The organism is Alcanivorax quisquiliarum, from assembly GCF_023051175.1.
GTDB classification, from domain to species: Bacteria; Pseudomonadota; Gammaproteobacteria; order Pseudomonadales; family Alcanivoracaceae; genus Isoalcanivorax; species Isoalcanivorax quisquiliarum.
In genome coordinates, this window is sequence record NZ_JALKII010000003.1 from 1 (window position 1) to 112,696 (window position 112,696).

The 112,696-nt window shown below is 61.3% G+C and carries 111 protein-coding genes, 1 tRNA gene and 1 pseudogene (1 of these 113 cut by a window edge); 85 read left to right on the forward strand and 28 right to left on the reverse strand.

Annotated features, from left to right (window positions below; genetic code table 11):
* The 17 genes and pseudogenes from mhpE to MU846_RS05945 all read left to right on the forward strand — a co-directional run.
* A pseudogene (gene mhpE / locus MU846_RS05865) lies at positions 1-365 on the forward strand (4-hydroxy-2-oxovalerate aldolase); the annotation flags it as partial.
* Complete coding sequence (locus MU846_RS05870) at positions 365-616, forward strand: tautomerase family protein (protein WP_371738722.1); 252 nt, start codon at positions 365-367, stop codon at positions 614-616. The pseudogene mhpE and the gene MU846_RS05870, both read left to right, overlap by 1 nt.
* Positions 613-1,458: an alpha/beta fold hydrolase gene (locus tag MU846_RS05875; RefSeq protein WP_246950217.1), complete on the forward strand. Its 846-nt coding sequence runs from the start codon at positions 613-615 to the stop codon at positions 1,456-1,458. Before MU846_RS05870 ends, MU846_RS05875 begins: the two co-directional genes overlap by 4 nt.
* A gap of 49 nt (positions 1,459-1,507) precedes the next feature.
* Positions 1,508-2,812 (forward strand): aromatic ring-hydroxylating oxygenase subunit alpha, encoded by a 1,305-nt coding sequence (locus tag MU846_RS05880; protein WP_246950219.1) that lies wholly within the window; start codon positions 1,508-1,510, stop codon positions 2,810-2,812.
* Between the two features lie 16 nt (positions 2,813-2,828).
* Positions 2,829-3,359, forward strand: a complete 531-nt coding sequence (locus tag MU846_RS05885) for an aromatic-ring-hydroxylating dioxygenase subunit beta (RefSeq protein WP_246950221.1) — start codon at positions 2,829-2,831, stop codon at positions 3,357-3,359.
* A gap of 9 nt (positions 3,360-3,368) precedes the next feature.
* Positions 3,369-4,553: a TAXI family TRAP transporter solute-binding subunit gene (locus tag MU846_RS05890; protein WP_246950225.1), complete on the forward strand. Its 1,185-nt coding sequence runs from the start codon at positions 3,369-3,371 to the stop codon at positions 4,551-4,553.
* A gap of 116 nt (positions 4,554-4,669) precedes the next feature.
* Entirely contained in the window at positions 4,670-5,986 is a 1,317-nt protein-coding gene (locus tag MU846_RS05895; RefSeq protein WP_246950227.1) for an OprO/OprP family phosphate-selective porin, read from the forward strand.
* A 119-nt stretch (positions 5,987-6,105) separates the two neighbouring features.
* The gene (locus MU846_RS05900) at positions 6,106-8,070 is read left to right on the forward strand and encodes a TRAP transporter permease (RefSeq protein WP_246950229.1); all 1,965 of its coding nucleotides are present in this window, start codon (positions 6,106-6,108) and stop codon (positions 8,068-8,070) included.
* A 3-nt stretch (positions 8,071-8,073) separates the two neighbouring features.
* Positions 8,074-8,931, forward strand: a complete 858-nt coding sequence (locus MU846_RS05905; protein ID WP_246950231.1) for a VOC family protein — start codon at positions 8,074-8,076, stop codon at positions 8,929-8,931.
* Positions 8,932-8,947: 16 nt separating this feature from the next.
* Entirely contained in the window at positions 8,948-9,760 is an 813-nt protein-coding gene (locus MU846_RS05910) for an SDR family NAD(P)-dependent oxidoreductase (protein ID WP_246950233.1), read from the forward strand.
* Positions 9,761-9,846: 86 nt separating this feature from the next.
* On the forward strand, positions 9,847-10,755 hold the full coding sequence (locus MU846_RS05915; protein ID WP_246950235.1) for a DMT family transporter: 909 nt from the start codon (positions 9,847-9,849) through the stop codon (positions 10,753-10,755).
* A 46-nt stretch (positions 10,756-10,801) separates the two neighbouring features.
* Positions 10,802-11,152, forward strand: coding sequence for a non-heme iron oxygenase ferredoxin subunit (locus tag MU846_RS05920; protein WP_246950237.1), 351 nt, complete (start codon positions 10,802-10,804; stop codon positions 11,150-11,152).
* Between the two features lie 4 nt (positions 11,153-11,156).
* Positions 11,157-12,170: a 2Fe-2S iron-sulfur cluster-binding protein gene (locus MU846_RS05925; protein ID WP_246950239.1), complete on the forward strand. Its 1,014-nt coding sequence runs from the start codon at positions 11,157-11,159 to the stop codon at positions 12,168-12,170.
* 15 nt (positions 12,171-12,185) lie between these two features.
* Positions 12,186-12,752, forward strand: a complete 567-nt coding sequence (locus MU846_RS05930; protein ID WP_246950241.1) for an NUDIX hydrolase — start codon at positions 12,186-12,188, stop codon at positions 12,750-12,752.
* 77 nt (positions 12,753-12,829) lie between these two features.
* Complete coding sequence (locus MU846_RS05935; protein WP_246950243.1) at positions 12,830-13,588, forward strand: IclR family transcriptional regulator; 759 nt, start codon at positions 12,830-12,832, stop codon at positions 13,586-13,588.
* Positions 13,589-13,647: 59 nt separating this feature from the next.
* A tRNA-Met gene (locus MU846_RS05940) sits at positions 13,648-13,724 on the forward strand.
* Positions 13,725-14,777: 1,053 nt separating this feature from the next.
* Positions 14,778-15,077 (forward strand): hypothetical protein, encoded by a 300-nt coding sequence (locus tag MU846_RS05945; RefSeq protein WP_246950245.1) that lies wholly within the window; start codon positions 14,778-14,780, stop codon positions 15,075-15,077.
* A 45-nt stretch (positions 15,078-15,122) separates the two neighbouring features.
* Here the strand turns inward: MU846_RS05945 and MU846_RS05950 are convergent, their stop codons facing one another.
* Complete coding sequence (locus tag MU846_RS05950) at positions 15,123-15,464, reverse strand: DUF1820 family protein (RefSeq protein ID WP_246950255.1); 342 nt, start codon at positions 15,462-15,464, stop codon at positions 15,123-15,125.
* Positions 15,465-15,987: 523 nt separating this feature from the next.
* On the opposite strand from MU846_RS05950, the gene coxB reads away from it, so the two are divergent.
* The 4 genes from coxB to MU846_RS05970 are packed head-to-tail and all read left to right on the forward strand — an operon-like array spanning position 15,988 to position 20,240.
* The gene (gene coxB, locus MU846_RS05955; RefSeq protein WP_306799282.1) at positions 15,988-17,106 is read left to right on the forward strand and encodes a cytochrome c oxidase subunit II; all 1,119 of its coding nucleotides are present in this window, start codon (positions 15,988-15,990) and stop codon (positions 17,104-17,106) included.
* A 15-nt stretch (positions 17,107-17,121) separates the two neighbouring features.
* Positions 17,122-18,708: a cytochrome c oxidase subunit I gene (ctaD, locus tag MU846_RS05960; protein WP_246950259.1), complete on the forward strand. Its 1,587-nt coding sequence runs from the start codon at positions 17,122-17,124 to the stop codon at positions 18,706-18,708.
* A gap of 39 nt (positions 18,709-18,747) precedes the next feature.
* Positions 18,748-19,323: a cytochrome c oxidase assembly protein gene (locus MU846_RS05965; protein WP_246950261.1), complete on the forward strand. Its 576-nt coding sequence runs from the start codon at positions 18,748-18,750 to the stop codon at positions 19,321-19,323.
* 32 nt (positions 19,324-19,355) lie between these two features.
* A complete protein-coding gene (locus MU846_RS05970; protein WP_246950271.1) occupies positions 19,356-20,240 on the forward strand; it encodes a cytochrome c oxidase subunit 3 in 885 nt (294 codons plus the stop codon).
* A 376-nt stretch (positions 20,241-20,616) separates the two neighbouring features.
* Here MU846_RS05970 and MU846_RS05975 read toward each other — a convergent pair whose 3' ends face one another.
* Positions 20,617-20,886, reverse strand: coding sequence for a twin transmembrane helix small protein (locus MU846_RS05975; protein ID WP_246950273.1), 270 nt, complete (start codon positions 20,884-20,886; stop codon positions 20,617-20,619).
* Between the two features lie 98 nt (positions 20,887-20,984).
* On the opposite strand from MU846_RS05975, the gene MU846_RS05980 reads away from it, so the two are divergent.
* From MU846_RS05980 to MU846_RS06010, 7 genes are all read left to right on the forward strand, one after another.
* Positions 20,985-21,722, forward strand: coding sequence for an SURF1 family protein (locus tag MU846_RS05980; protein WP_246950275.1), 738 nt, complete (start codon positions 20,985-20,987; stop codon positions 21,720-21,722).
* Between the two features lie 68 nt (positions 21,723-21,790).
* Positions 21,791-22,399 carry a redox-active disulfide-containing membrane protein gene (locus MU846_RS05985; RefSeq protein ID WP_246950285.1) on the forward strand — a complete coding sequence of 203 codons (609 nt, stop codon included), beginning with the start codon at positions 21,791-21,793 and terminating at the stop codon, positions 22,397-22,399.
* A 6-nt stretch (positions 22,400-22,405) separates the two neighbouring features.
* Positions 22,406-23,473: a COX15/CtaA family protein gene (locus MU846_RS05990; RefSeq protein ID WP_246950287.1), complete on the forward strand. Its 1,068-nt coding sequence runs from the start codon at positions 22,406-22,408 to the stop codon at positions 23,471-23,473.
* Positions 23,466-24,365 (forward strand): heme o synthase, encoded by a 900-nt coding sequence (cyoE, locus tag MU846_RS05995; RefSeq protein WP_246950289.1) that lies wholly within the window; start codon positions 23,466-23,468, stop codon positions 24,363-24,365. Before MU846_RS05990 ends, cyoE begins: the two co-directional genes overlap by 8 nt.
* 112 nt (positions 24,366-24,477) lie before the next feature.
* The gene (locus MU846_RS06000; RefSeq protein WP_246950297.1) at positions 24,478-25,071 is read left to right on the forward strand and encodes a LemA family protein; all 594 of its coding nucleotides are present in this window, start codon (positions 24,478-24,480) and stop codon (positions 25,069-25,071) included.
* 14 nt (positions 25,072-25,085) lie between these two features.
* A complete protein-coding gene (locus MU846_RS06005; protein ID WP_246950299.1) occupies positions 25,086-27,050 on the forward strand; it encodes a M48 family metallopeptidase in 1,965 nt (654 codons plus the stop codon).
* Positions 27,051-27,350: 300 nt separating this feature from the next.
* A complete protein-coding gene (locus MU846_RS06010) occupies positions 27,351-27,722 on the forward strand; it encodes a hypothetical protein (RefSeq protein WP_246950301.1) in 372 nt (123 codons plus the stop codon).
* 53 nt (positions 27,723-27,775) lie between these two features.
* Here the strand turns inward: MU846_RS06010 and MU846_RS06015 are convergent, their stop codons facing one another.
* Entirely contained in the window at positions 27,776-28,849 is a 1,074-nt protein-coding gene (locus tag MU846_RS06015) for a GNAT family N-acetyltransferase (RefSeq protein WP_246950303.1), read from the reverse strand.
* A 223-nt stretch (positions 28,850-29,072) separates the two neighbouring features.
* Here MU846_RS06015 and MU846_RS14605 point away from each other — a divergent pair, with 223 nt between their 5' ends.
* Together MU846_RS14605 and MU846_RS06025 are read left to right on the forward strand one after the other, a co-directional pair.
* Complete coding sequence (locus tag MU846_RS14605; RefSeq protein ID WP_306799283.1) at positions 29,073-29,651, forward strand: cold-shock protein; 579 nt, start codon at positions 29,073-29,075, stop codon at positions 29,649-29,651.
* Between the two features lie 63 nt (positions 29,652-29,714).
* Positions 29,715-31,265 (forward strand): sodium:solute symporter family transporter, encoded by a 1,551-nt coding sequence (locus MU846_RS06025; protein ID WP_246950305.1) that lies wholly within the window; start codon positions 29,715-29,717, stop codon positions 31,263-31,265.
* A gap of 7 nt (positions 31,266-31,272) precedes the next feature.
* On the opposite strand, the gene MU846_RS06030 is transcribed toward MU846_RS06025, so the two are convergent.
* On the reverse strand, positions 31,273-31,884 hold the full coding sequence (locus tag MU846_RS06030) for a hypothetical protein (protein WP_246950307.1): 612 nt from the start codon (positions 31,882-31,884) through the stop codon (positions 31,273-31,275).
* The gene (locus MU846_RS06035) at positions 31,881-33,209 is read right to left on the reverse strand and encodes a sialidase family protein (protein WP_246950309.1); all 1,329 of its coding nucleotides are present in this window, start codon (positions 33,207-33,209) and stop codon (positions 31,881-31,883) included. Before MU846_RS06035 ends, MU846_RS06030 begins: the two co-directional genes overlap by 4 nt.
* Positions 33,210-33,448: 239 nt before the next feature.
* Here MU846_RS06035 and MU846_RS06040 point away from each other — a divergent pair, with 239 nt between their 5' ends.
* The 3 genes from MU846_RS06040 to MU846_RS06050 all read left to right on the forward strand — a co-directional run bounded on the left by MU846_RS06040 (position 33,449) and on the right by MU846_RS06050 (position 36,930).
* Positions 33,449-35,182, forward strand: a complete 1,734-nt coding sequence (locus MU846_RS06040; RefSeq protein ID WP_246950311.1) for a putative bifunctional diguanylate cyclase/phosphodiesterase — start codon at positions 33,449-33,451, stop codon at positions 35,180-35,182.
* Between the two features lie 121 nt (positions 35,183-35,303).
* The gene (locus tag MU846_RS06045; protein ID WP_246950313.1) at positions 35,304-36,074 is read left to right on the forward strand and encodes an SRPBCC family protein; all 771 of its coding nucleotides are present in this window, start codon (positions 35,304-35,306) and stop codon (positions 36,072-36,074) included.
* A gap of 115 nt (positions 36,075-36,189) precedes the next feature.
* Positions 36,190-36,930 (forward strand): lysophospholipid acyltransferase family protein, encoded by a 741-nt coding sequence (locus tag MU846_RS06050; RefSeq protein ID WP_246950315.1) that lies wholly within the window; start codon positions 36,190-36,192, stop codon positions 36,928-36,930.
* Between the two features lie 49 nt (positions 36,931-36,979).
* Here the strand turns inward: MU846_RS06050 and MU846_RS06055 are convergent, their stop codons facing one another.
* Complete coding sequence (locus MU846_RS06055) at positions 36,980-37,108, reverse strand: putative transporter small subunit (protein WP_246950317.1); 129 nt, start codon at positions 37,106-37,108, stop codon at positions 36,980-36,982.
* Between the two features lie 46 nt (positions 37,109-37,154).
* Complete coding sequence (locus MU846_RS06060; RefSeq protein WP_306799284.1) at positions 37,155-38,720, reverse strand: sodium:solute symporter family protein; 1,566 nt, start codon at positions 38,718-38,720, stop codon at positions 37,155-37,157.
* A gap of 1,280 nt (positions 38,721-40,000) precedes the next feature.
* On the opposite strand from MU846_RS06060, the gene MU846_RS06065 reads away from it, so the two are divergent.
* The 4 genes from MU846_RS06065 to MU846_RS06080 all read left to right on the forward strand — a co-directional run bounded on the left by MU846_RS06065 (position 40,001) and on the right by MU846_RS06080 (position 43,298).
* Positions 40,001-40,843 (forward strand): SDR family NAD(P)-dependent oxidoreductase, encoded by an 843-nt coding sequence (locus MU846_RS06065; protein ID WP_246950321.1) that lies wholly within the window; start codon positions 40,001-40,003, stop codon positions 40,841-40,843.
* Between the two features lie 48 nt (positions 40,844-40,891).
* The gene (locus MU846_RS06070; protein ID WP_246950323.1) at positions 40,892-41,482 is read left to right on the forward strand and encodes a DUF938 domain-containing protein; all 591 of its coding nucleotides are present in this window, start codon (positions 40,892-40,894) and stop codon (positions 41,480-41,482) included.
* Positions 41,483-41,626: 144 nt separating this feature from the next.
* Positions 41,627-43,003, forward strand: coding sequence for an ATP-dependent RNA helicase RhlB (gene rhlB / locus MU846_RS06075; protein ID WP_246950325.1), 1,377 nt, complete (start codon positions 41,627-41,629; stop codon positions 43,001-43,003).
* A complete protein-coding gene (locus tag MU846_RS06080; RefSeq protein WP_246950327.1) occupies positions 42,975-43,298 on the forward strand; it encodes a rhodanese-like domain-containing protein in 324 nt (107 codons plus the stop codon). Before rhlB ends, MU846_RS06080 begins: the two co-directional genes overlap by 29 nt.
* A 169-nt stretch (positions 43,299-43,467) precedes the next feature.
* On the opposite strand, the gene MU846_RS06085 is transcribed toward MU846_RS06080, so the two are convergent.
* The gene (locus tag MU846_RS06085; protein WP_246950329.1) at positions 43,468-44,967 is read right to left on the reverse strand and encodes a PhoH family protein; all 1,500 of its coding nucleotides are present in this window, start codon (positions 44,965-44,967) and stop codon (positions 43,468-43,470) included.
* Between the two features lie 453 nt (positions 44,968-45,420).
* Between MU846_RS06085 and MU846_RS06090 the strand changes: the two genes are divergently transcribed.
* Positions 45,421-45,885 carry a methyltransferase family protein gene (locus MU846_RS06090; RefSeq protein ID WP_246950331.1) on the forward strand — a complete coding sequence of 155 codons (465 nt, stop codon included), beginning with the start codon at positions 45,421-45,423 and terminating at the stop codon, positions 45,883-45,885.
* On the opposite strand, the gene MU846_RS06095 is transcribed toward MU846_RS06090, so the two are convergent.
* Positions 45,800-46,486: a C40 family peptidase gene (locus tag MU846_RS06095; RefSeq protein ID WP_246950333.1), complete on the reverse strand. Its 687-nt coding sequence runs from the start codon at positions 46,484-46,486 to the stop codon at positions 45,800-45,802. The genes MU846_RS06090 and MU846_RS06095 overlap by 86 nt on opposite strands.
* A 232-nt stretch (positions 46,487-46,718) precedes the next feature.
* Here MU846_RS06095 and MU846_RS06100 point away from each other — a divergent pair, with 232 nt between their 5' ends.
* Positions 46,719-47,849 (forward strand): DUF2817 domain-containing protein, encoded by a 1,131-nt coding sequence (locus MU846_RS06100; protein ID WP_246950334.1) that lies wholly within the window; start codon positions 46,719-46,721, stop codon positions 47,847-47,849.
* Between the two features lie 204 nt (positions 47,850-48,053).
* A complete protein-coding gene (locus MU846_RS06105; RefSeq protein ID WP_246950342.1) occupies positions 48,054-48,722 on the forward strand; it encodes a TorF family putative porin in 669 nt (222 codons plus the stop codon).
* A 58-nt stretch (positions 48,723-48,780) separates the two neighbouring features.
* On the opposite strand, the gene MU846_RS06110 is transcribed toward MU846_RS06105, so the two are convergent.
* A complete protein-coding gene (locus MU846_RS06110; RefSeq protein ID WP_246950350.1) occupies positions 48,781-49,227 on the reverse strand; it encodes a copper chaperone PCu(A)C in 447 nt (148 codons plus the stop codon).
* On the reverse strand, positions 49,205-49,795 hold the full coding sequence (locus tag MU846_RS06115; protein WP_246950352.1) for an SCO family protein: 591 nt from the start codon (positions 49,793-49,795) through the stop codon (positions 49,205-49,207). Before MU846_RS06115 ends, MU846_RS06110 begins: the two co-directional genes overlap by 23 nt.
* A 257-nt stretch (positions 49,796-50,052) precedes the next feature.
* Between MU846_RS06115 and miaB the strand changes: the two genes are divergently transcribed.
* Positions 50,053-51,390 (forward strand): tRNA (N6-isopentenyl adenosine(37)-C2)-methylthiotransferase MiaB, encoded by a 1,338-nt coding sequence (gene miaB, locus MU846_RS06120; RefSeq protein ID WP_246950355.1) that lies wholly within the window; start codon positions 50,053-50,055, stop codon positions 51,388-51,390.
* Between the two features lie 126 nt (positions 51,391-51,516).
* On the opposite strand, the gene MU846_RS06125 is transcribed toward miaB, so the two are convergent.
* The 4 genes from MU846_RS06125 to cysP all read right to left on the reverse strand — a co-directional run bounded on the left by MU846_RS06125 (position 51,517) and on the right by cysP (position 55,467).
* Positions 51,517-52,611: a sulfate/molybdate ABC transporter ATP-binding protein gene (locus tag MU846_RS06125; protein WP_246950357.1), complete on the reverse strand. Its 1,095-nt coding sequence runs from the start codon at positions 52,609-52,611 to the stop codon at positions 51,517-51,519.
* Entirely contained in the window at positions 52,608-53,459 is an 852-nt protein-coding gene (gene cysW, locus MU846_RS06130; protein ID WP_246950359.1) for a sulfate ABC transporter permease subunit CysW, read from the reverse strand. Before cysW ends, MU846_RS06125 begins: the two co-directional genes overlap by 4 nt.
* Positions 53,441-54,283: a sulfate ABC transporter permease subunit CysT gene (cysT, locus tag MU846_RS06135; RefSeq protein ID WP_246950361.1), complete on the reverse strand. Its 843-nt coding sequence runs from the start codon at positions 54,281-54,283 to the stop codon at positions 53,441-53,443. The genes cysW and cysT overlap by 19 nt, the downstream gene beginning before the upstream one ends.
* A gap of 164 nt (positions 54,284-54,447) precedes the next feature.
* A complete protein-coding gene (cysP, locus tag MU846_RS06140) occupies positions 54,448-55,467 on the reverse strand; it encodes a thiosulfate ABC transporter substrate-binding protein CysP (RefSeq protein ID WP_246950363.1) in 1,020 nt (339 codons plus the stop codon).
* Between the two features lie 318 nt (positions 55,468-55,785).
* Between cysP and MU846_RS06145 the strand changes: the two genes are divergently transcribed.
* From MU846_RS06145 to MU846_RS06165, 5 genes are all read left to right on the forward strand, one after another.
* Positions 55,786-56,778, forward strand: a complete 993-nt coding sequence (locus tag MU846_RS06145) for a PhoH family protein (RefSeq protein WP_246950371.1) — start codon at positions 55,786-55,788, stop codon at positions 56,776-56,778.
* Positions 56,750-57,253, forward strand: coding sequence for an rRNA maturation RNase YbeY (gene ybeY / locus MU846_RS06150; protein WP_246950375.1), 504 nt, complete (start codon positions 56,750-56,752; stop codon positions 57,251-57,253). Before MU846_RS06145 ends, ybeY begins: the two co-directional genes overlap by 29 nt.
* A gap of 2 nt (positions 57,254-57,255) precedes the next feature.
* Positions 57,256-58,116 (forward strand): CorC family transporter, encoded by an 861-nt coding sequence (locus tag MU846_RS06155; RefSeq protein WP_246950380.1) that lies wholly within the window; start codon positions 57,256-57,258, stop codon positions 58,114-58,116.
* A 234-nt stretch (positions 58,117-58,350) separates the two neighbouring features.
* The gene (lnt, locus tag MU846_RS06160; RefSeq protein WP_246950382.1) at positions 58,351-59,874 is read left to right on the forward strand and encodes an apolipoprotein N-acyltransferase; all 1,524 of its coding nucleotides are present in this window, start codon (positions 58,351-58,353) and stop codon (positions 59,872-59,874) included.
* Positions 59,875-59,997: 123 nt separating this feature from the next.
* Positions 59,998-61,062: an RpnC/YadD family protein gene (locus MU846_RS06165; protein ID WP_246950385.1), complete on the forward strand. Its 1,065-nt coding sequence runs from the start codon at positions 59,998-60,000 to the stop codon at positions 61,060-61,062.
* Between the two features lie 46 nt (positions 61,063-61,108).
* On the opposite strand, the gene MU846_RS06170 is transcribed toward MU846_RS06165, so the two are convergent.
* Positions 61,109-61,702 (reverse strand): YdcF family protein, encoded by a 594-nt coding sequence (locus MU846_RS06170; RefSeq protein ID WP_246951164.1) that lies wholly within the window; start codon positions 61,700-61,702, stop codon positions 61,109-61,111.
* Between the two features lie 141 nt (positions 61,703-61,843).
* On the opposite strand from MU846_RS06170, the gene leuS reads away from it, so the two are divergent.
* The 4 genes from leuS to MU846_RS06190 all read left to right on the forward strand — a co-directional run bounded on the left by leuS (position 61,844) and on the right by MU846_RS06190 (position 66,760).
* The gene (gene leuS, locus MU846_RS06175) at positions 61,844-64,288 is read left to right on the forward strand and encodes a leucine--tRNA ligase (protein WP_246950394.1); all 2,445 of its coding nucleotides are present in this window, start codon (positions 61,844-61,846) and stop codon (positions 64,286-64,288) included.
* The gene (locus MU846_RS06180) at positions 64,288-64,827 is read left to right on the forward strand and encodes an LPS-assembly lipoprotein LptE (protein ID WP_246950396.1); all 540 of its coding nucleotides are present in this window, start codon (positions 64,288-64,290) and stop codon (positions 64,825-64,827) included. Before leuS ends, MU846_RS06180 begins: the two co-directional genes overlap by 1 nt.
* Positions 64,827-65,831 (forward strand): DNA polymerase III subunit delta, encoded by a 1,005-nt coding sequence (gene holA, locus MU846_RS06185; protein WP_246950398.1) that lies wholly within the window; start codon positions 64,827-64,829, stop codon positions 65,829-65,831. Before MU846_RS06180 ends, holA begins: the two co-directional genes overlap by 1 nt.
* 71 nt (positions 65,832-65,902) lie before the next feature.
* The gene (locus tag MU846_RS06190) at positions 65,903-66,760 is read left to right on the forward strand and encodes a class I SAM-dependent methyltransferase (RefSeq protein WP_246950400.1); all 858 of its coding nucleotides are present in this window, start codon (positions 65,903-65,905) and stop codon (positions 66,758-66,760) included.
* 111 nt (positions 66,761-66,871) lie between these two features.
* On the opposite strand, the gene MU846_RS14610 is transcribed toward MU846_RS06190, so the two are convergent.
* Positions 66,872-67,006 (reverse strand): hypothetical protein, encoded by a 135-nt coding sequence (locus MU846_RS14610; protein WP_306799285.1) that lies wholly within the window; start codon positions 67,004-67,006, stop codon positions 66,872-66,874.
* A 224-nt stretch (positions 67,007-67,230) separates the two neighbouring features.
* Entirely contained in the window at positions 67,231-68,523 is a 1,293-nt protein-coding gene (locus MU846_RS06195; protein WP_246950402.1) for an alpha/beta fold hydrolase, read from the reverse strand.
* 242 nt (positions 68,524-68,765) lie between these two features.
* Between MU846_RS06195 and MU846_RS06200 the strand changes: the two genes are divergently transcribed.
* The 20 genes from MU846_RS06200 (at position 68,766) to MU846_RS06295 (ending at position 85,452) form a co-directional block, all read left to right on the forward strand.
* Complete coding sequence (locus tag MU846_RS06200) at positions 68,766-70,034, forward strand: glutamate-5-semialdehyde dehydrogenase (RefSeq protein ID WP_246950404.1); 1,269 nt, start codon at positions 68,766-68,768, stop codon at positions 70,032-70,034.
* Positions 70,031-70,693, forward strand: a complete 663-nt coding sequence (gene nadD, locus MU846_RS06205; protein WP_246950406.1) for a nicotinate-nucleotide adenylyltransferase — start codon at positions 70,031-70,033, stop codon at positions 70,691-70,693. Before MU846_RS06200 ends, nadD begins: the two co-directional genes overlap by 4 nt.
* Positions 70,690-71,061 (forward strand): ribosome silencing factor, encoded by a 372-nt coding sequence (gene rsfS / locus MU846_RS06210; protein ID WP_246950409.1) that lies wholly within the window; start codon positions 70,690-70,692, stop codon positions 71,059-71,061. Before nadD ends, rsfS begins: the two co-directional genes overlap by 4 nt.
* A gap of 1 nt (position 71,062) precedes the next feature.
* Positions 71,063-71,536, forward strand: coding sequence for a 23S rRNA (pseudouridine(1915)-N(3))-methyltransferase RlmH (rlmH, locus tag MU846_RS06215; RefSeq protein ID WP_246950410.1), 474 nt, complete (start codon positions 71,063-71,065; stop codon positions 71,534-71,536).
* Positions 71,537-71,645: 109 nt separating this feature from the next.
* Positions 71,646-73,586, forward strand: coding sequence for a penicillin-binding protein 2 (mrdA, locus tag MU846_RS06220; RefSeq protein WP_246950413.1), 1,941 nt, complete (start codon positions 71,646-71,648; stop codon positions 73,584-73,586).
* Complete coding sequence (rodA, locus tag MU846_RS06225) at positions 73,576-74,715, forward strand: rod shape-determining protein RodA (RefSeq protein WP_246950415.1); 1,140 nt, start codon at positions 73,576-73,578, stop codon at positions 74,713-74,715. Before mrdA ends, rodA begins: the two co-directional genes overlap by 11 nt.
* Before the next feature lie 14 nt (positions 74,716-74,729).
* Entirely contained in the window at positions 74,730-75,761 is a 1,032-nt protein-coding gene (gene mltB / locus MU846_RS06230) for a lytic murein transglycosylase B (protein WP_246950417.1), read from the forward strand.
* Positions 75,761-76,699: a septal ring lytic transglycosylase RlpA family protein gene (locus MU846_RS06235; protein WP_246950425.1), complete on the forward strand. Its 939-nt coding sequence runs from the start codon at positions 75,761-75,763 to the stop codon at positions 76,697-76,699. Before mltB ends, MU846_RS06235 begins: the two co-directional genes overlap by 1 nt.
* A 143-nt stretch (positions 76,700-76,842) precedes the next feature.
* Positions 76,843-78,015 carry a D-alanyl-D-alanine carboxypeptidase family protein gene (locus MU846_RS06240; protein WP_246950428.1) on the forward strand — a complete coding sequence of 391 codons (1,173 nt, stop codon included), beginning with the start codon at positions 76,843-76,845 and terminating at the stop codon, positions 78,013-78,015.
* A gap of 66 nt (positions 78,016-78,081) precedes the next feature.
* On the forward strand, positions 78,082-78,351 hold the full coding sequence (locus tag MU846_RS06245) for a YbeD family protein (protein WP_246950430.1): 270 nt from the start codon (positions 78,082-78,084) through the stop codon (positions 78,349-78,351).
* 184 nt (positions 78,352-78,535) lie between these two features.
* On the forward strand, positions 78,536-79,240 hold the full coding sequence (gene lipB / locus MU846_RS06250; protein WP_246950433.1) for a lipoyl(octanoyl) transferase LipB: 705 nt from the start codon (positions 78,536-78,538) through the stop codon (positions 79,238-79,240).
* Positions 79,237-80,232: a lipoyl synthase gene (gene lipA, locus MU846_RS06255; protein WP_246950435.1), complete on the forward strand. Its 996-nt coding sequence runs from the start codon at positions 79,237-79,239 to the stop codon at positions 80,230-80,232. Before lipB ends, lipA begins: the two co-directional genes overlap by 4 nt.
* A gap of 2 nt (positions 80,233-80,234) precedes the next feature.
* Entirely contained in the window at positions 80,235-80,669 is a 435-nt protein-coding gene (locus MU846_RS06260; RefSeq protein WP_246950448.1) for a GFA family protein, read from the forward strand.
* A 2-nt stretch (positions 80,670-80,671) separates the two neighbouring features.
* On the forward strand, positions 80,672-80,998 hold the full coding sequence (locus tag MU846_RS06265) for a hypothetical protein (RefSeq protein ID WP_246950450.1): 327 nt from the start codon (positions 80,672-80,674) through the stop codon (positions 80,996-80,998).
* Positions 80,999-81,001: 3 nt separating this feature from the next.
* Positions 81,002-81,568 carry a YqhG/Tai3 family protein gene (locus MU846_RS06270; protein WP_246950453.1) on the forward strand — a complete coding sequence of 189 codons (567 nt, stop codon included), beginning with the start codon at positions 81,002-81,004 and terminating at the stop codon, positions 81,566-81,568.
* A gap of 3 nt (positions 81,569-81,571) precedes the next feature.
* A complete protein-coding gene (gene arfB, locus MU846_RS06275) occupies positions 81,572-81,991 on the forward strand; it encodes an alternative ribosome rescue aminoacyl-tRNA hydrolase ArfB (protein WP_246950456.1) in 420 nt (139 codons plus the stop codon).
* A gap of 30 nt (positions 81,992-82,021) precedes the next feature.
* A complete protein-coding gene (locus tag MU846_RS06280) occupies positions 82,022-83,098 on the forward strand; it encodes a calcium/sodium antiporter (RefSeq protein WP_246950481.1) in 1,077 nt (358 codons plus the stop codon).
* A gap of 24 nt (positions 83,099-83,122) precedes the next feature.
* The gene (locus tag MU846_RS06285; RefSeq protein WP_246950484.1) at positions 83,123-83,575 is read left to right on the forward strand and encodes an SRPBCC domain-containing protein; all 453 of its coding nucleotides are present in this window, start codon (positions 83,123-83,125) and stop codon (positions 83,573-83,575) included.
* A 107-nt stretch (positions 83,576-83,682) separates the two neighbouring features.
* On the forward strand, positions 83,683-84,126 hold the full coding sequence (locus MU846_RS06290) for a copper resistance protein NlpE N-terminal domain-containing protein (protein WP_246950487.1): 444 nt from the start codon (positions 83,683-83,685) through the stop codon (positions 84,124-84,126).
* Positions 84,127-84,267: 141 nt separating this feature from the next.
* Positions 84,268-85,452, forward strand: coding sequence for a serine hydrolase domain-containing protein (locus MU846_RS06295; protein ID WP_246950490.1), 1,185 nt, complete (start codon positions 84,268-84,270; stop codon positions 85,450-85,452).
* Between the two features lie 40 nt (positions 85,453-85,492).
* On the opposite strand, the gene MU846_RS06300 is transcribed toward MU846_RS06295, so the two are convergent.
* On the reverse strand, positions 85,493-85,801 hold the full coding sequence (locus tag MU846_RS06300; RefSeq protein WP_246950492.1) for a TOBE-like domain-containing protein: 309 nt from the start codon (positions 85,799-85,801) through the stop codon (positions 85,493-85,495).
* A gap of 501 nt (positions 85,802-86,302) precedes the next feature.
* Between MU846_RS06300 and MU846_RS06305 the strand changes: the two genes are divergently transcribed.
* The 3 genes from MU846_RS06305 to MU846_RS06315 all read left to right on the forward strand — a co-directional run bounded on the left by MU846_RS06305 (position 86,303) and on the right by MU846_RS06315 (position 90,591).
* Positions 86,303-87,331, forward strand: a complete 1,029-nt coding sequence (locus tag MU846_RS06305) for a porin (protein WP_246950495.1) — start codon at positions 86,303-86,305, stop codon at positions 87,329-87,331.
* Positions 87,332-87,674: 343 nt separating this feature from the next.
* Positions 87,675-88,631: a serine O-acetyltransferase EpsC gene (epsC, locus tag MU846_RS06310; protein WP_246950498.1), complete on the forward strand. Its 957-nt coding sequence runs from the start codon at positions 87,675-87,677 to the stop codon at positions 88,629-88,631.
* Between the two features lie 1,348 nt (positions 88,632-89,979).
* Positions 89,980-90,591: an RBBP9/YdeN family alpha/beta hydrolase gene (locus MU846_RS06315; RefSeq protein ID WP_246950501.1), complete on the forward strand. Its 612-nt coding sequence runs from the start codon at positions 89,980-89,982 to the stop codon at positions 90,589-90,591.
* A 168-nt stretch (positions 90,592-90,759) separates the two neighbouring features.
* On the opposite strand, the gene MU846_RS06320 is transcribed toward MU846_RS06315, so the two are convergent.
* The 3 genes from MU846_RS06320 to mpl all read right to left on the reverse strand — a co-directional run bounded on the left by MU846_RS06320 (position 90,760) and on the right by mpl (position 93,473).
* The gene (locus MU846_RS06320; RefSeq protein WP_246950503.1) at positions 90,760-91,386 is read right to left on the reverse strand and encodes a flavin prenyltransferase UbiX; all 627 of its coding nucleotides are present in this window, start codon (positions 91,384-91,386) and stop codon (positions 90,760-90,762) included.
* A 14-nt stretch (positions 91,387-91,400) separates the two neighbouring features.
* Positions 91,401-91,850, reverse strand: a complete 450-nt coding sequence (locus MU846_RS06325; RefSeq protein WP_246950505.1) for a DUF2214 family protein — start codon at positions 91,848-91,850, stop codon at positions 91,401-91,403.
* 240 nt (positions 91,851-92,090) lie between these two features.
* Complete coding sequence (gene mpl, locus MU846_RS06330; protein WP_246950508.1) at positions 92,091-93,473, reverse strand: UDP-N-acetylmuramate:L-alanyl-gamma-D-glutamyl-meso-diaminopimelate ligase; 1,383 nt, start codon at positions 93,471-93,473, stop codon at positions 92,091-92,093.
* Positions 93,474-93,710: 237 nt separating this feature from the next.
* Between mpl and MU846_RS06335 the strand changes: the two genes are divergently transcribed.
* Entirely contained in the window at positions 93,711-94,970 is a 1,260-nt protein-coding gene (locus MU846_RS06335) for a 6-phosphofructokinase (RefSeq protein WP_246950510.1), read from the forward strand.
* 50 nt (positions 94,971-95,020) lie between these two features.
* Here MU846_RS06335 and MU846_RS06340 read toward each other — a convergent pair whose 3' ends face one another.
* From MU846_RS06340 to MU846_RS06360, 5 genes are all read right to left on the reverse strand, one after another.
* Positions 95,021-95,479, reverse strand: a complete 459-nt coding sequence (locus MU846_RS06340; RefSeq protein ID WP_246950513.1) for a hemerythrin domain-containing protein — start codon at positions 95,477-95,479, stop codon at positions 95,021-95,023.
* On the reverse strand, positions 95,476-95,748 hold the full coding sequence (locus MU846_RS06345; RefSeq protein ID WP_246950515.1) for a hypothetical protein: 273 nt from the start codon (positions 95,746-95,748) through the stop codon (positions 95,476-95,478). The genes MU846_RS06340 and MU846_RS06345 overlap by 4 nt, the downstream gene beginning before the upstream one ends.
* A gap of 249 nt (positions 95,749-95,997) precedes the next feature.
* Positions 95,998-96,561: an HAD family hydrolase gene (locus MU846_RS06350; protein WP_246950518.1), complete on the reverse strand. Its 564-nt coding sequence runs from the start codon at positions 96,559-96,561 to the stop codon at positions 95,998-96,000.
* A 1-nt stretch (position 96,562) separates the two neighbouring features.
* Positions 96,563-97,915, reverse strand: coding sequence for a DEAD/DEAH box helicase (locus tag MU846_RS06355; RefSeq protein ID WP_246950520.1), 1,353 nt, complete (start codon positions 97,913-97,915; stop codon positions 96,563-96,565).
* 60 nt (positions 97,916-97,975) lie between these two features.
* The gene (locus tag MU846_RS06360) at positions 97,976-99,781 is read right to left on the reverse strand and encodes an SLC13 family permease (RefSeq protein ID WP_246950521.1); all 1,806 of its coding nucleotides are present in this window, start codon (positions 99,779-99,781) and stop codon (positions 97,976-97,978) included.
* Positions 99,782-100,017: 236 nt separating this feature from the next.
* On the opposite strand from MU846_RS06360, the gene ppa reads away from it, so the two are divergent.
* Complete coding sequence (gene ppa / locus MU846_RS06365; protein ID WP_246950524.1) at positions 100,018-100,548, forward strand: inorganic diphosphatase; 531 nt, start codon at positions 100,018-100,020, stop codon at positions 100,546-100,548.
* Positions 100,549-100,629: 81 nt separating this feature from the next.
* Here the strand turns inward: ppa and MU846_RS06370 are convergent, their stop codons facing one another.
* Positions 100,630-101,610 carry a DUF2333 family protein gene (locus tag MU846_RS06370; protein ID WP_246950526.1) on the reverse strand — a complete coding sequence of 327 codons (981 nt, stop codon included), beginning with the start codon at positions 101,608-101,610 and terminating at the stop codon, positions 100,630-100,632.
* 257 nt (positions 101,611-101,867) lie between these two features.
* Here MU846_RS06370 and dsbD point away from each other — a divergent pair, with 257 nt between their 5' ends.
* From dsbD to purD, 10 genes are all read left to right on the forward strand, one after another.
* The gene (gene dsbD, locus MU846_RS06375) at positions 101,868-103,790 is read left to right on the forward strand and encodes a protein-disulfide reductase DsbD (protein ID WP_246950529.1); all 1,923 of its coding nucleotides are present in this window, start codon (positions 101,868-101,870) and stop codon (positions 103,788-103,790) included.
* A gap of 224 nt (positions 103,791-104,014) precedes the next feature.
* A complete protein-coding gene (gene aroQ / locus MU846_RS06380; protein WP_246950531.1) occupies positions 104,015-104,464 on the forward strand; it encodes a type II 3-dehydroquinate dehydratase in 450 nt (149 codons plus the stop codon).
* A gap of 50 nt (positions 104,465-104,514) precedes the next feature.
* Complete coding sequence (gene accB / locus MU846_RS06385) at positions 104,515-104,967, forward strand: acetyl-CoA carboxylase biotin carboxyl carrier protein (protein WP_246950533.1); 453 nt, start codon at positions 104,515-104,517, stop codon at positions 104,965-104,967.
* 13 nt (positions 104,968-104,980) lie between these two features.
* Positions 104,981-106,327, forward strand: coding sequence for an acetyl-CoA carboxylase biotin carboxylase subunit (gene accC / locus MU846_RS06390; RefSeq protein WP_246950536.1), 1,347 nt, complete (start codon positions 104,981-104,983; stop codon positions 106,325-106,327).
* 228 nt (positions 106,328-106,555) lie between these two features.
* Entirely contained in the window at positions 106,556-107,437 is an 882-nt protein-coding gene (prmA, locus tag MU846_RS06395; RefSeq protein WP_246950539.1) for a 50S ribosomal protein L11 methyltransferase, read from the forward strand.
* 82 nt (positions 107,438-107,519) lie between these two features.
* On the forward strand, positions 107,520-108,848 hold the full coding sequence (locus MU846_RS06400) for a zinc-ribbon and DUF3426 domain-containing protein (RefSeq protein ID WP_246950542.1): 1,329 nt from the start codon (positions 107,520-107,522) through the stop codon (positions 108,846-108,848).
* A gap of 281 nt (positions 108,849-109,129) precedes the next feature.
* Positions 109,130-110,197 carry a tRNA dihydrouridine synthase DusB gene (gene dusB / locus MU846_RS06405; RefSeq protein ID WP_246950546.1) on the forward strand — a complete coding sequence of 356 codons (1,068 nt, stop codon included), beginning with the start codon at positions 109,130-109,132 and terminating at the stop codon, positions 110,195-110,197.
* 29 nt (positions 110,198-110,226) lie between these two features.
* On the forward strand, positions 110,227-110,508 hold the full coding sequence (gene fis, locus MU846_RS06410) for a DNA-binding transcriptional regulator Fis (protein ID WP_246951166.1): 282 nt from the start codon (positions 110,227-110,229) through the stop codon (positions 110,506-110,508).
* Positions 110,509-110,597: 89 nt separating this feature from the next.
* Positions 110,598-112,160 (forward strand): bifunctional phosphoribosylaminoimidazolecarboxamide formyltransferase/IMP cyclohydrolase, encoded by a 1,563-nt coding sequence (gene purH, locus MU846_RS06415; RefSeq protein ID WP_246950548.1) that lies wholly within the window; start codon positions 110,598-110,600, stop codon positions 112,158-112,160.
* Between the two features lie 96 nt (positions 112,161-112,256).
* Positions 112,257-112,696, forward strand: partial view of a phosphoribosylamine--glycine ligase gene (purD, locus tag MU846_RS06420; protein ID WP_246950551.1) — the 5' end (the start) only. The gene runs 844 nt beyond the window's last position; 440 of the gene's 1,284 nt are visible here — the first part of the coding sequence; it begins with the start codon at positions 112,257-112,259; the stop codon falls past the right edge of the window.

A 112,696-nucleotide genomic window follows, 5' to 3' on the forward strand; every position in this document is an offset into this window, starting at 1 on the left:
GCCTCGCCGGCATGGGCGCCGGTGCCGGCAACGCGCCCCTGGAAGTTTTCATCGCCGCCGCCGAACGGCTCGGCTGGGATCACGGCACCGATCTCTACACCTTGATGGACGCCGCCGACGACATCGTGCGGCCGCTACAGGATCGCCCGGTGCGAGTGGATCGCGAAACGCTGGCACTGGGTTATGCCGGGGTCTACTCCAGCTTTTTGCGCCATGCGGAAGTGGCGGCCGACAAGTATGGCCTGAAGACGGTGGACATTCTGGTCGAGCTGGGCCGGCGCCGCATGGTCGGTGGCCAGGAAGACATGATTGTGGATGTGGCGCTGGACATGCTCAGCCGCCAGAACGCCGCCAAAGCCGGCTAATTCAGCAACAGGAGAACAGCATGCCGTTATTGCAGGTCACGCTGACCCAAGGGCGCACCCCGGAACAGATCGAGAATGTGATTGCTGCGCTCACCGACACGCTGGTCAGCACTCTCGGTGTGAAGCAGGAATCCGTGCGCGTCGTCATTCAGGAAGTGGCGAAAACCCACTTCGGCAGCGCCGGCATGTCCCTTGCCCGCCGCGACGGCAAGCCCGAAGGGCACACAGAGAACAATGGAGAGCAGCAATGAGCGTCGCACCGCAAAATACTGAAAACCCCGAAATCGGCCAGCGCATTCGCGCCGCCGGCATCGAAACGAATTATCACGATCAGGGCCAGGACACCGGCACTCCCCTGCTGCTGCTGCACGGTTCCGGGCCTGGCGTTACCGCGTGGGCCAACTGGCGCCTGAATATTCCCGTGCTGGCGATGAACCGCCGTGTTGTCGCGCCTGACATGGTCGGCTTTGGCTACACCGAGCGACCTGAAAATATCCGCTATAACCTGGATACCTGGGTTGAGCACGCCGTTGGTTTTCTTGATGCGCTGGATATCGGCCAGGCCGATCTGGTGGGCAACTCTTACGGTGGCGCGCTGGCGCTGGCATTGACCATTCGCCATCCGCAGCGCGTGCGGCGGCTGGTGCTGATGGGCGCCGCCGGTGTGCCCTTCGAGCTGACCGAGGGCCTCGACAAGGTCTGGGGCTACACCCCTTCCGTCGCCAACATGCGCACCTTGATGGATGCGTTCGCGTTTGATCGTTCGCTGATCAGCGACGAGCTGGCCGAGCTGCGCTACCGCGCCAGTGTGCGGCCGGGTTATCAGGAATCCTTCGCCCAGATGTTCCCCGCACCACGCCAGCGCTGGGTCGATGCGCTGGCCAGCGATGAGCAGGATATCCGGGCCATCGAGCAGGAAACATTGATTCTGCATGGCCGCGAAGATCGCATCGTGCCGCCGGTAACCTCGGAAACCCTGTTTTCCCTGCTGCCCCGAGCGCAACTGCACATGTTCGGCCAGTGTGGGCACTGGACCCAGATTGAGCACGCTGCTCGCTTCAACACCCTGGTCACCAACTTCCTGGATGAATGACATGCCAGCTTTGCCTGGCAGCAAGACAAGCAGTAACGAGGATACCACTATGACAACTTTGATCCCCATCGGCCGCGATTACGAGTCGCTGGTGCAGGAAGACCGCGTACACAGCGCGGTATTTACCGATGAAGAAATCTTTCAGGATGAACTGGAACGTATTTTTCACCGCACCTGGGTTTTTGCGCTACACGAAAGTGAAATCCCCAACGCCGGCGACTTCAAACGGCTGCAACTGGGCCGCTACCCGGTCATTGCCACGCGCGACGAGGAGGGTGGCCTCCACTTGCTGATCAACCGTTGCCGCCATCGCGGTGCGCAAGTATGTGAGTCCAACCACGGCAATACCCGCCGCTTTCAGTGCTGGTATCACGGCTGGACGTACGATTGTCGTGGTGATCTGGTGGGCCTGACCGGGCCTGAAGGGTACGACGAAAATTTTGATCCCACGCAGCACGGTTTGACGCCGGTACCGCGTGTGGAAAGTTACCGTGGTTTTGTTTTCGCCAGCTTTGCCAAGGAGGGCATGTCTCTTTCCGATTACCTCGGCCCGACAAAACCCTATATCGACATCATGGTCGATGCTTCACCGACCGGTGAGCTGGAAGTCAAACCCAACGTGCTCAACCGCACCCGTTATCGCGGCAACTGGAAGCAGGTGGGCATGGACGGTTATCACCCGCATTACGTGCACATGTCAGTGTTCAAGATCTTCAGCAAACGCGAAAGCACTACCGGCTCTGCGGTGGGCGCATTGCAACTGGAAGATCCTTTTTCAGATGCCTCGACCAGCCGCACCCGTGGTTTCCCCAACGGCCATGCCGCGCTGGATTTCCGTGAGCAGCGTCAGCCCCATGCCGACAACGCCATCGCCGAACTGCGGCAGAGCGAAGATGGCGCGCGCTATGTGGACGACATGATCAAGGCATACGGCGAAGAACGTGCCCGTGACCTGATTGCCTGGCACGGCGACCCGCATCTCGGCATCTTCCCGAACCTGCAACTGATCCACGGCCATGTGCGAGTAGTGGTGCCGATCGGCCCTGGCGAAACCGAAGTGCAGATGTACCCGGTATTTCTGAAAGGTGTAGAGCCATCGATCAATGAAAAACGACTGCGCTCCCACGAGGCTTTCTATGGGCCGGCGGCCGCTGGTTCGCCGGACGACGCGGAGATCTTCGAGCGCACACAGCGCGGCCTGATCGCCGATATTGATCCCTGGGTTCCGCTGGCGCGCGGCATGCATCGTGAACAGGTTGATGAAGACGGCTCGGTAGTCGCCTACATCAGCGACGAGATCACGCAGCGTGCGCAAATGAAAGAGTGGAAAAAACTGATGACCGCCAAGAAGTGAGGGGAGATTACACAGCATGACTCAGCAGCTTATACAGGCGGCACCTGAAGTGATCCGGCAAGGTCTTGTGGATACCGGCACCCAGCAGCGCCTGGAGCGGTTCCTGGCTCTGGAAGCGGCCTTGATGGACAACCACGAATATGACCGCTGGATGGCCTTGTGGCACGGCGATGACGTGCTCTACTGGGTCCCGTGCAACAGCGACGATCAGGACCCGTCCACCGGCATCGCCATTATTTATGACGACCGCTCCAGATTGCTGGAACGCATGATGCGCCTGAAAGACAAGACCGCACATGCCTACCGCCCGCTGGCAAAACTGGTGCGCAGCATGTCCGGCATCGTGCCGGTGGCCGTGGAAGGTAACGAGATTGAAGTGGTCGCCACCTTCGTGCTCGGTGAAACACGAGTAGGTGTCCAGAATATCTGGATGGGCAGAACCATCCACCGTCTGGTGGATACCGATGACGGCTTGCGCATTCGCAGTAAAAAAGTCCTGTTACTGAATAACGACGATGCAATGCCGAACCTGACGTTTCTGGTGTAATCCAAGTTGATGGAAACGGAGTGCCCGCACGGGCACCCCGTCGCAGAAGGAGTTGCCACGGCGCTGCCCGCTCAGGCAGCACTGGAGGAAAAAGGCGACGGGCCGGAGCGCTCGCCGATCAATTTATACAACAAACGGCATATAAGAAGGAGAAACACCATGTACCTTGCGCTACAGCGGCGACGCCGCACATTGATTCCGGGGCTGCTTGGCAGTTTATTGTTGGCGCTTGGCGGTGTCGTACACGCCGCCGAAGTCAAACCTGGCCCTGTAAATGTCACCATCGCAGGCTACTCGTCCGGCGGCCAGGTCACCGTCTTCGGTGAAGGCGTTGTCGATGCAGTACGCCGCGCCTACGCGGGCTCAAGCATCATTTACGAGCCAGGCAACCCGGCAGGCGCGCTGGAACATCTGCGCAACAGCCGCCGTCCATTTGCACTGGAAAGCATGATCGAGCCTCGCATGGCCTATGAAGGCCGTGCGCCATTTCGCGCTGCGTACCCGGAGGGCAGCATCACCGGCGTGCTCAACGGTGCGCCGGATGTGTTCGCCCTGAAGGTGTACGCCCGCCGAGCATTTCTGGAAGAGCATGGCATCAAGACCTTCGATGATCTGATCAAGAAAGAGGTCCCCATGCGTGTGTCAATCAACCAGCCGGGCAACCTCTGGGCACGAGAGCATGTTCGCGCACTGCTGGCGTATTACGACAAGACCATGGAAGACATCGAATCCTGGGGCGGCCGCCTGGTGCCTCAGCCCACTGGCGCCTCCAACGATCTGATGCGTGACGGTCGCCTTGATGTGGTCATCACTGGTGGCGCGACGCCTTCGGGCGCGATCGTGGAACTGGGCAGCGTGCAGGATATTGCCTTTATTCCGCTTTCTCGCGAGCACTCGGATTACGTTGCCAAAGAACTTGGCGTGCAGCCGGGTGTCATTCCGGCAAACAGCTATTCCTTCCAGTCTGAAGAGCTCCATGTGCCCTACACCAGCTTCCTGATTGTGGCCGGGCCCTCCGCAAGTTTCGACGATGCCTACAAGCTCGCCAAGGCCATGTACGACCAGATGGAGCGTTACCGCTCGCTGCATCCGGCACTGGCCCAGGCATCGCGGGAGCGCCTGGCTGATGTGGGCGCCCTGCCGCTGCACCCCGGTGCGCAAGCCTTCTATCGCGAGGTCGGCCTGATCGAGTAACACCCTACGGCTACGCCGGTACCCCTGCCTCGGCAGGGCCCGGCATGCCGGACACTTTGGTTTTAATGAATATCAAGACTGAATCTCATTATTTAAGAATGACAAAGGGATCTATCATGAAGAACAATACTCGCCTGCGTTACAACATATCTCGCACCGCCCTGCTTGCCAGCGGCCTGCTGTTTGCCGGCACGCCCGCTTTTGCCCAGCAATCCGATGCGGATCTGGCCGAGCGTGTGCGGCTGCTGGAAGAGCGCCTTGGCAGCGCTTCCGCCAACGACGTTACTGCGCAACAGCGCGGCGGCCGCATTCAGTTCAGCAGTGCCGACGGCAATTTCACCGCCCGCGTGGGCGGGCGGCTGCTGCTCGACAGCGCCTGGTATGACGAAGATGTTTCTGCGATGGGTGAAGGCAGCAAGTTCCGTCAGGCACGCCTGGAAGCCAGTGGCACGCTGTATCGCCACTGGTCTTATGTCTTCCAGTATGATTTCACCGGCTCGGCGGAAGATGGCATCAAGGATGCTTATCTGCGGTACAACAATCTGAAAGTAGCTGATCTGCCTGTCATCCTCAGCCTGGGCAATCAGTTCTTGCCGTTCGGCTACCTCGGCCAGCAAAGCCCTAAATACACCATGTTCATGGAGCAGAGCACCGCCAGCCTGGTGCTGGGTGCCGGTGAGCGCCGCCTGGGTTTGCGTGCCGATGTGCTCGGTGACCGCTGGCGCTGGAGCACCGCCGTAGCACGCGCTCCGCTGGGCTCTCGTGCCACCGACAGCAACCTGGATGATCCGGTGGATATCGCTACCCAGATCACCTATTCGCCGATTCAGGAAAAAGGCCACGTGCTGATGGTCGGCGCGTCGTTCCGCGACCAGTCTTCCAAAGGCTCCGATACCCATCGGCTGCGTGCCCGGCCACAAACTCACCTGAGCCCGTTCCGACCGGTCGATACAGCGGCCTTCACGTCCGATGGCTTTAACGCGGCTGGTGCGCAACTGGTCTACCAGAATGGCCCGTTCGAGCTGGAGGCGGAATATCTGCAACAGAAATATGACGCCATCCAGGGCGGACCTGCTGACGGCGAGAAACCGGAGTTCACCGGCGGTTATGTCAATGCCGGGTTCTTCCTGACCGGGGAATCCCGTGCCTATGACCCGCGTTTCAACGTATTCGGCGCACCGACTCCGGCGCGCCCGTTGAGCGCAGGTGGTGCCGGTGCCTGGCAATTGGCGGCCAGCTACAGCACGCTGGATCTGACCGACGAAAGCATTGATGGCGGCCGTATCGATATGGCTGCGGTGGCGCTGAACTGGTACCCGGAACAACGCCTGCGTTTCTCGCTCGAGTACGGCACTGTGCTGGAAGTAGATGGCGGCCCGTTCGACGGGGATGAGCCGTCCTTTGTACAGGCCCGCGCACAGGTAGAATGGTAATCGCGCCGGTCTGATCGACCTGAACCGGAGCGGGTCCGCAACACGATGGGCCCGCTTCTCTGACCGCACGCCCCACGGCACAACCGTGTGGCGTGCAAGCGCCACCCAACAGGTGTGTTATGCATTACATCAAACGCGCATTCTGGCTGCTGTTTCAGATGGGCAACAAACTACCCATTACTCGCAGCAAATACATCTTCTTTGCCTTGCTGGCAGTGCCGCTCACGGTATTCGAGGTCTGGTACGCGCTGGCGGGGGAGTTCGGCCGTCTGGAGCTGGCGATTGTATTCATCGTGCCGATGTATGTGATCGCGTTTCTTGGTTTCAGTTACGCGCCGGATGTTCACCGCAGTACCCCCTTTGATTACTTGCTCTCCGCGCTTTCGTTACTCGGCGGGCTTTACCTGATTTCCCAGATGGGCCGATATCATGACTGGATCAGCGGCCTGAGCTATTTTGAATTGCCCGATCTTATCGTGGCGGGCCTGTACTTTGTCCTCACGCTGGAGTTATTGAGGCGCTGTGTCGGACCCGGTATTTCTGTCGTCGTCTGGATACTGATTGTCTATGCACTGTTTGGCGATCACCTGTCAGGCTTTTTTGGCCATCGGGGCCTGGAGTGGGATTACCTGCTGGAAGGGCTGATTGTCACGCCCCATGACGGCGGACTGTTCTCCGCGCCGGTGCAAGTTGCTGCAGTCTATGCGTTCCTGTTTGTCACCTTCGGCAAGTTTCTCGAAAAAAGTGGTGGTGGCGAATTCTTCTTCAATCTGGCCGCTTTGTTGGCCGGCCGTGCCCGTGGCGGCTCGGCTAAAATCTCGGTGACTGCCAGCGGTCTGTTCGGCATGATCTCCGGCAGCCCCGCTGCCGACGTGATGACCACCGGCCCGATCACCATTCCGATGATGAAGCGCACCGGCTATACCGGCCGCTACGCTGCGGCGGTGGAGGCAGTGTCTTCGACTGGTGGTGCACTGCTGCCACCCATCATGGGCGCCGTGGTATTCCTGATGGTGGAGTTTACCGGCATCGCCTATGGCGAAATCCTGGTCGCCATCCTGGCCTCGTCACTGCTCTACTACGCTGCTATCTACGCGCAAGTGCATTGCTATTCCTGCAAGAACGACGCCGGCAAGATCGACAGCAGCATGATTCCCTCCGTCTGGACAGTGCTGCGCACTGGCTGGATATTTGTCGTGCCGATGACAATCCTGGTTTACTACATGTTCCAGGGTTACACGCCCGCTCTGGCGGCGACCTTCGGTTTGCTGTCCGTGTTGGCCGCCAGCTGGATCAGCTTCCGTAATCGCATCAATGCCAAGCGTTTCATCGAAGGCTGCGTGGAAGTATGCACTGCATTGTCGCCATTGATCGCGGCAGTAGCTGGCGCCGGCATCCTGATGATGGGCCTGAACATGACTGGCCTGGCATCCAAACTGGCTGCACTGATCTTCAGTATTGCCGAAGCCAACATGCTGCTGGCGCTGTTGCTGGCCGCCGTGGTGACGATCATCTGTGCCATGGGCATGCCGGTTGTAGCGGTGTATTCGCTGGTGGCGGTCATGATTGCGCCGGCGCTGGTGGAAGCCGGCCTCACCGTCATGCAGGCGCATCTTTTCCTGATTTTCTACGCCGTGACTTCGTACATCACGCCGCCGGTTGCTGTCGCCGCTTATGTCGCCAGTAGTATCGCCGACGAAGCGCCGGTGGGCGTGGCGGTGCGTGCCGTGCAGATCGGGATTGCCGCCTTCCTGATGCCGTTCGCCTTCGTCTATAACCCAGGCATGCTGCTGATCGGTGAGTGGCCAGTGATTGCCTTTGAGATCACCAAGGTCACCCTCGGCGTGCTGATCCTCGCTACCGCTCTCGAAGGCTGGTACTACGGCAATCTCAATCGCTGGATGCGTGGCCTGATGATCGCCACCAGCTTGCTCGCTTTCTCTGCCTGGCACGTGCCCGGCGTGATCCTGCTGGCGCTGGTCGGCGGCTATCTGCTCTCGCGTCGCCTGTTTCCGAAACTGCACCAGCGTGAGCCCGCCGCCACGCCCGTGCCCGCGACAGTAAAAACCAGCACCGGAGACTGAACGATGATTACTTTGCACGATATCAGCTACCTGCGATTAGGCTGCCGCGATCTGGATCAGATGGTGGATTTCGGCACCCGCATCCTCGGCCTGGAACTGCGTGAACGCACCGCCACGCATGCTTATCTGCGTGGCGACAACAGCGCCTTCAACCTGTGCTACATACAGGGCGATGAGCGCTACGATGCGTCCGCATTCGAAGTGCCGGCGCTGGCCGATCTGGCGCAGGCCGAGCAGGAGCTTTCTGCGCTCGGCATCGCCGTGCAGCATGGTGACGAAGCGGCCTGTGAAGAGCGGCGGGTAGACGCGTTCATCAGCTTTACCGATCCGAACGACAACCGCATCGAGCTGGTTTACCGGCCGCATGTGACCGGCGTGCGCTATTTTCCCTCGCGTGACGCCGGCATCACCGAGTTCGGCCATTTCGGCCTGCACAGCCGCGATATCGAGCGCGATCTTGCATTCTGGACAGAAGTGATGAGCGCGCGCGTCTCCGATCGCATCGGTGACGGCGCTTTGTTGCGGATCGACGAAGTGCACCACAAGATTGCGCTGTTTTCCTCCGACACCACCGGCGTGCAGCACGTCAATTTTCAGGTGGCCAGCATCGATGATGTGATGCGCGCCTGGTACTTCCTGCAGGAGCAGGGCGTGCCGATCGTGTTCGGTCCCGGCCGCCATCCGACGTCTACCGCCATCTTCATTTATTTTCTCGGGCCGGATAACCGGGTCTATGAGTATTCCTCCGGCGTCAAGCGCATCACCGACGAAGCCGGTTATGTACCGCGCCATTTCGAGATGAAGCCGTCTTCTTTCTGCATGTGGGGCGCACGCCCCAACGTGAAGGAATTCAGCGAATAAGCACAGGAGCAACACCATGAGTGCACACGGGTGCAAGCGATTTACCGATCAGGTGGCTGTGGTGACCGGCGCCGGCCAGGGCATCGGCCTGGCCACTGCCTGGCGCATGGCGCGAGAAGGCGCCAGCGTGGTACTGGCGGACAAGGCCGCCGGCCCGGCCGAGGACGCTGCGGCAGCCATGCGTGCCGAGGGTTTGCAGGCCGCGGTTGCGGCGGCTGATCTGGCCACCTATGCCGGCGCCGAGCGGACCATGAGCCTTGCCATCGAGGCATTCGGCCGCATCGACGTGCTGGTGAACAATGTCGGCGGCACGATCTGGAAAAAACCATTCTGGCACTACAGCGAGGAAGAAATCCGGGCCGAGGTTGATCGTTCTTTCTGGCCGCCACTGTGGTGCTGCCGCGCCGTCGTGCCACATATGCAGGCGAACGGCGGCGGCAGTATCGTCAATGTCGGCTCCAACGCCACCATGGGGATTTTCCGCATTCCCTACTCCGCCTCCAAGGGTGGCGTGGTCGGGCTGACCACGGCACTGGCAGTGGAACTTGCGCACCTGAATATCCGTGTCAACTGCGTCGCCCCCGGCAACACGGCGGTGAAGGAGCGGCCTACACCGCGTCTGGATCGCCCGCTGACCGAGCAGGAGCAACGCTGGAACAGCTATTTCTATGATTACGTCAACCGCGAGGGATTGCAGGATCGCCCCGCGACTGTCGAAGAACAGGCCGCCGTCATCGCCTTTTTTGCCTCCAGTGATGCGTCCTACGTCACCGGCGAAATCATCGATACCGGCAAGCGTGGCACACGTATTGACAGCGACTTTCAATAACTTGCTCTTTGCAGTGAGCGGCTGTTTCCAACGAGCCGCTTTTTTTCAGTGAGCCGCTATCGCTTCTGCACCGGAGTCACATGTAGATGAATACCCTGTCGGGACTGTATCCGATTGTCATGGCCCTGCTGTCGGCGCTGATGTTTGCGTTCACGTTCCTGTTCGTGCGCATCGGCGTAAAGACAGCCACCACGACCACGGCGTTATGGATCACGCTATTCGTCAACGTGGTGTTCCTGTGGAGCCTGAGCCTGCTGATCTATGGCGTACAGTTTCAGGACTGGTGGCAATGGCGCTATTTCTTCCTGTCTGGCGTGTTCGCACCGCTGTTGGGCAGAATGTTTCAATTTCAGGGCATGGCACGGCTCGGCGCCAACATTACCACCCCGCTGACGCTGACCCACCCGGTGATTTCCGTGCTGCTGGCCATCGCTTTTCTTGGCGAGCAAATCACCTGGCTCGGCTTTACCGGCGCCATGCTGGTGGTGATCGGCAGCGTCGTGGTCGGCTCGGAGGGCGGCCAGCAACAAACCAGCAGCCTGAACTCTGTCTCGCGGGTCTACCTATTGCTGCCGATGGCCGCATCCCTGTGCTACGGCGTTTCGGTGGTGTTTCGAAAAATGGGTATCGATCTGGGCACCGATGCCATTACCGCAGCAGCAGTCACTTGCACCTCCTCATGGCTGTTCGCCAGTGCTTATGTCCTGGCCACCGGTCAGCCGCGGAAAATCCGGTGTACTCGCCGGGAGCTGAAATTCTTCGTGCTGGCCGGCATTTTTTCCGCCTTGGGGCCGATGCTGTTGTACCTGTCGCTGCAACACGAAGGGCTGGTGGTGATTGCCCCCATTGCTGCCACTACCCCGCTATTTGTACTGCTTGCTTCCTGGGTATTCCTGCGTGCTGACGAATTGTTCAGCCGCAAGGTGGTGGCGGGCACAGTGGCCACCGTTACCGGGGTTGTTCTGGTCAGCGCCTACGGCATCGCTGCCGGATAACGCAACGCGCTGAGCATGATGAAAGTATCACAGAGAGAGAAATGACATGACTTCCGTGATCGACTATGCCCGCTTCTATGTGTGTGAAGCGGATGAAATGAGCAATAACGAAATCCGCCAGATCAAGCCACCGGGCCGTGATCCCGTGGCTGTATATCGGGTGGAAGACAGTTTCCATGCCACCGATGACATCTGCTCCCACGGCCAGGCGTTGCTGTCGGAAGGCGAGGTCGATGAGGATTTTGTTGTCGAGTGCCCTTGGCATGGCGGTACTTTTGATATTCGCACTGGAGAGGCGTTGTCGTTTCCGTGCGTGCTGCCGGTGCGCAGTTACCCCGTGCAGGTAGAAGACGGCAAGCTTTATCTCAATCTGCAAGCTGGTGAGACAAAGGAGTAACGCCATGCACCGCGTCACGCTGGTCGATACCGACATCTGCTTTCAGCAGGACGAGACACACGACACCTTGCTGCGTGCCGGCCTGAGTCAGGGCATCGGCTTGCCCTATGAATGCAACTCGGGCGGGTGCGGCAGCTGTAAATTCGAATTGCTGGAAGGTGAGCTGGAAGAACTGTGGCCGGATGCTCCGGCGCTCACCGCTCGCGATCGGAAAAAAGGCCGCAAACTGGCCTGCCAGTGCCGCGCCTTGTCCGATCTGGTAATTCGCATGCGCACCGATGAAAGCTGCGTGCCCGTGCACGCCCCGGCGCGTCAGCAGGCGGTACTGGAAGCACGCCGCGACATCACCCCCGACATTGTCGAATTCCGGCTGCGTACCGAATCGCCGGCGCATTTTCAGCCAGGCCAATATGCCATGCTGACCCTGCCGGGCACATCAGCGCCGCGGGCCTACTCGATGAGCAACCTGGCCAACGACAACGGCATCTGGGAATTCTGGATTCGCCGCAAGCCGGATGGCGCCATATCGCCGGCGCTATTCGACTCTTTCCATCCGGGCGACACGCTGGCACTGGATGGCCCCTACGGGCTGGCGGTGCTGAATACCGGGTCACCGCGCGACGTGGTATGTATCGCTGGTGGCTCCGGCATCTCGCCGGTACTCTCGATTGCACGCGGTTTGCTGCGCTCGCCGGAGCTGGCCGATCGGGCATTGCACTTTTTCCTGGGAGCACGCACCCGCGCCGATATCTGTGGCCTGGATGAACTGGCGGCACTGCCCGGTTTCGATACGCGCGTCACCACTTATATCGCGCTGTCCGACGCCAGCCCTGACGAGGGCTGGGAGGGTGCCACGGGTTTCATCCACGAACTCGTTGCAAAAGAACTGGGGCCGCGCCTGGCCGAGCATGAATGCTATCTGGCTGGCCCACCTCCCATGGTGCAAGCGACCACGCGCATGCTGATGCTCGATCACAAGGTGCCGCAGGAACAGGTACATTTTGATCGCTTCTTCTGAGGAGGTCTCCACATCATGATGCCCGAGCAGCTGAGAACCCGCCTGGCCAGCCTCTCTGTCCAGCCGCCACCGCTGGAGAAAGAGGATCAACACGCCGCCGTACTGGTGGCGCTGCTGCCTGAGCAGCCCGGCTGCCCGGTAGTGCTGACACGCCGGGCCGCGAAAATGCGGCACCATGCGGGTGAAATCTCTCTGCCCGGTGGCCTGCTCGATCCCGGCGACAATTATGACGTGGTGCAAGCGGCGCTGCGCGAAGCCCATGAAGAGCTGGGCCTGTCACCGGCGGCGGTGGCGGTGCACAGTGTTTTACCACCGCTTCAGAACAGCCGTGGCCTGCACGTCTTCCCTGTGCTTGGCACGCTGGACAAGCGCCCGCGCTGGCGGCCACAGCCAGCGGAAGTCAGTGAAATCCTGGAAGTGCCGTTGTCCTTTTTTCTCAGCGAGGATCATTATTTGCCCCGGCACCGTTATTACCGGGGGACATTGCGCGACACGCTGGTAATGGAATATGAAGATGGCACCATCTGGGGCCTCACTGCGCGCATCATGCGCAGCGTCAGCCAGTTTCTTCAGCAACCCTGACGCGGGCGCGGGACGAGCGAACGTACCCGTATTACACTTATCGGCCGTTTTTAACTCGGCTCTGGCGCAGGATAACCATGGCAACCCCCGTCAACGCATCCGTCATCAAGGCGTTTCGTGTGCTCAACGCCTTCACCTTCGCCGGCGAAAAACTGACGCTGGCCCAGCTGACCAAGCGCGTGGATATCAATGTTGCGACGCTGCACCGGTTTTTGCTGACGCTGGAACATGTGGGCGCCGTGGTGCGCACTCCTGATGGCGCATTCGAGCTGGGCTTGCTGCTGGCCGATCTGGGCGGCCGGGTATCGGTTACCGATGCCTTGCACAACATTGTGCAACCGCATGTGGAGGCGCTGGCACAACGCTTTGGCGAAACCATTCATGCAGCCATCCTCGATCAGGATATGGTGTGCTATGTGGCCAAGGGCGAAGGCTCACGCAGCCTGACCGTGATTACCCATATCGGCAAACGCCTGCCCGCTTACTGCACTGGCCTCGGCAAGGCACTGATGTCACAGCTGGACGGCGAAGCGCTGGAGCAATGCATCAGCCGGCAAACCTTTAAGCGTTTCACCGACAAGACCACCACGTCCGTAGCTGATTTGCGCAAGGAGCTGCGTCTGATTCGCCGGCGCGGCTATGCGATGGATAACGAAGAAGTGGAAACCGGCCTGCGCTGTGTCGCCGTGCCGGTGCCCGGCGCCTCCGTGCGGCTGGCGATCTCCATGTCGGCGCCGACCACGCGGCTGAACCAGACCAAGATTCGGGAGGTCGCGCGCGCCCTTCAGCATCACGCAGAACAGATATCGGAGCAGATTTCCGGGAAAGCGCCCTGAAAACACGCCGGGAGCTTGACACCATCCGGCCACTGCCCGAGAATTCGCGCTCTCAAAATGGCTACGTAGCTCAGCTGGTTAGAGCACAGCACTCATAATGCTGGGGTCGGTGGTTCAAGTCCACCCGTAGCCACCAAAAATCAAAGGCTTAGGCGTGTTCGCCTGGGCCTTTTTTGTTGGTTGACTACATCTTGACTCAATCTTGGCCGCGCCCCAGCCCTATGTGACGGGTCATAATGGGCGCACTGCTTGTAAGCAATCACATTATAAATAAGTGCATAAAGACCGCCTCATTAAAGGCCGCCCAGTAAAGACATAGCGCTGCGTGGCCGTCCGCAACTCACGTGCTGCAAATCTTCTGAAGTATCAGCATGTCGTCGTCGCCATCACGAATGAGCCACGCTCATCAAGCGCGGGGCGACACAGCCTCGACCTGTCGCCCTGGTGCTCTCTACGGCAACGGCACCTGGAACACCCCTTGCCGCTCGCTCGCCATCAACGGCACAGGCGCCGTCGCCGTACAGCCACGCTGCAACCGGCCTGGCATATCGCAACCTGCGCGGTAATTCCTGAACTTGGCAAACACAGCACAGGGAAAAAGGCGCCCGATATCCGGTTGGCCCTTTTCGCCTTTTCATCCGCTTGCCCCTGTCCGGCCGAAGGCCGCTCGCGCCAGCCGAAAGATGACGCCTGCCTCTCTTGATATGCCTGCAGGACGGCTACGCTCTTGCCGCTAACCGGCCTACCCACCAGAGCCTACTTAAAGCCACCAACCGCTCCGCGTGACAGATCAGGGGGAAGCCCGCAGCGCGCCAGTGGCGCCCGCCTGCCAGACACGGGTGACGCCGCCCCCTACTGGTTAGTGAGCGCCACCCCACACTGCTAACAAGACGGAGTGCGCAAAGCCCGACTTCCGGCACGCAGGCTCGGAACAGGCCCGGCACAATAGCTTCTATCGAGGTAGCACCTATCGAAGGCGCACCTATCGAAGGCGCACCTATCGAGCGGCACCTATCGAGCAGTACTTATAAGGTAAGGATGCAATATGCGGACCCGACCTGAGCCGCCCGTCTCTCAATCTGGGCAGCCCGCCCGTCAACCTGGGCGGCACGTCTCTCACCGCTCTCCATCTCTGCGCCCGCCATCTCACGCCGGGCAGCATTACGCCGGTGATCCCCTACGCAGCCGCGTGCTGGAGGACGGCCTTAGCCTGCTGCGCTTTACCGCCGCCGATCAGAAAGCGCTGAACAGCTACCACAATGGTATGCGTACCAGTGCCCGAGCTGATCATCCATGGCTGCCACGCCTGACGCTGCGCGGGGTGGTGCCGGCGCTGCTGTTGGCACGTGCCCATGCCGTGCCGCCGGAACTGACGCTTGCGCCCACGCCGGCTGGCACTCGTGATCTGTTTCTGGAGGGCTGTGTACTGCGCATCGTCGCCGGCAGCAACAGTCTGGTGGATGTGCTCAAGCCTCAAAACACGCGCTGAGCGAGCGCAGACTCACCTCTGCATCCACACGCGGCCATCGCTTTCCTATCTACCTCCGCCTTTCGGGCCCGGCCCGAACGACATGGGAAAGGCGTGAATATTGCCACTGGAGCCGGCCTCGACAATCTTGCCGATACCTTCCTTTTCGACTTCGTCGATGCGGATAATGGCGTGCAGCGGAATAAAAGAACGCTGCACGCCGGCAAATTCGTTCTTCAATCGCTCTTCGGAAGGGTCAACCACCATCTGCGCACGCTCACCGAACAGGAACTCCTCCACCTCGATGAAACCGTACAGATCACTTTGATAAATGTGACTGGCATAGATCTCGTAAATCTGCCCCTGGTTGAGGAAAATGACTTTGTAAATCTGGCGTGCATTGGGCATGGATTCGACTCCGACACGGGCAGCCGTTCAAAAGGGCGGCCAGCATAGCACATCCGGCCTGAAAGGCACGCAGGGCGCCGCCTGCCGCCAGCCCGACAACACCACGAAAACCGTGTGTTCTCGCTAGACTTTGCCCCTATGAGTGACTAGAGTTACGACCCACAATGCGACGTGGGGCAATTTGCCGCACCCGGGGATGTGCCGCTACAGCTACCCTTGCTACAGGTGGTTGAATTGACTGCATTTTCTGACACACATTGCGGCCTGTTCGTGCCCTGACCAGATCGTTATGTAGCGTTAGTTGCCCGGCAGAAGCTCCCGTTCGCATCATCCTGAAGCGCTTTCCAGGTGCCGCGAGAGCGGCGATAAGATGCGAGTGCCGTAGTTGATTCGGCAATCGCTGGGGAAAACAGGGAGCAAACGCATGCCGTCAACACTGTTCCACCGTGCAGCCGCTCTGCTGACAACACTGATGCTCAGTGGTGTTGCAGCAGCTGACTGGACCCAAAGATCCGCAGAAAACATGCGGCCAGGGGTCACCGCCCTCAGTCAGGACGTCTACAGCCTGCACATGACCGTCCTGTGGATCTGTACCGCCATTGGTCTACTGGTTTTCGGCCTGATCACCTGGTCGATTTTTGCACACCGCAAATCCAAAAACCCTGTCCCCGCTACGTTCCACGAGAACATCGTTCTCGAAGTGGTCTGGACGATCATCCCGTTTTTCATCCTGATCGGCATGGCGATCCCTGCCACGCGAGTGCTGATTCATATGGAAGACACCACCGAAGCGGAGCTGACGGTGAGAGTCACCGGCTCGCAGTGGAAGTGGCATTACGAGTATCTGGCATACGAGGACGACAACAATGTAGGCGTCGGCTTCTTCAGTAACCTGGCCACCGATCCGGCGGTCTGGGAACGCCCGATACTCAGCGGCGGCCTGTTTCCGGTTGGCTCTGCCCGCTCCCGCGTCGGTGCCGAACGTGAAGCGTTGAGTGCGGAAAATCCCAACACCTTCAACTACATGCTGGAAGTCGACAACAAGCTGATGTTGCCCGCCGGCCAGAAGGTTCGCTTCCTGATTACCGCCGATGACGTCCTGCATTCCTTCTGGATACCGGATTTCTCGGTGAAGAAGGATGCGATCCCCGGCTTCGTCAACGAAAGCTGGGCAAAAATCCCCGACGATGCCGTAGGCATCTACCGTGGTCAGTGCGCCGAATTGTGCGGCCGCCTGCATGCCTTCATGCCGATCGTTGTCGAGGTGGTACCGCAAGACGAATTCACCGCCTGGCTGGAAGAACAGAAAGCCGCCTCCGCCGAAGGTCCGGACATGACGCCATTTGCTGATCTTGATGAGGCCATGGCCATGGGCGAGCCGATCTTCCAGCGCGCTTGCGCCATGTGCCACGGGGCCGAAGGCCAGGGGGGTATTGGCTTGCCTCTCGCCGGCACTGATCTGATGAACAATTCGGATCGGGTTCAGGAAAACATCGACATTCTGGTGAACGGCCGTGGCGCCATGCCATCGTTCCGCGCCCAGCTGTCGCCCAAGGAGATTGCCGCAGTCATCAACTTCCAGCGCCATGCGTTCGGTAATGATGGCGGCGATCTGATTCAACCCGACGACGTGCAGCAGTAAGGGAGGGGAGCAATTATGTCAGACCACCACGAGCACCACGCTCCGACCGGGTTGAAGCGCTGGCTTTTCAGCACTAACCACAAAGATATCGGCTCGCTATATCTGTGGTTCAGCTTCATTATGTTCCTGGTCGGCGGTCTTATGGCCCTGGTCATCCGCACCGAGCTGCTGTACCCCGGCATGCAGGTCGTTGACCCTGATTTCTTCAACCAGATGACCACCGTCCACGGTCTGGTCATGGTCTTCGGGGCCGTCATGCCCGCCTTCGTGGGCCTGGCCAACTGGATGATCCCGTTGATGATCGGCGCACCGGACATGGCGCTGCCGCGCATGAACAACTGGTCATTCTGGATTCTGCCGGCCGCGTTCGCCCTGCTGCTGAGCTCTGTCGTGCTGAGTATCTTTGCCGACGGCAATCCGCCTGCACCGAACTTTGGCTGGACTTTCTATGCACCGCTGTCCAGCACCTACGGCCCGGCCTCGACAGACTTCTTCATTCTGTCGGTTCACATGATGGGTATTTCTTCCATCATGGGCGCCATCAACGTCATCGTGACAGTCATGAACATGCGCGCTCCTGGCATGACCATGATGAAACTGCCGCTGTTCGTGTGGACCTGGCTGATCACTGCGTTCCTGCTGATCGTGGTCATGCCCGTTCTCGCCGGCGCCGTGACGATGGTGCTCACCGATCGCCACTTCGGCACCAGTTTCTTTGACGCCGCCGGTGGTGGCGACCCGGTGCTGTTCCAGCATATTTTCTGGTTCTTCGGACACCCGGAAGTGTACATCATGATTCTGCCGGCATTCGGCGTAGTCTCAGCGATCATCCCGACATTTGCCCGCAAGCCGCTGTTCGGTTACGCCTCGATGGTGTACGCCACCGGCTCCATCGCGCTGCTGTCGTTCCTGGTCTGGGCGCATCACATGTTTGCCGTGGGGATGCCGCTGGCCGGCATGCTGTTCTTCATGTACATGACCATGCTGATTTCGGTGCCCACCGGCGTAAAAGTATTCAACTGGGTGGCCACCATGTGGCGTGGCTCGCTGACCTTTGAAGTGCCGATGAAATGGGCCATTTCGTTTGTGGTGCTGTTCACCATCGGCGGCTTGTCCGGTCTGATGCTGGCCTTCACGCCGGCTGACATCCAGTATCACGACTCCTACTTCGTGGTCGCGCACTTCCACTATGTGCTGGTGCCGGGCGCCATCTTCTCCATGTTCGCCGCCGTGTACTACTGGCTGCCGAAGTGGACAGGCGTAATGTACGACCGCTTCTGGGGCGAAATGCACTTCTGGAATTCACTGCTGTCGGTGAACCTGCTGTTCTTCCCGATGCACTTTGTGGGGCTGGCGGGCATGCCTCGCCGTTATGCGGATTATGCGTTGCAATTTGCCGACTACAACTTCTGGATCAGCATCGGCGCCTTCTGGTTCGGTATTTCGCAGCTGTTCCTGCTGTGGGTGCTGATCAAGGCGTGCTTCCTCAAGAAGGGCGAGAAGGCCACTATGGAAGTGTGGGACAACCCGGAAGGGCTGGAATGGACGGTGCCGTCTCCCGCACCGCACCACACCTTCGATACGCCGCCGATAATCAAGTAAGCTCGACGCAACAAAGGTTTAGCGACTCAGGAGGGCACCATGTCGGAACAAGAGCTCGAACCGCAGCATCGCAACATCGTCAGGAAACTGGTGTTCGCAGTGGTGGGAATGTTCGGTTTTGCGTTCGCCATGGTGCCGCTCTATGAAGTGCTGTGTGAAGTCACCGGCCTGAATGGCAAAACCAACAGCCGTGCGATCACTCAGGTGCCGGAAGGCATGGTAGCGGACGAAGAGCGCTCGGTGCTGGTGCAGTTTGTCACACGCAACGATCCGAATATGCCGTGGGCATTCGAACCGATGGAGCATTCTGTTCGGGTTCACCCGGGCGAGATCAAAGCCGTCAACTTCCGCGTGCGCAACGATACCGATCAGGACATGGTCAGCCAGGCCATCCCTTCTCTGGTGCCGGGGCAAGCCGCCAGCCACTTCAAAAAGACGCAGTGTTTCTGCTTTGATCAGCAGCCGCTGGCAGCAAACAGCGAGCAGATCATGCCGATGATTTTCTACCTTGATCCGGCGCTGCCGAAACACCTGACCACCATTACATTGTCGTATACGCTGTTTGACATTACTGATCGCGTCAACGGCCGTGCCGGCGAGGTTGCCGCTCGTTAAGGCGCTCAGACAGGTTCCCAGGAGACACACGCATGGCAGAGAAAACAACGCAATATTATGTTCCCGCCGGTAGCCCGTGGCCGGTGCTGGCATCCGTTGGCTTGATGCTATTGGCACTCGGGGGTGCCAACTTCATCCAGCAGAGCACAGACGTGGTCAACAACGAAGGCACCTTCGGCGGCATGCTGCTCGCCGTGGGTGTCATCTGGATGATCGGCGTGCTGTTCATGTGGTGGCGCGACACCGTAAAGGAATCCATCGGTGGCCTGCATAGCGACCAGATGTACCGCTCCTACAGCCAGGGCATGCTGTGGTTCATCTTTTCCGAGGTGATGTTCTTCAGCGCTTTCTTCGGTGCCATGTTCTACACCCGCTGGCTGATCGTGCCGTGGCTCGGCGGCGCCGGCACCGGCGCCATGACTCATGAACTGCTGTGGCCGGAATTCCAGGCCATGTGGCCTGTCGTTACCGCCCCGGACGGCCGCGTCACCGCTGCCATGGGCGCCTGGGGCCTGCCGGCGGTGAACACTGCGCTGTTGCTGACCAGTTCCATCACGCTGACCATTGCGCACCACGCTATGGTCGCCAACCAGCGCGGCAAGGTCATTCTGTTCCAGGCAGCCACCATCGCCTTGGCTGTTGCCTTCCTGTGCTGCCAGGTGATCGAGTACATTCACGCCTACGATATGGGCCTCACCATCGATGCCGGCATCTACGGTTCGCTGTTCTTCATGCTGACCGGCTTCCATGGGGTGCACGTTTTCCTCGGTACCATCTTCCTGACGGTGACATTCCTGCGCGTATTGAAAGGCCATTACACCCCGGAAAACCACTTCGCCTGGGAAGCAGCCGCCTGGTACTGGCATTTCGTTGACGTGGTGTGGCTGTTTCTGTTCGTCACGGTGTACTGGCTCTGAGCCAACCCTTACAACAGATTGGTTCACAACGAAAAGGCGCCTCTCCGGCGCCTTTTTCATTGCACTGCTTTTTCGCTAACAGCAACGGCTCCAGATCACAGCCATCACCTGCCACCCGCGCCGGCCGCCCCATGCTCGAATTGAAACGAGCCCCTCTTACATCGAGCCATATGGCTTTTTCGGGAAAATTACCTGGCGCCGCTCTACAGCCACCGCCTGCATCGCCGCGCAGCGAAATTGAAAGCGGCGTGCAAAGCCGCCCTGCACCGTGCGGCCAGGCCAGGCGGTGACGCAGCACGACACTTCAAAAAGGAAATATCTTCAGGCAAGCCGGTGCAGAGCCTGTCACGGCCCTGCCCGGTATCGCGGCTAACGGCTACGGTGCTGGTTGCGAGGCCGGTGCCTGACGCTCGATTGGCACGCCCCCGCGAGTGGTCGGGTTCACATCATGCGGCTGCAGCCAGCCCATCCACATCGATAGAAACAACACCACGACCACGGCCACGGAAAAGGCCACGCGCCAGGTCAACGCACGAACAGTAGCGCCCTCCTTGCCCTTGTTCCGCACCACGGCCGATAACCCGCGAAACAGCGAGATGGCCACCGCCGCCAGCAACAGGAGGACTACCAGTTTCACCCACCACATAACACAAGCCCTTGTGTACAATAGACCGCCATTGTAGGGGACGCGCCGCGCCCTGCCTACGCGGCAGCGCCCTGTCAGTACCCGTTCGGAGGCGCTCCATGGCAGCACGTCGATTCCGCCCAAGCCTGGCCGCTGCGCTGGCCACTCTGGTGGTGGCTGCCGTGTGCCTGCAGGCCGCCTTCTGGCAACTGGATCGCGGCCGCAGCAAAGCCCGCGTGCTGGCGCAGGCCAGTGAGCGCGCCGAACAGGGCCCGCTGACGCTGACACAAGTGCTGGCCGAGGCCGAGCCGGGCAATTTCCCCGTGCGGGTGCGCGGTACCATTGATAACGACCACCCCATTCTGCTGGATAACCGCACACTCAATGGCGTCGCCGGCTACCATCTGCTGAGCCCCCTCCACAGTGATACCGGCCACTGGGTGCTGGTCAATCGCGGCTGGCTGCCCCGTGGCCGCGATCGCAATCAGCTACCTGATATTCCCGTCATCGAAGGAGCTGTCACGGTGAACGGACAAACATACGTTTACAGCCCGCTGACGCTGGTGCTGGCCGAGGACGATCTGCGCGCGGCCACCTGGCCTTTACGAGTACAGAAGGTGGAAATGGAAGCCATTGCGCCACTACTTGGGGTAGAATTGGCGCCCTTCGAGATCCGCGTGCACCCGGAGGCCGAGCTGGAAACTGCGGGCGAATTCCCACGCGTGTGGCACGATGCGGTGATGGGTCCGGAGCGGCACCAGGCCTATGCACTACAGTGGTTCGGGCTGGCGGTTACGGTGGTAATTTTCTTCCTGGTGGTCAGCTTCCGGCGCCGCCCCACGAAGAACAGCCTGTGACGACCGCGCTGGGCAGAGCACGGATCAACGCAGCTAAACGTACGACAAGTCAGGCAGGCAGGTAAGTCATGCAGGAACGGAACAAGAATTTTCTGGTACTGGGCCTGATTCTGGGTGTCTTTCTGGCATTTTTTCTCGCTGGTCGCTTTCTCGTCAATGTCGATGAGCTGCCACGCATCAACAAGGGCACGCTGATTATTCCCCATGTCAGCATCGACAGCCTGGCGCTGACATCCGACGAAGGCACGCCCTATACCGGCGCGGATATGGCCGGCCAGTGGACGATGGCGTACATCGCCGGCGATGCCTGCGACACCGCCTGCAAGAACGGTCTTTTTTATCTGATGCGTCAGCTGCGCCTGTCGCTGGATCGGGATGCCACACGGGTGCGCCGGCTGATCATTCACACCGCCGAGGCAGACACCGACTTGCGTGAATTCCTGAATAACAATGTCGCCGGCATGTATGAAGCCCATGGCCAACGCGACGTTATCGAAGCCGCGCTCGTCGATGCAATGGCCGGCGCCAGCCCCCTGCACCATATTTTCATCATCAGCCCCGACGGCATGATTTTCCTGTGGTATCCCACCCATGCAGACCGGGATTCGACTTTGCTTGAGGCCGATAATATTCGTGATGACCTCAAGCGCACCCTGAAAGGCTCAGCAATAGGTTAACTGCCGATGTCGGAAAACTTTCACCGCAGTAGCACCAGCACGCCCCGCTCACTTGTCTGGCAACGCCGTCTGACACTGCTCACCATCCTGCTTACCGCCGTAGTCATCATGCTCGGCGCCTGGACGCGCCTGAGCGATGCCGGCCTCGGCTGCCCCGACTGGCCCGGTTGCTACGGCCATATGGATGTACGCAAGGCGATTGATTACGTCAGCACCAAGAACGAATTGCAGCCCGGCACCTACCGCGAAGCGCACAAGACTGTTCCCGAGATGGTGCACCGCTATTTTGCCAGCCTGCTGGGCTTGACGATCATCATTATCGCGGCGCTGGCCTGGGCCAATCGGCGCCAGCCCGAACAGCCGGTGGCCCTGCCGCTCGCCCTGGTAGCGCTGGTGATCTTTCAGGGCATCCTGGGCAAGTGGACCGTCACCATGGGCTTGCAGCCCACCATCGTGATGCTGCATCTGCTGGGGGGGTTCTCCACGTTCACCCTGCTCTGCTGGCTGGCAGCGCAGCTTTACGGGTGGCCACAGTTTCGCAACGATCCCGATGTACGCAGCCTCAAGCCGCTGGGCACTGCCGCGCTAGCTATCGTCATCATGCAGATCGCGCTGGGCGGATGGACCACAGCCAACTACGCAGCGGTGGTCTGCACCGAGCTGCCGATCTGCGAAAAGGGCTGGGTCAGCCACATCAATTTTGCCGACGCCTTCACCTTTTTCGGCCACGATCACGACGGTGAGGATTATGAATTCGGCGTGCTGGAAAATGATGCGCGCACCACCATTCATGTGATGCATCGCTTCGGCGCGCTGGCTACTCTGCTGGTGGTCGGGCTGCTGGCGATCCAGGTGGCGCGCCGCGCCCGTTGCACCCTGAATCGCAACCTTGGCCTGACCATGGGCGTCGTGGTAGCGGCACAGTTCGCCTTGGGTGTCAGCAATGTGGTATTCCATGTGCCGCTGGATGTTGCCGTGGCACATAACTTTGGTGCGGTCATACTACTGGTCAGTATTGTGTTGTTCTTGCGGGCGATCTCGGTGCAGCCCGAACGGAGGCAGGGGAATGTCTGATTCAGCGAGCTGGCGCGATTATCTCGCCCTCACAAAGCCAGGCGTCGTATTACTGCTGATGGTCACCGCTATCGCCGGCATGTTTCTGGCCACCGAGCCGGCCGGCATGGTGCCGGTATCCATACTGGTGCCGGCCTTTTCGGGCCTGACTCTGGCGATGATGGCCTCCGCCGCCATCAACCAGATCATGGATCAGAAAATTGATGCAGTCATGTCACGCACCGAGAACCGGCCCATCGTCACCGGCCGCCTCAATACCCGCAAGGCGGTAGCCTTTGCAGCCTTGCTGGCGGTGCTCTCGATGCTGATTCTCGATCAGCTGGTGAACCGCCTGACGGCGCTACTTACGCTGTTCGGCTTTGTCGGGTATGCGTTCATCTATACGCTCTACCTCAAACGAGCGACGCCGCAAAATATCGTCATCGGCGGCCTCGCCGGTGCTATTCCGCCGCTGCTTGGCTGGACGTCCGTTTCCGGCGAGATGCATCCCTACGCCTGGCTGCTGGTGCTGATCATCTTCGTCTGGACACCGCCGCACTTCTGGGCGCTGGCGATCCATCGCCGCGATGATTATGCCAAGGCCGAAATTCCCATGCTGCCGGTCACTCATGGCATCCCGTTTACCCGCGCCAGCGTGCTCCACTACACCATTTTGCTGCTGCTGACGTCGCTGCTACCCTATCTCACCGGCATGAGCGGCCTGATTTATCTGGCCGCCGCCCTGTTGCTGGGGCTGATTTTCGTGCTGCATGCGCTCAAGCTGCGTTTCGGCGACGATCCGCGCACCCCCATGAAGACCTTCGGTTATTCCATTACCTACCTGTTTATGCTCTTCGCGGCGTTGCTGGTGGATCACTATGTGCCCATCGGCGTCATCGGACCGGGCGCGTGAGCAAGCTAGAATCGGGCCGCATGGCAGCAAACGGCGGCTGAAAGGTCTGTGCCACCGGCCCCAGTTGCGTTAGCCTCACCCCTTGAGCTGACATACTGAACCGGGAGCCGCCATGAACGCCGTCGTCCTGATCCTGGGCCTTGCCGCCCTGGTGCTGGTCCTGAGCATTTCCGTCTACAACCGCCTGATCACCTTGCGCAACCGCTTCAAGAACGCGTTTGCGCAAATCGACGTGCAATTGCAACGCCGGCACGATCTGATCCCCAATCTGGTCGAAGCCGCGCGCGCTTACATGGCACACGAAAAAGAGACACTCACACAAGTGACCGAGGCCCGCAATCAGGCCGAAAGCGCCCGCCAGGCAGCACGCAGCAACCCGGAAAACGGTAACGCCATCACCACCCTGGGCCGCGCCGAATCCGTGCTCGGCGGCTCGCTGGCAAACTTCCTCGCAGTGTCGGAAAACTACCCGGATCTGAAAGCCAACGAAAGCATCCGCAACCTGATGGAAGAGCTGTCATCGACCGAGAACCGTGTCGGCTTCGCCCGTCAGGCTTTCAATGATGCGGTCATGAACTACAACACCTATCGCGAGCAGATCCCGAACAACATCATTGCGGGCTTTTTCGGCGCCACGTTCCAACCAGCCCAGCTGCTGGAGATCGAAAACACCAACGCACGCAAAGCACCCGCCGTCAGTTTCTGAACTGACCGACACCGATGAACTTCTTCGAACACCAGGCTCGAGCCAAACGCCGCACCAGCCTGCTGGTGCTGTATTTCAGCCTGGCGGTGCTGCTCACTGCCATGGCGGTCAATCTGGTCTGCCTGCTGGTCATGAACTGGATGGTGCGCCCGACCCCGGCCAGCGAATGGTTCACATCAGCGCCCGCCGCCTGGATTGCGGGCGCCACCCTGCTGATCATTACTGGCGGCAGTGCGCTGCGCTTCTGGCAATTGCGCGACGGTGGCGCGGCACTGGCGGACATGCTCGGCGCCCGCCGCATCGAACCCGGCAGCAACACTCCAGCTGAGCGGCAGTTGATAAATATCGTGGAAGAAATGGCAATCGCCTCCGGCATTCCTGTTCCGGAGCTGTTCGTGCTGGACAACGAACAGGCCATCAACGCGCTGGTGGCCGGCCACCGCCCCACCGAAACCTGTGTCATCGTTACCCGTGGGGCGCTGGAACAACTCAGCCGCGACGAAATGCAGGGCGTCATCGCGCATGAATTCAGTCATGTTTTCAATGCCGACATGCGCCTGAACCTGCGCCTGATTGCAACCCTGGCCGGTATCGTCGCGATCGGCAAAACCGGCGAATTCCTGCTGCACAACGCCCGTTTTTCGCACTTCGACAGCCGTGGGCGCCGCCAGGATGCATTGCCGGTGCTGCTGCTTGCCGGCGTGGCACTCATGGCAATCGGTTATATCGGGCTGTTCTTCGGCCGGCTGATCAAGGCCGCGATATCGCGCCAGCGGGAGCTGTTGGCCGACGCCGGGGCGGTGCAGTTCACCCGCAATCCCGCCGGCATTGCCCAAGCGCTGATTCGCATCCGTAACGGTAACGGCTCGTATCTGAACAACCGCCACGCCGAGGATATGAGCCACATGTGCTTTGGCGAGACGCTGCCGCTGAAATTGCGCGGCCTGCTGGCCACCCACCCGCCTCTGGACGAACGCCTGGCCGCGATCGGCAGCCAGTGGCCGGCGCGGGCACGCGCCGATGAACGCAGCAGACGCACTGCCACTCCCACACCGGCAGGCGCTGACGCGGCCACGCCCGAGGCTGCTTCGGGGCCAACTGCGGCTATGACCTTCGCCGCGACCACCGGCGCCCCGGCTGCCGCGCCAGCATCGCGCCCCCGCGCCAGCGACGTCGTGGGCACTGTTACGCCGGCCCATCTTGGCTATGCTCGCACCATTCACGCGAGCATCCCTGCCCCGCTGCGCGAGGCGTTGCATCAGCCTGAGGGTGCCGAGCTGATGATCTGCGCGCTGGTGCTCAGCGTCTCCGAGCAGCCCGGCCAGCTGCTCCCGAGCCTGTCGTTACCGAGTGATCAACAGGCGCGTCTGGCGCACTATCTGCAAGAGGTGCAGAAACTCGGCACGCGGCTACGGCTGCCGTTGCTGGACATGGCCATCCCCACCCTCAAGCTGCTGCCGCAGGCAGAGCGTGACCAGTTGCTCGCCCGCCTGGAAGCGCTGGTACGCGCCGACCGCCGTATCACCCTGTTCGAGTTCGTGCTGCTGCATATTCTGGAAGATCACCTGGGCAAAACCGCCGCCCGCAGCCAGCGCACGCTTTACCGCAGTTTTCAGCCCCTGGCAGACGAAATCCGCTTGCTGCTTTCCACCATGATCCATGCCGGCGGTGCACAACAAGATCCGGCCCGGTTGTTCCAGCGCCTTGGCACTGCGCTGTTGCCGGCTGGCACCACGCTGCTGCCACGGGAGCAATGTCGGCTGGACCGCCTTGCCGACGCCCTGAAGCGCCTGGCGGGGCTCACGCCGCTGTTGAAATCACTACTGGTTGATGCCTGCGCCGATGCCGTGCTGGCAGACCGGCGCGTCCAGGTGGCCGAGGCCGAGCTGTTGCGCGCTGTCTGCACACTGCTTGACTGCCCTATGCCGCCTTTATTCGAGATGACGGCGCCTGCCCACGCGCCCCAGGACAGGTTCTGACGCGCTTTGTAAGCTTTCACCTACAAGAAATGTCTGAATTCGCTGCTACCGGGCGCACCGGACAAGCGTCAGAATAGCAGGGCTGGGGGTAAGCGCTGCGTGAGCAGCGTAAAGAGCCGTGACGATCGGAGCCACCGCCCCGCACACACGAGTTGCATCGTCGCTGCGCTCTTGCAGCGTAACGCACCGGAAGCACCGCTGAACGCTTGCAACACAGACGTGGGCGCGAGCCGCGCACACACAACACCAGGCCCTGCGCCTGATGAACAGCGTCTCCTCACGAGACGGGGGAAGCTCGATATGGAATTTGAGAAAGCCAGCGAAAAAAATGCCTGGAATGCCGTCGCTCAGGCGACGCTGGCCATGCGCCAGGACGACGTACCACACCCGGCCCTGGCCGCCTGGCTGCGCCAGCAAGGCGTGGATATCCAGCGCTCGGTCTTTCCCTGCGTAGGGCTGTTCGACGACGATGTTTTCTCGGGCACCCTGATTACCCAGTCACGACGTGTGGTGGAATACTTCATTGATCTTGCTGCGCCCGACAGCAGCGAGTTCGAGGATGTCACCGAGGGCCTGGGGCCCAAGGACCCTAACCACCCGGAAAGCGATGTGCGCGATCTCATCACCATGGCGCTGGTGTATTTCGACCACCAGCGCGGCGCAGCGGCCTGAAGCAACCTGCCGGGCCTGGCACTGCCGCTGGCGCCCTCAAGGGCGCACGACAACTACCCCGCCCGATAGGGCAGCAAGGTTCGCGCCTCATCCCGATACGCCAATACTGCGTGCGCCTCACGCTCGCAAAAATCCGCCACCGCCTGATGAAAGGCCGGCTCCACCAGATGATGGAGCGACCGGGTGATAACCGGCTCGAACCCGCGCAGCAGCTTGTGTTCGCCCTGCACCCCCGGATCGAATAGCGCCAGTTGCTGCTCAATGGCAAACTCGATGCCCTGATAATAACACAGCTCGAAATGCAGCGCGTCGTAATCCTGCAAAGCACCCCAGTAGCGCCCGTAAAGCCCTTGCCCATCGAACAGATAGATGGCCATCGCCACCGGCTGCTCTGGATTATCCGCAAACGCTGCGGTCAGCATCAACTGCTCGCCCATCTGTTCCCGGATAGCGCGAAAGAAAGCCGGCGCCAGGTAAGGTGACTGCCCGCGTCGCAAGTAGGTATCGGCGTAGCACGCGTAGAAGACGTCCCACCAATGCGCGGGAATGGCAGCCCCGGCAGCGCGCTGAATAGTCAGGCCCTGTTCAAGCACACGCTGACGCTCCCGGCGCAGCGATTTGCGCTTGCGCGATACCAGTGCGGCCAGAAAATCGTCGAAAGTCTGATAATCCCGATTGAACCAGCGGAAGTGGCACGCCTGCCGCGTGATCAGAGGTAGCTCTGCCAGCGCCTCTGCCGCCGCCTGATCGGGGAACAGCAGATGCCAGCCGCTGGCCTGATGCGCCGCCAGCGCTTCCTGAATCCGCGGCCACAGCCAGCCCGCTGCGTCGCTGACACCCTGGGGCAGGCGCCAGCGCGGCCCGGTCACCGGCGTGTACGGGATCGCTGTCACCAGTTTCGGATAATAATGCAAGCCGTGCCGGGCATAGGCATCCGCCCAGCCGTGATCGAACACATATTCGCCCCACGAATGAGCCTTGCGATACAGCGGCAACACTCCCTCGCCCGCACGACAGGAGATATCGTGCCAGCCGGTCCTGTCGTCGTTGCTGCCCGGTGCAGCAACGGCGCCGCTTTCTGCAAGCGCCAGCAGCCATTCACGGCGCAGAAATGGATAGTCCGTCATGTTGCAGTGAAGTTCCCGACCTGTTGAGGCAGTTCGGCATGAGATTCAGCCGCACCTTGGTTACAATGCCAGCGGGCGCCCGCAAGGATGGCGCACGTTGCTCGCAATCCCGCAAGGCTCTCTGGTTGCACGAGGTCAGTCGCCCTCCAGAGGCTCCGCATTGATGATAGAGAAGGTAGCGCCAACGCTCATGCACGACTCACGGTTTCTGACGATATTCTACATGTCCTTCGCGTTCATACTTGCCGGCTCCGGCCTGGGCCTGACATTCGCACCGGGGCATCTGGTCGGCCTGTGGCACCCGGAACAGGATAGCAGCCAATTCTCACCTGTGCTGGCACGCCAGGCCGGGGTCGGCCTGCTGCTCGCTGGCGCGCTCAGTGCGCTGTGCGTGGCTGCCGGCCATCTGCGCCGCAACCTGCACTGGTTGTTACTAGCTTTTCTGTTCGCCTTCGTCGCCAGCCACGGCACTGCGCTGGTGCGCTCACCCGGTGGCTTCATGGGCCTGTGGCTGCTGGTACCGGTGCTGATCTTCGCCGCGCCACTGGTGCCCTGGCGAGCAGCGCCCCGGCTGCTGCATCTGAGCACGGGCCGCAACAGCCTCGCTGGTGAAGTGAAATGGTTCAACCCGAACAAGGGATTCGGCTTTATTCTCACCGAGGACGGCCGCGAGATTTTCGTGCATTTTCGTGCTCTGCAAAACGGTGGCCGCCGCAGCCTGCAACAAGGCGCACGCGTTCGCTTTGTCATCAACGAGACGGATCGCGGCGAACAGGCCGACAAAGTCTTCATCGAAAATTGATGCCCGACACCGCCGCCCCTCTGCCAGCGGGTGGCTCGGCGAAGAACAAAAAAGGAACAACGTGTGCAGATATCGGGGTGGGATGCCGCCGTACTGATCGGCTATCTGGTGGTGGTATTCGCCATTGGCTTGTGGGCAGCGCGTGGCAATGACAGCACAGAAGAATATTTCCTTGGCGGCCGGCGCTTTCGTGGCTGGGTGATCGGCTTGTCGCTGGTCGGCACCTCGATCAGCTCGGTCACGTTCATCGCCTATCCGGCCGATGCCTTCAAAACCACCTGGCTACGCTATCTGCCTAACCTGGCACTGCCGCTGGCCATCGCGCTGGCCGCCTGGCTGGTACTGCCGATCTTCCGGCGCGGCAACACCACGACAGCTTACGAGTTTCTGGAAGAGCGTTTCGGCCCCTCGTTGCGCGTTTACGGTGCACTGGTGTTCATCGTGGCGCAATTGGTGCGGCTGGCGACCATCCTCTGGCTTTTGTCATTGTTGCTGCAACAGATCACCGGTATGCCACCGGCCATGTCGATCATCCTCAGCGGCTTGTTTGTGGGCGCTTACACCATTCTTGGCGGCATTGATGCAGTGATCTGGACAGATGTCATCCAGACCACGGTGCTCATTGCCGGCGGACTGGTGTGCCTGTGGGTGGTGCTTGATCTGCTGCCTGGCGGCATCGGTCAGGTGATCAGTACCGCCGGGGCGGCCGGCAAGCTGAGCTTTGGCGAGATGAAGGACGGCGAAATCCTCACCACGCGCTGGGATTTTTCGCTCAGTGCCAAAACCGGCACCATGCTTCTGCTGGTCGGCTTGACCAACTGGCTGACAGAGTACACGAGCAACCAGAATACGGTGCAGCGTTATTGCGCGGCCGCCTCGACTCGCGAAGCACGGCGCGGCATGTTGATTTATGTGCTGACCGCCTTGCCGCTCTGGGCGTTCTACATGTTTCTGGGCAGCGCTCTGTGGGTACTGTTCCAGACCCTGTCGGCCGAGGTGTCTGCGGAGATCCTCGCTGGTACTCGCAAGGCCGAGCATCTGATGCCATGGTTCATCACTGAATACTTGCCGCCCGGCATCGTTGGACTGGTGCTGGCAGCTACGCTGGCCGCCGCCATGTCATCAATGGATTCCAGCATCAATGCGATCACCACTGTTTCCGTGGTGGATATCTATCGCCGCCATCTGCGGCCCGGCGCCACGGATCACCATTATTTGCATAGCGCCTGGGTGATCGCCGCTTTCACTACAGCCGTAACCATCGGCGGTGCCCTGCTGCTGGAGCGTGCCAATACGGAGACGCTTCAGGACGTGATCCTGATTATGGTGTCGTTGCTGGGCGGGGGCTTGCTGGGGCTGTATCTGCTGGGTTTTCTCAGCAAGCGGGGCGATGCGCGGGCAGCCTGGTATGGCATCAGCTGTACGTTGCTGTTTACCGCCTGGGCGCTGGCCTCAAGCCACGGTTTGCTGCCAGCTGTGCTGGCGGCGCCGTTTGATCTGTATTACACCGGTCTGATCGGCAACCTGATCATGTTTGTGGTGGGCTATGTGGCCGCGATACTGCTGGGCCGCCGCGCACCGGCACCGCCCCTGGCGGCACCGGCGAGCGACTAGCGCCGGGTCAGGCGGCCACGGGGGTACGGCGGGCAAGCAGGGTCAGGCGCCAGTCGCGCACCAGCCAGCCAAGCGACCAGGCCGCCAACCAGGGGTCAAGCAGATAATCCCACAGATTGTCCGAGGGCAGCAGGCGCAGAGCGAAGGCGCACTGCGCGCCCACCAGCATCAGGCAGATGCCATAGGCGCGCATGACCCAGGCCGCCAGGCCGAGCAGCAACAGCACCGCACTGAAGCGGAAATCACCAAAGCCCCAAGCGTAGGGATCGATATACGTCAGCCCCAGGCTCATCGGATAAAACCACGCCGCGGTGCCCACCACCAGCAACGCCATCATGCGCAATTCCCCTGACGGCAGGAACCAGCGGCCCCCGAGGCGATGCTGCATGAACATGACGCTCATCACCCCTAGCGTAACGCTGAACTCGCCCAGATAACTGCGCACCCACATGCCCAGCCCCCAGGGCATGGGCAATAACGATACCAGCACCACCAGCAGCACTAGCGGGATGCCGATCTTCGGCGCACGAATGCGCAACAGGCGCAGCGTAATCGAGGCAAACACCAACGCAGTCACCAGCGTCGCAAAAGGCCAGGACAGAAAAGACTCACCCATCATTGTGCCGCCTCCAGCCGCGCCTGACGCTGATCGACGCCCGACGGCTGCCCATCAGCACGCCACCAGGCATGAGCAATCAGGCTTTTTTTCCAGGAATAGACGATATGAATATCGCCGCTGCGCGTGCGGATCACATACGGATAATCGAATTGCGAGAGACAGCGCTCGCCACGGCAATTATTGCGGATTGCCGCTTTCATCACGCGTGCGTGCTGCTCTTCGGTAATCGGCCCGGCACCGATGCTGGTCATGCGGGTGCGCACAAGGGAGCGAAAATTATCCACCGATACCGCCTGCTCTCGCAGGTCGGCGTCATCATGCATGATATGCACCGGGCGCCAGCTCTGGCCGTGATCGCGCGTTTCCAGAATATAGAGATCGTCACGCTCGATGGCGTTATTGTTGGCCACCAGCAGCCAGTGGCCATCGCCCAGACGCACACCGCCCACCGCCGAGCCCGGATTGGGCAATTGACCGTCGCTCAGCGCACTCCAGCTCTGCCCGGTATCATCGGTATCGCTGCGCCACAGGATGCCGGGGCGACTGTTATTGGCGTTCCGCAGGAATGCGACCGCATGGGCAGGCGAATCCACCAGCACCAGCGGTTGCAAGGATTCGCGCAAACGGCCGATGCGGGAACGTTGCAGGATGCGGTTGTCTTCGTCCAGGCGCAGCACTTCACCGAACTTTGCCGCCAGCTCGTGATAGACCGGCAGGCCGATAGAACCATCACTGAAATGAATCGGCGGTGCTTTCACCAGCGTGCTGAGGTTGAAAAATGGCGAGGTGACCAGCCCATCGCTGATGTGCCAGCTTTTGCCATCGTCCATGGATTCCGCCACCGCCAGCCGGCTCGCGGCCCAGCCGCCAAAACTGACCACCACCATGTATAGCCGCAGGCGCCCGTCATCATCCACGACCGGCACCACGTTACCCAGCTTGCGCACATAGCGGCCCAGGCCCTCGCTCACCTGCGCTCGGGTGAGCAGCACATGCTCATCACTCCAGACGCCAGTTACAGGATCAAATACTGATGAATGAATAGCGACATCGGCAGCGCCTTCGCGGCTGCCGGCGAACCAGAAAGCACGAATACGCCCATCGGGCAGCTCCGCCATCGAGGCTGCGTGAGTCTGCAAGGTGGTGCCATCGGAGGCAAAGTTCAGCGCCCAGGCATCGCCGGATCGTGGGGCATGGATGGCCGGGGCGGGCACTGCAAACGCCGGCTCGGGCTCCCATACATGCGCCGGCAGGCTGGCAAAATAGCCCAGCACCAGCAGCGCCCCGACAATCAGGTGGGCTGTTTTTTGTTTGAAATTGTCCATTACTGTTCGTCATACCTGCGAAAAGAAAAAGCCGACTACCGGGCTGCGGAAAGACTTACAGCCTGCACAGGAAGAAAGTATGATCCCCCAACTACGCCCTCTGCCTTAATGGCAGATGGCGAGTCGACCAGTCTAGCAGCCCCGGAGCGCTCGCGCTGCCCTGCCAATGCCTGAATTTGCATCTGGACAAGCTGCCAGCTCGCTAATAATAATCTGCCATGCGGGATATAGCGTTGCCCTTGAATCAGCCGTCTCGAACCGGCACCTCGCCCACCGCCTCGTCACGAGCGGCAAACCTCGGCCAGCGCCTCGCTGGCCAGCAGGATTTCAACCGGGTGCTACAGGATACCGCCGATATCGTGGTGATCACGCAAGATGCCCAGGGCCGGCTGCTATCCATCAACCGCTATGGGCGCTGGATATGTGGCGCACCCGAAAAAAGCCTGCGGCGGCGCACCTTTGCCAGCTTGCTGGCCGAGCCAGCGCCCGAGCTTGCCGACCAGCTGGCGGCCGTAGCAAGTGGCAAGATGCACGAGTTGCGCCATGAAAGCGGCCTCCGCCGGCAAGGCGGAGACACCCTGCTGTTGTCGTGGTGGCACGCGCGCTGGCCAGTGGATGGCGGCCGCAAGCACCGCATCATCAGCATCGGGCTGGATATTTCCGACCAGCGCATCGCAGAAGAGCACATCGCCTGGCTCTCGACCCACGATCCCCTTACCGGGCTATTCAACCGCCGCCGCTTTATCGAAGAGGGCCGGCGCTGGCTCCGTGGCACAGCGGCCGGCAGTCGCCCCGGCTTCGCGCTGATGCTGCTGGATCTGGATCAGTTCAAGGACATCAATGATCTCTATGGCCACCAACAGGGTGATCGCCTGTTGCGATCTGCGGCCCGGCAATTGCGCGCTACGCTCAAGCAGGAGGATGTGATTGCCCGGCTCGGCGGCGACGAGTTCGGCATCCTGCTGGCCAGCGATCATTTGCAGGAGATCAAGCGAAGCGCGCAACGCTGCTGTAACGCGCTGGCGGAGCTGACGCTGGCCCAGGGCGACGCTCGGCTGCCGGTCACCACCAGTATCGGCATCGGCATCTGCCCACGCGACGGAGACACCATCGAGGCACTGCTGGCCAATGCCGATATCGCGATGTATCAGGCAAAAGCCCAAGGGCGCAACACCTGGCAGCTGTTTGATGCCAGCGACGAACACCGCGAGCGCATTCACGAACGGGTCTATTGGGAGCAGCAAGTTCGGGAAATACTGGCCAACAATTCTATACAACTGCACTTTCAGCCGATTCTCGCTATTCCGACAAACCAGATCAGCCACCACGAAGCGCTGCTGCGCGTCAGCGATGGCCGCGGCGGTTTTCTGGCGACACAACAACTGATCTCCGCAGCAGAGCAATCCGGCATGATTGCACAACTGGATGAGCGGGTTATCCAGCAAGTCTGCTCCCACCTGGCATTACTTGACGGTGCCGGGATACGTGCGCAGCTGGCGCTGAATCTTTCTGGCCTTTCCTTTCGAAATCCGCGCCTGATCAGCCAGGTACGGCACTGGCTGCGCCATTACCGGATCAATCCGTCCAATATCATTTTTGAAATCACCGAAACAGCCGCTCTGGCCGATATTCCTGCTGCCGTGGAAGTCATGCAGGCATTGAGGTTGCTGGGGTGCCGCTTTGCGCTGGATGATTTCGGCGTCGGCTTTTCATCCCTGTCCTATCTGAAGAAACTACCGCTGGATTTTGTCAAGATAGACGGTTCGTTCATCCGCCAGTTGCATGAAGATACCGAGCATCAGGTGCTGATTCAGGCATTGGTGGATGTTGCGCAGGCATTTCAACTCAAGACCGTGGCCGAGTTTGTGGAAGGGCCTGAAACTCTCGATATTTTGCGCGAGCTGGGCGTGGACTACGCGCAGGGATACCACGTTGGCCGCCCGCAGGCCTTTGAAACACTGTGGCCGCTGTGACCGTCGGTCTTTTTACAAATCAAGGGCTTGGTTCGTCATGCAGCCTGGCAATAATGGCATCGCTTCGCCGCCGAGTTGCGGCACAAACGGAATTGTCTCTGCTACTGATGGATATCTGCCCATGACCAGCCAGCCGTGGCGCCGCCCCTCGATCAAACACGTTATTCTCAGCGTCGTCTGGCTCTGCCTCGTCGTCTGGCTCTGCCTGGCACTGGCGACGCCGAGCCATGGGCAATCACCGCTGGACGATCTGGATGACAGCTGGCGGCTGGTCAGCGACAGGAACGATATTCGTGTTTACATGCGCCACCGCGATCACTCGCAACTGAAAACCTTTCGTGGCGTCACGCAACTCAAGTTGGCCGACGCCCACGCACTGGCGGCCGTGCTGAATGATTACGACACGTATCCGCGCTGGCTACACTTCGTCAACCATGCAGAAGAAATCCGACGCGACTCCGAGCTGCTGCGCTACCTGCGCTTCACCACCTTGCTGCCTTGGCCGCTGGCCAACCGGGAAGCAGTGCTGAAGGCCGAAGTCCTGCCCTTCCTGGAAGCACCCGAGCCTTATCTGGAGGTGCATCTTACCAACGCCCCGGATCAGCTGCCGCCGAACGACCGCTATCTGCGATTTCCCGAAATGGAGGGGTTGTTCGGCGTGCGCGACATGGGCGACAACCAATTGGAGATCACCTATCAGCTGGTGCTCGATCCGGGCGGTTACATACCCGCCTGGCTGGCCAACATCTTGTTGCGCGACGCCCCCTACTTCACGCTTGAGCGCCTGCGCCGGATTGTGCATCGCCCCGAATATCAGGGCCATTATTACCCTTACAGTGATCTCCACGGCGATGGCCCACCCGCCGACGACGGCACCGACCCGGAAACGTAACAAATCGCTCCCGCCTCTGCGTGCCGGGCAGCCATTGCGCTATCATTGGGCAGTCAACGGTAACCGGGCGCTCCGCAAATGAACGGCCGGTGGGATGGGGATGGGAGAACCCGCGATGCCACGTCTGGTGTACACGCTCTACCTATGGCTCGCCTTCGTGCCAATCATGCTTTTTCTGACCCTGCTGCTCGGCACACTATGTCTGCTTACTGCGCCTTTCATCGGCCCTCGGCGAGCGGGACGCCTTTACGCTGTGCCGTGGTCACGCGCCGGGCTGGCGCTCAGTGGTATTTGCGTCGATGTGACCGGCACCGAACATATCCGCGCCGGGCAAAGTTATGTGGTGGTGGCCAACCATTTGAGCCAGGTGGATATCTGGGTGCTCTACGGATATCTGGGAATGGATATTCGGTGGGTCGCCAAGCAGGAAGTGCGTCGCATTCCTGTGGTGGGCATTTCTTGCGTCACCCTTGGCCATATCTTCATTGATCGCTCACACCCGGATCGCGCCATTGCCAGCCTCAATGCCGCCAAGCAACAGGTGCGCGACGGCACCAGCATCATTTTCTTCCCTGAAGGCACCCGCAGCCGGGATGGTCAGCTGCGGCCGTTCAAGAAAGGCGCTTTCCGCATGGCCGTGGATCTCGATCTGCCAGTGCTACCTGTGCGCCTGGATGGCACGCGTGATGCGCTGCCACCCGGCACGCTGCGCCTGTCGCCGGGCAAGGTGTCGCTGGCTATCCTGCCTGCGTTGCCAGCCCCGGAGCCCACCGACGCCGGCGTTGAGGCGCTGATGGATGCCACCCACCATCGAATCGCACAGGCGCGGCCCGAGCCGGCATTGGCGCCTGTTTGATCATTTTCCAGCGGTGCCGCCTGCCTGATATCGATGCGGGCGGCCCTCGTCAGACCATGCCTTCGCCATTACGGCGGGCCGCACGCATGTCCCGCACCAGCGCCACGATCAGTAGCGTCAATACTCCCAGCGACAAGGCCGGCCAAACAAGAATATAAGTGGTCAGAAGCAATTTCATAAGTCCTCCGTGGATCAACTCAAACGGGCACCGCATCAGCCGAGGGTCAGCTTTCAGCTGTCTTGGCCGCCGCCGGCGTCGCCTGGCCGGATCGCAGCATTGCATCTTCATCCTGAAAAGACCGCACACGTTTTGCCAACAGATCGAAATCAAATCGCTCATTACTACGCAGGCTCATCAGCACACAAACAACTGCGCTGACGCCGTAGGCGGTCAGGGAAGAAAGCAGCACCGTGTAGTCGCGTAAAAAACCGGTGGCGAAGGGCAGCATGCCGACAAACACCAGTACGCCGACAATAATTGCGATGGTGCGATTGAAAAAAGCGAAGGTCATCAGGCCAGCCACCACACCCGCACCAACGGTGGCAGCGAATTCGAACAGCACCGCCGTCACTCCCGTCATGGGGGCCAACTCGAATCGCGCCACAGTAAAGAGCGCCACCGCCACCAGGACCGCCGTGGTAAAGGCTTTGTTGGTAATCCGGTTCCAGTAAAAACTGGCAATAACCGGGAATACGATGGCGCCCCACAGCGCCCCCACAAAGACCAGCATCACCAGAATGTCGAGCTTGAGGCTAGCAAGAATAACGCCAAGCATGGTGGCCACGATCATGGTGATACGCCCCCACCACAACATCTTTTGCGGATCCGGCTTGCCGCGGGCGATATTTTTGCCGTAGATGTCGGTCATCATGATGGCCGACAGCGCGGACAGATCCGAATCTGCCGTCGAGGACAACGAGCCGACCACAAGAATAAAGAACAACGCCACACCAAACGGCGGCAGATAAGTAGACGCCATCTGCGGAATGATATTGTTCATGTTGCCATCCACCGGCTCCAGCCCGGTGAATAACGCTAGCAGGCCCAACATCCCCAGGCCGATCACCACAGCGCCGTAACCAACCGTGGCGGTGAGAAAGGTCGGCTTGATCAGATCTTCCCGCACCGCAAACAGCCGCTGTGCAATGGTCTGATTACCGATCGCATAGGCCAGCACCGCAATAAAATAAGGTGCACCCTGCTCCAGAATGGCCTTGGTCGAGAAAAAGTTGGATTGCTCCGCATCCAGCCGCCAGAGGTTCTCCATAACCATGTCCGAACCGCCCGCGTTGATGAAAATCAGCGGAATGATGACCACGGCCGAGCCGATCATCGCGATCAGCTGGGCAAAGTCCGTCATCACCGAAGCGCGAAAGCCCGACCAGAGCGTATAGGCCAGCACGCCGCTGCCGGCGATCAACACCCCTTGAGTGAAATTCAGGGGACTCAGCACGGAAACCAGAGCGCCGGCGGCAGTAAAGTTCACCATCAGACTGATGCAGCTCCCGACCAGATTGGAGACCGCCATGATCAGTTGGCTGGAGCTGCCATGCCGCGCTTTGATGACTTCCGCCAGCGTGTGTGCCTCCGGCGCCAGCTCGCGAAAGCGCCGCCCGAAAGGGTAGATGAACAGGATCATCAGCGCGCCCCACAGGCCATAATGTATCGGCCCCGAGAGTCCGTAACGGTAACCTGAAGTAGCGCTGGCATAAAACGATGCCGCCCATACCCAGGTGGCGATCATGCTCGCGGCAGAAAGCCCGAAACCGACTGCGCTGTTGGATACCATGTAGCTGTCGACATTTTCGTTCCTCTGTCGAATGCTCAAAGTCATCAGGAAAGTAAGGCCGTAGAAGCCGAATAGCAGTAGTAACGTGGTACTTGTTGATAGTTGAAAGAACGCACTTTCTTGCATGTTCGAGATAATCCTCATCATCACGGCTCGCTATTTTCCGCATCATCAAGCAAGCGCGGAGAGCGAGACGTACAACTTGTAGCGGCGCATTGTCGGCGGGCGTCGACAGGAACAGGAAAAAGCGCCGGGCACCCCGAGGCACTGGAAACAAAACAGATACGCCCTGACAGGGGCGGGCATCAACCGCAAAGAAAGCGGCGTGCCACAATCGGAGAAAAACAGCCCGTACAGCCCCCGGAAATCAATGACTACTGACGGGCGACCTGCCCTTCAAGGAGGGTACGGCAGCAAACGATTTGACAAATGCCTGGCGGCAACTGGTTTTGCACAACCTGCCAGTCGCCGGATGTGATGCTGCGGCGCTAGCGCCGGGCCACAGCGATGTGGCCTTTCAATTGAGTTCATACCTAATGATCGGGACTCGCAGCAAACAGCGCTTGTCCGAACACCAAATAGTTTTTGGGAAAAACAAAAGCTCTGAAAAGATCGTGAGCCAGTGCAATAGCCTAAAGTAGCAAGCTGCCAATGTCCAATTTTCAGGCGCACAGAAAACAAATTTTCGCAAGGTTTTTTAGTTTATCTTCGGCCGTATCGCCCCTTCATTTTTCTTTCCTTGCTATTTTTTTGCTATTTTTTTCCCGTATCTCCGGCACTTTTTCCAGGCAGGCGTGCGACATATAGCTCGTCTGCGCGCGCCCTGGCTTCACCATTAACCGTGGGTCTCTTCACTGTAATTCAACCCACTGCCAGGCGATACCGGCACCACGACAGAGCATACAGAGTGTTCCAATTGGTACTGACGCCAGCTACACGACCCGTCAGAGACGCCGCTCCCACTCCGTGCCCCGCGCTCATTCCCACACTCATTCTTGCCCCGCTGGCTCACCGCTTACGAGTGCTACGCATGGCTCGGAAGAGTGTTCGTTTGCATCCCGGCCTCGCTCTCCGCAGCGACTCGCGACCACGACCCACCAAACGCAACGCGCCGCCCGGAATCGCCCCTCGTAGCCCCAGGTGGCAATTGTGACAAGGAGCGATGTCAATTTGGCCCACCCTGCCTGCCGCCTTGTGGTTAAACTGCCCGCCTACGACCATGCCATCGGTCACTGTCAATCTGCCACGGGCCGCCCGCGGCGATAGCACAAGGGGTCACCATGAAAGATCTAGAGAACCGCGTCGCTGTGATCACCGGCGCTGCCTCAGGTATCGGCAAGGCATTGGCCGGCCAGCTGGCGGCTGCGGGTTGCCGCCTGGCCATTTCGGATGTCAACGAGAAAGACCTCGATGCCTTGGCACGGCAGTTGCGCGCCAATGGCCATGAGGTGCACAGCCAGGTGCTGGATGTTGCCGACCGGCAAGCCTTTCATGATTATGCCGATGCGATTTTCGCGCACTACGGCAGAGTCAATCTGGTTTTCAACAACGCTGGTGTGGCGCTGGGCGCCACCGTCGAGGCGATGGAGTACGAGGATTTCGAGTGGTTGATGGGCATCAACTTCTGGGGCGTGGTGCACGGCACCAAAGCGTTCCTGCCCTACCTTAAGCAATCCGGCGAAGGCCACATCGTCAATGTGTCCAGCGTGTTTGGCCTGGTGGGCATCCCGACGCAATCAGCCTATAACGCGGCCAAGTTCGCCGTGCGCGGTTTTACCGAATCGCTTCGCATGGAGCTGGAGATCGAAGGCAGCCCGGTTTCCTGCTCGTGCGTGCACCCTGGCGGCATCAAGACGAATATCGCTCGTAATGCGCGGATGAACGATGTTTCCCACATCACTGGTGCCGATGCCGAGAAATCCATCGCCGATTTCGAGAAAATGTTCCGCACCACGGCGGACGAGGCGGCGGCGACCATTATCAGTGGCGTGCGCCGCAACAGACGCCGTATCCTGATCGGCAGCGATGCGTACGCCATCGACACCATGCAGCGCACCCTGCCCACGCTGTATCAGCGACTGATCGTCAGCGGGCAGAAACTGATGCGCAAGCGCGCTGGCTGACCCGGGCTCCCCCGGGCGCGGCCACCGCGCCCGGAACCGGAGCTACTGATGAACAAACCCTACTCCGCCGCCTGCGACAATAATCGCGGCCCGATCCTTGAAGTGCTCGCCCGGCATCTGACGGCGCCGGCCACGGTACTCGAACTGGGCAGCGGCACCGGCCAACATGCCGCCTGGCTACCAGCGCAACTGCCGCATCTGCACTGGCAGCCGTCCGATTTACCCGCCAACCTGCCCGGCATCGCGGCCTGGCTGCGCGAAGCGGCGCTGCCCAACGTCGCAGCACCGATCGAGCTGGATATGGCGGCCCCCTGGCCCGAGTTGCCGTTTGACCATCTGTTTACCGCCAACACCTTCCATATCGCGGCAAGCGAGAGCGTCGCCGCCGCGATCAGCCAGGCGGGGCAGCGCTTGCCGACAAACGGCCTGTTTGTGGTCTACGGGCCGTTCAATTACGATGGCGACTTCACATCGGAAAGCAACGCCCGCTTCGACGCCTGGTTGCGTCAGCAAGATCCCGCTTCCGGCCTGCGCGACCACACATGGGTCACCGAACGGATGCAGGCTGCGGCCCTGACGCAGATCGCAGACTACGCGATGCCGGCCAATAACCGCACTCTGGTGTTTCGCAAGTGCTGAAGCCTGGTTACCCGCCGATGTGCTGGTGTGCCGTGCCCTGTGTACTTTCTCTACACTGTGCATTTTTTCTACAATAACGGCCTTGCCCTTGCACTGGCCGCCTCTGGCGGGTGCTGGAAAGAGACCACTGACAGACAGAGACTCATGCCCAACAGCGACAACAGCTGGTCCCTGGATCAATTCCAGGTCGAACCGAAGGAAGGCGAAACCCGGTTTCACGATTTCGATCTCGCTCCTGCCCTGATGCGCGGTATCGCCGAGCAAGGGTTCAAATACTGCACGCCGATCCAGGCTCAGGTATTGAGCCACACGCTTGCCGGCGCCGATGCCATCGGCCGCGCCCAGACCGGCACCGGCAAGACTGCCGCCTTCCTCATTACCATCATCGATGATCTGCTCAGGCACCCCTTGGAAGTGAAGCGCTACGCGGGCGAGCCACGGGCATTGATTGTGGCGCCTACACGCGAGCTGGCGTTGCAGATCGAAAAAGATGCCCGCGCACTGTGCAAATATACCGGTTTGCGCGTCATGAGCGTGGTGGGCGGCATGAATTTCAATCGCCAGCAGGAGCGGCTGCAGAAATCGGTGGTCGATATTCTCGTTGCTACGCCCGGCCGGTTGCTGGATTTCTGCACCCGCCGCGACCTGTGGCTGGACCGCGTCGAAGTGCTGGTGCTGGATGAAGCCGACCGGATGCTGGATATGGGCTTTATTCCTGATGTGAAACGCATCGTGCGCCATACGCCTGTCTCGCAGTATCGCCAGACGCTGCTGTTCTCTGCCACCTTCAGCCAGGATGTGATGAATCTGGCCAAGCGTTGGACACAGGATGCAGAAGTGGTCGAGATCGAGCCGACTCAGGTGACGACCGAATCCGTCGAGCAGATGGTGTACATCATCGAAACCTCGCAGAAATACAATCTTCTGCACAACCTGATCGTCAAAGGCGACCTGGACAAGGTGATGGTGTTCGCCAACCGTCGCGATATTACCCGTCGCCTGTGCGAAAAGCTGCAAAAGAAGGGTATCAATGCCGCCATGATCTCCGGCGATGTGCCGCAGAACCAGCGCCTGAAAACACTGGAGCGCTTCCGCTCCGGGCGGGTGCGGGTATTGATCGCCACCGATGTGGCCGGCCGTGGCATTCATATCGACGGCGTCTCCCATGTGGTGAATTACAATCTACCGGACGACCCGGAAGATTACGTGCACCGCATTGGCCGCACCGGCCGCGCCGGCGCCACCGGCACCTCGGTCAGTTTTGCCTGTGAAGATGATGCCTTTTTGCTGCCGGAGCTGGAAAAAGCCATCGGCATGAAACTGGAGTGCATCTATCCGCCGGCGGAGCTGCTTGATGAACCCGAGCCGGTGCGCCCGGCAAAGCCGGGCGAGCAGCGCGAGCGGAAGCAGCCCGGCAAGGCATCACCGAACGAAAGCGGGAGGCAGCCGGAAGGCGGCCAGGCCGACACAACAGCAACCCGGGACAGCCGCGATGAATCCACTCGAAATCAGCCCGAATGAGGCACAGGCGCTCCTGGATGACGACGGCACGCTGTTTGTCGATATCCGCGACGCCGGTAGCTACGCCAGCGCGCATATTCGCGGCGCGCAGCACTTGAGCCATCTGGCCATGGATGCTTTTCTGGCCGGCACTGAGCGCAGCAAGAGAATCGTGGTGTGCTGCTATCACGGCCACAGCAGCCTGGATGCCGCGGCTTTTTTGCGCGAGCAGGGGTTTGAGCACGCTGTCAGCCTCACCGGCGGGTTTGAATACTGGCGGCAGGTATGCCCTGACGCCTGCGCCAGCGCTACCTGAGCCGCGTTTCGCCCCACTCGCTGCGCGGGCGACACTACTGCGGCCACCCGTACCGCCATCAGCGGCGCCACCGGACGTTCGAAGGCGCCCCTGCGCTCCCTCGATAGCCCCTCGATAACCAGACCCGCTATCGGCCTTGCGCGCCCTGGCTGTTATCGCCGCCTGTTGCCTACAGATGCGTCTCGGCATATTCCGCCAGCAGCGAACGCGGCACGCCATTGAGCTGCACCGAGCCGCCAAAGGCAAAACCCTTGAAACGCTCCGTCATGTACGTCAATCCTGAACTGGTCGGGCTCAGATAAGGCGCGTCGATTTGCGACAGGTTGCCCAGACACACCACTTTGCTGCCCTCACCTGCTCGCGTGACGATGGCCTTCATCTGATGCGGCGTGAGATTCTGGCTTTCGTCGATCAGGATCAGTGATTTCTGGAAGCTGCGCCCGCGAATATAATTGAGCGCCTTGAACTGGATATTGGCGCGCTCCTTGACGTAATTGATGCTGCCACTCGGGTTCTCGTCGTTGAGATGGAGCGCCTCGATATTATCGTTGATGGCGCCCAGCCAGGGGTCCATCTTTTCTTCTTCAGTGCCCGGCAGGAACCCGTGCTCTTCAGCCAGCGGCGGCGTCGAGCGGGTGGCGATGATCTTGTTATAGCGCTGGTGCTCGATGGTCATTTCGATGGCCGCCGCCAGCGCCAGAATAGTCTTGCCCGAACCTGCGGCGCCGGTCAGTGTCACCAGATGCACATCCGGGTCCAGCAGCAGATTCAGTGCGATCGCCTGATGAATATTCATCGGCTGCAAGCCCCACGCCTGCTGCCCCAGCAACTGCTCTCGCGGCATGTGGCGCAGCACCACCACGCCCTCTGCCACACCCATGACCCTGCCGACAAATCCTTGCTCGTCAAGAATGAACTGGTTGGGATAGATCTCTTCGCCGAGCACCTCGCGGACCAGCGCCGCATGAGAAAGATAATGCAACGTCTCCACACCGCGCTGCTCGGTTTCAACCTGGCTGACGCGATCCCAGAACGAGCCGGGCAGCTCGAAATAACCTCGTGACAATTGACGGATATCCGACACCAGCTGGTCGTTGTGATAATCCTCGGCCTCGATCCCGCAGGCACGCGCTTTCAGGCGCATGTTGATGTCCTTGGTGACCAGCACATAACGCCGATGCGAATCACGGGATTTCAGCGATACGATATCGTTGATGATGCGATTGTCGTTCAGGTGCTCGGGCAACACGCCTTCGCCTTCCTGTACCGGGCGCGGCATCAGCACCGATAATGTGCCCTGGGTGCCCTCCGGCCCGCGAGGAATCGGCACGCCGGCATCCACCTGTTCCGGCAGCGCCGGCCCGAGAATGCGATCAATCAGACGGATTGCTGCCCGGCAATCGGCAGCAATATGTGATTTGCCGGATTTGAGCTTGTCCAGCTCCTCCAGCACGGTCATCGGCACCACCACCCCATGCTCTTCGAAATTCAGCAGCGCATTCGGATCGTGAACCAGTACGTTGGTATCCAGCACATAAACTTTTTCATGTTCGCCGGAGCTGGCACCGGGCCCGCCGTAACTGCGCACTGACGCCGGATCGGTGCGTTGCTGGCGTGCTTTACCGGAACTGATCGGAACGGTGTGTATGGCTGCCGCGCGTTCTTCCATGCTCATCCCCTCAGACAAGGCGAATCGATCGGGAACGGCGACCGGATAGTGGTCGTGCGCCTGCGGGCTGTTGTCGTTTGCCATTGCCGCTGCAACCTGTTGCCGGCTTGCAGCTATGCCGTTTGCAAACTTTGTCTGCCATGCAAATTGCGACTGGCGAACTTGCAATTCGCCATGGCAGCCTTGCCACGCTGGCACACACTTCTGCCACACAACCTTCTGCCACAAGCTCTGGCACATACCTGGCAAAAGAGAGACGCCACCACCTGCCGCCGGTTACTGACACATCGACGGTTCAATAACTGACGGTTCAACAACTCATTACTGCCGGTGATCGCGATCACCCCCGCAAAGGCGAGGTGAGCCTCAAACATACCCGGCTTTTTTTCGCCACACAACCGACGATATCCCTGTATCGTTAGGCCCACTCTTTTTTCGCCATCGGACCCTGCAATGAGTACGCAAGATCACCCGCATGTCAGAATGCCGCCGCCGCTGTTACATCTGGGCGGCCTGTTCATCGGCTACGTTATCGACCAGGCACTGCACTGGCAGCCCGTTACACTATTCTGGCAGCGCCCCGTCGCGGCAGTGCTGGCGCTGGCGGGCATCGGCCTGATCCTCTGGGCGGCGCTGCTGATGCGCCGGCATCGCACCACCATCCTGCCGCACCGTGCTGCCACCACGCTCATTACACGCGGCCCTTACGCCCTTACTCGGAACCCGATTTATCTCGCCTTCGCATTGCTGCATCTGGCTTGTGCGATGGCCCAAGGCAGCCTGGGTATGGCGCTGCTACTGCCTGTGGTGCTGTATGTCATGGATCGGCACGTCATTGCGGAAGAAGAAGCCTTCCATGGGCGCCAGTTCGGAGCGGCCTGGGAGCAGTACCGGCAGCGGGTGCGGCGCTGGATATAACACTGCTGCACGGCGCCGCCCATTGCTTGAGCAGTTGTGGCGACGCCAGACTGCCGTTGCACAACGTCAGCGCATCGCCGGCGAAGTGCCCCGGCACATAACGGCTGGGGCGTGTGGTCCGAGGCAGCCATCCCAGCCGCCGGTACAGCTCTGCCACCAGCTCGCTGCAAAACAGTCCTGACAGATCCGGCCGGCGCCGAAAGCCGGTGCCCAGCTCTCGCGCCAGCGTCACCAGATAATTGCGATAGGGCCGCCCGTGCAGCCGCCGCACCATGCGCGCGAGCATTCTTGCCTGCGCCTGGCTTGGCGCGTTGCCCTGCCAGGCGCGCCAGGCCACATCGCCGGGATATTCCCGCACCTTTGTCGCCAGCGGCACCAGGCCCACACCGGCCAACGCATGGCCAGCGCGCACATCGGCAGATTCACTCAAGGTGGTTGCTTCGACGACCAGCGGCTCGGGATATTCCGGCAGCTCCACCACCATGCCCACATGGCTCCAGGGGCTGCGGGTGGCAAAACGGATGATATCGCTGGCGAGGCCCCGGCCGGCAAAGAGCAGGATATCGCCGGTACGGAAGCTGTGATGACCTGGCGTTGGCAAGGGCGCGCCTTGAGGGGCCGATGTGATGCTTTGAGCCATGCCGGGCAAACCCGGCTGCCCTGGCTGCCATTGCGGGCGAGACGGCAGCACCCTGATCACTGTATGAATCGCTCGGTTACATTCATGTGACGAAGCCTAGGCGGCTCGGGTGATGCAGACGTGACAGTCAGGTAACGGTTTTGTGTCACCCGGCCCGCGCTGCGTTTTCATCCGGACGTCATCAAGACTCGTCATGGTAAGCAACCACCGCGCCCCTGGCCTGGAGGCATTCGCCAGCATGCCCGACCCCCGTTCTCCCACCCGCATCAGCGCCCAGCGCCTGTACCTGCTACAGCGCCATCTGCCAGAACAGTTGCAACTGGAACAACTGCTGCATCAAGGTGCCCGTTGGCTGCGAGAAGACACTGTGCTGACCGTGCAGCACGGCGGCCTGCCATTGCCGGTGCAGGTCATCGAGCTGGGCAGCCGCTCGCCGCACGCGCCAGTGCTCGGCTTCTTCGGTGGCGTTCACGGTGTCGAACGGATCGGCAGTCAGGTACTGCTTTCCTGGCTGCACAACCTGGTGCAGCGGCTGGATTGGGATGAACAGATGGCCCGCCGCCTGGAGCGGGTGCGGGTGGTGTTCATGCCGATGATCAACCCCGGCGGCATCTGGCAACGCACGCGCAGCAACCCCAACGGTGTCGATCTGATGCGCAATGCCCCCATTGACGCCAGCGGCGCGATATTCCCGCTGGTGGGTGGCCACCGTATCACCCGCCATTTGCCATGGTATCGGGGCCGCCGCAACGCGCCAATGGAAGCCGAGGCGCAGGCGCTGGTGCGCGTGGTGCGGGAGCGCCTGCTGCCGGCGCCGTTCTCGTTGAGCATCGACTGCCACAGCGGCTTCGGCAGGCGTGATCGCCTGTGGTGCGGCTATGCGCGTTGCCAGCAGCCGATCCCCAATATTGCCGAGATCTACGCGCTGAAACAGCTGTTGGAGCGCACCCAGCCCCATCGGCACCCGTATATCATCGAGCCGCAATCGGTGAACTACACCACCCATGGCGACCTGTGGGATTATCTATATGACGGCGCTCTGGCCAGCCACCCGGCCAATCTGTTTCTGCCGCTGACGCTGGAGATGGGCTCCTGGCTCTGGGTGCGCAAGAATCCCCGGCAGATGTTCGATTTCTTCGGTTACTTCAACCCGGTGATCGCCCACCGGCATAGCCGGGTACTACGCCAGCATCTGCCCTTGTTCGATTTTCTGCTTGCGGCCGTGGATAACTGGCAAAACTGGATTCCGCTTCCGCATACCCGCGCTGCCCTAACGCGGGCCGCCATCGAAGAATGGTTCCTCCAACCGCCGGAACAGGAATAAGCCGCACACCCTCGGCGCTCCCTGCGCCAGCTTGGTGCAACCCCTCGGCACATCGCACCACTGCGCTGCACCCGCTTGCTCTTGAAACCCGTAACCCATTGTTACGGAAAGCATTTACGGCTGGCACGGCATGTGCTCGCTCTGCGTTGCGGGCGGCCACGCCAACGGGCTGCCCGAACCGCAATAGACCAAGAGGGTGAGGATATGCAGAAGCAACAGCGGATCAACAAATGGGTGGTCGCCGCACTACTGGCCGGGGCCAGCACCGCCGCGCCGATGGCGGCGCATGCCGAGATCAGCGCCAATCTGAGCGTTGCCAGCCAGTATCTGTGGCGCGGCCAGTCGCTGACTAGCGGGGGCGCGCTTTCCGGGGGCATCGACTACGCCCACGATGGCGGGCTGTATGCCGGCTTCTGGACTTCCTCGGAGGATGAGAAAACCGAATACGATCTTTATGGCGGCTACGCCGGCAGCGCCGGCCGCCTCCACTATGACATCGGCTATACCACTTACTGGTACACCGAATTCGGCGGTGATCTCAATTTTCAGGAGGCACATCTGGCGCTGGCTTATGGCGCCTTCGGCGTCAGCGGGCACTTTGGCGTGGGGGATTACGGCTGGGGCGACGGGGCGGAAAAAAACCGCGACAACTATTACACCCTGAGTTACGAATACCAGCGCTTCGGCGCCCTGCTCGGTTACTACGATCTGGACGACAACGATCTGCGTTACACGCACCTGGATCTGAGTTATGAGGTGTACGATGGTTTGGTGTTCACTGCCTCACAGGTGATCGACCGCGCCGATGACGATCATCCGGATGCTGTCTCCGACAACCTGCAATTCGTCGTCAGTTATACCTTCACTTTCTGATATTTTCTCAGCCATGGCTGCCACGGGCGGACACCGCCCGTGGCAGCCGGCCACCCGGCTAGGGTGCGCGCACCTCGAACGGGCCGCATACTGGCTCGCCCTCGGCAAACGCCAGGCACACCTCAATCTGTTCACCAATCTCCAGCGGCCGTTGCAGCTGATACAACATCAGGTGCTTGCCGCCGGGCTTGAGCGCGACCGCGTCCCCTGCTGGCACCACCAGCTCCGGCAGGTGGTGCATATGCCGGGTGCCGTCTTCCTGTGGTGACATGTCATGCACTTCACCTGCGCCAGCCACCGGGCTGCTCACGGCTGTCAGGGTGCGGTCGGTGTCGCCACGGTTGTGCAGAATCAGGTAACCGGCGGTGGTGCTGCTCACTGGCGGCACCGCACGAATCCAGCCATCTTCGATATCCATTGCTGCCGCGTGGCTCACCCATGGCAGGCCCAGGGCGGCCAGCAAAACGGTTTTCAGAGCAAGTTCAAAGTAACGAACGCAGATCACGCTTGATCTCCTCAAGGTCGGCTTCCACAGGAAACAGCTTGCGTACCCGGGTTTCCCGGTCGAGCAGGTAGACGAAATCGCTGTGTGCGAATTCGGTGCCGCCCTGTCTATCTTCGCCCATGGGCATATAGACGACGCTGTACAACGACGTGATGCGCTCCACATCCTCGGTGCTGCCCGTCAGGCCGATAAAGTCGGGGTGAAACCAGGCCAGGTACTGTTGCAGATATTCCGGCGTATCACGCTCCGGATCAAAGGTGACGAACACCACCTGCACATCCGCGGCTTCGCGTGTGCGCTCCAGATCCTTGTACAGCTGCGCCATGCGCGCCATGGTCGCCGGGCAGATATCGGGGCAGTGGGTGAAGCCGAAAAACATCAGCACCACCTGGCCGCGCAGGGCATCACTGTGAAAGCGTGCGCCGGTCTGGTCGGTCATTTCGAATTCGCCGACCATACGTGTGTTGATCGGCAGTGGTTCCACCGCCGGGCCACGGCCAATCTGCCACAGCACCATCACAGCCAGCGCACCCAGCACCGCTATCGTCATCAATATCAATCGTTTCATACTGGCACTCCTGGCACTCCTGGCACTCCTGGCACTCCTGACACCCCCAGCATTCCTGGCGCTACCACGGCTGTTTCCCCTGGCGAGGCAGGGCCGCAATGGTGGCTACAATACTCACCGCCGCCGGCCGGCACCACCCCGAGGGTGAGGCAATTTGCCGCAGCAGGCCACGCCCGGCCCGGCCAGCGCATGGCGCGCTGAGCACTCGGGAGGGTATAATCACCGCCCTTTCAGGCAATACCGGTGTGCAAGTTCCCATGGCCCGCAAGCTGTTTATCCAGACCCACGGTTGTCAGATGAACGAGTATGACTCGTCGCGCATGGCTGATCTGCTGGAAGGCAGCCACGGCCTGACCGCGGCCGAGAGCCCGGAAGAGGCCGATGTGCTGCTGCTCAATACCTGCTCGATTCGCGAAAAAGCGCAAGAGAAGGTGTTTCACCAGCTGGGCCGCTGGAAGCGGCTGAAAGACGCTCGCCCGGATCTGATCATCGGCGTGGGCGGCTGTGTGGCCAGCCAGGAAGGCGAGGCGATCCGCAGCCGTGCACCTTATGTGGATGTGATCTTCGGCCCGCAGACGCTGCATCGGCTGCCGGCACTGATCCAGCAGGCCAGTAGCACACGGGGCCTGGCGATGGACGTGAGTTTCCCGGAGATCGAGAAGTTCGACAGCCTGCCCGAGCCGTCGGTGGATGGCCCCACCGCGTTCGTCTCGATCATGGAAGGGTGCTCGAAATATTGCACCTTCTGTGTGGTGCCCTACACCCGCGGCGAGGAAGTCAGCCGCCCGGCGCCTTCAGTGCTGGCGGAAATCCGCCATCTGGCCGAGCAGGGTGTGCGCGAGGTCAATCTGCTGGGCCAGAACGTCAATGCCTATCGCGGCGCAGGCGCGGCTGGCGAGACGCTTGATCTGGCCGACCTGATCCTGCTGATCCGCGCCATTGATGGCATTGACCGCATTCGCTTCACCACCAGCCACCCGGTGGAGTTTTCCGACAGCCTGATTGATGTTTACGCCGAGGTGCCCGAGCTGGTCAGCCACTTGCACCTGCCGGTGCAGTCCGGCTCGGATCGCATTCTGGCGATGATGAAGCGCAACCATACGGCGCTGGAATACAAATCGAAGATTCGCCGGCTGCGCCGCATTCGGCCCGAGCTGTCCATGTCGTCGGATTTCATCATCGGCTTTCCCGGCGAAACAGATGCCGATTTCGAGGCTACCATGCAGCTGATTCACGACATCGGTTTTGATGCCAGCTTCAGCTTCATTTACAGCGCACGGCCTGGCACCCCGGCTGCTGATCTGCCGGATGATGTGCCCATGGAGGTCAAGCGGCAGCGGCTGGCGATCTTGCAGCAACGCATCGCCCAGCAGGCGATGGAGATCAGTCGTGCCATGGTCGGCTCGCGACAGCGCATTCTGGTGGATGGTTTTTCCAAGAAAGACCCCGGCCAGCTCAAGGGCCGCACCGAAAACAACCGGATCGTCAATTTCCGCAGTGATGATCTGAGCCTGATCGGCCGCTTCGCCCAGGTGGATATCGCCCAAGCCTACGCCAACTCCCTGCTCGGCACCAACGCCGCTCTTGATGACTAAACCGGAGCGATGACCCAGGCCGAGCGACGACCAAGCCCAAGCGATGCCTGAGCCTGGCGAAACTGAGTCCGAGCAACGACTGACGCCGAGGCTGCGCCTTGCAGCCTCCCCGCTCATCCCCGCCGTTCAGCGCACCGGTGTGAGCCAGCGCGGCGTCTGCTCGCCAGCCATGAACAGGCTGCCTGCGGTGGGTACGGCATAAAGCCGCTCACCACGCTCCGGCAAGGTCTGCTCATGGGCGTTGGCACAAACCCATTCCCACGGCATGGCGGTGCTCCAGCCCAGTGGCGCCAGCGTCAGCCGTGCCTGCGGGCCAATCTGGGTGACGGAGCGGACTTCGAGCGGCAAATGCGCACCCGCCGCAGGCTGAGCCTGCAGCGTCATCTCGTGATTGCGAATATACAGCTCCGCATCGCCTTCTCCGGCCGCCAGCGCCGGCCATTGCACCCACGCCTCGCCCTGCGTCAGTCGCCCGCTGCTCAGGCGGCCTTCGAGAATATTATTCTCGCCAAGAAAATCGAACACGAAACGGCTGGCGGGCCGCGCATATAACTCCGCCGGAGCTGCCACTTGCTCGATGCAACCGGCCTTCATCACCACGACGCGATCGGATACTTCCAGTGCTTCTTCCTGGTCATGGGTGACAAACACGCTGGTGAAATTCATTTCCTCATGCAGCTCGCGCAACCACAGGCGCAGCTCCTTGCGCACCTTGGCATCCAGCGCACCGAACGGCTCGTCCAGCAGCAACACCTGAGGCTCCATCGCCAGTGCTCGGGCAAGTGCCACCCGCTGGCGCTGCCCACCGGAGAGCTGATCGGGGTAACGGCCCGCCAGATGGCCCAGCTGCACACGCTCGAGCAATGTCTGCGCCCGGCGACGGATTTCCGCGGCGGCTGGCCGCTCGCGCCGGGGTAATATGCGCAGGCCGAAGCTGACGTTCTGCAATACCGTCATATGGCGAAACAGCGCATATTGTTGAAACACGAAACCCACGCGACGACGACGCACATCCAGACGCGTGACATCTTCGCCATTGAAATGGATCTGCCCCGCATCGGCCACTTCCAGACCGGCGATCACCCGCAGCAGCGTTGTCTTGCCCGAGCCGGACGGCCCCAGCAAGCCGATCAGTTCGCCCTCGCCGATCTCCAGCGAGAGCTTGCGCAGCGCGTGATAGTTTCCAAAATGCTTGTCGATATCCGTGATGCGGATACTCATTGCTCTACCTCTCGGGCGCCACGCAGCAGACGCTCCTGCCGCCACTCGGCGATCGTCTTCAGCACCAGTGTCAGCAGCGCCATGCACGCCAGCAGCGCGGCGGCGGTGAATGCTGCGGCGGTCTTGTAGTCGTTGTTCAACTGCTCCACCAGCAAGGGCAGCGTCAGGGTGCGATTCATGATGGTGCCGGACACCACCGCCACAGCGCCGAATTCACCCACTGCGCGGGCGTTGGTGACGATCACGCCATACAGCAAGGCCCATTTTATTTTTGGCAGGCTGACATGGCGGAACAACTGCCAGCCGCTGGCACCGAGCGTCAGCGCGGCATATTCCTCGTCCCGCCCCTGTACCTGCATCACGGGAATCAGAATGCGTGCCACATAGGGAGAGGTCACGAAGAGCGTCACCAGCACAATGCCCGGCCAGGCGAAAATGATCTGGATATCGCGACTGGCGAACCAGCTGCCCACCATGCCCTCGATGCCGTACACCACCAGATAGCACAGCCCCGCGACGACCGGCGACACCGCATATGGAATATCGATCAGTGTCAGCAGCAGCTTGCGGCCACGAAAATCATAATGCGTTACGCACCATGCCAGCAGGATGCCGAACACCATATTGACCGGCACGGTGATCGCCGCCACCGCCAGCGTCAGCAGAATGGCGTGCACCATGAAATCTTCCGACAGGTTGGCAGTCAGAAGATCGAGGCCGCCACTGAGCGCCTTGACGAAGATCAGCGCCAGCGGCACCAGCAGCAGCAATGCCACCAACACCAGCCCGAGCGCGATCAGCAGCCACTGCTGCCAGCCTTGTGGCTTCCTCAATGTATGCGCTGCCATCTGAGCACCCGCCCCTGCACTATTTGCAGAGTAAACAGCAATAACAGGGACGCCAGCAGCACGACCGAGGCAATTGCCGCAGCGGCCTCCGCGTTGAACTCCTGCAAGCGTACGAAAATCATCAGCGATGACACTTCGGTCTGGAACGGAATATTGCCGGCAATCATCACCACCGCACCGAATTCGCCCAGGCTGCGAATGAACGATTGCGCTGCACCGGTGATCAGCGCGGGCACCAGCAGCGGCAGGATAACTCTGGAGAATGTCTGCCACCGGCTAGCACCGAGGGTGCGTGCCGCTTCCTCGAACTCGATGCCGATATCCTGCATCACCGGCTGCACGGTGCGCACCACAAACGGCAGGCTGGTGAAGGTCATCGCCACCAGAATACCCGGATAGGCGTAGGCCACCTGGATGCCCAACGGCGCTAGAAACTGGCCCAGCCAGCCGCCGGGCACCAACAGCGCCGCGAAGGTCAGGCCAGCCACCGCCGTTGGCAGCGCAAACGGCAGATCCACCAGCGCATCGACCAGCCTTCGGCCGGGGAAATCGTAACGGGTAATGATCCAGGCCAGCAGCAGGCCGATCAGTAACGCCGCCAATGTCGCCCAGAGCGCACCAGTGACGGTGACATAATAACTGTGCACCACGCGCTGATCGGAGATCGCGCGCCAATACTCGGCCCAGCTCAGGTCGCTGACATACAGCAACAGAGCCGACAAGGGCAGCAGGATGATCAGTGACAGATACAGCGTGCTGATCCCGAAACTCAGGGAAAAGCCCGGCAAGATCGGTGCCTGATGAAAGAAAAGGCGTTTTTGCATCGCTCCTGATTACCCCTGGTAGCAGCCGGACACGTCACCCAGGGGGTAACAAGGCCACCATTATTCACGTCTCGCTACGAATTTCACGCATCGTTTTCAGCCTCCCTGCGCGCAGACAAACAAGCGGGCGAACCCGAAGGCCCGCCCGTCTCCTCTGGCCGCCTTTAACGACGTGGGCGGGCCAGTATCTGATCCAGTACACCGTTGTTGACGAAATGGGTCTGCTGGATCTGATCCCAGCTGCCGAGCACATCGTTGGGGTTGATCAGGCGCACATCGGCAAACTGCCCCTGGGTAGCCTCCAGCACCTCGGGATGGTGTACCCGGTACTGGAACGTGGTCAGCAACTGCTGGATCGGTTTGCTGTACTGGAACTCCAGAAACGCAGTGGCCTGCTCCCGTGTGCCACGCTCGTCCACCACCTTGTCCACCACCGCTACCGGGAATTCCGCCAGCACGCTCACCGGCGGCACCACCACTTCAAACCCCTGGCGACGGAACTCGTCACCGTTGGCAATGTTGATGACCTCGGATTCGAACGTCAGCAGCACATCACCTTGCCCGTTCTGGGCGAATGCCACCGTGGCGCCACGGCCGCCAGTGGGGAAGCTCTGCACGTTTTGCAGCAGCTGTGTGAGGAAATCCTTGATTTTTTCTTCGTCGCCATCGAAAGCCTCATGGGCATAAAGCCAGGCGGCGAGATAGGTATAGCGTGCGTTACCCGATGTTTTCGGGTTCGGGAATACCAGCCCGACGTCTGCCCGCGTCAGATCATCCCAGTTGCGGATGTTCTTCGGATTACCCTTGCGCACCAGGAATGCGATGGTGCTGTAGTAAGGCGAGCTGTTGTTCGGGAACTGCTCGGCCCAGTCTTCCCGGAGCAGGCCATGGCGGGCGAGGATGTCGATGTCTGTCACCTGATTGAAGGTCACAGTATCGACTTTCTTGCCCTGGATGATGTCCTGTGCCTGGCGGGAGGTGCCGGCAAAGGATTGCTCGATACGCAGTTGTTTGCCGGTCTGTTCTTGCCAATGCTGCACGAACAACGGATTGATCTGCCCGAACAGTTCTCTGGCCACGTCATAAGACGCGTTCAGAATGGGCGTATCCTGGCCCTGGGCCAGCGGCGAGAAGCTCAACAGCCCGGCCACCGCCCCGATGACGAGCGAACGTATTTTCAGCATGTCGGAGAGTCCTTCGATTCGATGAAAGTGCACGGGTGAGGCGGGTGCGCCCATACCGCAGCAGACTGGTCAATGCAGGCCATTGTCGCCCAGCGGCGATATTCCCGACAAAGAACCATTCCTTCTTTGGTTATTACCCAAACGAATAAGAACGACCCAACGCTGCTCCCCGGGAGCGCTTCACATGCCTCACAGGAATACCAGCGCCGCGCAAGCAAACGCTCACTTTGTATCCTGGCCCTCGCAGGCTTTAGCCGACGCCTCTTTCGGTATATCCTGCAACCATCTTTTCCAGCCCACGGGGCCAAAGACACTATCTTGAATACCGACGCCGCTTCACAAACGCTCAGCCTTGAGCCTTACGATTCGCGCCGCCTTGCCAACCTGTGTGGCAAGCTCGACGAAAATATCCAGCATATCTCGCGCCGCCTCGGTATCGACATCGCCAACCGTGGCAACGAGTTCATGCTGTCCGGCGCTCGCACTGCGGTACAGACCGCGTCCAATGTCATCAGCCTGCTGTACGACGAAACAGGCGAAGGGCTGGAGATCACGCCAGAAGTGGTGCACTTGCACTTGCAGGGCGCGGGCGCGACCCGCCAGAGCAATGGTCGCAAGACCGAGCACCCTGGCGATGAACTGTTGATCCGCACGCGGCATGCCCGCATTCGCCCGCGTGGCGAGCACCAGAAAGCCTATATCCGCAACATCCGCCGCCACGATATCAATTTCGGTATTGGCCCGGCGGGCACCGGCAAGACCTGGCTGGCCGTGGCCTGCGCGGTGGATGCCATGGAGCGCGGCGAAGTGCAACGCATCATGCTGGTGCGCCCGGCAGTGGAGGCCGGCGAAAAGCTGGGTTTTCTGCCCGGCGATCTGGCCGAAAAGATCGATCCGTACCTGCGGCCGCTCTACGACGCGCTTTACGAAATGCTCGGCTTTGAACAAGTGGCCCGGCTGATGGAGCGCAACGTGATTGAAGTGGCGCCGCTGGCTTATATGCGCGGCCGCACACTCAACAGCAGTTTTATCATTCTGGATGAAAGCCAGAACACCACGATGGAACAGATGAAAATGTTCCTGACACGCATGGGCTTCGGCTCGCGCGCGGTGATTACCGGCGATATGACACAAGTCGATCTGCCCAGGCATATCGGCTCGGGGCTGGTGCATGCCCTCACCGTACTGGCCGATGAACCCGACATCGGCATCACCCGATTCGACAGTCGCGATGTCGTACGCCACCCGCTGGTGCAACGCATCGTCGAAGCTTATGAGCGCCATGAACGCGATACCGACCCCGGCAATTGAAATCCAGCTCGGCGAACACATCGAGCAGTTGCCCGACCTACTGGATGATCAGGCCCTGGCCGAATGGGCCTGCGCAGCCGCGCGCGGCGCTGGCGGCGCGGTCGGCGAGATCACTCTGCGGGTCGTGGATGCCAGCGAAAGCCGCGCCCTGAATTATCGTTATCGCGGCAAGGATGCGCCCACCAACGTGCTCTCGTTCCCGTTTGAAATGCCGGAAGGCATTCCCGTTGAGCACCAGGATATGATTCTCGGCGACATCGCACTCTGTGCAGAGGTGGTCGACCGCGAAGCCGTCGAACAGGGCAAACTGCCCGAAGCGCATTGGGCGCATATGGTGGTGCACGGCGTGCTGCATCTGCTGGGTTTCGATCATCTTCACGAACACGAGGCCGCCGACATGGAAGCGCTGGAAACTCGTATCCTCGCCGGGCTCGGCTTCCCCGACCCTTACCTGCAAACAATGGAAACGGAGTAGTCATGCCAGAAGAACACGCCGACTCAGGCAATCCGGGCCGAAGTTGGCTCGAGCGGATTACGCAATTCTTTTCCGCCGAGCCTACTAGCCGAGAGGATCTCCTCGGGCTGATCCGCTCGCTGCGCGGCCGTGACGTCCTCGATGCCGACACACTGGGTATTCTCGAAGGCGCCCTGGAAGTCTCCAACCTGCAAGTGCGCGAGATCATGGTGCCTCGTGCCCAGATGATTTCGATCCGCGCCAATAGCCATCCGCGTGAATTCCTGCCCGTGGTCATCGAATGCGCTCATTCGCGCTTTCCGGTGCTGGGCGATGATCCCGACGAGGTGCTAGGGGTGCTGCTGGCCAAGGATCTGCTGCCACTGGTGCTCGACCCGGCTCGCATGGAGCGCTTCAGCATCAAGGATCACATCCGCCCGGCATTCATCATCCCGGAATCCAAACGGCTGGACTCGCTACTTCGGGATTTCCGCGACAACCATAATCATATGGCTATTGTCGTCAATGAATACGGTGGCGTGGCCGGCCTGGTCACGATCGAGGATGTGCTGGAACAGATCGTGGGCGATATCGAAGACGAAACCGATGTGGCCGATGATGATTACCTGATCCGGGAGCTGGAGCACGACGAATACACCGTCCAGGCGCTGATCCCGATCGAGGATTTCAACGATCACTTCGGCAGCCAGTTCAGCGACGACGAGTTCGACACCATCGGCGGGCTGGTAATGCAGCAATTCGGGCGTCTGCCGGAACGGGATGAAAGCGTCACCATTGGCGACTTCAGCTTTACCGTACTCAGCGCAGATGCACGCACCATCCGCCTGCTGCGAGTAACACCACCAAGAGCACTCAAAAACTGAGCCACGCCTTGGTTGCCTGCCTGCTCCAGCCGCTTGCGGCTGCCGCAGGCAGGCATTCCCCCAGGTAACTCACTCGACGCGTTTTCCTGCCCGATGGCGATCAGCCCGGGCTTTCCTTATCATGCCCGAGCCAGGCAGCTCACTGTTTTGCGCCTGCCGGGCCCATGGCGGCCAAGACGACAAGCCGGGCCATCAGTAAATAATACCTCGACCAGCTTCAGCCAGGATGTGTCAGTGACTCTAGCCCACCCGCCCTCTGCTTCATTCCGCCACCGCCTGCGGTCGCCCCTGGCGCTGCTGGCCGGGCTGCTGTCTCCGCTAGCGTTCGCGCCCTGGGGATTCTGGCCGCTGATGTTGGCCAGCATCGCGCTGTTCTGGCTCTCACTGCACAGTGCCACACGCCGCCAGGCGCTGTTACGCGGCTGGCTGTATGGTCTGGGCATGTTCGGCTTCGGCATCTCCTGGGTACATGTCAGCATGCACGACCACGGCGGTACGCCTATGTCGCTGGCGGTGCCGATGACCGGGCTGTTTGCCGCGGGGCTGGCGCTATTTCCGGCGCTGCTGGCCTGGTTGGCAGTGCGTTTTGCACCGCAGGATGGCCCCTCACCACTGCTGTTCGCGGGCGCCTGGGTGCTGCTGGATGTGCTGCGCGGCTGGATGCTGACCGGCTTCCCCTGGCTCTATGCCGGCTACTCGATGATCGACACCGCGCTCAGCGGCCTGGCGCCGCTGGGCGGCATCTGGTTGCTGACGCTGACGACAGTGCTGACCGGCGCAGCGCTGGGCAGCGCGCTGTTGCGCCGCCGGGCGGCACTGCCGGCCGCCGTCCTTGCGCTGATTGGCTGGGGCGCCGGCCTCGCCACCGATCCGCTGGATTTCACTGAACCCGCTGCTGCGCCAACCCGTGTCGCCTTGCCGCAGGGCAATATTCCGCAAGATCTGCGCTGGCAGTTGAGCATGCGTCAGGCCACCCGCGATATTTACGCAGAGCTGACCGCCAGCATCCCGCCCGAGCACCTGGTGATCTGGCCGGAATCGGCACTGACCGAATTTGCCGATGATGCCGCCGACTTCCTGCTGGCGCAGGGCCAGTCCCTGGCCGAGCAGGGCGGCGCACTGATCAGCGGTATTCCCACCCGCGAACAACGCGGTCTCCAGACTCACTATTTCAACAGCATCGCTGTGCTGGGAGGTGGAGAAGGGCTTTATCACAAACAGAAACTGGTGCCCTTCGGGGAATTTGTGCCCTTGCAGTCCGTGCTGCGGGGGCTGATCCCTTTCTTCGATCTGCCCATGTCCAGCTTCACCCCCGGTTCGCCGGAGCAGTTGAACCTGCTCGCCATGTACATGGTGGTCTCGCCGTTCATTTGCTACGAGATCGTTTATCCCGAGCTGGTGGCTGACCGGGCGCAAGACAGCAATGTGCTGATCACCATCAGCAATGACGCCTGGTTCGGTACCTCCGCTGGCCCCCATCAGCACTTTCAGATGGCGCGCTTGCGCGCCGTGGAAACCGGCCGCTGGCTACTGCGCAGCACCAACAACGGCATCACCGCGATTGTCGACCCTCATGGCGCCGTGGTAGCACAATTGCCGCAGTTTACCCGCGACGTGCTGCTCGGCGAATTTGTCCCCATGACCGGGCACACCCCTTATATGCGGCTGGGCGGAACACCAGTATGGGGGCTAGCGCTGGCGCTGTGCCTCAGCGCCCTCGTGCGCAGAGCGGCTACCAGGGCGCGAGTCGATCACTGACACCCGCATAGGCTTTCGCTGACATGCACCGGGTATGATCTCGCACATTCTCTGTCGCCATTGCCCGACAGTATTCGCGAGCCCGCCACCCTACACTGCGCTCTGGGATGCAAGGAGCGCTGCATGGACGCAGATGAATATGATTCACCCTGGAAAGAAGCCGTGGAGGCCATGCTGCCGGAATTCATGGCATTTTATTTTCCGGCTGCGGCCAGCGAAATCGACTGGGCACAGCCGCATCGCTTTCTCGATCAGGAACTCAAACAGATCATGCCTCACGCCGCCAGCGGCCGGCGCGTGGTGGACAAGCTGGCCGAGGTCATGCTCGTCGATGGCGACAGTCAGTGGATTTACCTCCACATCGAAATCCAGAGCCAGCGCGATAGCCACTTCGCCGAGCGCATGTACAGCTATCACTACCGCATCTTCGATCGCTACCAGCGTCCCGTGGCCAGCTTCGCCATCCTCGCCGATCCGCACCCTCACTGGCGCCCGGATCACTATCAAAGCAGTGTCCTCGGCTGTCATCAGCGGCTGCAATTTCCGATTGCCAAACTGCTGGATCATGTCGGCAGGGAACGGCAGCTCGTCGGCAGCGACAATCCGTTCGCGATGGTGACGCTGGCACACCTTTACACTCGCCGCACCCGGCATCGGAGCTGGTCACGCTACCGCGCCAAGCGGCACCTGATTTTACTGCTCACTGGCCTGAACTGGGAGCGGGCGCGTATCATCCGATTGTTACGAGTGGTCGACTGGCTGATGCGCTTGCCGCCAGCGCTCGACCGCCAACTGCACCTGGACGTGGCGACCATCAGAGGAGAACAGGCGGTGAAGACATACATCAGCAGCTTTGAGCGATTCGCGCTGGAAGATCTCAAAGCTGAGGTCAGGGCAAAGGCCATCGCCGAAGGGTGGCAGCACGGCCGGGAGAAGGGTCTGGAGGAAGGTCGGGAGCGGGGTCTGGAGCAAGGTCTGGAACAAGGTCTTGAACTAGGTCTTGAACAAGGTCTGGAACAAGGCCGGGTACATGGCGAATGCGCCGTGCTGCTACGCTTGCTGTCCAAACGCTTCGGCCCGCTGCCGGCGCGGCTCGAAGAACGCTTGAAGACAGCACGCAGCGAGGATTTGCTGCGCTGGACTGATCGGGTACTGGACGCGCCCACACTGGACGACGTGTTCGGCTAACACACTCGGCCAAAGTGTTTACCCAAGGCGGTGTGCACGTGGCTGGCTAGAAATGGCGCAACCTGTACACCAGCAGCGCCAGCCATTCGTAATAGATTTCCGGCACCAGTGCCAGCGCTTCTGCCGAAGGCATCCAGGCGGGGCTTGGCAGCGAGGCGCTGGCATGCGCCTCGACCTCAAGCCCTTGCGCTCGAAAGCTCAGCACCGCACGGCACAAATGCGCAGGATCGGTGACCAGTACCACGCGGCGGATACCCCGCTCCTTCAATAGCGCAGCGCTGAAACGGGCGTTTTCCCACGTCGTACGGCTGTTTTCTTCCAGCCAGGGCGCAGTGTCACGCCACCGGTGACGCAGCGCTTCTGCCATCAAGGCCGCTTCCGAAGGGCCTTTACCATCGGCGCAGCCGCCGCTGAGCAGCAATGGCAACCGCTGCGCCTCTGCCACGGCCAGCGCAGCATCGGCGCGGCGCAGGCCACGCGCCGATGCCCGATAGCTCTCGCCCCGGCGAGCCCGGCCGGCGCCAAGCACCACCACCGCCTGTGCCGGCCCCCGCAACCGGGCCGCTGGCACGGGCGGCAACATCACGCCCACTACAGCCGGTAGCGTACCGACGATAACAAGCAGCACCACCAGCGCCATTCCACTCACCGCCCGCCACCGCTGTCTGCCTGCGTATCGCTCATGTATCCTATGGCCCTTGTTTTTCTTTTGTCTTCAGGCTGGCCAGCCAGCCCGTTGCCCTGTTGAACCGCAGCACAGCACCAGGATTTCAAAACCGCAATGCAAGCACAGTATCGTCCCGAGCAGATTGAAGCGGAAGCCCAGCGTTTCTGGGAAGAACAGCAGACCTTCAAGGTATCCGAAGATACCTCGCGGGAGAAGTTCTACTGCCTGAGCATGTTCCCATATCCCAGCGGCCGGCTGCACATGGGCCATGTTCGCAATTACACCATTGGCGACGTCATCAGCCGCTACCAGCGGATGCAGGGCAAGAACGTACTGCAACCCATGGGCTGGGATGCCTTCGGTCTGCCCGCCGAAAACGCCGCGTTGCAAAACGGCGTGGCGCCGGCACGCTGGACATACGAAAACATCGACTACATGAAAGCCCAGCTCAAGCGGCTCGGGTTCGGCTACGACTGGAGTCGCGAGCTGGCCACCTGCCGGCCGGAATACTACCGCTGGGAGCAGTGGTTCTTTACCCAGCTGTTCGAGAAGGGCCTGGTGTACCGGAAAATGGCGACCGTGAACTGGGACCCGGTGGATCAGACCGTGCTCGCCAACGAACAGGTCATCGACGGCCGTGGCTGGCGCTCCGGCGCTTTGGTGGAGCAAAAGGAAATCCCCCAGTGGTTCATCAAGATCACCGACTATGCCGAAGAGCTGCTCAACGATCTTGACCAGCTGGATGGCTGGCCGGAACAGGTCAAGACCATGCAACGCAACTGGATTGGCCGTTCAGAAGGGGTCGAACTGGCGTTCGACGTGCCCGGCCAGGCGCCTTTGCGGGTTTATACCACCCGCCCGGATACGCTGATGGGCGTGAGCTATGTGGCCGTGGCCGCGGGCCATCCATTGGCCCGGCTGGCCGCCGCAGAGAACCCCGCCGTGGCGCACTTTATCGAGCAGTGCCAGCACCAGAAAGTGGCCGAGGCGGATCTCGCCACCATGGAAAAAGCTGGTATAGACACCGGCCTCACCGCCATTCACCCGATCACCGGCGAGGCCGTGCCGGTCTGGGTCGCCAACTTCGTATTGATGAGTTATGGCACTGGCGCTGTCATGGCGGTGCCAGCCCACGACCAGCGCGACTGGGAATTCGCACGCCAGTATCAGCTGCCGGTGATCCAGGTGATCGCGCCCGCTGACGGCACCACCATTGATCTTGAACAAGGCGCCTTTACCGAAAAAGGCGTGCTGATCAATTCAGGCGCTTTCACCGGCCTCACTTCCGATGCGGCCTTTGATGCCATTGCCAGCCATCTCGGCGACGCCGGCAAGGGCGAGCGCAAGGTCAACTACCGCCTGCGCGATTGGGGCGTCTCCCGCCAGCGCTACTGGGGCGCTCCGATCCCGATGCTGACACTGGAGAACGGCGACATTGTGCCGGCACCCGCCGACACCTTGCCGGTGCGCCTGCCGGAAGACGTGCAAATGGACGGCGTCACCAGCCCGATCAAGGCCGACCCGGCCTGGGCCCGGGCCGAGATCGACGGCCAGCCCGCACTGCGCGAAACCGATACCTTCGACACCTTCATGGAGTCCAGCTGGTACTACGCCCGCTACTGCTCCCCGCAGAACAATGACGCCATGCTTGATCCCGCTGCCGCCAACTACTGGCTGCCGGTGGATCAGTACATCGGCGGCATCGAGCACGCCATCCTGCACCTGCTCTACTCGCGCTTTTTCCACAAGCTGCTGCGTGATGCCGGGCTAGTGGAGAGCGATGAGCCCTTCAAGGCTTTACTGTGCCAGGGCATGGTGCTCAAGGACGGCGCCAAGATGTCGAAATCCAAAGGCAACACCGTCGATCCACAAGCGCTGATCGAGCAATACGGTGCAGACACCGTGCGCCTGTTCACCATGTTCGCCGCGCCGCCGGAACAATCGCTGGAATGGAACGACGCTGGCGTCGAAGGCGCCAACCGCTTTCTGAAACGCCTGTGGCGGCTGGTGCACGAAAACCTGGCCGCCGTGCCGGCACTGGACCCCACCGCACTCACTGGCGCGGCCCGCGATCTGCGGCGCAAGACCCACGAAACCATCGCCAAGGTGAGCGACGATTACGGCCGCCGCATGACTTTCAACACCGCCATCGCAGCGGTGATGGAGTTGACCAACGATGTCAGCCGCTTCGATGCCAGCTGCGATCAGGGCCGCGCGGTGGTGCGTGAAGCGCTCGAAGCCGCCGTGGTACTGCTGGCGCCAATCACCCCGCATATCTGCCATGTCTTGTGGCAGGCGCTGGGCCAGCAGACGCCGATCGTCGATGTGGCCTGGCCAACGTTCGATGAAACGGCGCTGGTGAAAGACACCATCGAGCTGGTGGTGCAAGTGAACGGCAAGGTGCGTGCGAAGATCGATGCGCCGGCCGATGCCGATAACGCTGCACTGGAAGCGCTGGCACAGGGCGCCCCCAATGTGCAGCGCTTTCTGGAGGGCATGACGGTGCGCAAAGTGATTGTAGTGCGGGGCAAACTGGTCAACATCGTGGTGAGCGGCTGATGCGCACCCTGTGGGCATTGCTGGCACTGGCGCTACTGGCCGGCTGCGGCTTCCAGTTGCGCGGTGCACCGCAGTACCAGCAACTGGAGTCGCTGACCCTGCTGGGCGGCAGCTTTGATCTGCACGATGGCCTCATCGACGCGCTGGAAGCCAGCGACGTGCTGGTGCACGACGCTTCGCCGCACACACTGCAAATTGGCAGCGAGCGCATCGATCGCCGCACCGTCGCGGTCGATTCACAAGGGCGTGCGGCAGAAATCGAGCTGCGCTACACCTTCACCTGGCAACTGCTGGACAGCCGCACCCAGTCGGCCATCACACCGCGTCGCCGCATCACACTGGTGCGCAGTTTCAACTACGATCCGGAGAACGCCACCGCCTCCAGTGACGAAGATCTGTACACCCGTGCCGACATGCACCGGGACGCTACCTGGCAGCTCCTTCGCCAACTGGATGCTGCGGTGCGCGCACTGGCCATCGGCGAGCCCGCCGATCAAGGCCCGGCGCAATCTCCGCCGCTTGAGACAGAGCAACCGTAATGCAGATCAAGCCCGAGCAGCTCTCGCGCCAGCTGGCACAGCAACTGCTGCCTGCCTACCTGGTCGCCGGTGATGAGCCCTTTCAGCTCGGCGAATGCGTCGATGCCATCCGGCGCACAGCGCGCGAGCAGGGCTACCTTGAGCGTCAGGTATTCAGCACCGATACCGGGATCGACTGGGCCGGGCTGTATAGCGAAGCACAAAGTCTCAGTCTGTTCGGCGGACGTCGCATCATCGAGATCCGCTTCGGCGAGAAACGCCCGGACAAAGCCGCCAGCGAAGTTCTTGTCACCTTGCTCAACAACCCGGCGCCGGACACACTAATGCTGATTACCGCATCGAAGCTCGACCGGCGCCGCGACCACAACAGCCAGTGGGTCAAGGCGCTCGACAAATGTGGTGCCGTAACCGAAGTCTGGCCCGTCGCGGCCACGCAGCTGCCGCGCTGGGCCGAAGCGCGTCTGCGACGCAGCGGGCTTGCTGCCACCGCCGATGCACTGGCGCTACTGGTCGAGCGCAGCGAAGGCAACCTGCTAGCCTGCGCCCAGGAAATCGACAAGCTGGCACTGCTGTTTCCCGGCGCAACGCTGGAGCCCTCGCATGTGCAACAAGCAGTAGGCAACAGCAGCCGTTTCAGCCCGTTCGATCTCACCGACGCGCTGGCCGCAGGTGATTTGCCCCGCGCCCTGCGCATTCTCGATACGCTGCGCAGCGAAGGGGTGGAAGCCCCGGTGGTGCTGTGGGCGCTGGCCCGTGACGTGCGTGGCCTGGCAGCGCTGGCCGCCGGCCAGGACCCCGGCCGCATGCCGCCACAACGGGCACGCCAGCTGGATCAGTTCGCCCGTCGCCTCGGGCAGCCGGCACTGGCCAGCGCGCTGGCCTTGTGTGCCCGTACCGATCAGTCGATCAAAGGCATGGGAAGCGGCGATCCCTGGCAACATCTGACATCCATATTGCTGCGCCTGTGCGGCCGTGCGCTACCGAAGGTCATGGAAGCGCACTGATCCGGTCAGCGGTGCAGTCGTGCGCCGGCTTTGCTACGCTCGGCACTCCTTTATTGCAGGCTAGTCGCACGATGCCGAACCATGATCGTCTGGACACGTCGTCCATCAGTTTCACTGCGCTTTATACCGGCCACGTCTGGGCCGCCAACGGCTTGTCGGCACCGGCATTCCACACCCGCACCGGGCAGCTGTTCTACCATGCGCTGGCGCCGTTCGAATATCTTGGCGGAAAACTGGTCGGCGGCAACATTCGCACTTTTCTATTGCAACGTCACCACCTGATCGATCATCTCGTCGAGCAGGCAATTGCCGAAGAAGGCATCACGCAGATTCTGGAAATAGCCTGCGGTTTGTCACCTCGCGGCTACCGCTTTTGCCAACGTCATTCACAACTCACCTATATCGAAGCCGATTTGCCGGACATGGCCGATCGCAAGCAACGTTTGCTGGCGCGCATCGGCTCCCTGAGCCCCCGGCATCTGGCACTGCCGCTGAATATCTTTTCGCAACACAGCGACGATGCACTGGAGAGCGTCCTGCAGACCCATTTCGATCCGGGCAAGCCCGTGCTCGTCATTACCGAAGGACTGGTGAATTATTTCGACCTGCCGGCAGTGGAAATCTTCTGGCGGCGCCTGCGAATAGCGCTGGAGCGTTTCCCTGCCGGTATCTACCTCACCGACAATTATCCACTGCTGGACGATCACCCGTTCCAGCGCACCATGCGTGCATTGCGCGGCATGCTCGGCGCTGTATCGCGCAGCCAGGTGAGCTTTCATTTCGGCAGCGATCAGGAAGCGCAAGCGCACTTCGAGCTGCTCGGCTTTGCCCAGGCCCGCGTGCACGACCCGAGCGATTATTACGCGCAGCTGCCCATCCCCCGCTCCCGCGGCACACCGTTTGTGCGTGTTATCGAAGCACGCATCTGATGTGTGCCTGACCGAGAGATAGAAACAGAGAGCGAGGCCTTCACTTACGCACGGGGATCATGGTCTTGCGCTCGGCACGATCAAGCTCCGGCAAGTGCCGTGCGGCGAGTATCATATCGAGCTGAAAGCACCGAACTGGAAACTGCTTTCCTGGCTGGAAACACGTTGCTGAAATGTATTTTCCTGAAAGCTGCTGGTGTTGGAGCGCACGATCTTGAAAATATCTTGCCGGAAGGTCGCAGTCATGGCGGTCGGAAAAGCCCGGCGTCGAACGGCGTTACGCGGTGTTGCCTGTCGTGCAGCACGCCAGGGCGCCTGCCAGACCGGCCGCGGCGTGTCACCCGGCGGCGCCAGATCGCCCGATAGAAAAGCCTCTCGGACTGTCCGGCCAGCGCCGAAAGCCGCAGCACGACCAAGCGCAGGCACCCGGCCCGCGACGGCACTTCCGCCCCTCGCATCGGACCAGCCGGTCAACCGTAAATCTTGTGCACCTTGCCAGCATTCACGTGCGGCTCAAGAAAATACTGGCGATCCTTGAGCAGCTCCGCGAAACGCTCCGCCTCGCGAATATTGCCGTGTTTGAAGAGGCAGCGCAGATAGCCGGTTTCCTCGTACTGAAACACCAGCAGCTCCAGCTTCAGCTCCGGCGATGTCAGATGCAAAGTGCAGTCGCGGGCATGTTCTGCCGTGGAAAAGCCCGGCGTTTCGAGCTTCAGCAGGCAGCCGAAAAAATTGATATCGACGATCTTCACCTGCTGATCGAAGCGAAACCGATCATCGACACGGGATTCACTGGTCACCCGGCCACGGGTATTGCACGGCACCAGTCGCTCGCTGCGCCGACGCTCCAGCTGGCTGTAGGTGCCGCGCGGAAACACCTTGATGCCTGCCACCCGCTCCAGCGGTTCACCGCGCAGGAATGTCAGAAACAGATCCAGCGACACTTCACGCTTTTCCAGTTGCGGCAAATGGTCGGCACCATTGATCAGCGCAAACTGGGCATTCGGGCAGCGCGCTGCAAAGGCAGCATTTTCCCATGGCAGCGTAAAGCTGTCGTACTCGCCGGTAGTCACCAGCGTTTCGCATTCGGGATAGCCGAGCAGGCCCTCTACCGACAGCAGCCGGCGACCATTGATCTTGTAACGCTCCCGTTCGTTTTCGCTCAGCCCTTTCATTTGCCGGTAAAACAGCCGGCGCGCCGTCGGCGTAATACCGGTTTCTTTCAAACGCTGGTAGTTCACCAGATACAGCACCACAGCTTGGGAAAACTCGTCCATGCGCCCTTCATCCAGCACCCGCACCGATTCTTCCACCAGCATCCGCCAGCTTTTGCGCGGCCGCACCACGATGCCTGCAACAATCATCTTGCCTGTCAGGTGCGGATACTTGTAAGCGAAGGTGCTGGCAATGGCGGAGCCCAGCGACAGGCCCATCAGATGCACCTTGGGCAAGCCCGCGTGCACTACCAGCTCGTGCAGCAAATCCGCCAGATCCTCCATGCCCAGCTCTGGTGACACCTGATCGTTGTTGCCCAACGACGGCAGATCCACCAGCACCACTGGAAAATCTGTGTAGATGTGCTCGACGCAGTACTTGTAGGAGTTGAAGTTCTGAAAGGCGCCGCCAATCACCACCAGCGGCGGCTTGTGCCGGTTCTCCGGGGCACTGAAGGCGATATAGTCGATGCGCCAGCGCCCCACCCAGAAGTGTTGAGGGTCTGACTTGATCGCCCCCCGGCTGTATTCCTGATAATTGATACGCATAGTAATCCCCGGCCTCGGACGGGCCTTGTTATTGTTGTCGCCGCCTCCGTCCCGGTGCGTCAGGCACCTCCGCAGGGCGTGTCGATTATGTCCTTCCTGATAACGGCGCCGCCAGCGCTGATCTCAGATCGCCAGCGTCGAACACCGCTCTGGCATTCTGTGGTATTTCCGGGAGCGCGTAAACCGCCACATATCGCTATAATGGCGCTCCTTGACCGAATGCACGTGAGTACCCGAGTACCATGGATATCGAAAAGTACATGCAAGAGCTCGGCAGCCGCGCCCGCACCGCGTCGCGGGCCATGGCCCGCGCCAGCACTGCGCAGAAGAATCAGGCGCTGGCTGCTATCGCTGAAGCACTGCGCAGCGACCGCGAGCAAATCCTGGCTGCCAACCGCGAAGATATGGCCGCCGGCCAGGAAAATGGCCTGGAAGCCGCCATGCTGGATCGGCTGGAGCTGACGCCGGATCGCTTCGAAGACATGATCGAGGGGCTGGAGCAAGTCATGGCCCTGCCCGATCCGATTGGCGAGATCACTGGCCTGAAGTACCGCCCCAGCGGTATTCAGGTCGGGCACATGTGCGTGCCGCTCGGCGTGATCGGCATCGTCTACGAATCACGCCCCAACGTGACCATCGACGCCGCAGCGCTGTGCCTGAAGTCCGGCAATGCCGCGATTTTACGCGGTGGCTCCGAGGCGATTCGCGCCAACCAGGCGATTGCCGCCTGCATCCGCACCGGGCTGTCCCGCGCCGGGCTGCCGGCGGATGCCATCCAGGTGGTAGAAACCACCGACCGTGCCGCTGTCGGTGCGCTGATCACCCAGCCGGAATATGTGGATGTGATTGTGCCGCGCGGCGGCAAGGGCCTGATCGAGCGGATCTCTCGCGATGCGCGAGTGCCGGTCATCAAGCATCTGGATGGCAATTGCCACGTCTATATTGATGATCAGGCTGATCTGGAAAAAGCCCGACAAGTGACGCTCAATGCCAAAACCCACCGCTACGGCACCTGCAACACTGCCGAAACACTGCTGGTGGCCGAGGGCATTGCCGAGCAAGTATTACCCGGCCTGGCCGGAGAGCTGGCCGCCGCTGGCGTCGCCCTGCGCGGCTGCCTGCGCACGCTGGCGCTGTTGGAAGGCCGGATCGAGCAACTGACCGCCGCCACCGAGCAGGACTGGTTCGAGGAATATCTGGCACCCGTCCTTGCCGTGCGCATTGTTGCCGGCCTGGACGCCGCCATCGAGCACATCAACCATTACAGCTCGAAGCACACCGAAGCCATCATCACGGAAAACTACAGCCGCGCTCGCCGCTTCCTCACCGAAGTGGATTCCAGCTCGGTGATGGTGAACGCCTCGACCCGTTTCGCCGATGGTTTCGAATACGGTCTGGGCGCCGAAATCGGTATTTCTACGGACAAGTTCCATGCCCGCGGCCCGGTGGGCCTGGAGGGCCTGACCAGCCGCAAATGGGTGGTGCTGGGCGACGGCCAGGTCAGAGGATGACGCTGCCCGCACTGGCGCTCTTCGGCGGCACCTTCGATCCGGTTCACCAGGCCCATCTGTCCGGTGCACGCGCCGTGGCAGACGCGCTTGGCTGCCCGGTAAGACTGCTGCCGAATGCCGTGCCGCCACACCGCGCCCAACCGTTGGCAACCGGCGAACAGCGGCTGGCGATGCTACAGCTCGCCTGCCAGGGCCAGCCGGATCTGATCCCGGACGACTGGGAGCTGCGCCAGCAAGGGCCTTCCTGGAGCCTCAACACACTGCGCCATTTCCGCACCGAAATCGGCCCGTATCGGCCATTGGTGCTGGTTATCGGCGCCGACAGCTTTGCCACCCTGCACAAGTGGCACCGCTGGCAGGACTATCCCGCGCTGTGTCATCTGGCCGTGCTGCCGCGCCCCGGCGCCGGCTCGCCGACCCTTGAGGTGGCAGGCGCCTTTCACGAGAACACCCCGCAGGGGCTGCTGGCGGCTCCTGCCGGGCGCCGGCTGATGCTCAGCGAGCCCTGGCTGGATCTGTCCGCCACCGGCGTGCGGCAGGATCTGGCCCGACAAGGCACCAGCACGGCACTGCCGGCCCCGGTGGGTGCCTATATTCGCACCCACCGCCTGTATAATGTGCCGCCTGGCAGCCCCCTAACCGACTCAGGAACCGCATGACAAATACCAGACAGGAAGTGCTCGACGTCGCCGTAGCCGCCCTTGACGAGCTCAAGGCCCGCAACGTCAGCAACATCGACATCAGAGCCCTGACCAGCATTGCCGACAACATGGTCATCGCCACTGGCACCTCCAGCCGCCACGTCAAGGCGCTGGCGGATAACGTCATAGAGCAGGCCAAGGCGGCCGGCTTCCCGCCTGTCGGCGTGGAAGGGCAGCAAAATGCCGAATGGATACTGGTCGATCTGGGTGACGTGATCGTGCATGTGATGCAGCCCGCTACCCGTGAGTTCTATGACCTTGAGCGCCTCTGGCGCGATCCGAACCAGCATCCGGCGCGCGGCACCGTCGACGACCCGGACAGCTGACTTGCGCGTCCGTCTGCTGGCCCTGGGCACCCGCATGCCGGCCTGGGTAGAGGCTGGCGTCACCGAATACAGCCGCCGGCTGGCTGGTGATATCCGCCTTGAAATCGAGGAAATCGGCCTGCCCCGCCGTGGCAGCCATGTGGACACCGCCACGCTCGTGGCGCGAGAAGCCGACGCACTGCGCAAGCGCCTGGCAAAATATCCGGGCGCGGAAACCATAGCACTGGAAGTGACAGGCCGGCGGCTGGATACCCAACGGCTGGCACGGGAACTCGGCAACCGGCGTGATCTGAGCCAGGATCTGTGCATTCTGGTGGGCGGTCCTGACGGGCTGTGCCCGGCATTGTCCGCCGAATGTCACCAGCGGTGGTCGCTCTCGGATCTGACCCTGCCGCACCCGCTGGTGCGTATTCTGGTGGCCGAGCAGGTTTACCGCGCCTGGACACTGCTCGCCGGCCACCCGTACCACCGCTGACCGACTGCCCTCGGCGTAGCAGCCAAGGCCTTGCACCCACGGCGCCATCACTGCAACCTTTGCGCCTGACGCGCCATACAGACTTGCCAGACCGGGAACCGAACGTTTCATGCGCTCACCCATGACTTTCAAGGATCACCACCGGGAGAGCCGGATTTTCACAGTGCGCCTGATCTGGTCTGCATTGATCGTGGCGACCCTGACGCTGGTTCTGGTGGCCCGCATGGCCTGGCTACAGGCTGCGCAGCACGACCGCTACACCACGCTCTCCAACCAGAATCGCGTACAAACCCAGGCCATCGCGCCACCACGGGGCCTGATTTACGACCGCGACGGCACACTGCTGGCCGAAAATCAGCCCGACTTTTCGCTGGCGCTAATCCCGGAGCAGGTGCCTGATCTGACCGCCACGCTCAATGAGCTGGCGGAGATCGTCAACCTCGACAGCCACGATATCGACCGCTTTCGGCGCCGCTTGCAAAGCCCCCGCCGCCCGTGGGAGCCCGTGCCGCTGCGCGCCCGCCTGACAGAAACCGAGATTGCCCGTATTGCCGTGGCGCAACACGCCATGCCCGGTGTACGCATCGACGCCGACCCGATCCGCCACTACCCCCACGGGGCGCTGTTTTCCCATGTGCTGGGCTACGTGAATCGCATCAGCGCGGAAGACCTCGACGAGATGGACGCCGATGAGCAGGCCAACTACAGCGGCACCCACTACGCGGGCCGCATCGGTGTCGAGCGCCATTACGAGCGGCTGCTGCATGGGCAAGCGGGTTACCGCAAGGTCGAAACCAATGCCCGCGGGCGTATCTTGCGCGTGCTGGAAGAAATCCCCCCGCAACCGGGGCAGGATTTGCAACTGCATCTGGACATGCGCGTGCAGCAGGCCGCCTGGGATGCGCTGGGTGAACGCCGGGGTGCCGTGGTCGCCATCGATCCCCGCGACGGCGGTGTGCTGGCCTTTGTCAGCCGTCCCGGCTTTGATCCGAACCTGTTCGTCACTGGCATTTCACACCAGAATTACGCCAACTACCGCGACGATCACGACCAGCCACTATTCAACCGCGCCTTGCAGGGCCGTTATCCGCCCGGCTCGACGGTCAAGCCGATCATCGGGCTGGCTGGTCTCGATGCCGGCGTCACAGACTGGCAACGCCGCATCTGGGACCCCGGCTTTTATCGCATCGAGGGCGAAGAACGGGTATTCCGTGACTGGCGCCGCCAGGGCCACGGCTGGGTCGATATGCACAAGGCAATGGTGCAGTCCTGCGACACCTATTTTTACGACATGGGCTTCCGCCTGGGCATTGATCGCATGGCCGCGTTCCTCTCCCGTTTCTTTATCGGCGTGCGCTCCGGCATTGATCTGCCCAGCGAAGCGCGTGGCATCCTGCCCTCGCGAGAATGGAAACGCGGCGCGCGCGGCCAGAGCTGGTTCCACGGCGACACCATCAACACCAGCATCGGCCAGGGTTATATGCTCACCACACCGTTGCAGCTGGCATTGTCGACCGCCGTCCTTGCCCGTCAGGGTGTGCCCGTGGTGCCTCGGGTTGCCCGGCTGGCACCGCCAGCGCCACCATTGGCGCCGACGGTACTGGAGGACAACGACCACTGGCAGCGCATGACCCGCGCCATGGTTGATGTGGTGCACGGCGCCACCGGCACTGCCCGGCGCGTCGGCCAGGGCTCGGCTTACCGCATCGCCGGCAAGAGCGGCACCGCTCAGGTGTTCTCGCTGGCCAATGATGAAGAATATAACGCCGAGGAAATCGCCGAACGATTGCGCGATCACGCACTGTTCGTTGCCTTCGCTCCGGCCGATGAACCAGCCATCGCGGTGGCAGTGCTGGTCGAGAATGGCGGCAGCGGCGGCTCTTCGGCCGGACCGGTGGCACGCGCCACCATGGATGCCTGGCTGTTGAGTGAAACAGGCGAATACCGCCTGCCCCCGCCAGGGCTGCCCGAGATCGTGCCCGATACGCTCGGTGGCCCGGTAATCACTGATTTCCCGCGCACCTCGCAGGAGGACAGCCGTGCACCTTGAACCCTTCCGCCAGCTGTCGTCCGGCGCCGTCGGCCGCCCCAACAGCCTGAGCTGGCGGCTGCACCTTGACGCACCGCTGTTGGCGGCCTTGATCATGCTGTGTCTCGGTGGACTACTGGTGCTCTACAGCGCCGCCGATAGCAACATTGAAGTCATCGTGCGCCAGACCATGCGCTTCGGCCTGGGTTTTGCTGCGCTCTTTCTGTTCGCTCAGATTCCGCCCCGCAGCTACCGCTTCTGGGCGCCGGTGTTTTACGGCATCGGCCTGCTACTGCTGGTGCTGGTGCTATTCGCCGGGGTTCACGCCATGGGGGCCCAGCGTTGGCTCGCGATCCCCGGCATCGGCCGCTTCCAGCCTGCGGAGATCATGAAGCTGGCCGTGCCGGCGATGGTCGCCTGGCATTTCAGCGAACGCTCCTTGCCGCCCCGTTTCCGTGATGTCCTGGTCGTGCTCGCCATCACTCTGGTGCCGGTGGCGCTGATTGCGCGGCAGCCTGATCTCGGCACCGCCATCCTGGTAGCAGCTGGTGGCCTGCTCGTGCTGTTTGTCGCCGGGTTATCGTGGAGGCTGATCGCCGCCGCCGGTGCACTGCTTGCGGCAGCAGCTCCGCTGATGTATTTCTTTGTGTTGCACGATTATCAGCGCCGCCGGGTAGATACATTTCTTAACCCGGAAGCTGACCCACTCGGCGCTGGCTGGAATATCATACAATCCAAGACAGCAATCGGTTCCGGTGGTATTACCGGTAAGGGCTGGCTCAATGGCACGCAATCGCGGCTGGATTTTCTACCGGAATCTTCTACTGATTTCATTGTCGCAGTACTGGGCGAGGAGATCGGCCTGGTGGGAATTCTGCTGTTGCTTGCCACATACCTGTTCATCGTCGGGCGCAGCCTGATGATCAGCTGGCAGGCGCAGGATAATTTCAGCCGCCTGCTGGCCGCATCGCTGGCGCTGACTTTTTTCATTTACGTATTTGTGAACATCGGCATGGTTTCCGGGCTGATGCCGGTGGTGGGCGTCCCCCTGCCTCTGGTCAGCTTTGGCGGCACCTCGATTGTCACGTTGTTGGCAGGCTTCGGCGTACTGATGTCGATTCACACACACCGAAAACTGCTTGGCCATTGATTGCAGGAGTTTCAATGCGACAGGGTGTTGTTCGTTTCTTTCTTGCGGCCTGCCTGCTCGGGCCTGGTCTGCTCCCGCACCTTGCAATGGCAGGCCAGGGCATCTACAGCGACCACGACGACGCGCAGGCGCTGATCCGGGAGCTGGTCGCTGAAGGGCTTGATGAAAAGCACATCACGGCACTGATCAATAGCGCCGAGCGCCAGGAACGTATCCTGGAGGCCATCGCCAAGCCGGCCGAGCGCACCCTGAGCTGGGGCGAATACCGCAAGATTTTCGTGCAGGACAGCCGCATCGAGCAGGGGCTGGCATTCTGGCGGGAGCATCGTGCACTGCTGGAAAAAGCCGAAGCGCAGTTTGGTGTGCCGGCAGAGATCATCATCGCCATCATCGGCGTGGAAACCCGCTACGGCCAGCACAAGGGCACCTGGCGCGCAGTCGATGCGCTGGCCACGCTTGGCTTTGATTATCCGCCACGGGCCGCGTTTTTCCGGCGCGAGCTGAAAGAGCTGTTGCTGCTGGAGCGCGATGCCGGCATCGACGCCAGCACCGTGCGCGGTTCCTATGCCGGCGCGCTGGGCATGCCGCAGTTCATTCCCTCCAGCTACCGCGCCTATGCGGTGGATTTCGACGGCGACGGCAAGATCGACCTGATCGACAACGTCGCCGACGTGGTCGGCTCGGTGGCCAACTACTTCCGCGCCCACCGCTGGCAAACCGGCCTGCCGGTGGCCGCCCGCGCACAGATTGTCGGCGCGGACGCCGCAGCGCTGTTCGGCACCAGTTATGAAACCTCGCTGACACTGGCGGACGCCCGTGCCAAAGGCGCAACGCCGCTCTCCTGCGAGGACAAGGCACATCGCTACTGCTATGATCTGCCCGCGGACACCCGGGTTGCAGCGCTGGAGCTTGATGGCGAGCACGGCAGCGAATTCTGGCTGACCACGGAAAACTTCTACGTCATCACCCGCTATAACCGCAGCCGCCTGTATGCCATGGCGGTGCTGCAATTGAGCCGCGAGATCGCCGATCGCATGGAGAACTGATGCACGCCCGTGCCCTGCCCTATTCGCTGCTGACGCTGCTTTTTACCGGCCTGCTGCTTGGCGGCTGTGCCGGCCGTGTGCCGGCCCCGCCCGCCGGCGCGCCCGGCGACGCTCCGGCGACGCCGCCTGTCACGCCCGGCAGCGATCGTTACAGTATTTCTCAGGACACTGCGCCGGCAAAACGCCCGGATGTGAACACCATTCCCGAGCCGGAGGTGCGTGCTGAGTTGCCGAGCCGTTACGGTAACCACTCGCCGTATACCGTGTTTGGCCAGACCTACCACGTGCTGCCCGATGCCGAGGGTTACACCGCCGAAGGCATTGCCTCCTGGTACGGCGTAAAATTCCATGGCCACCGCACTTCCAGCGGCGAGCCATATGATATGTATCAGTTCACGGCAGCCCATCGCAGCCTGCCCCTGCCGAGCTTTGCCCGTGTGACCAACCTGGATAACGGCAAATCGGTGGTGGTACGGGTCAACGATCGCGGCCCGTTCCACCCTGATCGCGAGATCGACCTTTCCTGGGCGGCCGCCAGCCGCCTGGGCATCGAACAAAGCGGCACCGGCCGGGTGCGCGTGGAAGTGCTCACCCCAGCCGGGCAACAGACACGCACGGCCAGTGACGACACCCGAGACGGCGCCAGAACATCTGGCGCTGGCTCCGGCATCATTCGCGCCGCCGCCGATAGTCCGCCACCCCCGGCAGAGTTGTATTTGCAGATAGGCGCGTTCCGCCAGCCCGAATCCGCCCAGCAACTCGTCAATCGTCTGCTGGCTCAGTTCAGCTATCCGGTCGCGATTCGACCCGGTCCCAGCAGCAGCGAGCCTCTTTACCGCGTCTGGCTGGGCCCGTTCAGCACCGAGCAAAGCCGGGAGACCGCCCATGGCGATCTGTTCGAGGCTGGTTACGGCGAGCCTGTGCGCGTAATGCCCTGAGCTAGCACCGTGGCCTTTCGAGACGGGTCGAGGCGGGCCTGCTGCGAGGTGATCCAAAGCCAAGTTGCACACCGCCACTACACCGCCCCCCGGCATGAATTTCTGCGGCCAGCGCCGCCAGCACTCTTGAAATGTGAGGAGCCATGAAAAACCATCCGATGTCCGCTGCCCGCCATGTGCCGCTCTTTGCCCTGATCGGGGTACTACTGGCCTGGACCAGCGCCACCGCCAGCGCAGCGCTGATCCCCAGCCCGCCACAAGTAGAAGCCAGCGGTTATATCCTCATGGATGCCGCCAGCGGCCGGATCCTGGTCGAGCACAACGCCCATGAACCGCTGCCGCCCGCCAGCCTGACCAAAATCATGACCGACTACATCGTGGCGCGGGAGCTAGACAATAATAATCTGAGCCTGGATGAGGAGGTCACCATCAGCGTGAATGCCTGGCGCATGGGCGGCTCCAAAATGTTTGTGCGCGAGGGCACGCGCGTGCGGGTCGAAGATCTGCTGCGCGGACTGATCATCCAGTCCGGCAACGATGCCACCGTGGCCTTGGCCGAGCATATCGCCGGTGGCGAAGATGCTTTTGCCGAAATGATGAACCAGCAAGCCAGCCGACTCGGACTGAAGAACTCCTATTTCGTCAACGCCACTGGCTGGCCGGATGAGCGTCAGGTCACCAGCGCCTACGATATGGCGGTGCTGACCCATGCGTTGATCCGCGATTTCCCCGACAACTACCTGATGTATCGGGAAAAGTCATTTACCTATAACAATATCACCCAGCAAAACCGCAACCTGCTGCTGTGGCGCGACCCGAGCGTTGATGGCGTCAAGACCGGCCACACCGATGCCGCCGGCTACTGCCTGGTGGCTTCCGCCGAACGCGACGGAATGCGGCTCATCTCGGTAGTCATGGGCACCAGCTCGGAGCAGGCACGCGCTCGCGAAAGCCAGAAGCTGCTCAATTACGGCTTCCGTTTCTTCGAGAACTACCGTGCCTACGAGGCCGGTGAAACCTTGACCGATGCCCGTGTCTGGATGGGCCGGCAAGCGCAGGTCGCGCTGGGGCTGGATAACGCACTGGTGATGACCATTCCTCGCGGCAGCCACGATCAGCTCAGCGCCGAAATGACTTTGAACAAGGACATCACCGCACCGATCAGCCAAGGCCAGCAACTGGGCACGGTCACTATCAGCCTGGATGGCGAAGCAGTGCTCCAGCAGCCGCTGGTAGCGCTCACCGCAGTGGAGCAAGCCGGCTTGTTCAAACGCATCTGGCACAGCCTGGTACGTTTTTTCAGCAACCTGTTCTGACACATGCCCCTTGGCCGGGGCCTGGCAATGGATACCGGGGCTACTGCCGCAGCCCGGAGGAAAACAATGAGCATCAACGAACATCTGTGGGAGTTTCCCCACACCATGACATTGAAGGTCATGGGTGCCAGCGACAGCCCCGTCCGCGATGTGGTCGTCGCCGTGCTGAGTGCCCATGTGCCAGCGTTCGATCCGAACGCCGATGTGCACATCACGCCGAGCAGCAAGGGCAACTTTGTCTCCGTGAACGCCAGGGTAGTGATGGAGCGGCGCGAGCAGGTCGAGGCTATTTATGCCGCGCTGAATGCATCGGAGCACGTCAAGGTCGTTTTCTGACCGCCGTGGCCGCTTGACGGCGGCCACGCATGTGAAAACCATGAAAGGCAAGGGAAGCACGGAAGCATGTAAAAAACCATGAGACGGCGGTATCGCACTGCTTGGGCCTGCCTTTACTACTTTCCATCCGCCCGGCACGTCGGGACGCTTTGAAATGGCCCGATCAGCCCCGATAATGAACCCTATGACGACCTCCGCCCTGATCCTGCGCCAGCTGCCACTGATTGATTACTTGCCCTGCTGGCAAGCCATGAAAGCTTTCACCGACGCCCGCCAGCCCGACACCCCCGATGAACTGTGGCTGGTGGAACATCCGCCCGTATTCACCCTCGGCCAGGCCGGCAAGCCCGAACATGTGCTCAACCCCGGCGACATCCCGCTGGTGCAATGCGACCGCGGCGGCCAGGTGACCTACCACGGCCCGGGGCAAACCGTCATTTACCTGATGCTGGATATTGCCCGGCTGGGCATCGGTGCCCGCGCACTGGTGACCGGCATCGAGCAGGCCATTGTCGATATGCTGGCCGGCCTCGGCATCGACGCCGCCAGCCGGCCGGATGCGCCGGGGGTGTACGTCGATGGCGCCAAGATTGCCTCGCTTGGCCTGCGTATCCGGCGGGGCCGCAGCTATCACGGCCTGTCTCTCAACCGCGACATGGACCTGAGCGCGTTTCAGCGCATCAACCCCTGCGGCTATGCCGGCCAGCCCATGACCAGTCTGGCGCTGTTACAGGCAGACAGCGACCGGGTGCGCACCGAAACCGCACTGCTGAACGCGCTGCGCAAACGTCTGGCGCTACCCGCCGCCGACGCCTGCCTTGATACGCTGCCGGGGCCGCTACCTGATACACTATCCGGCGTATCGCCGACCTTTGAGGAGCCTTCATGAGTACCCCGCGCCCGGCCCGCCAGAAAGTTGCCCTGGGAGAAAAACTGCGTGGTGAGCGCAAGGTGCGCACCATCATTCCGATGGTGGATGAAAGCAGCGCCCCCGCCCCCCTGCGCAAGCCGGACTGGATTCGTGTGCGGGTGCCGTCCTCCGGCCGCATCCAGCAAGTCAAGGACATGCTGCGCAAACAGAAGCTGCACACCGTCTGCGAAGAAGCCGCCTGCCCGAACCTGCCGGAGTGCTTTGGCAGCGGCACCGCCACCTTCATGATCATGGGCGATATCTGCACGCGCCGCTGCGCCTTCTGCGATGTGGGCTTCGGTCGCCCGAATGCGCTCGACCCGGACGAGCCACGTGCCCTTGCCGAAAGCGTGCGCGACATGGGCCTGAAATACGTCGTCGTCACCTCGGTGGATCGCGATGATCTCAGGGACGGTGGCGCCGCGCACTTTGCCGATTGCATCAATGAAGTGCGCGCCATGACGCCAGCGACCCGCATAGAGATCCTGACCCCGGATTTCCGCGGCTGCCTGGAGCCGGCGCTGGATATCCTCACGCAAAGCCCGCCGGATGTGTTCAACCACAATATCGAAACCGTACCGCACCTGTACAAGCGCGTCCGGCCCGGCGCCCGTTACGATCATTCGCTGAAACTGTTGCAGGATTTCGGCCAGCGCAACCCAGGCGTGCCGACCAAATCCGGCATCATGGTGGGGCTTGGCGAAACCTTCGATCAAGTCGTGGAAACGCTTCAGGATCTGCGCCGGCACGATGTGGACATGCTGACCATCGGCCAGTACCTGCAACCCAGCCCGCACCACGCGCCGGTAGAGCGCTTCGTACACCCGGACGAATTCCGCGAATATGCCCGCATTGCCGATGAGCTGGGTTTCACCTCGGTGGCCTCTGGCCCCATGGTACGCAGCTCCTACCATGCCGACCTGCAACATCAGGGCATCGATGTAGGCGTCGCCCTGACCAAGGCGCAATAAGCATGAGCGAAGCGCCCATCCTTCATCATGGCCGCTGCCTCTGCGGCGGCGTGCGATATCAGGTGCAAGGCGCCTTGCCCGGCATCCAACTCTGCCATTGCGGCCAGTGCCGGCTGGCACACGGCACGCCCTTTGCCAGCAATATGCCCGTGCAGCGCAGCGATTTCACTCTGCTCAGCGGCGCCGAATTGTTGCAAGGCTATGAATCCTCGCCCGGCAAGGTCCGCACTTTCTGTCGCCGCTGCGGCAGCCCCCTCTACAGCGAGCGGGACATCTATCCCGATGTGCTGCGGATTCGTGCCGGCTCGCTGGAAGGCGCCATTCAGACGCAGCCCGCCATGCATATCTACACACAGGATCGCTGCAACTGGTGGCCCCTGGCCGACGCCCTGCCACGCTATCCCGGCAGCCCCCACAGCACCGAACCGGAGCAATAACAATGGCCGCCTGGTTACCCGTGTTGAAAGTCGCGCTGCCGTATATCGCCTCGGTGGCGAGCACCGCCATACCAGCCTTCACCCAGCGCGGCGATGGCAAATCCCAGGCCGTGCTTAATCAGCAGATCAGCGAGCTTCAAGATGCCGCTGCACGCAATGCAGAATCGGTGCGCGTGCTGGCCGAGCAGATGCAGCGCACCGTGAGCGCCATCGAAGCCGGTGCCGAGAGCAGCCAGCGTACCTTGCGCCAGGCCCAATGGCTCGCCGCCACCGCGCTGGTGATTGCAGTGGGTTCACTGGGCACCACCCTTTTCCTGCTGGCGGGCTAGCTCATGCGGCGGCACTGGCGATACCTGTTTTTGCTCGCGGCCGCCCTCTGGCTGAGCGCTTGCGCCACCCACCCGTCGGCGCCCCCGGAACCTGCCTCGCCCTGCGCCGACACCGGCACCGCCTCATTTGTGGTATGCCAGTTCTACGGCCGCTACATCACACTGAAACCGTTCGGCCTGCCGGGCAACACCACGCTACGCCTGCTGCGTCCGTTCCTGAGCGACAGCCTGGGCAATCAATTGCAGGAGGCGATTGCCGATCAAACCGATTACATGGAAGATTTCCCCCAGCAACTGCCCCCGCTGGCCAGCGGGCCACTGTTCAGCAGCGCCCCGCGTTTCCCCGATCACTTTGATATCCTTGAGGAACGCAGTTTCGCCAGCGACAGCGGCCATCACTGGGCACTAGTGCGGGTGAGCCTGCGCAGCGACAGCGCTGAAACCGTGTGGCAGGATGAGATTGTCCTCCGGCAGACCCCGTTGGGCTATCGCATCGAGGACTTCCTGTTTCCCCGAGACAAAGCACCACCGCGCCGGTTGACCAACATCCTGCGCCAGGCCTTCGAGTGAACCATGTTTATCATCAACGACCACCTCAGCCTGCCCGACGATGAGCTTCAGTTCGAAGCCATCCGTGCGCAGGGCGCCGGTGGCCAGAACGTCAACAAAGTGTCCAGCGCCGTGCACCTGCGCTTTGATATCCACGCCTCGTCACTGCCTGAGCCGATCAAGGAACGGCTGCTGACGCGCGGCGATCAGCGCATCAACAGCGACGGCGTGGTGGTCATCAAGGCACAGCAATTTCGCAGCCAGCTGAAAAATCGCGACGACGCGCTGGCACGCCTGCGCGATCTGATTCTCAGCGCCCAACATGTCCCGCGCCCACGCATTCCCACACGCCCCGGCAAAGCGGCCCGGCAGCGGCGCCTGACCGGCAAGGCGCATCAGGGACGCATCAAGGCACTGCGCGGCAAAATCAACCCGGACGATTGACCTGCCCTTGCACTGAAAGGATGCACGCCGATGACGCTGACACTGCTCTCCCTGTTGGGCGGCCTGGCCTTGCTGATACTCGGCGGTGAATGGCTGGTGGCCGGCGCATCGCGCCTGGCCACGCGCTTCGGCATCGCGCCCCTGGTCGTCGGGCTGACAGTCGTCGCCTTCGGCACCAGCGCCCCGGAGATCATGGTCACCGCGAGCGCCGCCTGGGAAGGCGGGCCGGCCGGTAACCTTGCTCTGGGCAACGTGGTAGGCAGCAGCATCTTCAACGTGCTGGTGATCCTCGGCGTGTGCGCCGTAGTCGCCCCGCTCGTGGTGCAACGCTCCATGTTGCGCCGGGAACTGCCACTGATGGTCTTCGTATCAGCACTTACACTGTGGCTCGGCCGCGACGGTCTATACAGCCGTGGCGAAGGTGCTTTGCTGTTCGCTATCTTGTTGCTTTATCTATATGCGCTCGTGCAACAGGTGCGTCGGGGCACCCAGAAATCAGACAGGCCGCCGGCCTCATCCGACCACGTCGGATGGTCATTGGTGCGTGTCCTGGCTGGCTTGGCGTGTCTGGTGTTCGGCGCCCGCTGGCTGGTCTTCGGTGCTGTTGAAATTGCCGAACTGATCGGCCTGAGCGAAACCGTCATCGGGCTGACCATCGTCGCCGCTGGCACCTCCTTGCCTGAAGTGGCCGCCTCGGTCATGGCCACCGTGCGAGGCGAGCGGGATATCGCCGTAGGAAACATTGTCGGCAGCAATATTTTCAATCTTTGTGCAGCGCTTGCGGTGGCAGCAATCGTCGCCCCTGCCGGTGTCGCCGCACCAGCCAGCATCCGGGCCTTCGACGGGCCGGTGATGCTGGCCGTGGCGCTGCTATGCGTGCCCTTGTTCCTCAGCGGCCAGCGCATTGGCCGTTGGGAAGGCGCGATGCTGCTGGGGTATTACGTCGCCTATGTCACTTATCTGGTGCTCGTTGCCACCCAGAGCGCAGCACTGGCCTGGTATAGCCCGCTTATGCTGTATGGCGCAGTACCGGTGACAGCGCTTGTGGTGCTGGCCAATCTGGCTCGCGCGGTCACCCAACGCCGTCAACTTGCGCACAAATCATGATCCTCTGAAGCAGGCAGCCGCATCATGTCCGAGATCCAGACCTGGATTGATATTCAGGCCAGCCCCGCCCGCATCTGGGCCATGCTGATCAATTTCGCTCATTACTCCGAATGGAACCCGAGCATCGTTGCCGCAGCCGGCGTGGCCCGGCCGGGGCAGCGCCTGTCGCTGACACTGGCGAAAAAGCCCGGCCGCACACGCACCCTCCGCGCCACCGTGCTGGAGGCGCGGGCCGGCGAAGCACTGGTCTGGCGCCATCGCAGCCTGCTGCCCGGCCTGCTTGATACCGAGCACTGCTTCACCTTCGCACCACTGGATGACGGCGCCGTGCGTCTCAGCCACAGCGCGCATGTCAGCGGGCTGCTGGCGCCGCTGCTGCGCCGGCCCCTCGCCCGGCCAACCCGAGAGCGCCTGGAAACCATGAACAGCGCACTGCGGGAGCGCGCCGAACGCCATAATCTACCCCGGCAACCCTGACTGACTCGTTTTGCGCTTGCTATTCAGCCCCGGCCGATTATCGTCAGACAGGCGCCGCGAAAAATGAAACAGGCAAGCGACGCGGAAACGAGAAAGGGGGAATTACCGTGTACACGCCAACACGTTGCGCACTGCTGCTCATGGTGCTGCTGACGGCTGCCTGCTCTCGCCAGGCACTTTTGCCGACCACATCAGAGCACGCGGGCGCACTTGATCCGCTGGTGTTTACGGGCGTGCTGCACTGCCCTGATTGCGATGGCCTGCGCGTTCATCTGCGGCTTGATCGTGCCGAATATATCTACCAGACCCGCGAAGAGCGCCTTGGCGACGCACAAGCAACCCCACGGATTGCCACCGGGCTATGGCAGATGGTGCACGGCACCGAAGACAACCCGGACGCCATCGTTTATCAACTGGATTACGACCGCCCGGCCGGCGCCCGCAACTTTCTGCGCCTGGATGACCAGCAACTGAAACTGCTGGACGACAACGGGCGTGAATTCTGGTCGCCTTATAATCTGATTCTGCACCGCACTCAGGAAGAGCTGTAAACCGGCACGCGATGGCTGCTGAACCGAGGCCCAAGACGACCTCGGCGCATCTTGCCCAGAGCCTTTCTATATCAACCAGAGCCTTTCTATATCAACCAGAGTCTTTCTGTATCAACGAATATCAAACAAGAGCGAGCCTCCATGCGCCAGCGCCATATAATCCTGATCGCCCTGACACTCCTGATTGCCGCCGCCCTGCTGTGGTGGTTTCGCCCGTGGAGTCCTTACTCGCCCAGCGTGATGGTCAATCTGTTTCACCCCGATCACCGGGTCGAAAACTTTCGCCATATGGAGCGGGTCTTTCCGTACCGCACCCTGCAAGCCGCCGACACGCCGTATCAGTTTCCGCGCCAGCCCGGCACGCTGCCGCAGCATTTCACTTACGACGGCCGCACCGTCGAGGTCAGCGAATTTATGCGCCGCACGGAAACCACCGGCTTGCTAGTGTTGCGTGATGGCGCCATCCGTGTCGAAGAATATTTTCTTGGCGCGAACGAACATGACCGCTTCACCTCCTGGTCGATGGCAAAAACGGTGGTGGCAACACTGATCGCCATTGCCCATAAAGACGGCCATATTCCGTCCTTGCAAGCGCCCGTCAGCGAATACGTTCCAGAGCTGGCCGGCCGCGCCTGGGGCGATGTCACGATCCACAACCTGCTATTGATGGCCAGCGGCATCGCCTTCGACGAGCTGTACGACGTCGCGTTTTCCGATATAAAAATGCTGTTCTATCGCGTCTTCCTGCTCGGCAATTCGGTGCACGGCACGATCGCCGATCTGCCCGCCGGCACCGCGCAAGGGGAGCGCCTGCACTACATCAGCCCCAACACCCAGATTCTCGGCTGGGTACTGGAAAACGCCGTCGGCCGGCCCGTCTCCGAGTATGCACAAAGCGCCTTGTGGCAACCGCTGGGCATGGAGAAAGATGCCATCTGGAGCCTGGATCAGAGCGGCACCGAGCTGGCATTCTGTTGCCTCAATGCCACGCTGCGTGACTACGCCAAACTGGGCCTGCTGTACTTGCAGCAAGGCCAGTGGCAGGGCCAGCAAGTGCTGCCCGAAAACTGGGTACGTGAGGCGACGCAGCGCAACGAACCCTGGCTCGCCGCCGGCAACGGCTACTCCGAGCGCGGCTATGGCTACCACCTGTGGATACCGGCCGAGGCCGATCAGGAATATTTCTTCAATGGCGTCTGGGGGCAGAGCATCTGGGTGTCCGAAAAAGAGCGCGTGGTGGTCGTGAAGACCAGCGTCGATCCCGAGTTCCGCCCGCACACCGCCGAAATGATCGCCTTCATGCGCGCCGTCAGCGCCTGGCAATAGGCGCCCTGCCCGGCCACGCCGGCAGGACGCCTCGGCCCTGTTATTGCAAGAACACACGGGAGGCGCGTGGCCGGGCAAACACGGTTTGCCCGGCTGCAATACGGCCGGCCAGCGGCAAGGTGCGCTGCACCTCCACGTGAATCAGATCGCTGCCCATCGGATGACGCAGCTCCACCCGCAACACCGGCCCGGCAATACTCACCGCCTCCACCAGCGCCGGGATAGCCGCCTCGGTGCCCGATTCGTCAGACAGCTCTATCTCGTGAGGGCGCACATATGCCACGCCATTGGCATTGCGCACCGCCTCATGTTCCGGCGCCGGCAGCTGCACATCACCGATATGCGCCACACCGCGATCCACCCTGCCGTGAAACAGATTGACCTGACGTACACGAATGGATTGGCCGGATGATCGTAGACCTCACGGGGCGAACCCTGCTGCTTTACCTTGTTGTGGCCGTTCATGGTTACCCGTTCAGATACCTTCCCGATCCTGCGGCACAAACACGCGAGTAGCGTCAGCTTCTCGGTAAACCACCGGCCCATGGCTTGGTACCCGGCGCGCTACACGGCTCGTCCCACAACAGCCCTTTGGCTCCCACCGCCAGCATCTGATGCTGTAAGCACAACCTGGAGCCGGCGCCCTGTCTCTTAGAAATTATAATTCGCTGGTATGTGCATACTTTTCACGCCTTATTCTTCCAGCGCATAAGCAAAGCCGCTTTCATGCTTTCATTTTTCTTTCACCTGATCGTAACCTGTGCGTCACTGGCCTTGATGCCCCCTTCAGGGAATGAACGCCGGCTCAAAACAGACAACAGACAGAATTCACCCAGGGAGATTACCTATAATGAGCATCACACTGCGTGGCACGCTGCCGCTGGTCTTTGCCGCCGCCACTTTTCCAGGCTTTGCCCAGGCTCAGGCGCCTCAGTTTTACGGCGCACTGCATGTGTCTATCGACCAGATCGACAGCGACATCGATGGCAACTCATCGCAGCTGAATACCTCCAGCAACGCCTCGCTGCTCGGGGTGCGCAGCACTCACCGGATCGGCGACCACTTGTCTCTGCTGTGGCAAGTGGAGAGCACTATTGATCTGGTGAATGCCGGCAGCATCGACGTTGATCGGGACAGTTTTGTCGGCCTCACTGGCGACTGGGGGCTGTTTCGCGTCGGGCAATTCGACACCCCAATGAAAGTGCTGCGCAACCGCATTGACCTGTTCGGCAACCAGGCCGGTGACGCCCGCAACATCGTCGGCGTCGATGGCCTCGACCGCCGTTTCAAGAACGGCATCCACTACCGCACACCGGTTTTTTACGGCGTCACCGCCAACCTGCATTACTCCACCAATACCGGCGACAATGCCACACAAAGCTCCGACACCCAGGCGCTCAGCTCATCGCTGGAATACCGCAACGGCAACTTCTGGGCAGCGCTGGCCTATGATGATGACAGCACCAATGATTTCAAATCCTATCGTCTGGCCGGGCTGTACAACCTTGGTGACTTCCGCATTACCGCGCTTTACCAGGAAACCGATAAGCCCGGCTCGGCCGCCTCGGCAGACACCACCGCCTACGGTATCGGCCTGCGCTACAAGCTGAACGACAAAGTCGCATTGAAGACGCAGTATTATCGTTACGAGCTGGACGATACCGACGACAGCAACGCCGAACTGGCCGCCGTCGGGGTGGACTATCAATACGCACCAGCGCTGCTGTTCTATGCCAATTACGCCTTCCTGGAGAACGACAACACCTATCGCACCGCCTATAACGTCGCCCGGACCGCGTCCACCACCACCAACGCCACCATCGCTGACGGGGATGAAAAACCTGCGGCGCTCTCGGTGGGCGCTATTTACCGGTTCTGATCTTTACCCCGGCGGCCTGCTGCCGCCGGGGGCTTCTCCCTCTCGGCTGGCGCGGCACTCTTGCCAGGCTTTCACGGCGCTCTCGCCACGCTCTCGCAACACTCGCACGGCAATCTCACAGCACTTCACACCACTTTCGCGGCACTCGCTCTGCACTCGTCGCCCCCGCCGCGCCCTTCACAACCCATTCGCACCGGCAGCGCCACTCTGTTTGCCGACCTCCGCAGTGGTATCCTTGCCCGATCCGTACCTGAACACTGGCGAGCCAGGCCCGAATATGCGTATCGTGCTCTGAACCGAGCCAGCGCTCACTGATCACCCGTTGCAAAAGGGAGTAACACCAATGACGTCTGCCGTGGATTCCAGCGCCGGCGATGCCGAATCCAGCCTGCCATGGGAGCTGGATGATATCGTCACCGGCTTGCGCCAGGCTCGCCACCAATGGCGGCTGTCCCAGGGCCGCGCCCAGGAAGCCGGTTTGCGAGAGCTGCCATCGCCGGATGCCTTGCGTGCCATCATGACGCAATTGTGCGGCGCGCTGTTCCCCATGCGCCTTGGCCCGCACGACCTGCGTGAAGCCTACGAAGATTTTTATATCGGCCATACCCTGAGCAGCGCACTGACCGCACTGCGCGCTCAGGCATCGCTGGAAATACGCTATCTGGCGCGGCTACAAGGCCAGCGCATCGGGCGGGAAGAAGCCAATCAGCAGGCTACCCGGCTGGTGCAACAGTTTGCCGTGCAGCTGCCCCGCCTGCGTGAAATTCTGGATACCGATGTGCTCGCCGCCTACCAGGGCGACCCTGCCGCCCGCAGTGTCGATGAGGTATTGCTGTGCTACCCTGGCGTGTTGGCCATCATTCACCACCGCATCGCGCACGCGCTGTACTCGCTGGATGTGCCAATCCTCGCCCGCATGATCTCGGAAGACGCCCACTCTGCCACCGGCATCGATATCCATCCCGGTGCGCAGATCGGCAGCGGCTTCTTTATCGACCATGGCACCGGCGTGGTGATCGGCGAAACCTGTGTGATCGGCGAGCATGTGCGCCTGTATCAGGCGGTAACGCTGGGTGCCGTGCGTTTCCCGGCGGATGAAAACGGCCAGCTCAAGAAAGGCCAGCCGCGCCACCCGGTCGTCGAGGACGATGTGGTGATATACGCCGGCGCCACGCTACTGGGCCGTATCACCATCGGCAAAGGCTCCACCATCGGCGGCAATGTCTGGCTCACGCAAAGCGTGCCGCCCAATTCCCAGGTCACCCAGGCGGGGCTGCGCAACGCATCCGCTCCGGTCTGATCTGCGCGATTCATCGGCGGCCTTGTGCCGCCGATGAATCGTTACTTGTTTCAGGCGGTATTTTTTTTCACTGCCTGCTTTACGCGATGTTTGTTCGAGGCGGTGCTCTCTATTTTCCCTATTTCCCTATTTCCCTATTTCCCTATTTCCCCGTTCTCCTGCTGCGCGCTATCACGCCCTGTAACCCGACCCGGCGCCCTCGTTACTCCACGCCCTCTTTGTCCAGTAGTCTCTTTACCCAACGCTTTCTTTCCTGGCACTCTCTTTCCTGGCACTCTCTTTCCTGGCACTCTCTTTCCTGGCGCTCACGTTTCCGGCAATCTCTTTTCCGACACCGTCTTTCCCCAATACTTTTTAGCCAATCCCCCCTTGCAGGACACCCCATTGGTGCTTTCGCGAACATCGGAAATGGCGCCACGAAAGCGGCTATGAAGTATTTTTTCGCCCCTCTCCCCTTGTGGGAGAGGGGTTGGGGAGAGGGGGAGATTACGGCAGGAAATATATACTCGGCACTTTACTCGGAAAGAAACTGGCTAGCTCTCGGCATTTTTTTGGCTGTGTAATTTTTATAGAAATTCATACTGAAGATAAATGAAAGTAGTGCAACACTTATCCGATATCGTAACAGCTGCATGTTCGTCGCCCTCTCTCCCCCAACCCCTTATTCGCTTCGCTCACCCTTCGGGCCAGCCTGCGGCTATTCTGCGCTTCGCTTATTCCACACGGGGAGAGAAGAGAAAAAAAGATCGTATTTTTGAAAACACATTGGCGTTTTCTCGGATATCGGAAATAGTTTCACGGAAACCTATGACAAACCTTTTCTCCTGTGCTCTTTTTGCGAAACGTTATCGCCATGCGGAACTCTTGTCACGCAGCGCTGGCCTGATACGGCGCTTGCGATATATAATTCCCTCCTCACAAGAAGCACTCCTCACACGACTCTTTCCTTGCACAGCGCTTTCCTTATACAGCACTTTTCTTACACAGCACTTTTCTTACACAGCACCTTCCTTACACAGCACCTTCCTTACACAGCACCTTCCTTACACGGCACTTTCCTCACACAACACCGTCCTTACACGGCACCCAACCGGCACGCTGCCCGCCGCTAAAAAGCATAAGCAAATCAGAATTCATTCTTTTACGGCTCGGGTAATGATCGGCATCCTGACATCACCGGCACCGGAGATCGCCGCGCCGCCGTGAGCGTTACGCGCCGTTTATTGCGCGCCAGTGCCTGCACTATCGCACCTGAACAGCACTTGAGAAGCACTTGATATAGCACACGAGTCGCACCTGATTAGCCGCCGAATAGCCAAATAGCCAAATATTATAAAGGAGCGCCGTAATGTTGATGCCCGAGGAATCCCCCACGTTGCTGCTGGTGCCCGGCTGGCATGGTTCCGGCCCGGAGCATTGGCAGCAATACTGGTGGCACCAGGCGCCCGGTAGTGTGCTGCTGGAGCAGGACGACTGGGCCACACCGGCGCCCCAGGATTGGGTGGCCCGTCTGCACCATGCCATCCGCACCGCACCCGGCCCACTGGTGTTGGTGGCCCATAGCCTGGGCTGCATTACCGTAGCCCATTGGGCGCAGCATTACAGCGACGATAAAGTGCTTGGCGCGCTGCTGGTGGCGCCCGCCGATGTGGAGCGCCCGGATGCGCCTGCCGCGTTGCGCCCGTTTGCGCCGATCCCCCTGGATGCCCTGCCGTTTCCGGCATTGCTGGTGGGCTCGGAAAATGATCGCGCCGCCTCCCTGCCCCGCGCCCGGTTTCTGGCCCGCGCCTGGCAAGCAGATTTCATCAATGCGGGGCGCGCCGGCCATATCAACGTAGCCTCGGGGCATCACCAGTGGGAGCAAGGTCGCATTCTGCTGGGCGATTGGCTTGCACGAGCCTGCCCGGCGCTGCGCCTGCCTGTACACCGGCCCGGTCTGCTACATGCAAGCACAGGGTGAGCGCCGTCGGCGTGGGCCTGACGGCCCGACCGATAGCCTGTTACCCACCAGCGCGGGCCGAGCAGGCGGAGCGCCAATGCCAGTGTCGAGGTGATGGTCAAGAAAGACACGAGCGGTACGGCAATCCACAACCAGGATTTCCCAGCCCGAAACTCGTAAGGCGACGCCTCAGGATTCTCCCCAGCGGGGCATCAATGTGTGCGGAATTTGCAGATGATCCAGCACTCTGGCGACCATAAAGTCCACCAGTTCGGCCACCGTTTCCGGGCGATGATAAAACCCCGGCGCCGCCGGCATGATGGTGACGCCAAGCCGCGCCAGCTTGAGCATATTTTCAAGATGAATGGCCGAGAGCGGTGCTTCTCGAGGCACCAGCACAAGCTGGCGCCCCTCCTTGATGGCCACATCCGCCGCCCGCTCGATGAGGTTGTTGCTGGCACCCGTGGCGATGGCTGATAGTGTCCCCGTTGAACAGGGGCACACCACCATCGCTGCCGGCGCCCCGGAGCCGGATGCCACCGGTGCCGTCCACTGTTCCAGCCCGCACACCACCAGCCGGCCACTGTTGACGCCAGCATAATCGCGTAACGCCTGTTCGGTTGCCCCGCTGCCTGCCGGCAACCGCAAATCGGTTTCCGTACCGATCACCACCCGTGCCGCCTTCGACACAATCACGAACACTTCCGCATCGGCCGCCAGCAAACACTGCAACAAGCGCAGCCCGTACGCAGCACCGGATGCACCCGTGAAGGCAAGTGTGACGCGGCAGCGCGTCGGGTTCGCGTGCTCTCCCATCCCAGGCGCTCCCATCAGATTCTGACCATCAGCGCGGCCAGGAAAGGTATGAGAAACAGAATATGCAGCTCCGCCATCACCAGCCGCCGCGTGCCACGAAAATCCTCGGCGGCCGGCAGCACCGGCTGGCCCGCACGCAGTGCGCTGCGCCGCCAGCGCAAAAAACGCACCGTGGGCACAATCGACAGCAGAGCAACGATCACGAACAGCGTGACCTTGAGATGAAACACACCGTTCTGCATAAAGAATGCCGGCCCGCGGCCGTAGGCCGTCGTGAGGCGTAGCAAGCCTGTGGCCAGCACCAGCACCGCTGCCATGCCGTAAAGCAGATCCACCCGTGCCAGCCGCTGCACCGCTTCACGGCTGACGTCGCCGCGTAACGTGAACACCTGAGCCACCAACGTGGCAGCGAGAGCCATAATGCCCAGATAGTGTAACCCGGCGATCAGGGCAGCAATAAACATCGGACATCCTTTTTCATGTCAATGTGGGCGCGCTTCATACAAGCATGCCGCGCTTTGGTAACGGAAAGCCGTTGTCTATGTGATACCAGCATTTCACACGCGATAAAACCGCCACCGGCAGCAGCGCTCGTCATATCGGCCTGTATCGGCTTCAACTGGCTCGCGGCTGTTTCAGCCACGCCAGCACGGCGACAATCCTCGCCAATGCTGGTGTGCGGCATTGACAATGTTCGTGCGGCTTCAACCACCCTCTGCACGGCGCGCGGCCAGCGCCTGCACCAGCTTGCCGTGGATACCGCCAAAGCTGCCGTTGCTCATCAGCACGATATGCGCAGCTACACCGCCACCACCGAATCGCGCCGCCAGCGCAGTAATAATCTCTTCGATACTGTCGGCGGTGCTGGCAGGCACGCTGCTCGCCCTGACGACGTCCTGCAACGACCAGTCCATCCCCGGCGGCTGATACCAGATCACTTCATCGGCGGCAGCGACACATGCCGGCAACCGGGCCCGATGCGCGCCCATGCGCATGGTATTGGAGCGCGGCTCGATCACAGCAATCACCGGCGCCTCACCGACACGGCGGCGCAAACCTTCCAGCGTCAGGGCGATGGCCGTGGGGTGGTGGGCAAAATCATCAAACACCTGGACGCCGTCGATATCCGCCACCAGTTCCATGCGCCGGCGTACGCCGGCGAAGGCGGCAAGCGCCTCGGCGCCCTGCTGAAGCGGCACACCACAATGCCGGGCCGCCAGCAAAGCACTGACGCCGTTCTGCACGTTGTGCAGCCCCGTCAACGACCAGCGCACCTCCACCGCAGGCTGCCCCCCGGGCGCCACCCGGAAGGCCGAGCCATCCTCGCTCAGTAGCGTCACTGCCACGTCCGGCCCCTGCTCACCAAACCGCTCCACCTCGGCCCAGCAGCCACGCGCCAGCGTGCGCTCCAGCGCCGGCACGCCGGCCGGCAGGATCACCCGGCCAGTGCCGGGCACGATGCGCAACAGGTGATGAAACTGGGTTTCGATGGCCGCCAGATCGGCAAAGATATCCGCGTGGTCGAACTCCAGATTATTCAGAATGACAGTACGTGGCCGGTAATGAACAAACTTTGATCGCTTGTCAAAAAATGCGGTGTCATATTCATCCGCTTCCACGACAAAGAACGGCGCCTCGCCGAGCCGCGCCGAGATGCCGAAATTACCCGGCACACCGCCGATCAGGTAGCCCGGCGCCAGCCCGGCGTGCTCCAGAATCCAGGCCACCATGCTGCTGGTGGTGGTCTTGCCATGGGTGCCGGCAACCGCCACCACCCAGCGCCCCTGTAATACTTCTTCGGCCAGCCACTGCGGCCCGGAGGTATAAGGCAGGCCGCGCTCCAGCACAAATTCCACCGCCGGGTTGCCGCGGCTCATGGCGTTGCCGATCACTACCAGATCAGGCGCCGGCGACAGATGCGCCGGGTCATAACCTTCCATCACCTCGATGCCAGCGGCGGCCAGCTGATCGGACATCGGCGGATAAACGTTCTGATCGGAGCCGGTGACACGATGGCCCTGCGCACGCGCAAGTTGCGCCAGGCTTCCCATAAAGGTGCCGCAAATACCAAGCACATGAATATGCATGAAAAGACCACCCCATCAGCGGATCTGCACTGGCCGCATTGTGGCAGAGCCGCCACGGGCTGTCTCGGTGCGCGCAACGGGCAACGGCCCGTTTCGGTGCTCCGGGCAGCATTCCACACGCATGAAAATACCGTTTTCCGCTGCCGCCGACGGGGTTTTACGCTGTGGCCATGGCCTGTAGCGGCCTCGCCCATTATGATGGCCGCTCTTTATCAAGTTGCCTCAGGGAAGCCCTCAATGGCCCGCAAAAATGCTTTTTATGCCCAGTCTGGCGGTGTTACCGCTGTCATCAACGCCTCCGCCGCCGGTGTCATCGAAGCCGCACGCGAAAGCAAGCTGATCGGCAAGGTCTACGCCGGCCGTAACGGCATCATAGGCGCCCTGACCGAAGACCTGATCGACACCAGCAAGGAAACCAAGGGCACCATCGCGGCGCTCAAGCACACGCCGGGCGGTGCGTTCGGTTCCTGCCGCTACAAGCTCAAGAGCCTGGAAAGCAATCGCCGTGAATATGAGCGCCTGATCGACGTGTTCCGTGCGCACAACATTGGTTATTTTTTCTACAACGGTGGTGGTGATTCCGCCGACACCTGCCTGAAAGTGTCGCAGCTTTCCGAAACGCTGGGATATCCGATCCAGGCCATTCATATTCCGAAAACCGTGGATAACGACCTGCCGATAACAGACTGCTCCCCCGGTTTCGGCTCGGTTGCCAAGTACACCGCCGTCTCGATCCGCGAAGCAGCGCTGGACGTGGTGTCCATGTGCGCCACCTCCACCAAGGTGTTCGTGATGGAAGTCATGGGCCGCCACGCTGGCTGGATCGCCGCAGCCGCCGGCCTGGCGCAGGAGCAGGAAGGTGATGCGCCGCATATCATCGTGTTCCCGGAAATCGCCTTTAATCAGGAAAAATTCCTGAAAAAGGTGCAGCAGGCCGTGAAACGCTACGGCTACTGTGTGATCGCCGTCTCCGAAGGGGCACGCTACAAAGATGGCTCCTTTCTTGCCGACGCCGGGACCACCGACGCCTTCGGCCATAAGCAGCTGGGTGGGGTCGCGCCCGTGCTGGCGCAGATGATACGCAGCGAGCTGGGCCACAAATACCACTGGGCGGTGCCGGATTATCTGCAACGTTCCAGCCGTCATCTGGCCTCCGCCACCGACCTGGAGCAAGCCTACGCGGTGGGCCGAGCTGCGGTCGCGTTTGCCGAGCAAGGCAAGAACGCTGTGATGCCGGCGATCCTGCGGGGCAAAGGCAAAAAATACTCGTGGAGCATCGGCGAGGCGCCTCTGGCCGATGTGGCCAATGTGGAAAAGAAAATGCCGCGGCATTTCATCACTCGAGATGGTTTCGGCATCACCGATGCCGCCCGCGAATACCTGCTGCCGCTGATTCAAGGCGAGGCAGAAATGCCGTTCAAGAACGGCCTGCCGGTACACGCACGCCTGAAGCTGGTGCCAGTGGAGAAAAAGCTCAGAGGCTCGTTCAGCCTGTAAGCAATATCTGCGTCGCGGCCGGGCTTTGCCAGCCGCCCGCGACGCAGTATTCACGCTTCCCGCAACACTTTCAGCATACGTGCATAGTCTCGGCGATACTGCGCCGCCAGAGTACGCTTGCGCGTCTCACTGAGAATCTTGCCTGACATCTGGAAGAACTTTTTCTCCTCCTCCTTGAGGTGGTGATGCACAATTTTTGACAACGAACGCGCTAATGTCAGCCAGCCTCGGCTGGACGGATCTTTCTCCTGCATGGTTTCCACCAGCTCGTCCATTTCGTGGTGCTCATGCAGCGCGTGGCGCGACGGCGATAAACCGCGGTCATCCATCAATATCGGGGCATAAAGAAAACGTTCCTCGGCCGCCGCATGCGCCGCAAGCTCGATCCGCAATTCGTTAAAAAGCGCCTGCCGCTGCTCAGTGTGTGGGCGGGTGCGGAGCAACTGCCGGCACAACGAACGTTGCAGTTCATGGCTCTCGCGCAGCGCCTCGAAAATATTGTCGCTCATGGCGCCACTCCTTGCCGTGGCTCGTCTTGCCCCGCTACCACCACCGGCGCCGCTGCACGAGCAGTTGGCCTGGTGTCCGTGCGAGTCCGACCGAGCGTGATATTCTTGCTTGCCCGCACCTCGTGATTGGCGAAGGTCCAGATTTCGCCGGTTGCGGTAATCAGCACTGTCCAGAAGAGATCCATCTCCGGCCCGTAATCAATCAGAATATGGGCAAAGCCCTCACCCTTGGGTGTCCATAACGGTAACGGCGGATTAAGCTGCAACATGACGCCTCCTTGAGTCAGCTCACCAGTCATATCACCCTCGCACTTCTCACCAATGCCTCAGCGAAGCCAGACGCAACCGGCCTCGCCCCACCAAGGCGACCATACCGGGTCTGGCTTGTACAGCAGCATCTGTATCAAGGATGTAAAAACTGAGCTGTCAGCTGAACAGGCGGCTCAAGATGGCCGCGCCATACCATGCAAGGGGATCACCGTTGCAAGAGATATTACTGCGGCAAGGGCTATTTTATTTCAGGCGAGCAACGTATCGAAATCGCGGATCACCCGATCTGCCAATGGACCAAATTCCGGGTGCATGCCGGTATCATAAAACCATGCGTGCATGCCCGCGGCACGTGCGGCTTGCAGGTCATAGAGAAAATCGCCCACATAAACCAGGTTCTCGCAGGGCAACCCCCAGGCAGCGGCAATCATCAGCAGACCCTGCGGGTCGGGCTTTGGCCGACAGTCTTCCCGTGTCAGCACATGCTCCACCTCGATGCCAAGCCGCGACAAGGTCAGCTCGGTGGCAGGACGGCTATTGCGTGTGAGAATGGCGGTGGGCACGTTGTCGGCCTGCAGGGCGCGCAACCACGCCTGTGCGCCCGGAACCCAGACCGCCGCAGTGGCGCCGGCCATTTCATGCTGATGCACAATCTCGTGCACGCGCTGCGCCTCGCCGGGCGGCAGACTATCGGCATACTCAAGCAGCCCGATGCCCTCCGGGCAGCCGGTCTCGGCGCGCATAGCGTCAAAATCCAGGCGCGAATCCACCAACGTACCGTCAAGGTCGAAAATCACTCCTGCGTGGCGCATGTCAGTCCAGTGGCCGTGCGGGTTTCTTGCGTGGTGTGGCATAGCCATCGCGCGTGTCAGGCGCGGCAGCGGCGCGCTTGGGTGCCTTCGGCTTGCTCGTGCCCTTGGCTGTTTTTACGCCGGCTCTTTTCGTTTCGTTTTTCTTCGCTTCGGCTTTCTTCAGCTTCTTCTTTTTGCTGCCGGCTGCCTTACCCGATGCCTTGAGCTTTTTCGGCCCTCGGTAATGGCCGGGGTGCGCCTCGATCAGCCGCTGCTCGAAACTCTGCCGCAGGTAGCGCTCGATACTGGCTTTCAGATTCCATTCATGAGCGGCAACGAGCGTAATGGCCAGCCCGGTGTTTCCCAGGCGCCCGGTGCGGCCGACGCGATGCAGATATTCATCGCCACTGCGCGGCACCTCGAAATTGATGACCAGATCCAGCCCGTCGATATCCAGCCCGCGTGCGGCCACATCCGTGGCCACCAGCACTTTGATTTCGCCACTGCGCAAGCGATCCAGCGCCAGCTTGCGCAACCGCTGGTCTTTTTCGCCGTGCAGCACGAACACCTTGCGCAGATGGGTGCGCAGCACGCCGCCCAGGCGATCCGCCTGCTCGCGGGTATTGGTGAATACGATCGCCTTGTCGTATTGCTCGTTATCCAGCAGCCAGCGCAGCAAGGCTTCCTTGTGCCCGATATCGTCGGCAGTGATGACCTGATGCTGGATGCGCTCGTGCGCATCGCGCACGCTGTTGAGCATCAGCTCCTGGGGATCGCGCAGCACGGCTGCGGCCACCTGCGTCAGCGCCTCGCCGCCGGGCGTGGCCGAAAACAGCAGGGTCTGCCGGTTGGCATTGCAGTGCTGCGCCAGGCGCAGCACATCGTCCTTGAAACCCATGTCCAACATCCGGTCGGCTTCGTCCAGCACCAGCGCCACCAGATCATCCAGCACCAGATGGCCGGCATCCTGATGCTCCAGCAGCCGGCCGGGCGTGCCCACCAGAATATCCGGGTTGCGACGCATGCGCGCCGCCTGCACCTTGAAATCTTCGCCGCCGGTAATCAGCTCGGATTTGATGAAGGTGTAGGTCGCCAGTTGCTCGATGGTCTTCTGGGTTTGTCGCGCCAGCTCGCGGGTGGGCAGCAGAATCACAGCCCGGGTACCGGCCCGGTGATCCGGGTGCTCGATCAGGTAATGCAGCAGCGGCAGCAGGAAGGCGGCGGTCTTGCCGCTGCCGGTCTGCGCCGTGACACGCAGATCGCGGCCGGCCATTGCCAGCGGGATAGCAGCCGCTTGCACCGGTGTCGGCGTGGCGAAGCCGAGCTCGGCAAGAACCTTGAGCAAACGCTCGTGCAGGGCAAATTCAGCAAACACGCCAGATCCTCGGTACGGGAAATGCGCGCAGTGTAACCGCTTATGGGTAGCGGAGCACAATCAGGGCACGGCCACCGCCTGCAACGGCCAGAACAGCGGGATCAGAATGACCGTGGCAATCCACACCAGCACATTCAAGGGTAGCCCCAGGCGCAGGAAGTCGGTGAAGCGATAATTGCCGGCGGTATAAACCAGCGTGTTGGTCTGATAACTGATGGGCGTGGCGAAACTGGCGCTGGCGGCAAACATCACGCCCACCACAAACGGGCGCGGATCAACCCCGATCTGCTGGGCCACCCCGATCACCACAGGTGTAAACAGCACCGCCACCGCATTGTTGCTGAGCATCTCGGTGGCCAGCGATACCATCAACACCGAGATCGCAAAGATCATCCAGGGCGGCAGCCCGGCGCTACCACTCACCAGTGCCGCCGCAAGCATGTCGGCCAATCCCGATTCACGCATGGCGATGCTGACCGCGAGCATGCCGAAAATCAGAATCAGAATCGGCCACTCGATGCTTTTATATGCCTCGTCCGGCCTCACACAGCCAGTCACCACCACCGCGACCGCGCCGATCAGCGCCAGCCCTTCGATCGACATCACGCCTGCGGCGGCCAGCACCATCACGCCGAACATGGCCAGCAAGGCGATCGGCGCCTTGTGTCGCCGCGGATGCGTCACCTCGCCTTCCGTCAGCGCGAACAGATCACCGTTATCGCAGAAACGCCGAATCTGCTCTGCCGTGCCTTCCACCAGCAACACGTCGCCAAACTGCAACTGGAAATCATCCACGATGTCCTGAATGTTGGCATCCTTGCGGTGCACCGCGATCAGGTGGATGCCATAGCGGCTGGCCAGATCCAGATCACGAATGGGCCGCTGTACATAGCGTGAACCGGCGCCCACCAGCGCTTCGACAATCACCACATCGCGGCGGCGCAGGGTTTCCAGATCGCTGTCGCCGGCGCCGATCTTGACGCCCACCAGATCGCTGTGGTGCAGATCGCACATCTCGCTGCTGCGGCTGTGCACCACCAGCCGATCCCCCGGCGCCAAGCGTGTTTCGGGCGGTGGCTCGGCAATCTGCTCGGCACCGCGATACAGCGTAGATACCGAGATACTCCCGTTGCTCAGGCGCGCTTCGCGCAATGAACGGCCCGCCAGCTGCGACTCCATCGGCACCAGCAATTCAGTGAGAAAAGTGCGCTCGCCGCCACCAAAGCGCGCCGAAAGTGATTCCCGTACCGGCAGCACCTTCGGGCCGATGAGATACATCAGGCCACATCCGAGCACGGCAATGATCAGCCCCGGCACGGTGATTTCGAACATGGAAAAGGGCGCCAGGCCCATATCACGCGCAACGCCGTCTACCAGAATATTGGTGGAGGTGCCGACCAGCGTCACCAGGCCCGCCAGCATGGTGGCGTAGGACAGTGGAATCAGCAGTTTGGAGGGCGCAACACTGTTGCGGCGTGCCAGCGCCAGCACCGCCGGGATAAGCACCATCACCACTGGGGTATTGTTGATGAACGGCGACAGCAAGACGGCAGCGAACAGCACCACCGCCAGCACACGGCGCGGCCCGCCATCGCCCGCCAGGCGGCCAAGCCAATCCCCCAGCCGATCCACACAGCCGGTCTTTTCCAGCCCGGCGCTGATCACGAACAGGCAGGCAATGGTCACCGGCGCACTATTGCTGAACACGCTCAACACCTGCCCGCTGGACAGCAGGCCAAGCCCCAGCAACACCGCCACCGCAAGCATCACCGCCACATCCGGCTTGAACCACTCGCGCACAAACGCCACAAACAGCGCCAGCAGGATCAGCCCGACAACGAGCGGCTGCAAGGGTTCGGCTATCACTTCTCAAGCTCCCGGTGCAGGGTGGCGAGGGCACCCGACGCGGGTGCGAAAGCCCGTCACGATACCCGCCGCCGCCGAGGCAACCAAAGACAATCTGGCTCCTTGCTTATAACCACAGAGCATAAGAGCGACATTTATGCCTTCAGGAGGCTCTTCACCTACCGCCATGTGGCCAGCACTCGCCCGCGGTTGCTATAATCCGCCGCCTTCCGCCACAGCCAACGGACAGATACCACATGGATTTCGCCAAGGTTCCTGCCGGCCAAGAGGTCCCGCACGACATTAACGTCGTGATCGAGATTCCGGCCAACGCCAACCCGATCAAGTACGAGATCGACAAAGACAGCAACGCCATTTTCGTCGACCGCTTCATGGCCACGCCGATGTTCTACCCGGCCAACTACGGCTATGTGCCCAACACACTGTCCGAAGACGGCGACCCGCTGGACGTGCTGGTCGTGACCCCTTACCCGGTGATTCCCGGCAGCGTGATCCGCGCCCGGCCGGTGGGCATGCTCAACATGAGCGACGAATCCGGCAAGGACATCAAGCTCATCGCCGTGCCCCACGACAAGCTGACCGCGCTGTATAAAGACGTGCAGGAATACACCGATCTGCCCGCTCTGCTGATGCAGCAGATCGAGCATTTCTTCGAGAATTACAAGGATCTCGAGCCCGGCAAATGGGTCAAGGTGGATGGCTGGGACAACGCCGAAGCCGCCCGCCGCGAAGTGCTCAAATCGATCGAAGCCTACCAGAACGACTGATGCAGCCAGCGGCAGCCGCCGCTACCGGCTTCGACGGATAACGGCGGGCATCACCCTGCCCGCCGCTTCCGGCAGCAGTTGTCAGCCTTGCGCCAGCAACAGGCGCAGATCAATCAATTGCGCGTTGGCGCGGGAAATATAGTTCGCCATCACCAGCGAGTGATTCGCCAGCACGCCAAAGCCTGAACCGTTGAGAATCAGCGGGCTGCGCATGGGCTCCTGGGTGGCCTCCAGCTCGCGCACCATCTGCCGCATGCTCACCTGCGCGTTCTTTTGCCGCAGCACATCGGCAAACTCGATCTCGGCCGCCTGCAACAGATGCAGCAGTGCCCAGCTGGCGCCGCGCGCTTCATAAAATACATCGTCGATTTTCAGCCACGGTGTCTTGTCGGTGCGGCCAGGCCCGTCGCTGGCATCCAGATCCACATCCAGCTGCGCCCGGCCAACACTGTTGGACAGCCGCAGCGACAGGCTGCCAAGGCGATTTTGCACTTCGCCAAGCCAGTAATTGAGGTTATCGGCTCGCGTATAGAACCGGGCGCTGTCATCCGCCGGATCAGACAACCGGCCGAGATATCGCTCAAGAGCGTGGATGCCGCGGCGATATTCGCTTTCCGTAGCCGGTATCGCCCAGCTCTTGTGATCGAAATTGAACTGCGGCTCGGCCACTGCCAGATCGGGGTCTTCGCGGCTTTGTGTTTGCGAGCGGCTCATATCACGCCGCAGCACACGGGCCATATCGCGCACCTGCACCAGCACCCCGAACTCCCAGGCCGGCATGTTATCCAGCCATAGCCGGTGCGGCAGAATATCATTGGAAAGATAACCGCCCGGCTTGCTCAACAAGGTATCCGCAACGCGAATCAGCGTGGCTGTCATCACCTGCCCGGGCACCGCCTCGGGCTGCGCGACAATCGCCATGGGCTCCGGCTCGCGGCTCCAGTACCAGCCGAGCAGCACATTGATCAGCAATACCAGCAACAGCGCCACCAGCACCCAGTGTGGGCGAGGCAGCCGGCGCCGGCGCTCCGGTGTTGTGGCGGTGGGGTTCGGGCTATCCATACTACGCTCCCTTCATGCATGTATGGCTTGGCCACCTTGCCGCTGGCTGTTGTGGCAATGATGGCATCCATTTCATTATCAGGGCACGGCGCCATCATGATGATATCGGCACCGCTGCCGGAGCATGGAAATATAGCATTGCGCAGGGCCAGAAGCGCACTCAACGTCAGCATAGGCCGCTTTGCTCTGGTATGCTGACCGAACTTTTCCGGTCGCCGTGATTCCAAGCCACAGCCATGACGCAACGTGCCTTGATAATGATGAAAAACCAACTGACTCCCTTGCGCAGCGTGCTGCTGGCGCTTCTGCTGCTGGCGCTGACTGCGCCTGCCACCGCACTGTTCGGCCAGCAAAACGCACGCGGCGGTCTGTTTGGTGGCAACAACGACATGCCCAGCGCAGATGAAGCAATCCGTGTCGATGCGCTGGCCAACACCGACCATCAAGCCATTGATCTGATTTTCGAGATGCTGGACCAGGTTTATCTGTATCAGCATGCATTCAGTTTCCGGCTCACGGATACCTACGGCAATCTGCTGGACGATTTCCAATCCTTCTCGCTGCCCGACGGCGAGCTGAAACAGGATGAGCTGTTCGGTGAAGTGCAAGTGTATTTCGGCCAGCTTTCACTGCGCTTGCCGCTTTCTTCCATTCCCCTGACCGACACCTTGCTCGAAATCGAATACCAGGGCTGCCTGGATAACACCCTGTGCTACCCGCCGCAGGCAAAAACCTTTCCGTTGACGTTCGTCTCGGCGGAGCAGATGCGCTTTCAGCCGCCGCCCGAGCCTGCGGCCAATGACGCTGCCACCAGCGATGATAGCGGCTTCTTCTCCACGCTCTCCTCCCAGGACGCCAATGCATTTTCGCGCTGGCTCGGTGCGCATAATCTCGGCATGGTGCTGCTGCTATTTTTTGTCGGCGGCCTGCTGCTGGCGTTCACGCCCTGCGTCTTTCCGATGATTCCCATTCTCTCCGGCATCATTGCCGGGCAATCGCAGCCGACAGCGCAGCGTGGCTTTCTGCTCAGCACCGCTTATGTGCTGGGCATGGCCATTCCCTATACGCTGGCAGGGCTGCTGGTGGCGCTGTTCGGCGCCGGCCTCAACCTCCAGTTTTTGTTGCAGCAACCCGCCGCCATCATTACCTCGGCGGTGGTTTTCGTGATTCTGGCGCTGGGCATGTTCGGCCTGTTCACGCTGCAGCTGCCGGCTTTCATGCGGGATCGTCTCAACGCCGCCAGCGAACGCCGCCAAGGCGGCTCGCTAGGTGGCGCCGCGCTGATCGGCGCGATTTCCGGGCTGATCGTTTCCCCCTGCGTGACACCGATTCTTGCCGGGGCGCTGATCTATGTCGCCGGCACCGGCGACGCCACCACTGGCGCCTTGTCGCTGTTTGCGCTCGCCATGGGCATGGGCACACCGCTGATTATCTTCGGCACTGGCGGCAGCCATCTGCTACCCCGCGCCGGCGCCTGGATGGATGACATCAAGCAGTTCTTCGGTGTGGTCATGCTCGGGGTGGCAATCTGGCTACTCAGCCGTATCGTGCCGGCGCCCCTGGCGCTGGCACTGTATGGCTCACTGCTGGTGGCCTACGGCGTGCAACTGGGTCTGCTGGAGGCCGGCACCCTGCGGCTGCGCCGAGCACTGGCGCTGCTACTGGCCATCTACGGCACCCTGCTGATTACCGGCGCCGCCAGCGGTGGCAGTAATCCATGGCAGCCGCTGGCGCCGCGTACCGTTACTACCTCCGCGTCCGCTGCCACGGCAACGCGTGCCGGCGGCCTGACGCAAGCCGAGTACGGCTTTATCGATGTGCGGGGGCAGCAGGCGCTACACGCCTTGCTGGCCGAAGCGCAGGAGGCAGGCCGCCCGGTACTGGTGGATTTCTTCGCCGAATGGTGCGTTGCCTGCAAGGTACTTGAGGAAACCACGCTCTCCGACCCCGCCGTGCTGGCCGCTATGGAAGATCGCAGGCTGGTGCTGGTGCGCGCCGATGTGACCACCATCGATCGGGAGAATCAGGCGATCATGGCCGAGTACGACATCTTCGGCCTGCCTTCGCTGGTGTTCCTCGACAGTCAGGGCAACGAGATAGCCGAATCCCGCGTGCTCGGCGAAATGAGCGCCGAGCGCTTCCTGAGTCACCTGAACGGGCGGGTATTTCCGTCGATCTGACGCCGTTCTTCCGATGACTGGCCAGTCCGGTTTGTAAGGAAAGGTGTAAATCGCTTTTCAGCCTGAGCATTTCGCCCTAGTATTGGTGCCATTGACGCAAAAGCCGCCGTAATAGGCGGCTTTTGCCATCCAGTTCACAACTTTTCACTACACGTTGACCACTTTCAGCATTGATCAGCAGCATCGATCGGCATCAACAACAGGCATCAACAAGGAGTCCCAAGGTGGCATCACTGCTGGTACTGCACGGCCCCAACCTGAACCTGCTGGGGACCCGCGAGCCGGCCACCTACGGCCGCCAGACGCTTGAGCAGATCAACCAGGCACTGCAAAAACTGGCCAACGAGCGCGGCCATCATTTGCAGGCGATGCAGAGCAATGCCGAATACGAGCTGATCGACCGTGTGCACAGTGCCGCACGCGAGGGTATCGATTTCATCATCATCAATCCGGGTGCCTTCACCCACACCAGCATCGCGCTGCGCGACGCACTGCTGGGCGTTGGCATCCCGTTTATCGAAGTACATCTATCCAATGTCCATCGGCGTGAAGCATTCCGTCAGCACTCCTATTTTTCCGACATCGCCGAAGGCGTCATCGTCGGCTTCGGAGCAGACAGCTATCGCCTGGCATTGGAAGCCGCCATCACTCGGCTGGAGGCAAGCGCCTCCTGAACCCTACAGACGACAACCACTGACAAGACCGGACAGGACGGAAGCAGTCTATGGACATTCGCAAGGTCAAAAAACTGATCGAGCTGCTCGAAGAATCAGGTATCGACGAACTGGAGATTCATGAAGGTGAGGAGTCGGTACGCATCAGCCGTGGCCCACGTCATGCCGCGCCGCAACAGTACGCCCCGGTGCAACAGCACGTAACGGCCGCCCCGGCACCACAGGCAGCTGCACCAGCCAGCGAAGCACCGGCAGCACCACAGCTCAACGGCCATATCATGCGCTCGCCGATGGTCGGCACTTTCTATCGCTCGCCCGCACCCGGCTCGCCGTCTTTCGTTGAAGTGGGCCAGACCGTGAAAGCCGGTGACGTGCTGTGCATCGTCGAAGCCATGAAGATGATGAACCAGATCGAGGCCGACAAAGCCGGCACCATCGAAGCCATCCTGGTGGAAAACGGCGAGCCGGTAGAGTACGACCAGCCACTGTTCACCATTGTCTGAACGGGGGCATCTCATGTTGCAAAAAGTGGTCATTGCCAACCGCGGCGAGATCGCCCTGCGTATCCTGCGCGCCTGCCGCGAGATGGGCATCCGCACGGTAGCGGTGTACTCCAAGGCCGATCGCGATCTGATGCACGTGCGCCTCGCTGACGAGGCCGTTTGCATCGGGCCGGCGCCTTCCGTGGATTCGTATCTCAATATTCCGGCAATCATCTCTGCTGCCGAGGTCACCGACGCCGACGCGATCCATCCCGGCTACGGTTTTCTGGCAGAGAACGCCGATTTTGCCGAGCGTGTGGAGCGTTCCGGCTTCATCTTCGTGGGGCCGCGCCCGGATACCATCCGCCTGATGGGCAACAAGGTCTCCGCCATCGAAGCAATGAAAAAAGCAGGCGTGCCCACCGTGCCCGGCTCCAACGGGCCGGTCAGCGAAGACAGCGAGCACGCCGTGCAGCTGGCGCAGCAGATCGGCTACCCGATCATCATCAAGGCTGCCGCCGGGGGTGGTGGCCGAGGGATGCGCGTGGTCGAAGACGAAGCGTCACTGCTGAAATCCATCAGCCTGACCCGCTCCGAAGCGCGCAATGCTTTCGGCGACGATACGGTGTACATGGAAAAATTCTTGCAGCAACCACGCCATGTGGAAATTCAGGTGCTCGCCGATGGTCAGGGCAACGCCATTCACCTCGGCGATCGCGACTGCTCCTTGCAGCGGCGGCACCAGAAAGTGGTCGAGGAAGCGCCGGCCCCGCATATCCCCCAGCATCTCAAGGACGAAGTGGCGCAACGCTGCACAGCGGCTTGCATCGAGATCGGTTATCGCGGCGCGGGCACATTCGAGTTCCTGTATGAAAACGGCGGCTTTTACTTCATCGAGATGAACACGCGCGTGCAAGTGGAGCACCCGGTTACCGAGATGATCACCGGCATCGATATCGTCAAGGAGCAGCTGCGTATTGCAGCCGGGCTGCCCTTGTCCGTGCGGCAGGAAGATATCGAGTTCACCGGCCACGCTATCGAGGTGCGCATCAACGCCGAGGATTCGGTTAAATTCACGCCCAGCCCTGGCAAGATCACCTATTTCCATGCGCCGGGCGGCAATGGCGTGCGGGTGGATTCGCATATTTATACCGGCTATACCGTGCCACCGTTCTACGATTCCCTGATCGGCAAGGTCATCACCTGGGGGCCGGATCGCGAAACCGCCTTTGCGCGCATGCGCAATGCGCTGGAAGAAATCGTCATCGACGGTATCAGCACCAACATCCCGCTGCACCGTGACAAGATCTTCCGCGACCGGCCCTTCGCCGAAGGCGGTGTGGATATCCATTATCTGGAATCCCGGCTCGGCCTGAGCTGACACCACAGCCAAGCGCTCCGGCCGCACTATCGGGGGCGACAGAACCGACACCGGGCGACCGGTATTGAGCTGCTCGCTGAGGTGCCACCTTGGTGCTATCTCGGAGTGCCATCTAAGGTACTATCGCCCACCAGTGCAGCCCAACCTGCGGCCCGGAGCTTTTCCGGGCCGCACCCGTTGTGGCCCGCTGAAAACCGCCCGAACCAGCGCACAAAGAGGAAATCGCCGATGGCCTGGCTACAACTGCATATCCCCACTACCGCCGAACACGCCGAGGCCGTCGAGGATGCCATGCTGGAGCTGGGCGCGAGCGCCGTAAGCCTGGTGGACGGCGCTGACCAGCCACTGTTCGAGCCCCCGCCCGGCGCCACGCCCCTGTGGCAGGAAACCATCGTCAGCGCGCTGTTTCCGGCCGATGCTGATGCGCAGGCGCTGATCGCCGCCCTCAGGCAACAACTGGACCCGCCGCCAGCCGATTACCGCTTCGAGCAGCTGGTTGATCAGGCGTGGGAACGCGCCTGGATGGATGAATTCAACCCGATGCGGTTTGGCGAGCGTCTCTGGATCGTGCCGAGCTGGGCTGACGCGCCCGACCCGCAAGCGATCAACCTCAAGCTCGATCCTGGCCTGGCTTTTGGCACCGGCACCCATGAAACAACAGCGCTATGCCTGGCCTGGCTGGACGGCGCCGATCTGGGCGGCACCACCGTGCTCGATTTCGGCTGCGGCTCCGGGGTGCTCGCCATCGCCGCCCTGCTGCTGGGCGCAGAACGTGCCGTGGCGGTGGATATCGACCCCCAGGCACTCTTGGCCACGCGGAGCAACGCCGAGCTAAATGGCGTCAGCGGTCGTCTCGAATGCTATTTGCCGCAGGAGATGCCCGGCGGTGTTTACGATGTGGTGCTGGCCAATATTCTCGCCGGGCCACTGGTGACATTGGCGCCACAATTGATCGGCCACTGTCGCCCCGGCGGGCGCATTGCGCTCTCCGGTATCCTGCGCGAGCAGGCCGAAAACGTGATGGCGGCCTACCGGGCGGAAGTGACACTGGCGCCGCTTGCAGTGCGCGGCGACTGGACAAGAGTGGACGGTATCCGCAAATCCACATGATCGAGGGTAGCAACCCTTGCGGTTGCCGTCACATTTTATGTACAACGGGGCGTTACCCCCTGACAAGAACAGCCGGAATAAAATGGCCGCCCAATACAAAACCCGGTGCCCGCATTGCGAGGCCCAGTTCAAGATCGGAGAGCAGCACCTGCGCCAGGCTCGCGGCGCCGTGCGTTGTGGCAGTTGCCTGCAGGTTTTTCAAGCCACCGACCACCTGCTCGACGATGTCGCTCGGCCGCCCGCTGCACCCGCATCACGAGCGACAGCTCCTGCTGCGACGGCGCGCCAGCCCGCACCGGCCGCCGAGCCCTGGGCAAAAGCCGTACCAGACGAAACGGCCCCGCCGGCAGCGCCGGCCGCCGCCAACCGGTGGACACTTGGCGACGCTGAAGAGACACCAACCGAAGCCCCCGCCACCGAGGATGATCCAGAGCTGAACGACACGCGCGTTTCCGTTGGTGGCGGCATGGAGTTGAGCGATTCGTTCCTGTCGCTGGGCGAAGATGACAGCGACACCCTGCAACACGAGGACTTTTCCTCCATGAGTGGCGCCGGGCGCACCACACACAGCGACAATGCCGACGAATCCTGGGCTGAAGCGCTGTTGCAGGAGCTGGAAGAAAAACAACCTGCCGCACCGGCCAACGCCAGCACCATGGCACTGGAAAGCAGCGAGCCCCCGCAGGCGCCGCTGCGCAAGGCGGCGCCGCTGAAGGCGGCAAAAAAACCGCTGGCAAGCCACAGCAACGATCTGTTCGAAGAAGATTTCGATCTGTTCGCCGGCGAGGCAGAAGCGTCACAAGGCGCCTTTGACGACGCCTTCGATGACGACACGCTGGACGATCCCTTCTCCGAATTGGACGACACGGCGCCAGCCACCGCCCGGCACGCGGATAATCCCTTTGCCCGCTCCGGCACCGATCTGCGCCAGTTGCTCAAATGGAGCAGCCTTTCCATGGCCGCTTTGCTGGTGCTGGCCGGCCAATACCTTATCTTCAACTTCGACAATCTGGCACGCACACCGCAGTGGCGCCCACTGTATGCGGCTGCCTGCGATGTGGCCGGCTGCACGCTGCCGAACCCGTCCGACCTCAGCACGCTGCGCGGCACCAACCTGATCGTGCGTGCGCACCCGGCGGTGCCCGATGCGCTGGTGGTCGATGCGATCCTGTTCAACCACGCCGACTACCAACAGCCGTTCCCGGTGATCGAACTGAGCTTCAGCTCGCTGCGCGGGCAACCTGTTGCCAGCCGCCGCTTTCTGCCAGCCGAATACCTGCGCGGCGAACTGACCGGCATGACGGCGATGCCCCGTGATGTGCCGATCCGCGTGTCGTTCGAGATTCGCAATCCCGGCCCCGACGCCGACAACTATCGCTTGCAGTTGCACCCCGCGCCCACCGGCGCATGACCCCTGCCGGCCCCACGGGCCGGCAACGCAACAAGCAAGCCAGCGCACAGCAGACAAACGCAGCAAACCGGGCAGCCGTCGGGCAACAAAAAAAGACGCTGCGACACCCCGCACAGCGTCTCGTCCCGAAAAGCCCTTTTACCACCGGGCGGCAGACCACTATCATGTGCCCCCCCTGCCGAGCAGGCCGGGGCAGGCGGTGCCCAGCAGGACCCAGGTCAAGAACCAGGAACGCGCGCCCAGCGCACTTGCGGCCGCCCTTTTTTCATGAGCGAACAACCATGCAGATCGGACCCTACAGCCTCGTCAACAACCTGGTGCTGGCCCCGATGGCCGGCGTGACAGATCGTCCTTTCCGGCAACTGTGCCGGGAGCTGGGCGCCGGGCTGGTGGTATCGGAAATGGTGACCTCGGATGTACGCCTGTGGCAGTCGCGCAAGAGCCGCCACCGCCTTGATCACAGCGGCGAGCCCGGCCCGATTTCCGTACAGATCGCCGGCAGCGAGCCGGGCATGATGGCCGAAGCCGCCGCCGCGAACGTCGCGCTGGGCGCGCAGATCATCGACATCAACATGGGTTGTCCGGCAAAGAAGGTGTGCCGCCGCGCCGCCGGTTCGGCATTGCTGCGCGATGAACCGCTGGTGCGCGACATTCTGGAAAGCGTGGTCGCCGCCGTTGATGTGCCGGTCACATTGAAAATTCGCACCGGCTGGGATGCGGAGAATCGTAATGGCGAAACCATTGCTCGCCTGGCTGAAGCCTGTGGCGTGGCAGCATTGTCCGTGCACGGGCGCACCCGTGCCGACAAATTCGAAGGCGCAGCCGAATACGACACCATCGCTCGCATTGCTGCGGCGGTGAAGATCCCGGTTATTGCCAACGGCGATATCAATTCGCCGCAAAAAGCTCAACGGGTACTGGAAACCACGGGCGCCAGTGGTATCATGATCGGCCGCGCTGCCCAGGGTAACCCCTGGATATTCCGGGATACCGTTCACTACCTCGCCCATGGGGCACTGCCGGCAACACCGGGAGTCCGTGAGGTAGCAACGCTGGTGTTGCAACATCTGGAAGCATTGCATCAGCTATACGGCGAGGAAGCAGGCGCCCGGATCGCCCGCAAGCACCTGGGCTGGTATACGCAGGCCCTGCCTGACGGTGCCGGCTTCCGGCAGAAGTTCAACCGACTGACCATCGCCGCTGAACAGCACGAGGCAGTCGAGCAGTATTTCCACAACCTTGAGAATGTGGCCGACCGAATCGTCATCGGTGGCTATATGGTGTCTGACGCCGACACCGGGGAAGGCGTTGCGCGACAGCATACTCAGCAAGGAGTAATGGCCGCATGACCAGCACAGCCGCACGGACACTGATTAGCATGAACACCGCCGAAAACCGCACCCCCCACCTGACCCTGGCCCAGGCAGACAGCCAGGACACGCTGCGTAACTGTGTGCGCCGCTCTCTGATCGAGTACTTCAACAACCTGGAAGGGGAATTCGTCAACGACCTGTACCCGATGGTACTGGCAGAAATGGAAATCCCCCTGCTGGAAAAAGTACTGGAGTACACCCGGGGCAACCAGACCAAAGCCGCCGAGATGCTTGGCCTCAACCGCGGCACCCTGAGAAAGAAACTCAAGCAATACGGGCTGCTTTGATACCAGCCCACCCCGCAAGGGCAGTCGAGGCTGCCCTTTTTCGTTTGGTGAACACGCCAGCCTTTGACCAACCAAGGTAAACCACGACCATGAGCAGCCCCGTCCAACGCGCCCTGATCAGCGTCTCCGACAAGACCGGCATCATTGAATTCGCCCGTGCCCTGAGCGAGCGAGGCATCGAACTGCTGTCCACCGGCGGCACTTTCAAGGCGCTGTCCGAGGCCGGTATCCCGGTCACCGAAGTATCGGAACACACCGGCTTCCCGGAGATGATGGACGGCCGCGTGAAGACGCTGCATCCGCTGATTCACGGCGGCATTCTGGCACGTCGCGGCCAGGACGATGCGGTGATGGCCGCTAATGGCATCAAGCGCATTGATCTGGTGATCGTCAACCTGTATCCGTTCGAGCAAACCGTGGCAAAACCGGGCTGTTCGCTGGAAGATGCCATCGAGAATATCGACATCGGCGGCCCGACCATGGTGCGCGCCGCCGCCAAGAACAACGCCCATGTGGGCATCGTCACCGATCCGGCCGATTACGCCCAGGTGCTGGCGGAGCTGGCCGAACATGGCGGCGCCCTTTCGGATGGCTTCCGCTTTGATCTGGCCATTCGCGCGTTCGAGCACACTGCCGCCTACGACAGCGCCATCGCCAATCATTTCGGCCGCCAGGTGGGCAACGGCAACGAGGCATTCCCGCGCACGCTGAATCTGAATTTCGTCAAGGCCCAGGATATGCGCTACGGGGAGAACCCGCACCAGCGCTCGGCCTTCTATACCGAACGTGCGCCGGCCGAAGCGTCCATTGCCACCGCACGACAGTTGCAGGGCAAGGAGCTTTCCTACAACAACATTGCCGATACCGATGCAGCACTGGAGTGCGTCAAGCAGTTTGACGAGCCCGCTTGTGTGATCGTCAAGCACGCCAACCCCTGCGGCGTGGCCGTGGCCGGTGATATTCTCGCCGCCTACGAGCTGGCTTTTGCTACCGATCAGGAATCTGCTTTCGGCGGTATCATCGCCTTCAACCGCCCGCTGGATGCAGCGACGGCGCGAGCCATCGTCGACCGCCAGTTCGTCGAAGTAATCATCGCTCCCGAAGCCGACGATGCTGCCCAGGCGGTGATCGCCGAGAAGAAGAACGTACGCCTGCTGGTGTGTGGAAGCTGGGCAGCGCCCGACGCCGCACTGGATTACAAGCGCGTCAACGGCGGCCTGCTGGTGCAGGATCGCGATCTGGGCATGATCAGCGCCAGCGAGCTGACCGTGGTCACCAGGCGGCAACCCACCGAAGCCGAAATCCGCGATCTGCTGTTCGCCTGGAAAGTCGCCAAGTTCGTCAAATCGAACGCGATCATTTATGCACGCGACGGGCGCACCGTGGGCGTCGGCGCAGGCCAGATGAGCCGCGTCAATTCCGCCCGCATTGCCGGCATCAAGGCGGAGCACGCCGGGCTCGCCGTGCAGGGGGCAGTGATGGCCTCCGATGCCTTCTTCCCGTTTCGTGATGGTATCGACAACGCCGCCAGCGCCGGCATCCAGTGCGTGATCCAGCCGGGCGGCTCGATCCGCGACGACGAGGTCATCGCCGCCGCCGATGAGGCCGGCATGGCGATGGTGTTTACCGGCATGCGTCATTTCCGTCATTAACGAATCAACCGGCGCCAGGCGCCGGGCAGACAAGCAAGGCAACGGCCGGCACCATCGCCCGCCGCGCCCCCGGAAGAGCGAAAGAGGCTAACCCTCATGAAGGTTCTCATCATCGGCAATGGCGGTCGCGAACACGCGCTCGCCTGGAAAGTGGCCCAGTCCGCCAATGTGGAAAAGGTCTTTGTGGCGCCCGGCAACGCCGGCACTGCCCGTGAAGCAAAAGTGGAAAATGTCGATATCGGCGTGCTGGATAAAGTTGCGCTGGCAAACTTTGCCCGCGACAACGATGTAGCGCTGACGCTGGTCGGCCCGGAAGCGCCGCTGGTGGAAGGCGTAGTCGATCACTTTCAGGCCGCGGGCCTGAAATGCTTCGGCCCGACTGCCGCCGCGGCACAGCTGGAAGGCTCGAAAGCCTTCACCAAGGATTTTCTGGCCCGGCACGATATTCCCACCGCCGCCTACCGCAACTTCACCGAACTGGACGCCGCGCTGGCCTATGTGCGCCAGCGTGGTGCGCCGATCGTCATCAAGGCCGA

What these genes read in the sequence shown, in the direction of transcription:
- MU846_RS05875 (WP_246950217.1), top strand. Translation starts at nt 613, where the DNA reads ATGAGCGTCGCACCGCAAAATACTGAAAACCCCGAAATCGGCCAGCGC.
- MU846_RS05880 (WP_246950219.1), top strand. Translation starts at nt 1,508, where the DNA reads ATGACAACTTTGATCCCCATCGGCCGCGATTACGAGTCGCTGGTGCAG.
- MU846_RS05885 (WP_246950221.1), top strand. Translation starts at nt 2,829, where the DNA reads ATGACTCAGCAGCTTATACAGGCGGCACCTGAAGTGATCCGGCAAGGT.
- MU846_RS05890 (WP_246950225.1), top strand. Translation starts at nt 3,369, where the DNA reads ATGGAAACGGAGTGCCCGCACGGGCACCCCGTCGCAGAAGGAGTTGCC.
- MU846_RS05895 (WP_246950227.1), top strand. Translation starts at nt 4,670, where the DNA reads ATGAAGAACAATACTCGCCTGCGTTACAACATATCTCGCACCGCCCTG.
- MU846_RS05900 (WP_246950229.1), top strand. Translation starts at nt 6,106, where the DNA reads ATGCATTACATCAAACGCGCATTCTGGCTGCTGTTTCAGATGGGCAAC.
- MU846_RS05905 (WP_246950231.1), top strand. Translation starts at nt 8,074, where the DNA reads ATGATTACTTTGCACGATATCAGCTACCTGCGATTAGGCTGCCGCGAT.
- MU846_RS05910 (WP_246950233.1), top strand. Translation starts at nt 8,948, where the DNA reads ATGAGTGCACACGGGTGCAAGCGATTTACCGATCAGGTGGCTGTGGTG.
- MU846_RS05915 (WP_246950235.1), top strand. Translation starts at nt 9,847, where the DNA reads ATGAATACCCTGTCGGGACTGTATCCGATTGTCATGGCCCTGCTGTCG.
- MU846_RS05920 (WP_246950237.1), top strand. Translation starts at nt 10,802, where the DNA reads ATGACTTCCGTGATCGACTATGCCCGCTTCTATGTGTGTGAAGCGGAT.
- MU846_RS05925 (WP_246950239.1), top strand. Translation starts at nt 11,157, where the DNA reads ATGCACCGCGTCACGCTGGTCGATACCGACATCTGCTTTCAGCAGGAC.
- MU846_RS05930 (WP_246950241.1), top strand. Translation starts at nt 12,186, where the DNA reads ATGATGCCCGAGCAGCTGAGAACCCGCCTGGCCAGCCTCTCTGTCCAG.
- MU846_RS05935 (WP_246950243.1), top strand. Translation starts at nt 12,830, where the DNA reads ATGGCAACCCCCGTCAACGCATCCGTCATCAAGGCGTTTCGTGTGCTC.
- MU846_RS05950 (WP_246950255.1), bottom strand. Translation starts at nt 15,464, where the DNA reads ATGCCCAATGCACGCCAGATTTACAAAGTCATTTTCCTCAACCAGGGG.
- coxB (WP_306799282.1), top strand. Translation starts at nt 15,988, where the DNA reads ATGCGGCCAGGGGTCACCGCCCTCAGTCAGGACGTCTACAGCCTGCAC.
- ctaD (WP_246950259.1), top strand. Translation starts at nt 17,122, where the DNA reads ATGTCAGACCACCACGAGCACCACGCTCCGACCGGGTTGAAGCGCTGG.
- MU846_RS05965 (WP_246950261.1), top strand. Translation starts at nt 18,748, where the DNA reads ATGTCGGAACAAGAGCTCGAACCGCAGCATCGCAACATCGTCAGGAAA.
- MU846_RS05970 (WP_246950271.1), top strand. Translation starts at nt 19,356, where the DNA reads ATGGCAGAGAAAACAACGCAATATTATGTTCCCGCCGGTAGCCCGTGG.
- MU846_RS05975 (WP_246950273.1), bottom strand. Translation starts at nt 20,886, where the DNA reads ATGTGGTGGGTGAAACTGGTAGTCCTCCTGTTGCTGGCGGCGGTGGCC.
- MU846_RS05980 (WP_246950275.1), top strand. Translation starts at nt 20,985, where the DNA reads ATGGCAGCACGTCGATTCCGCCCAAGCCTGGCCGCTGCGCTGGCCACT.
- MU846_RS05985 (WP_246950285.1), top strand. Translation starts at nt 21,791, where the DNA reads ATGCAGGAACGGAACAAGAATTTTCTGGTACTGGGCCTGATTCTGGGT.
- MU846_RS05990 (WP_246950287.1), top strand. Translation starts at nt 22,406, where the DNA reads ATGTCGGAAAACTTTCACCGCAGTAGCACCAGCACGCCCCGCTCACTT.
- cyoE (WP_246950289.1), top strand. Translation starts at nt 23,466, where the DNA reads ATGTCTGATTCAGCGAGCTGGCGCGATTATCTCGCCCTCACAAAGCCA.
- MU846_RS06000 (WP_246950297.1), top strand. Translation starts at nt 24,478, where the DNA reads ATGAACGCCGTCGTCCTGATCCTGGGCCTTGCCGCCCTGGTGCTGGTC.
- MU846_RS06005 (WP_246950299.1), top strand. Translation starts at nt 25,086, where the DNA reads ATGAACTTCTTCGAACACCAGGCTCGAGCCAAACGCCGCACCAGCCTG.
- MU846_RS06010 (WP_246950301.1), top strand. Translation starts at nt 27,351, where the DNA reads ATGGAATTTGAGAAAGCCAGCGAAAAAAATGCCTGGAATGCCGTCGCT.
- MU846_RS06015 (WP_246950303.1), bottom strand. Translation starts at nt 28,849, where the DNA reads ATGACGGACTATCCATTTCTGCGCCGTGAATGGCTGCTGGCGCTTGCA.
- MU846_RS14605 (WP_306799283.1), top strand. Translation starts at nt 29,073, where the DNA reads ATGTCCTTCGCGTTCATACTTGCCGGCTCCGGCCTGGGCCTGACATTC.
- MU846_RS06030 (WP_246950307.1), bottom strand. Translation starts at nt 31,884, where the DNA reads ATGATGGGTGAGTCTTTTCTGTCCTGGCCTTTTGCGACGCTGGTGACT.
- MU846_RS06035 (WP_246950309.1), bottom strand. Translation starts at nt 33,209, where the DNA reads ATGGACAATTTCAAACAAAAAACAGCCCACCTGATTGTCGGGGCGCTG.
- MU846_RS06045 (WP_246950313.1), top strand. Translation starts at nt 35,304, where the DNA reads ATGACCAGCCAGCCGTGGCGCCGCCCCTCGATCAAACACGTTATTCTC.
- MU846_RS06050 (WP_246950315.1), top strand. Translation starts at nt 36,190, where the DNA reads ATGCCACGTCTGGTGTACACGCTCTACCTATGGCTCGCCTTCGTGCCA.
- MU846_RS06055 (WP_246950317.1), bottom strand. Translation starts at nt 37,108, where the DNA reads ATGAAATTGCTTCTGACCACTTATATTCTTGTTTGGCCGGCCTTGTCG.
- MU846_RS06060 (WP_306799284.1), bottom strand. Translation starts at nt 38,720, where the DNA reads ATGGTATCCAACAGCGCAGTCGGTTTCGGGCTTTCTGCCGCGAGCATG.
- MU846_RS06065 (WP_246950321.1), top strand. Translation starts at nt 40,001, where the DNA reads ATGAAAGATCTAGAGAACCGCGTCGCTGTGATCACCGGCGCTGCCTCA.
- MU846_RS06070 (WP_246950323.1), top strand. Translation starts at nt 40,892, where the DNA reads ATGAACAAACCCTACTCCGCCGCCTGCGACAATAATCGCGGCCCGATC.
- rhlB (WP_246950325.1), top strand. Translation starts at nt 41,627, where the DNA reads ATGCCCAACAGCGACAACAGCTGGTCCCTGGATCAATTCCAGGTCGAA.
- MU846_RS06080 (WP_246950327.1), top strand. Translation starts at nt 42,975, where the DNA reads ATGAATCCACTCGAAATCAGCCCGAATGAGGCACAGGCGCTCCTGGAT.
- MU846_RS06085 (WP_246950329.1), bottom strand. Translation starts at nt 44,967, where the DNA reads ATGGAAGAACGCGCGGCAGCCATACACACCGTTCCGATCAGTTCCGGT.
- MU846_RS06090 (WP_246950331.1), top strand. Translation starts at nt 45,421, where the DNA reads ATGAGTACGCAAGATCACCCGCATGTCAGAATGCCGCCGCCGCTGTTA.
- MU846_RS06100 (WP_246950334.1), top strand. Translation starts at nt 46,719, where the DNA reads ATGGTAAGCAACCACCGCGCCCCTGGCCTGGAGGCATTCGCCAGCATG.
- MU846_RS06105 (WP_246950342.1), top strand. Translation starts at nt 48,054, where the DNA reads ATGCAGAAGCAACAGCGGATCAACAAATGGGTGGTCGCCGCACTACTG.
- MU846_RS06115 (WP_246950352.1), bottom strand. Translation starts at nt 49,795, where the DNA reads ATGAAACGATTGATATTGATGACGATAGCGGTGCTGGGTGCGCTGGCT.
- miaB (WP_246950355.1), top strand. Translation starts at nt 50,053, where the DNA reads ATGGCCCGCAAGCTGTTTATCCAGACCCACGGTTGTCAGATGAACGAG.
- MU846_RS06125 (WP_246950357.1), bottom strand. Translation starts at nt 52,611, where the DNA reads ATGAGTATCCGCATCACGGATATCGACAAGCATTTTGGAAACTATCAC.
- cysW (WP_246950359.1), bottom strand. Translation starts at nt 53,459, where the DNA reads ATGGCAGCGCATACATTGAGGAAGCCACAAGGCTGGCAGCAGTGGCTG.
- cysT (WP_246950361.1), bottom strand. Translation starts at nt 54,283, where the DNA reads ATGCAAAAACGCCTTTTCTTTCATCAGGCACCGATCTTGCCGGGCTTT.
- cysP (WP_246950363.1), bottom strand. Translation starts at nt 55,467, where the DNA reads ATGCTGAAAATACGTTCGCTCGTCATCGGGGCGGTGGCCGGGCTGTTG.
- ybeY (WP_246950375.1), top strand. Translation starts at nt 56,750, where the DNA reads ATGAACGCGATACCGACCCCGGCAATTGAAATCCAGCTCGGCGAACAC.
- MU846_RS06155 (WP_246950380.1), top strand. Translation starts at nt 57,256, where the DNA reads ATGCCAGAAGAACACGCCGACTCAGGCAATCCGGGCCGAAGTTGGCTC.
- MU846_RS06165 (WP_246950385.1), top strand. Translation starts at nt 59,998, where the DNA reads ATGGACGCAGATGAATATGATTCACCCTGGAAAGAAGCCGTGGAGGCC.
- MU846_RS06170 (WP_246951164.1), bottom strand. Translation starts at nt 61,702, where the DNA reads ATGGCGCTGGTGGTGCTGCTTGTTATCGTCGGTACGCTACCGGCTGTA.
- leuS (WP_246950394.1), top strand. Translation starts at nt 61,844, where the DNA reads ATGCAAGCACAGTATCGTCCCGAGCAGATTGAAGCGGAAGCCCAGCGT.
- MU846_RS06180 (WP_246950396.1), top strand. Translation starts at nt 64,288, where the DNA reads ATGCGCACCCTGTGGGCATTGCTGGCACTGGCGCTACTGGCCGGCTGC.
- holA (WP_246950398.1), top strand. Translation starts at nt 64,827, where the DNA reads ATGCAGATCAAGCCCGAGCAGCTCTCGCGCCAGCTGGCACAGCAACTG.
- MU846_RS06190 (WP_246950400.1), top strand. Translation starts at nt 65,903, where the DNA reads ATGCCGAACCATGATCGTCTGGACACGTCGTCCATCAGTTTCACTGCG.
- MU846_RS14610 (WP_306799285.1), bottom strand. Translation starts at nt 67,006, where the DNA reads ATGACTGCGACCTTCCGGCAAGATATTTTCAAGATCGTGCGCTCCAAC.
- MU846_RS06195 (WP_246950402.1), bottom strand. Translation starts at nt 68,523, where the DNA reads ATGCGTATCAATTATCAGGAATACAGCCGGGGGGCGATCAAGTCAGAC.
- MU846_RS06200 (WP_246950404.1), top strand. Translation starts at nt 68,766, where the DNA reads ATGGATATCGAAAAGTACATGCAAGAGCTCGGCAGCCGCGCCCGCACC.
- nadD (WP_246950406.1), top strand. Translation starts at nt 70,031, where the DNA reads ATGACGCTGCCCGCACTGGCGCTCTTCGGCGGCACCTTCGATCCGGTT.
- rsfS (WP_246950409.1), top strand. Translation starts at nt 70,690, where the DNA reads ATGACAAATACCAGACAGGAAGTGCTCGACGTCGCCGTAGCCGCCCTT.
- mrdA (WP_246950413.1), top strand. Translation starts at nt 71,646, where the DNA reads ATGCGCTCACCCATGACTTTCAAGGATCACCACCGGGAGAGCCGGATT.
- mltB (WP_246950417.1), top strand. Translation starts at nt 74,730, where the DNA reads ATGCGACAGGGTGTTGTTCGTTTCTTTCTTGCGGCCTGCCTGCTCGGG.
- MU846_RS06235 (WP_246950425.1), top strand. Translation starts at nt 75,761, where the DNA reads ATGCACGCCCGTGCCCTGCCCTATTCGCTGCTGACGCTGCTTTTTACC.
- MU846_RS06240 (WP_246950428.1), top strand. Translation starts at nt 76,843, where the DNA reads ATGAAAAACCATCCGATGTCCGCTGCCCGCCATGTGCCGCTCTTTGCC.
- MU846_RS06245 (WP_246950430.1), top strand. Translation starts at nt 78,082, where the DNA reads ATGAGCATCAACGAACATCTGTGGGAGTTTCCCCACACCATGACATTG.
- lipB (WP_246950433.1), top strand. Translation starts at nt 78,536, where the DNA reads ATGACGACCTCCGCCCTGATCCTGCGCCAGCTGCCACTGATTGATTAC.
- lipA (WP_246950435.1), top strand. Translation starts at nt 79,237, where the DNA reads ATGAGTACCCCGCGCCCGGCCCGCCAGAAAGTTGCCCTGGGAGAAAAA.
- MU846_RS06260 (WP_246950448.1), top strand. Translation starts at nt 80,235, where the DNA reads ATGAGCGAAGCGCCCATCCTTCATCATGGCCGCTGCCTCTGCGGCGGC.
- MU846_RS06265 (WP_246950450.1), top strand. Translation starts at nt 80,672, where the DNA reads ATGGCCGCCTGGTTACCCGTGTTGAAAGTCGCGCTGCCGTATATCGCC.
- MU846_RS06270 (WP_246950453.1), top strand. Translation starts at nt 81,002, where the DNA reads ATGCGGCGGCACTGGCGATACCTGTTTTTGCTCGCGGCCGCCCTCTGG.
- arfB (WP_246950456.1), top strand. Translation starts at nt 81,572, where the DNA reads ATGTTTATCATCAACGACCACCTCAGCCTGCCCGACGATGAGCTTCAG.
- MU846_RS06280 (WP_246950481.1), top strand. Translation starts at nt 82,022, where the DNA reads ATGACGCTGACACTGCTCTCCCTGTTGGGCGGCCTGGCCTTGCTGATA.
- MU846_RS06285 (WP_246950484.1), top strand. Translation starts at nt 83,123, where the DNA reads ATGTCCGAGATCCAGACCTGGATTGATATTCAGGCCAGCCCCGCCCGC.
- MU846_RS06295 (WP_246950490.1), top strand. Translation starts at nt 84,268, where the DNA reads ATGCGCCAGCGCCATATAATCCTGATCGCCCTGACACTCCTGATTGCC.
- MU846_RS06305 (WP_246950495.1), top strand. Translation starts at nt 86,303, where the DNA reads ATGAGCATCACACTGCGTGGCACGCTGCCGCTGGTCTTTGCCGCCGCC.
- epsC (WP_246950498.1), top strand. Translation starts at nt 87,675, where the DNA reads ATGACGTCTGCCGTGGATTCCAGCGCCGGCGATGCCGAATCCAGCCTG.
- MU846_RS06315 (WP_246950501.1), top strand. Translation starts at nt 89,980, where the DNA reads ATGTTGATGCCCGAGGAATCCCCCACGTTGCTGCTGGTGCCCGGCTGG.
- MU846_RS06320 (WP_246950503.1), bottom strand. Translation starts at nt 91,386, where the DNA reads ATGGGAGAGCACGCGAACCCGACGCGCTGCCGCGTCACACTTGCCTTC.
- MU846_RS06325 (WP_246950505.1), bottom strand. Translation starts at nt 91,850, where the DNA reads ATGTTTATTGCTGCCCTGATCGCCGGGTTACACTATCTGGGCATTATG.
- mpl (WP_246950508.1), bottom strand. Translation starts at nt 93,473, where the DNA reads ATGCATATTCATGTGCTTGGTATTTGCGGCACCTTTATGGGAAGCCTG.
- MU846_RS06335 (WP_246950510.1), top strand. Translation starts at nt 93,711, where the DNA reads ATGGCCCGCAAAAATGCTTTTTATGCCCAGTCTGGCGGTGTTACCGCT.
- MU846_RS06340 (WP_246950513.1), bottom strand. Translation starts at nt 95,479, where the DNA reads ATGAGCGACAATATTTTCGAGGCGCTGCGCGAGAGCCATGAACTGCAA.
- MU846_RS06345 (WP_246950515.1), bottom strand. Translation starts at nt 95,748, where the DNA reads ATGTTGCAGCTTAATCCGCCGTTACCGTTATGGACACCCAAGGGTGAG.
- MU846_RS06350 (WP_246950518.1), bottom strand. Translation starts at nt 96,561, where the DNA reads ATGCGCCACGCAGGAGTGATTTTCGACCTTGACGGTACGTTGGTGGAT.
- ppa (WP_246950524.1), top strand. Translation starts at nt 100,018, where the DNA reads ATGGATTTCGCCAAGGTTCCTGCCGGCCAAGAGGTCCCGCACGACATT.
- MU846_RS06370 (WP_246950526.1), bottom strand. Translation starts at nt 101,610, where the DNA reads ATGGATAGCCCGAACCCCACCGCCACAACACCGGAGCGCCGGCGCCGG.
- dsbD (WP_246950529.1), top strand. Translation starts at nt 101,868, where the DNA reads ATGATGAAAAACCAACTGACTCCCTTGCGCAGCGTGCTGCTGGCGCTT.
- accB (WP_246950533.1), top strand. Translation starts at nt 104,515, where the DNA reads ATGGACATTCGCAAGGTCAAAAAACTGATCGAGCTGCTCGAAGAATCA.
- accC (WP_246950536.1), top strand. Translation starts at nt 104,981, where the DNA reads ATGTTGCAAAAAGTGGTCATTGCCAACCGCGGCGAGATCGCCCTGCGT.
- prmA (WP_246950539.1), top strand. Translation starts at nt 106,556, where the DNA reads ATGGCCTGGCTACAACTGCATATCCCCACTACCGCCGAACACGCCGAG.
- MU846_RS06400 (WP_246950542.1), top strand. Translation starts at nt 107,520, where the DNA reads ATGGCCGCCCAATACAAAACCCGGTGCCCGCATTGCGAGGCCCAGTTC.
- dusB (WP_246950546.1), top strand. Translation starts at nt 109,130, where the DNA reads ATGCAGATCGGACCCTACAGCCTCGTCAACAACCTGGTGCTGGCCCCG.
- fis (WP_246951166.1), top strand. Translation starts at nt 110,227, where the DNA reads ATGAACACCGCCGAAAACCGCACCCCCCACCTGACCCTGGCCCAGGCA.
- purH (WP_246950548.1), top strand. Translation starts at nt 110,598, where the DNA reads ATGAGCAGCCCCGTCCAACGCGCCCTGATCAGCGTCTCCGACAAGACC.